Source organism: Roseibium sp. RP-7 (genome assembly GCF_053005225.1).
On sequence record NZ_JBRKQA010000001.1, the window covers coordinates 2,057,573 to 2,171,867 of the forward strand.

A 114,295-nucleotide genomic window follows, 5' to 3' on the forward strand; every position below is an offset into this window, starting at 1 on the left:
TTTGCTTCAGCGGCCGCCCGGGTCTACGGTGATCGTTTCCGGTTGCTGCATGACCCAACTCATGTGAGCCTGTTCTCTGACGATTCTCTTGTCAGGCTGCTGCGTGACACGGGATTCCGCATCGAAATGGTCGAATATCCCTATTTCGGAACGCGTTTTGCCACGCGCGAAACGTTCGACAGCATGGTACGGGCCGACGCGGATGTGTCGCCGGCGTTCTGGGGATCTTTCGTAACCGTGTTCGCGCGCAAACCAGAGTGACTCCAGCTTCTCCGAGGTGGTTGAGCAGAAAAATGAAAATAGTAGCGGCCATTCCTGCCAGAGGCGGTTCCGTCGGTCTTCCGGGCAAAAACATCCGGCCCTTGAACGGCATTCCGCTTGTCGGCCGGACCGTGCGTGCCGCACGCGGGTCGCGTTTCGTGTCCGAAGTATTCGTTTCGAGCGATTCAGCGGAAATTCTGACAGTCGGTGAGAAATACGGAGCAAAATCCGTTTTGCGCCCGACCGAACTTTCCGGACCGACCGCGAGCTCGGAATCCGCGTTGATCCATCTTCTGCAGAACGAGCCAAGCCTTGTCAGCGAACCGCCGGACATTCTGGTTTTCCTGCAGTGTACGGCCCCTTTCACGCAGGCACATCATGTCGATCATGTTGTGGAAGCGCTGCTGGCCAAGAATGCGACCAGCGCGATTTCGGTGGTCGATGACCATGGCTTCTACTGGGAAGTCGGTCCCAGCGGCGAAGGCGTCGGTCTCAACCATGATCCGAGCAAACAACGCGTCCGCCGGCAGGATATCTCTGCAAGATACAGGGAAAACGGTGCCGTTTACGCCATGCGTGTTCCCGAATTCCTGGAAGCGGGCAACCGTTACTGCGGAAAGACGATCCTGGTTCCGGTGGATTCGACCTGGATCGAGATCGATACTTCGCAGGACTGGGACATGGCCGAGGCTTTCATCCGGTCAGAACCCTTCACCGGCTTTCTGACCGAGACTGAGACCCAGCCCTTGCGGGCGGTGGTGACCGCCTTTGCCGGTGTGCACACGGACAATACGGTTTTCGTCAATCGAGACGGCACGGAGTCAATCGTCTGCAACCGGTATGATGAAATCGGTCTCGACCGTCTGCTTGGCCGCGGCATGATGTTGCTGATGCTGGATCGGGAAGAGGACAGTCTCGCTGTCCAGCGCGCCCGCAAGCTTGCCATGGATTACAAGCATCATCTGTTCGACAAGATGGAAACCCTTTCGGACTGGCGCACAAAAAAGGGGCTGGAGTGGTCCGAGATTGCCTATATCGGCGCAGACATTGCGGATCTCGACTGCATGAAGGCTTGCGGTCTGAGCATCGCGCCGCGCAATGCGCCTGCTGAAGTGAAGGCAACGGCAACGGTGGTTCTGGAAAGTGCCGGTGGTGCCGGTGTGCTGAATGAAGTCTCCGAGCTGCTGATTGCACGGGGCATGATTGCCAACTGACAGGACCGTCATCACTCCAGGTGGTGACATGGAAGAATTTGGGTTCGGGGATCGCGATACGTGCAATCTGCAAACGTCTTCGCTCACCGGGCACCTTGCGACTGAGAAGGTGAAATATGGCCGTAGACCCACTGCAAAAGAACGTTTCGGTGTTCGATACGCTGCAGCAGCTCGGCCTTGCGTCCCTTGAAACCCAGAGTGTTTTTGCACCCCGGACCCGCGACAAGGAGGGTTTGACCGTCTATCGCGACACGGTTTCAGGTGTTGTCTACATCAATGATTACTATGTCGGCGACGAGACCTACGAAGGCGCTGAACACCGCAAGGACGACTTCTACAAGCGCATCGACTGGGACTACGAATACCAGCAGGATCAGTACCGGCGTCTGGATGCCTACAAGCAGTTTTATACGGGCAAGACAGTCACCGAGTTTGGGTGCTGGAAGGGGCTTTTCCTGAGAGAGGCAGCCAGTCGTGGTGCCGATGTCACGGGGATCGAGCTGCACAGGGGTTACATCGAGGCGCTGGTCGCCGATGGCTATCGCTGCGTGGACAATCCAAACCAGATCGCTCCGGCAACGCAGGATGCGGTCTTTGCCTTTCATGTGCTGGAGCATCTTCCCGATCCGCTTTCAACCCTGCGAGAGTTGCGAGCACTACTGACGGACACCGGAACACTCGTTGTCGAGGTTCCGCATGCTTCCGATTTCCTGCTGTCCAATCTTCAGAACGAAGCTTTCAAGAATTTCACCCTCTGGAGCCAGCACCTTATTCTCCACACACGCGAAAGCCTGAGGCGCCTGCTTGTGGCTGCTGGCTTTGCGGATGTCGTGATTGAAGGGGTGCAGCGGTATCCGCTTTCCAACCATCTCGGATGGCTTGCCAACGGCAAGCCCGGTGGCCACAAGTCAAGCCTGTCCGCATTGGAAACACCGGAACTCAGGTCGGCTTACGAGGCCGCGCTCCGCAAGATCGACGCGACCGATACGCTTGTTGCGATTGCCAGAAAGGCTCGCTAAGGCGGAGCGGCCAGTTCAACAAACGTTCGCACTGCTTTGCCGCAGGCTCACTGGCAGCGCCTGCAAAGCTTTCTACAGGCCCAGCCGTTCGTTCCGTTTGCCAGGATAACCGGCTGCCAGTTCTTCACGCATGACCTGAATGACCTGCGGTACCATCTCCACCGTCGGATGCGTCTCGTCGATGTAGATGTACTTCATGCTTGGATACCAGGGCGGATTGGCCTGGCCGAGCAACAGGGCGGGTTCCACCGGGCCGAAGCGCACGCAGGAAACGCCAAGAATGCCCGCCATGTCTGCAACACTGGTATTTGCCGAAACCACAACATCGCAAATGGCGGTCAGGTCGGCGGCCGCCATCAGGTCGTTGAAGAGATCGACGTCCGGGAAATAGGTGAACTTTCCTTCCGAGCGGGCCACCAGGAAGTCGAGCTCCTTTTGCAGGGCCATGTACTGAAGATTGACGTAGATCGCGTCTTCAGCATCAAGGATCGGCGCAAAATCAGGCGCGGACAAGTAATAGCGCGCGCGGTATTTCTCCAGGTTCCGGGAGCGCCAGGAGACGCCGATAATCGGTTTCTTGTCGGCGTCCGGCAGCCTTCCGAGATATTCGCGGGCCTTTTCCTGGTTGAATTTGTAGACCGGGTAAGGGGCCTTCTTGAAGCTCTCGAAATCCCGCCGGAAATAGCGTGCAAGATCGACCATGTTGGCCGTTATGTCGTAATCCGCATCCTCCGGGGCCTGGTCGTCCTTTGGCGTGCCGGGCCTGACAAGGATCTCCGGAAACGAATTCTGGAAGAAGGGAACGGACTTCGCCGACACTTCGAGAATGAGCTTTTTCGCTCGCGCCTGGATATCGAGAAACATCGTGCCGCACTTGAGCGCGTCACCAAGCCCCTGGTCGCCCCACAGCAACACCGTCTTGTCCGAGATATCCTCGCCTTCCCATTCCGGCTTTGGAAACTCACGTCGTTGGGAGGTTGCTTTCTTGTCTTCAAAGCGGGCGGCGTGAATGTCCCAACCCGTTTCGAGGTTCCCCATCGACAGATAGGCGAGCGACAGGTTCCAGTCGAGGCCGGAAATCACGCCGCCAGGCGCTTCCTCCTTTGCCTTCTGGAGAATGTCGATACTGTCCTGTCCGCGGCCGAGCATCAGGTAGTGAACCCCGAGCGTGACCTTGCAGTGATAGTTGCCCGGCGTGCCTCTGACGGCCTCTTCGGCGTATTTCAGGCCCTCGTGTGCTCTGGAGATCGAGAACAGGACGCGGGCCTTTTCGTGGAGCAGGAGCGGGTTGTCCTTGAAGCGCTCCAGGGCCTTGTCGATCGCCTCGAGCGAGGCGTCGAACTGTTTCAGTTCAAGGCGGCAACGGGCCTGTTCGATGCAGTTCTCGACGTTGTCCGGTGCGAGTATTTCCGCGCGTTTGAAGAAGGTAAGCGCTTCCTCGAAACGGTTGTTCTTGCGCAGAAGCAGGCCATAGTTCGTATAAACTTCGCCGTGGTTCGGATTGGAGACAAGCAGGCTCTTGAAGATCGCTTCCGCTTCTTCAACCCGTTGCAGTCCGGTCAGCGCAATTGCCTTGATGTTGAGCGCCTCGCGCTCCTTCGGGTTGAGCGACAGGGCTTTTTCCGAAACGGCGAGCATGCTTTCCGAATCCGTTCCGATGTCCATCATCGCTCGGGCGAGGTTGGCATAGAACGACGCCTGGTTCGGATTCTGGGCAATTGCCTTCTGGATGTATTCAACGGCCTTTTTGGGAGATCCCAATTGCCTATAGGTCACGCCTAGCAGATTGAGCGCATCCGGATTGGTCGGCGCCTTTTTCAATACCAACTTGTAGCACCGCTGCGCCTTTTCAATCTCTCCGGACTGGTGATAGGACAGCCCCTTGACGAGCTTTTCGCGTAAAGGATTTGGAGCGGTTTGCGTGGCCATCTTCTATCTGCTCTTCGGGAATCACTTGAAGAACAATAGCAGGAAGGGGTCTCAAAGGCAGGCCGACAAGCCAAACTGTCCGGATTACCTTGGGGATTGAACCTGAATTTCTTACTTGAAAGAGCTTACTGCCGGCGGAACTGCTGTGACTGGAATTGCTGGCGTTGGTATTGTTGCGGTTGCCCCCGCTGCGGCCGGTAGTCTTCGCGCTGGTATTGCTGGCGCTGATAGTAGGACCTGTTTTGCGGCAGGCCCAGCCGGCGTTGTCTTTCCAGTTGCAAAAGGCGAACTCTTTCTTCGAGCAATTGCTGAACGCGCTGCGCTTCTTCCAGTTCACGCCTTTCCTGTGCCAGTCGCTGTCGCTCGAGCTCCAAAATCAACATCTGCTGCTGCAGAAGCGATTGATTGAGTCGCTGTTGCTCGTCGGTGAGCAGGGGGGCAGACGGCAGTTGGATGTTCTGCGAGGACTGCGCGCGAGCGACCGTTGCGGGCGCAAGGACCGCAAACAACAGGAAAAGTGCCGCAGCTTTTTTGGTCGCGGAGCGAAACATGTCATCCATGCCCAGTGCCGGAGCCAGGGCTTTGCTGGCGGGCAACACGAAACCGGATCACTTCCGGTACGCCCGATCATCAGGATCCGCTCAACGGAACGGATCTGACCAATATACACGCTCACCTTTTGCAGGGCTGGTTTTCAGGAAAATTTGCCCAGATTTCTGGCAAGAGTTGCAATTGTGGTGAATCGGATCACGGCAAAGTAGTGAAAATTGCGGCAACCGGATCTGGATGTAAGCAAAAGGAAAATGGTGGGCGATACTGGGATTGAACCAGTGACCCCTCCCGTGTGAAGGGAGTGCTCTCCCGCTGAGCTAATCGCCCTCGCTTTGTCCTGCGAGGCCGGCTTATTAATAGAAGTCAGCATATTGTGCAACCCTGTTGTTAAGAATTCGGTCTGCGTTCGAACCCGGTTTCGCTAAAAGGTTCGAACCTTGTGCTTTTTTCGTTCTCATTTTTCGGCTAGCGATGCGCGCGGCGCTTCAGTGTGGCGCCTCGAACGTGCCTTCGATGACCTTGGGCGTACCTCCTGTAATTGCGTGATGTCTTGTGTGCCGACAGGGTGCGTCCCTGGCCTTCGGTCAGCTCTGCCTCTTCCAGTTTCGTCATGCCGCCATGACAGCAGGCGTCGAGGTTGAAATAGGCGATGCCGGCGTCTTTGGCTATTTTCTGCTATATCTACCAGAACCTGTTCGCCTTGTAGCTCTGGCATTGCGGGTCAAAGATCATGGAAACACGACGTCGGGGCAAGTGCGACAGGATTTCCTCGGCGTCAGCGTAGAGCCGCACGGATTCGCCCGTATTCGGGTCGATGTGTTCAAGCGGGTGGTAGACGAATTCTCCGGTCTTGTGGTGGATGATCCGGATCTTGTCTGGTGCATCCTTCGATCTGTAGTCCGTCCATGTGATATGTCCTTTGCCAGCATTTTCCGGGCGTTGCAGCCATTCGAAGCAGATTACTACGGCTGCGCCGCATTCTGGCCGGTTGGCCTCGATCGCGCCCATGCGAATTTGAAGACAGTCTAGCGGTCGACTATGGGTTTGATCTTGCGACGGCGTTTCTTCCTGGTGACCGATTTCCATGGGTTGATGAAAATGCCATTCTCGTAGCGAAAGAGCCTCGGATAGAGCGGCTGCATGCGCGACCAAGCGCTGCGGCTGGTCAGACTTTTTTCGGGACGTTCAACATGCGTATGGGGGGCACCGTGATGGGAGAGACTGTTTCTCTCGATACCATTTTTCAGGAAATGTGAAGGATACGCCAACAGGTAGATAGCAATCGCAAGGAATCTTCCGAAGGCCAGCGCCGTACCTACGGTGCAATACGGGACGTTAAAACCCAGACAACCGATGTTTCCATAGAGCAAGACGAACATGGGCTCCGCTCGGTTCTGTTGAATAGCGTCTTGAAAAACACGACGCGACAGTTACCAAGGTTCAGACGCTGACTATCAGAGCGGGTACAGCAGGCTGGAAAGGGCCGCGCTTTTTGTCGGTGGGCGGATGGGTGCATGCTGCCACAGTTCTTGTTGTGACGAATTGGGAAAAGCTTCTTTCAGCAGTCAGGGCGCTTGGGAAATAGTATAGGTACATTTTGAATTCGAGGCCGGGCCGGAAGGTTCCGGCCTTTCATGTTTGAAGGGCACCAATTTCTTCGAAAGTTGCTGAATTCGGCATTTTGTTCCTACAACTGAATAAGTTACTCGCTCCCTTCGTCCAAAGGGCGTATATGTCGGTATTTTTAGCAAACTTGAATTTTAATAATGGCACCCGTTGTGAATTCGCGGATCGAGATTCGTGAAAATGCCGAGAAGGAAGACGGGCGCTTGTCAGGTTAAGAAATGCACGCTACCGTTTTGGTATTTATTTGGAGGCTTGGCACATATGACAAATACGGAAGAAATCACTAAAGGCCGTAGCGAATACATTTATTGGTGGCGTCGGTGGAAGCAGGAAAAACGCATTCTTAACAACGCACACTATGAGTTTTTTTATACCGGCTATTTTGGAGTTGATAAGTCGTTCTATGCCGGGAAAAAGCTTGTCGACATAGGATGCGGGCCGCGTGGCTCACTTGAGTGGGCTCCAGCCGACTCCATCCCGATCGGCGTTGACCCCCTCGTTTCGGATTACGAGCGTTTCGGCATTTCTGACCACAAGATGACCTATATCGGAACAGGTGCAGAAAACATCCCGCTGCCATCGAAGTCCATTGACTGCATATTCGCGTTCAACAGCCTGGATCATGTTGACGACACTAGGAACGTGGTCGAAGAAATCAAGCGGCTGATCAAGCCGGGCGGGCTATTTCTCATGATGGTTGAAATCAACCATAAACCAACGATCCAAGAGCCTCACACGTTACGTGCGGATTTCGTAAATGAATTCGGATTCAAGGCCGAGTGGGTGAAAATCTACAGGAAGACTCCTGAGATACATGGCGTCTATGGAACCTTGATGAAAGGCGAAGAGGTCGCGGACGATGGCAAGAGTGACATGTGGATGACTGCAAAAATGTGGGCGCCAGCGTAACTCTCTTTTTGTCTGGTCTTGAAACCCGGCCATCGAGCCAGGTTTCGTTTTTAGAAGTCATGACAATGGAATATGCTGAATTCGCCTAAGCTGAATAGTTTGTCCTGTACTAGGGTTGCCGGCTGAAAAAAGATTGCACAAAGCCTATCCAGCATTTGTGTTTACTGGAAATCAGGTAGCGAGTTACATGCGGCCATCAGCTGCGGGTGCAACGGTGCCGATTGTATTTCTGCCAATAAAATAGGTGACAAACTCAACGATATTCTCACTTGGTGTTAAGCTGAAACTCTCGAATTATTCGAGGTAAATGAGGCAGCCTAGCATGCAGATTTTCCGGTCGCCGATAATGTTTTACATTGCGATTGGCCCGTCTTTTGTCGGCCTCAACGGCTGCCGTGGAGTTGTGCCTCGAATTCTGTTCGGTGCGCTTTGGTCAGTCTACCTAGATTTGCATTTCACTCGCAGATATTTAAGAGGCTAATACATGTCGAGCAACGTTGGTCCAGAAAATTCATACTTTGAGAAAAGTGATGAGGCAAACATTGCAATCGAATTGTATAAAAAAGAGGCTGAGTTGTCAGTTCATTTTGATAAGCTTAGGACTAATGTTTTACAGGTGTCAGTTCTTGGTTCTGCGGCAATTTTAAGTTTTTTTCTTAGTGACTTGGAGAATAATAAAAGTTTATCTCTCGTATTTTCAATAATTTTGATATTAGTTGCGTTGGTCTCATTTGTTGTAGTGTGGAACTGCACATGTGCGCATATTAAGCATTTTGTATGGTATGAGGAACTCCGCCGGCACCTGTCGAGAAGATCTTTGCCTCTGCGTAGAATTGAAAACTTGAGTAATTCAAAGAGACATACTCCTAACATCTTGTTCGGAGAGTATCTTGACGACTCTCTGAATTGGGCAGCATTTTTGTCGCCGTTCGCTTGTAGTTTGGTTTGCTTCCTTTTCTGGCTTTTCGGGTGAAGCTATGGGAGCGTAGCGTGCTTCCTTCTGAGCTAGACCGTACCACGTCACCGGGCTGTTGGGTTGTTTAAAGTTGGGACGTGTCTCGACCCATTTGTTCCCGCATCTGGCACGCCGGAACCGCCGATTTTTCGACAAGTCGGCGATGATTTTCCGATCGTCGAACGCGTCCAAATCCAAGACACTCATGTTCGCGCAGCACAGGCAGTGCAACTGGACGCCGTTGCTAAGTTCGCGGGCTTGGGAAACCGTGATCGGCTTGATGTTTGCCGGTGGATGCTGCCTCGCCATCGTGTCGAATTGGCGGGGCAGGGGCGTTTCATCAAGCATTCAATTCATCGTCTGAAATTGTGTCAGGTCGAGTGGCTTGCCGTTCCGAAACTCTGGCGGAATCTTATCGGGAGGTTGCCGGGGAGGCGTGCACCCCGCGGCGACGATGCAAACAGTCAAAATAAATATTTTTGGTGTGAACCGGGTAGTTAAGCTATTGAAATCACAAGATTTGCATTCCCTGAAAAAGTTCAGACGGTCTCTGATTTTAAACGGGAAAATCTTGGAACGCTCTCCCGCTGAGCTAATCGCCCATGCCTTGGCGGCTGGTGGCGCGTATCTAGGGCAAATCAACGGCTTGCGCAACACCCTTTTTCCGGAGCCGACGTCTGTTGCTGGGGCTCATCGGTTCTAGCCAATTGCTTTTTGTACTGATGCCACGGAAAAAGGTGACCCGCTGTCCCGGGCGAAAATATTTGTCGTCTGACCGGCAATGTCTGGAAAATCGGGGGCGCCGTAATGTGGGGCGGTTTCCTGTCGGCGCGGTCTTCCGTTTGGTGAGGCATTCATCGAGAGGTCGGATCCGGAAGGTTGTCGTATCGCGTGACAGATTATGTCAGGAGCCGTTATCAGTCTTCGCGAAAAGGCCGTATTTAAAGCAGACGATCGTTTCCGCTGACTGTTTTTTGGAGTGTTTTTAAATGATTGCACGCGTTTCTTCTCTCGCGCTCGTGGCTCTTTTCCTGCCTGCCGGGGCGTTTGGCGCCGACAATGGGCCCATTACCAGCATCACGCTGTCTTCGGGTGGTCTCGCCGAAGTGGTGCGCAAGGCGGATATTGACAGCAGCGGCCTGATCAACATGACGGTCCCGCTCGAACAGGTGAACGATGTGCTGAAGAGCATCGTCGTGTTCGACGAGGCAGGCGTTGTCGAGGGCATTACTCTTCCCGGCCCGAACCCGCTGGCGGAAACCTTCAAGAACCTGCCGTTCACCGTTGAGGACCTGCAGTCGCCCGCACGCCTTCTGGCAAAACTGCAAGGAACCCGCGTGCGTCTGGAAAAGGCTGGGTCCACGGTCGAGGGGCTCGTTCTCGGCGTGTCGGTGCAGGATGACGGCGACAGGGGGCAGTCCTTTGTCATTTCGGTTCTCAGTGATGGTCGTATCACCGGTGTCGGCCTGTCCGCAGATACCGAAGTCACGTTTCTCGATGAAGACATTCAGCAGAAAGTTGCCAAGGCCTTGTCGGCCGTTGGCAACGGCAAGTCGGACGGCGCGCGAACCGTTGCCTTGAAAGTGGCAGGCGAGGGCGAACGTGAGGTCGCGGTTTCCTACGTCGTGCCGGCTCCCATCTGGAAGACGGCTTACCGCGTGGTGACGATGGCCGATGACAAGGCCCGGCTGCAGGCCTGGGCCGTACTTGAAAACGCCAGCGGCGAAGACTGGGACGATGTCAGGATAACCCTGTCCTCCGGCGCACCGGTAACGCTGAAACAGCGGCTCCACGATCTTTACTGGAAGCAACGGCAGGAAGTGCCGGTGGATGTGTCCAGCGGCTACGTGCCTCCTGTCGACATGGGGGCGGAACCGCAGTTTGATGTTGCCGAGAGCGAGGCTCGCATGCCGGGCGCGGCGCGATCCAGTTTCATTGGCTCGGCGGTTGCGCCGGAAATGGTTCTCAACATGGCCGCTGCCAATGTCGGCGAGGTGAGCGAAGGCGCGGTCACCGCGTCCTTCACAATTCCATGGCCTGTCGACCTTGAAAGCGGGGAAACCCTGTCGGCGCCGATCGTCGACAAGGTCGTATCCGCCGAAACGGTTTCCGTATTCCAGCCGGAAAGCGGCCTGCAGCATCCCATTGCTGCAATTCTGATCAAGAACGAGACCGAAACCAGCCTGCCGCAGGGCATCCTGACGGTTTATGACGAAAAGGAAGGATATGTCGGCGACGCGCAGATCAGCGGCATGCCTTCGGGCGAAAGCCGCATGGCAAGCTTTGCGACCGACAAGAAGGTCAGGATTGCACAGTCAACATCTGCCGACAGCCAGATCGTCTCAATCAAGGTCAATGACGGGGTTCTGAACGCGATGGTGCGCGAGCGATCCTCGACGCAATACGCGATCAAGGGAGCCCCGGACGGTGACCGCACGATCGTCATCGAGCATGCCAAACGTCCCGGGTGGCAGTTTTCCTCCGAGCAGGAATTGGACAGCACCGCAACGCACCACCGTTTGAAGGTGGAAGTGCCAGCGGGAACAACGAAAACGGTTTCCGCCCTGCAGGAGCGGACCTTGTCGGAGACCTATTCGCTGATCTCCACCGATGCGAACCAGCTGCTTTATCTCTCCAGGCGTTCGCCGGACAAGGAAACCGCTGCAAAGCTGAAGGAACTGTCGGAGCTGCAGAACGAGATCGCGCAGATCGAGCGCCAGATCCAGCGCTTGCGGCTTGAAAAGGATGAGGAGAGCCGGGACCAGGAACGCCACCGGGCCAACCTGGCGGCTCTTGAGCCGGGCGCTGATCTCTACAAGCGTGCCGCCCGCAAGCTGGAGGAAAGCGAAACCCGGATCGAGGATGTCGATACGGAAATCGCGGCATTATCCGTGCGCCGGGAAGAAATCCGTGAAACCCTGGGCGATGCCATCAGGACGTTCTGATGTCTGACAGGACCAGCCTCAGGACTTGAGCGAAGCGATTGCACCAGCCAGCTCGTCGAAGTGCGAAATGACCCGGTCCGGGGAAAGGTCCCGGACCGGCACGACCGTATAGCCGAAATCGACCGCGATGACCGGAATGCCGGCGTTACGGGCGGCATCGATGTCGGTGCCACTGTCTCCGATCATGATGGAACCGCCGATTTCTCCACCCGCCCGGTGGATGGCACCATGCACGGGTTCGGCATGCGGCTTTGCCACGGAAAACGTATCGCCGCCGACGACGGCGTCGAAATGCCTGGCGAGATCGAGTGTAGCCAACAGCGGATGCGTCAGCCGCTCGGCCTTGTTGGTGCAGACCGCCAGTTTCCATCCGTCTTTTCGGAAGTTTTCCAGCGCCGCGACAACGCCGTCGAACGGTTTGGTGTGAACCGCGATATTGGCGGCATAATGCTCCAGAAAATGCACATAGAGCGGCGACACGGTTTCATCGGTCCAGGAAATGCCGTTGAATTCCAGGCCGCGCTGGATCAGCACCTTTGCACCCAGGCCGACCATGTTGGCGACATTGTCCTGGGGAATGGCCGAATGTCCTGCGGAGGTCATGACGACGTTCAAGGTGGCGACGAGATCTTCCATGGACGACACCAGCGTGCCATCCAGATCGAAAACCAGAACGGACATGAGACCCTCTGAAATGCAGGAGCGGGACCGCAAGAACGCATTCATGCTGCAAGGCATGATTGCGGGCGGGTAAACCGGCCCCGGAATGTGGGAACGGCCTGCATTCACCCGAACGCAGGCCACCTTCAATGCCTAGCTGCATAGCCGCTCCGCCGCAAGAGGGGATCGGCTCCGCCGGTTGGTTCTAGAGTTTGTACGCGGTCCGGAAGCCACCCCAGTGACGGCCCTGAACGATGATCGGCGCGTCGATCTCCTTCATCCAGACGATATTGCCGCCGCCCATGTCCCGGGCATAGGACTGGATCAGGAAGGGGCGCGTGTTGCGCGCCGCGCTGAGGCCGGCCCGGTCATCGAAGATGCGCTTGTTGCGGCAGTTGGCCGTGTTCCAGGCAACATCATCCGGTTTTTGCGGCTTCGAGTAGATCAGATTGTGTACCGGCAGATAGCCGTTGCGATCGACCGAGGCGCAAAAGGCCATACCCTTGCATTTGCCGAGGATTTCTTCCTGGATCGTTGGCAGGATCTTTTCCAGATGAACCAACGCGCGGGTCGACACCTGTGGTGGGTTGGTGCCGACTATGTGCTGGTAATTGGTATCGAACAGGTCGTCCATGGTCAGCTGGCGCTGCGCGATAAGATCTTCCATCGCGTTGGAAATGCGTGAAGCCCCTGTCTGGACGCGTTCCACTTCGGCAGCGTGGCTTTCATGAATGGATGCGATCTTGCGCTCCAGGGCCGCCTGAAACCCGGCATCCTTGTTGACGAAGCAACCGTGGCAACCATGTTCGGAGACGGCGACGATGCGGACTTCCACTTGGCCGATCCCGGTGAGATCAAGACGGGCATTCATGCCCTGTTTCAAGTTGGAGCCACCTTCGGGCCGGAATAGCGTGCCGCCTTCAGAAATGTCGTGTGTCTCGATCTGTGCGGATGTTCCGCCTGCTGTCACCGATCCGGAAATCTTGATCGGCAATCGGTCGTGCTGACGACGATCGCCGATTTCTGTCTGCCGGATCATCATGGTGAAGCGGAACTGCAGCGCTTTGGAAGCCGCGCTCATTTCCGCACCGGTTTCGCGCGCCAGCATGCCACCTTCTTCTGCTGCCGCAGCAGACTCCGTAATTGTCTGCGCGGTGCGCAGCACTTCCTGAACGAAGTCCGCCGTCTGCTGCGCCTGGTCACCGATCCGGTTCGTTGTCTCAACCTGGGTCTGAACCGCATCTTCGACCGCTGCAAAGCTGGGCCGTATCCTGCCGATAACATCGATGATCTGGTTGACCGAGCCGAGGCTGAGTTCCGCTGACTGGTTGAGGCGGTCGATGTTGGCGACGATCTGTTCCGTTGCCGACTGCGTTTCCACCGACAACGCCTTCACCTCGCTCGCGACAACGGAAAAGCCACGGCCGGCTTCGCCTGCGCGGGCAGCCTCGATGGTGGCGTTCAGGGCCAGCAAGTTGGTTTGCTTGGCAATGTCCGAAATCAGGCTGACGACATTGGCAATGTCATCGATCGCGTTCTTGAGCTCCAGAACACCCTGGTTGACCTGGGCCGCGACGTCGCGGGCCTCTTGCGCCAACTGGTTGGACACACCGACCTGCTGTCCGATTTCGCTGCTGGAGGTGGTGAGATCCTGAATGGACGTGGCCAGTCCCGAAGCGTTCTCATTGGCAACGGCCGATTGGTCCGCAAGCGACTGACTGTCGCTGCGGATGGTCTCCAGCTTGTCCATCTGACTGACGAGCCGGTCCTGCACCTTCTCCGCCGCTGCGTTGATGGTCTTGGCCGCGACTTGCAGATCGTCTTCCAGGCTGTCCAGCACGAAGCTCATCTGGCTGGCCGCCAGCTGCGCTTCCGGCTGGTTTCCGGAAGTATTGTCAGTTTCCTCAGGGGCAGGTATCTTGTTGTTTAAATTATTGTATTCGTCTTTCTGCCTTGGTCTAAGTCGAAGAATGTTCATTTGATTCTGTGCTTTCCAAACCCTAGACAATTGAAAGCATTATCTATTGTTGGTCTGAAATGATGGTTAATAAACCGCGGATATGGGCGCTATGGCGGTGTTTCCCCGTTGAAGAGGGGGAATGTCACTGGACCGGCGGACGCCGGCCATGTTAAGCACCCGGCGGCCGGATGGAGATGATTGCTTGGTCTTCTCCGCCGACAGGTTGGCCCTAGGAACGGTAAATGAGCGACCAGTACAAGAAACTGGCGGCGGAGCGCGCTGCCGACGATGTCACATCCGGAATGCGTCTTGGAATTGGGACCGGTTCGACCGCGGAATTCTTCGTCCATGCACTTGCCCGTCGGGTACAGGATGGCCTGGACGTTATCGGTGTGCCGACTTCGGAGCGCACGCGGGAACTGGCGTCGAGCCTCGGCATTCGCCTGACCACGCTTGATGAATTGCCGGAACTTGATCTGACCGTCGATGGCGCCGATGAACTGGACCCCCATCTGTCGCTCATCAAGGGCGGTGGAGGAGCCTTGCTGCGCGAGAAGATCGTGGCATCAGCGTCGGCCAACATGATCGTCATTGCAGACGGCAGCAAGGAAGTTGCGACGCTTGGCCGCTTTCCCCTGCCGATCGAAGTCGTTCCCTTCGGTCTGGAAGCAACGCGGCGCGCGATCCTGAAAGTGTTTGGGGATCTTGGACTGCCGTTGAACATGGCTTTGCGCGGCGGATCGGCTCAGCCTTTCGTCACGGATGGAGGTCACTTCATCCTGGATGCGCAGCTTGAAAGCATACCCGAGGTCCAGACCCTGGGCGACCGGCTGGTTGCCATTCCGGGGGTTGTCGAACACGGCCTCTTCATTGAACTTGCAACAAAAGCTTACGTGGCCGGCACAGATGGGGTAAAGACCGTCTTGCCCATCTAAGTGGTGTGGATTTGGCTTTCCAGACTAAAGATGAAAGCCGCCTAGGAGTAGAAAAATGAAGCTTATCAAATCTTTCCCGCGGGCAGCTGTATTGGGCGCAGCCATGATGGCCGCTGGTTTTGTCGCCTCTGGCGCAGTCGCACAGGATGCCGTTTCTGAAAGCCACCTTGCCGCGGCCAAGCAGGTTGCCGTTGTGACCAAGGTTCTGGAACCGTTTGACGATATTCTTCCGATCCTTGCTGAACAGACCCGGACGGCTTTCATTCAGTCCGACCCGACCCGTGCGGAAGAAATCGCCGAAGTCGTTCAGAATGTCGCGCTGACGCTGGCGCCGAAGCGGACCGAGCTCAACAATCTGGTTTACAAGGCCTGGGCAGACGCCTTCACCGAAGAAGAGCTGAACCAGCTTGCTGAATTCTACAGCACGGAACTCGGCCAGAAGCTGACCGAAAAGATCCCGACCATCACGCAGTATTCCGTTGGTGCTGCCCGTGAATGGCAGGACAAGGTTTCCACCGAAATGGTGACCATGGTTCAGGAAGAACTGGCCAAGCTGAACGCAGCTCAGTAAGGGCAGGGCTCCCGCGTCGGCCATGCCGATGGCAGGGAACACGCCTTTCACACGAATAAGTGAGGCCGGGGTCATGTCCGGCTTTCGGGCCGCGCAAGCGGCCCAATTCTTTTGGAAATGGCCCGTTTTGGCTGTCCCTGATGGCCTGGCCCTACCGGGCATCCGGACTTGTACCGCAGCTTCGGTTGCCTATCTGCGGGGCTGGCAAGGCTCTGCCGGACGGCAGCCGGCGGACTTTTGATCACGATGAGGCACTGATGACCGACTACGATTACGATCTCTTTGTTATTGGCGGCGGCTCCGGCGGCGTACGCGCTGCCAGAATTGCCGCGACACACGGCGCCCGGGTCGGTATCGCCGAGGAGTACCGTTACGGCGGTACCTGCGTCATTCGCGGCTGTGTGCCCAAGAAGCTGTTTGTCTACGCCTCGAAGTTTTCCGAAGAATTCGAAGATGCGGAAGGCTTTGGCTGGACGGTCGGCGAACGCGGCTTCTCGTGGGACAAGCTTGTTGCGGCAAAGGATCAGGAGATCACGCGCCTCGAAGGGATCTACCGGCGCAATCTCGAGCGGACCGACGTGGAAGTCCACGACAGCCGCGCGGTGATCGAAGATGCCCATACAGTCCGCCTGCTGTCCACCGGTCAGACCTTGAGCGCGAAATACATTCTCGTGGCCGTCGGCGCGTCTCCGAACGTGGACGAAGGTCTGCCGGGTGGCGAGCATGTCATCACCTCGAACGAAGCCTTTCACCTTGCCGAACTGCCGAGCAAGATCGTGGTTGCCGGTGGTGGTTACATCGCGGTCGAGTTTGCCGGTATCTTCAACGGGCTGGGGGTCGATACGACGCTGATCTATCGCGGAGAGGAAATTCTGCGCGGCTTCGACGGTGAGCTTCGGACCGCGGTTCGCCAGGAAATGGAGAAGAAGGGCATGAAGGTGGTGCTCAACGACACGTTCTCCAGGATCGAGAAGGCGGCAGACGGCACTCTGACAGGTCACACCAAGGGTGGGCTTGCGCTGGAAGCAGGTCAGATCATGTTCGCCATCGGCCGCAACCCGCATACCCGTGACCTCGGTCTTGAGAAGGCCGGTGTCGAGATGGATGCGGCGGGTGCGATCAAGGTTGGTGCGGACTCCCGCACCAATGTGGCTTCCATCTATGCCGTTGGCGACGTCACCAACCGGGCCAACCTGACGCCGGTTGCAATCCGGGAAGGCCATGCCTTTGCAGACACGGTCTTCGGCAACAAGCCCTGGACGGTCGACCACAGCCTGATTGCCACTGCGGTGTTCTCGCAGCCGGAAATGGGCACGGTCGGTCTTACACAGGAAGAAGCACTGCAGCGGACGCCCAATCTGGATATCTACAAGTCCAGCTTCCGTCCGATGAAGCACACCTTGTCGGGCCGCGATGAAAAGATGCTCATGAAAATGATCGTCGATGCAGACACGCAGAAAGTACTCGGTGTCCACATCATGGGACCGGACGCCGGCGAACTGGCTCAGATCCTCGGCATCACCTTGCAGATGGGCGCGACCAAGGCCGACTTCGACAGGACGATCGCCGTTCATCCGACCGCTGCTGAAGAACTCGTCACGATGCGTGAACCGACCGAGCGTCTGCGCGGGTAGTTCGGCGGCAATTCAGAAAGTCAGGAGCCTCTGCGGGGTAACTTGTCCCGCAGCGGTTTCATTCTGCAGGCCCTGACGCTGCCCGCCGCAGCGGCTCGTCTTCAGGGTCAGTCAACACGCCGTCTGGTCCGACTTCCAGATCGAGTGAATCGGAATAGAAGGAATACCGGCCCCGGCCGAGTTTCTTCGACTGGTATAGCGCGGCGTCCGAACGGGTGACGAGTTGTTCGGAAGTCGTTCCGTCCTCCGGGGCGATCGCAATGCCGACACTAAGACCGATCTGCGCAATATCGCCACTTGAGATCGGTACGGGCAATTCGCCGGCAGCAACAAGGGCCCGGCAAAGTGTGTTCAAGGTTTCCCGCACAACACTGCCACGATAGATCACCATGAATTCGTCGCCGCCGATACGGCAAACTAGACCGGGTTTGCCGACGGCTTTGCTCAGGCGCTCCGCCATGGTCTTGATGACGATATCGCCCGCGGCATGTCCGAAGGTGTCGTTCACCGCCTTGAACTTGTCCAGATCGCAGTGAATGACGGCAAAGGGCTTGTCCGGCAGGGTTTTGACCGAGGATTCCAGGACACGGTTGAACTGCAGGCGGTTAGCGAGCCCCGTTAACGTATCGTGCAGAGCCAGATACCTGTTCTGGTGTTCGCTCGCCTGAAGGGATGTGGTCAGCTGGCCGATCCGCCAGGCAATGCCGAACGCGAGGGCGCCAAGGGCAACACTCAGAACCACGATGACAGGGACGATGGTTGGCCAGATGGATTCACCGACGGTCTGGCTGTCCCAGCGAAAGGTTCCGAGCGGGTTGTCATTCTGATCCTTGACAAGATGACGCGGCCCTTTGCCGGGAACGCCTGCATCTTCCTCAAAACCGAAATTGGCGAAATTCAGCTGCGCGTTGAGCTGGCCGAGCAAGTAGGCGTCAACATAATGGGCTGACAGCAGCACGGTGGGAGGCCCGTCGGGCAAAGTCTCTTCATAGTCGTCCGGAATGATCGGCATCGCGCCGAATATGGCCGGTTTGCCGTCGATATGGACAAAACCCATGACGGCATATTCCCCGGGATCTGCTCCTTGCAGGGACTTGTGACCGAAACCGCCAGGCACCCGCACACGGTTTTGCAGGTACAGCGCCTTCAGTTTTTCATGAACAATTTCAAGCTCCGGTGTTTCGGAGACGGGACGCCGGATGATGTGAGTATAGTCGGCGAAGGATTCAGCCAGAACGTCCCCATTTCCGGAGATCAGCATTACCTTGCTGTGGCGATAGGTTGACCACAGGGTGTCGAAGCTGCTTCGAACGTAGTCGGGATCGAAATTGCGCACCAGCTTGAGCACCGACTGATCCGACGACGCGATGCCGATCTGCTCGCGAACGATGGTGCGAAGGTGATCTGCCAGTGCGCTTTGGAACAGACGTTCCTCGTTGGCGATGGCCTGCTGCCGGGAAGCTTGAGAAGCAACGAAACCGACGAACAGCAACGAAACGGACGTAACAGCAATCAGCAATCCGGCAAGCAGAAACGCCAGCCGGGAAATATGCTGCCGGGGAATTTTCGCGGCCTGGTCGCTATATCTACGCCTAAACTCGGTCAAGTTGAGATCCCGATTGGGTCTTTGTTTGTTATTCTGAATTCTTGCCACTAAAGAGTAAAGTGATTGTATCAACGAATACCTTAACAGGATGTGGGAGTATTAAAAAACTTAGGAGTTTTCGTGAGGTGTATCCTCATAGGACTCTGCCTTTTATAGTATTAATGACAATGTAATTTGCCGCTTTCGGCAGTGCCCGCTAGCGTGACGCCGGAATTGCTTGCAGATCCATCTGTTTGCGGGCCTTGGCAGCCTCGAGACTGTGCGGGCCTGCAAATTCATAGGCATTGCGGCCTTTATCCTTCGCCCGGTAAAGCGCCATGTCGGCCATGCGGATCAGATCTTTCTCGCTCGTGCCGGACTCTGGCGCGCTGGCAATGCCGATGCTGACACCGATGTCGACCTGTTGACCTCCGCCAATGTCTATCGGCTCGGCAATCGACCGGCGGATTTCCTCGGCCAGTGCTGCAAGCCTGTCCCTGTCTGTATGCTTGGTGAAGAGGACAATGAATTCGTCTCCTCCAATCCGGCTGACGACACCATCCTTGCCGACCAGAAGCCGCATTCTGTCGGCGACAGTACAGATGACCCGGTCACCGGCTTCATGCCCATATGTGTCGTTCACCGGTTTGAAGCGGTCGAGATCACAGGCAAATATCGCAAATCCACGATCCGGCAGGCCATCCAGCGAGAAAGTGAGGCAGTCGGAAAAATGATGCCGGTTCGGCAGCCCTGTCAGAGCGTCGTGTCGCGCAAAGTGGCGGTTCTTCCGTTCGCTTTCTTCAAGCGAGGCCGACAGACGGCTGATCTTAGTTGCAAGCGCGAAGGCGACGATTGCGATGATGGACGCCAACAGGACGATCAGCGGCAGGGCCATGATCCAGATTTCGCGACCCGGTTTGGAATGGTCCCATTTGAAATAGCCGAACGTGGACCCGTCTGCCGCCTGTACAAGGTAATTCGTCGGGTGTTTGCGTTCAGGTTCACCGGGGAAAAACCGGAAATCCCTGTAGCCGAGTTGTTCGTTCAGTCCGGTCAGCCACTCCTGATCTATGTAGACGGCATTGACCAGGATTGCCGGATAGTCGCCCACCAGCCGGACATGACCTTCATCGGGTAGAACCGGGATGGCGCTGAGGAATGCTCGGGATCCGTCGATCTGGGCAAAGGCGGATTGAGACGTTTCCAGCAAGGCGGACTGAGGCATGTACCATTCGGCAAAAACGGAGTTGGAACCGTCCTGCCGCTTCCTGAAAGCCGCAGCCGTTTGTTCGGCAAGCTTCCGAACAAGATTTTCGGCCGGCAATTGCCGATTTTCAATCAGGACATCGTCCCTGATTGCCTGCGCGATCAAGGTCCCGTCCGGCATCACCACGAAAGTCCGGTCGAGGTTGAAATCTTCCCAAAGGTCGCCGATCAGTTCGTCTTCGATGAACTCGCGGTCCAAAGGGGCCTGAAGGGCGTTGAAGGTATCGTCCCACTGAGCCATCGTCACCTGGTCTCGCGCGACCTGGCGGTGGATGTCCTTCAAGGTGTTGGTCAGGCGCATCTGCTCGGCTTCAAGGGCGCGCCTGTCGGCTTCGCCCCAGGCCATGTGGGCAATGAAGGTGAGGGAAGCGGTCGACAGGAAAATCACGAGCGCTGCAAGGCTGTAGATCCACACCTTGATCCGCCGGCCGGCTTCGGGAGCCTCCAGCCCTGGATGTGTTGCTTCAGATGTCTTTTTCTTCAAACGGAACAAGAAACCGCCATCCCCTCTTACCCGGATGCGACAGCTGTTTAGCCGAAGAACTTTAACACCGGGTGGGGGAGGCGCTTTTCTAGGGTGCTCACCTAGCGAAAACTACCGAGACACTTAACAAAGCGTTCAATTTCCTCTTCGCAATTGAACGCATGAACCGACGCCCGCACCACGGCATCAAGACCCCGGAGCGGCAAGTCGATCCGGGCTGAGCTGGCCTGGCTGACCGAAACGTTGATGCCGGCTTGCCCGAGCCGTAGCTTGGTCTGTGCCGGGCTTTCACCGGACAGCGAGAACGTGACGATGCCGCCCTTGCGCTGGCCCTTGTCGTGAAGGGTTACCTCGGGAAGTGCAGATAGCTCAGACCGGAGCTGAGCGCCAAGCCCGCAGATCCTGTTGCCGATCCGCTCCATGCCGAAGCCGATGGCATAGCTGACGGCAACACCCAGGCCGATCTGCCCCGCGACATAGCGTTCCCAGGTTTCGAAACGGCGTGCGTGGGGAACAAGTTCATAACGATCCTCGTCGATCCACTCCGTTGCCTGAAGATCGACAAACGGCGGTTCTACCTGGTCAAGCACGGCGTCGCTGATGTAGAGAAATCCGGTGCCGCGCGGACCGCGCAGATATTTGCGCCCGGTGCCGGACAGGATTTGGCAACCGATTTCGTCGACATTCAGCGGGATCTGCCCTGCGGACTGACACGCGTCGAGAAGATAAAGGACACCCGTTTGCCGCGCGATCTCTCCAACCTCTTCGGCAGGATTGATCAGTCCGGAAAAGGTCGGGACGTGCGTAAGGGCGATGAGCCGCGTTTTCGGACCAATCGCTGCTTTCAGGGCCTTCAGGTCGATTTGCCCGAATTCATCGTCCTCGACAATATCGATCTCGATCCCCTTGCGGCGTTTCATCTGCAGCAGGGCAACGTAGTTGGAGACGTATTCGGCACGGCCGGTGACAACCCGGTCTCCTTCGCGGAAGTCGATGCCGTAAAAAGCCATGTCCCAGGCCCGGGTGGCATTTTCGATGTAGGCAATTTCCTGCGGTTTGCTGCCGATCAAAGCTGCCAGAGACGTATAAAAGGTGTCCATTGCGGTCTTGGCGGCCGCTGCGGCTTCATATCCGCCGAGGGTCGCTTCAAGATCAAGATGCTGCTTAACTGCTTCAAGAACAGGAGTGGGGGCCAGCCCCGTTCCCGCATTGTTAAAGTGAATGAGCTGACGTACACCCGGAGTATCGTCCCTCATGAGGTCGATATCCTGCTGGGTAAGAGACGGAACGATCATGACAACCTCGGAAACAATCTAAGAAAAACATACAAGCACTAGACAAGCACCAGATGACGATCACATATTTTGGTTATGGTTCCCTAGTCAATATTGACACTATTCCCGCCGGCGTTGAAGTGACGCCCGGAACCCTTCACGGTTGGGTGCGGGAATGGAAAGTGTGCGGCGAGAGCCCGGACGGCCAGGGACGCTGCGCCCTGACTGTACGGGAAAAGGAAGGATCACGCATCATGGGGGTGATGGCGCGTGAACCCAAGACCCGCCTTGCCGAGCTGGAACTGCGCGAGAAACGATACCTGAAGGTCGAAGCTGTCGGTGGCGCATTTCGTTGCGACGCGTCCATGCGGCCGGGGCCCGACGAACTGTTTCTTTTTAGGGCTGCGCCCGAACATTGTCGCTGGGGCACGGACAAACATCCGATCCTGCAAAGTTACCTGGATTGCGTTCTGGCCGGGTTCTATCGTTTCTGGGGCGAAGCAGGGATCGATCATTTTCTGGAAACGACTGAAGGCTGGCATGTGCCAGTACTGCCGGACCGTGCAAATCCGCTCTATCCGCGCAAGATTGTGCTCGATCCGGAAGTGGCGAAGCTGATCGACAGCAAGTTGAAAGACCTCGGGGTCAACTTTCTTTCCCCGGCCACTTAGGCATTATCGTACCGTCAGCCGAGCAGCGTTTGCAGGCCGTATCCGACCGCAAAGGCGATGCCCGCGGCCAGGGTGCCGATTGCGCTTGTTTCCAGCCCGCAGGAAAACCAATGCCGCTGCGACCAGCGCGCCCTCAGGGAGCCGATGGTAAAAAAGGCGAGTATCGTGAGGATTGTCGCGGTTTCTGCACTGGCTGGCACCGGAATGACGAACGGCAGCAGTGGGATCGAGCCGAACAGAACAAAGGCGGCGAAGGTGTAAAGCGCTGCCTTCATTGGCGATCGCGCCGTGTTCGACAGACCGTATTCGGCCTGCATCATGGTTTCGATCCAGATGGATTTGTTGGAGGAAACCAGCTCGACCAGGGTTTCCAAGTCTGGTCCATCATAACCTTTGGCGCGGAAAATCTGCCGGATTTCTTCCCGTTCGCCATCTGGTGCCACGGCGATGTGCTTTTCCTCGACCGCCTTGAGGCGGGCGTAATCCTCGATTTCGGATTTGGAACCGGTGTAGTTGGCTGCCGCCATGGAAAACCCGTCGGCAAACAGGTTGGCAGCTCCCAGGATGAGGATAATCGTCGGAGAAAGATCCGCGCCGACAGACCCTGCCACAATGGCAAAGGTGGTGACGGCGCCGTCTATGCCGCCATAGACCCAGTCTCTCAGGTAGCTTGCGTCCGGTCCTGAAGCGAGCCGGTTCGCGATGTCATCGGGCCTGTGGCTATGCTCCAGACGAGGTGTCGGCATGAGGTCATCCTGTATGATTTCACACACGATGCCCCCCTGGATCACCACCCGCAATGATCCGCCTCAAAGGCAAGGATTTCGTGTCCACGCAGAAGTGGCGAAAATGATCCTTAAAACAGGGTATATTTTGGGGGATTGCCCTGTGGCCTTGGCGGCCCATGAAGTGTATAAGGCCGCACGTTTGCCTTCAATTGGCAGGCCCAAACGAACGAAAATGTCGCGGACCGCGTGATCTAGGGTGTGAAACGAACCTGCGGGTCCAGTGAGGAGTAGGAAGTATGGCGGAGAAGTGGAGCCCGGACAGCTGGAGATCGAAGCCGATCTTGCAGGTTCCGGAATACCCGGATCAAGAGGCTTTGGCGGATGTTGAACAGCGCCTGTCGACTTATCCGCCGCTGGTTTTTGCAGGTGAGGCACGTGCGCTGAAGAGCCAGCTGGCAAATGTCGCGCAGGGCAACGGTTTTCTGCTCCAGGGCGGTGACTGTGCCGAAAGCTTTGCCGAGCATCATCCCGACCACATCCGTGATTTCTTCCGCGTCTTCCTGCAAATGGCCGTCGTGCTGACTTATGCCGCCAGCCAGCCGGTTGTGAAAGTCGGCCGGATCGCCGGTCAGTTCGCCAAGCCGCGTTCTTCCAATTTCGAGAAGAAGGGTGACGTCGAGCTGCCGAGCTACCGCGGCGACATCATCAACGACATCAATTTCACCCCGGAAAGCCGTATCCCGGATCCGGGCCGCATGGCCATGGCTTACCGCCAGTCGGCAGCCACGCTGAACCTTTTGCGCGCTTTCGCGCAGGGCGGTTTCGCAAACCTCGACCAGGTTCATCGCTGGATGCTCGGCTTCATTTCCGATAGCCCGCAGGGCCATCGCTACAAGGAACTGGCCGACCGCATTTCGGAGTCGCTGAACTTCATGAAGGCCTGCGGCATCAACGCCGATAGCGTTCCGCAGCTTCGGTCGACCGATTTCTTCACCAGCCATGAAGCTCTGCTGCTTGGCTATGAAGAAGCCCTGACGCGCGTCGATTCCACCTCGGGTGACTGGTATGCGACTTCCGGCCACATGATCTGGATCGGCGACCGGACTCGTCAGCCGGACCATGCCCATGTGGAATTCTTCCGCGGTATCAAGAACCCGATCGGCCTCAAGTGTGGCCCGTCCATGTCACCGGATGGCCTGCTGGAGCTGATCGACATCCTGAACCCGGAAAACGAACCGGGCCGCTTGACGCTGATCGCCCGCTTCGGCGCCGACAAGGTGTTCGACCACCTGCCGCAGCTCGTTCGCGCTGTCGAGCGGGAAGGCAAGACGGTGGTCTGGTCCTGCGATCCGATGCATGGCAACACCATTTCCGCTGGCGGTTACAAGACCCGTCCATTCGACCGGATCCTGAAAGAAGTGGAAGCCTTCTTTGCGGTTCATCGTGCGGAAGGCACGCATGCCGGTGGTGTTCACATCGAAATGACCGGCCGGAACGTGACCGAGTGCACGGGCGGGGCGCGCGCCCTGACCGAGGACCAGCTCGGCGACCGGTACCACACCCATTGCGACCCGCGCCTCAATGCGGATCAGGCGTTGGAACTTGCATTCCTGATCGCGGAAAACCTGAAGAAGGAACGCGACGGCCGGCAGGTCGAGCCGCTTGCGGCAAGCGCATAAAGAGGATTGCCTCTTCCGTTGCGTTATCTGAAAGGGCGGCATTTGCCGCCCTTTTGCGTTTTTTCCGGAATTTTCCGGATGAACGTGCCCTGAGGTAAGCCTCGCTTAACGCTCGACGCGCATACCTTCTTTTTAGGGAAACGGGTGTAGTGGGGAGTTTGAGTTGTGCGCGATAAGTGGGATCTGACGAAGGTTTCCTGCCTGATTGCGGAAGACAATCCCCATATGCGCTCGATCCTCCGCTCCGTGCTGGCGGGCTTCGGCATCCGTTCGGCCTATGAAGCCAGCGATGGTGCGGAAGCCCTGGAAATGGTCGTTGACCGCAAGCCGGACATTGTGCTTTGCGACTGGGTGATGAGCCCATTTGGCGGCAATGAGTTTCTCCGCATCCTTCGTGCCGACAGGGACCTTGTGGTCAGCACCACGCCGGTTCTGATCGTGACTGCCCATGCAAAGCGCGCGACAATTCTGGAAGGCATCGAGATCGGTATTCACGGGTTCGTCGCCAAACCGATCGCTCCTGCCATCTTGTATCGTCACATCGGCGAAATCCTTGAACGGCAGGAGATGCATGGGCGCTCGAAAGGTCTTCTCGGCCCCGGGCATCAGCAGCCGCTGCGCAAACTGAATGTCACGGACATCTCGTCCACGGCAGCATCGGACCCTTCAGCCGATCAAGCCGGGCTCGCCTTACTCTGACGATGCCTACGGGCATGGCCCATCACGACCGGGCTTTTGACAGGTGCCGGCAAATCTACTTCTGGACGTATGCAAATTCAGATTGGACGTTCGCCGATCTAGCGGCTACACCAGAAAGCAATGTCACTTCCTGGTAATTTTCCGATGATTTCAGACCGTTTCAGACTGGCTGTCGCGCAGCTAAACCCGACTGTTGGCGATGTGGCCGGCAACGCAGAGCTCGTTCGAAAGGCCCGTCAGGAGGCCGCCTCTCAAGGGGCCGACCTTGTCTTGACCTCCGAACTGATGCTCGCCGGGTATTTGCCGGAAGACCTTGTTCTGAAACCGGCTTTCGTCAGGCGCTGCATGGAAGCGGCCGAAACCCTTGCCGGTGAAACCGCAGATGGCGGCCCGGGCATCGTGCTGGGGTCTCCCTGGCGGAGCGAGGAAGGCAAAGTCTATAACGCAGCCCTGCTGCTGGACCAGGGTGAGATCAAGGCCGTTCGCTACAAGTACGACCTGCCCAACTATAGCGTTTTTGACGAGAAGCGGGTTTTTGCTGCAGGCCCCTTGCCCGGACCTGTCGACTTCCGCGGTGTGCGCATCGGCTTGCCGATCTGCGAGGACATCTGGAACGACGAGGTTTGCGAGTGTCTGGAGGAAACCGGCGCGGAGCTGCTGCTGGTTCCCAATGGCTCTCCCTACTGGGAACACCGGGCGGAGCACCGTCTGCAGGTGGTTGTTTCGCGTGTGGTCCAGACCGGATTGCCGCTGATCTACTGCAACCAGCTTGGCGGGCAGGACGAACTTGTTTTCGATGGCGGATCTTTCGCGCTTCATGCCGATCGCTCGCTGGCGTTCCAGATGCCTCAGTTTGAAGCTGCTCTTGGTATCAGTGACTGGAAGCGCGAGGGTGAGACCTGGGTTTGCGAGAACGGCACTTTTGCAAGGCTTCCGGAACTCGATGAGGCGAATTGGCGGGCCTGCGTCATGGGCCTTGGAGACTACGTCACCAAGAATGGCTTTCCGGGGGTCGTACTGGGTCTTTCCGGTGGTATCGACTCGGCCATCTGTGCGGCAATGGCGGTAGATGCGCTCGGCGCCGACAAGGTCCATGCGATCATGTTGCCCTATCGCTATACCTCGGAAGAAAGCATCACCGATGCGGCCGCCTGCGCCAACGCTTTGGGTATCCGCTATGACACTGTGCCGATTTCCGAACCGGTTGAAGGCTTCAGGTCGGCACTGAGCGATCTGTTTGCCGGCACGACCGAAGACACGACCGAAGAAAACCTTCAATCGCGTGCGCGTGGTGTCATCCTGATGGCAGTTTCCAACAAGTTCGGGCGCATGGTCATGACCACCGGCAACAAGTCGGAAATGTCGGTCGGCTACGCCACGCTTTATGGCGACATGAACGGTGGCTACAATCCGATCAAGGATCTCTACAAGACGCAGGTCTATCATCTGGCCGCATGGCGCAATGCCAACTTGCCGGAAGGGCTGCTTGGTCCGGGTGGAGAGGTTATTCCGTCCAATATCATCACCAAGGTGCCGACTGCCGAACTGCGTGAAAACCAGACCGACCAGGATTCCCTACCACCTTACGATGTTCTCGACGACATTCTGGAATGTCTGGTGGAAGACGAGATGTCGGTGGGCGACATTGAAAAACGCGGTCACGACCGGGCACTGATCCACCGGATCGAACATCTTCTTTATATTGCCGAATACAAACGCCGGCAGGCGCCTCCGGGGGTGAAGATCACCGAGCGCAACTTCGGCAAGGACCGGCGATATCCCATCACCAACAGGTTCCGCGATCGCTCTTGAAGGGCAGGGCATTCATAAGTGCTTGCCTGGCTGCTGTTTCGCAGAATCTGATCGTTTGAATTTGAACGGGCGTGGCAGAAAGCTGCCGCCTCATCCTTCGAGACAGCGCTTCGCGCTTCCGCGGGGTGGGTTGTTTTGTGGATCGTCAGTTGTTTGTTGAAAGTGGGCTTTTGCCTCGATGACCTATTTCTCCTTCCTGCGTGAAAACGCCCGCTGGCTTGCCGCCAGTTACCTTCTCGCGGTCTTTTCCGGCTTCGGGCAGACGTTTTTCATCTCGCTCTCGGCGGGGGACCTCAGGGCGGAGTTCGGTCTCAGTCACGGTGACATTGGCCTGCTTTACATGGTGGCGACCCTCGGCAGTGCCCTGACCCTGCCTTATGTCGGTCGCAGCCTGGATCACTTCCCGGTACAGAAGATCGCAGCGGTGGTGATGACAGGTCTCGCCCTGTTCTGCCTGGCGATGGCCAACACGTTTTCCGTATGGATGGTCGGACTTGCCTTTTATGGCCTCCGGCTGTGCGGGCAGGGCATGATGACCCACACGTCGGTGACCGCTGCCGGGCGATGGTTCACGGCGCAGCGGGGCCGGGCGGTGTCGATCGCCGTTCTCGGTTTTCCGACGGCTGAAGCGCTGTTTCCGCTGTGCTTCGTCGTCCTGGCCAATGCCTTCGGATGGCGCGGTGCCTGGACAGTATCGGCCATCGTGCTGGCTGTTGTCGCCCTGCCGGTCTTGTTGACGCTCCTGGCAAAGGACCGCATCCCTTCCGCGCTCGAAACTGCCTCGGCCAAACCGGAAGGCCGCCAGTGGACACGGGGGGAAGCGCTGCGCGATGTCCGCTTCTGGCTGGTCAACTGCGGTGTCAACGCGCCGGCCTTTATCGGAACGGCAATCTTCTTCCACCAGGTCTATCTGGTGGAACTGAGAGGGTGGACGCTGGAATTGTTTGCAAGCGCCTTCCTGCTGATGGCTTCCGGCGTGGTCTGTGCATCCCTGGTGATCGGTCCGTTGATCGACCGGTTTTCCGCGCGTCAGTTGCTGCCATTCACCCTTGTTCCCCTGACACTGGCCTGTTTCGTGCTGGCCAATTTCCACGCGCCAGCTGCTGCTTTCGTTTTCATGCTGCTTGTCGGCATCTCGAACGGTTTCAACAGCACGCTGGTGGGCGCGCTTTGGCCGGAGGTTTACGGCACGCGGCACATGGGGGCCATTCGGTCTGTCGCGTTTTCGGTGATGGTGTTTGCTTCCGCGGCCGGTCCGGGTCTCGTCGGCTGGCTGATCGACAAAGGTGTCTCGTTCGACCTGCAAGTCATGGCAATGGGGGGCTACTGCCTCGTTTTCTGCGGTGTGCTCGGGTTCGTGTCGCGCACCTACCGGTCTTCCGAACATTCTTCGTAAGGTCCGGTAGTTTGGGGTTGCCGTCCGGTTCAACCCCGGCTAACTCATCGCCATGACCGTCACTGTTCGCTTCGCGCCGTCGCCGACCGGCCATATCCACATCGGCAACATCCGTCCTGCGCTCTACAACTGGCTTTTTGCCAAGAAGATGGGCGGCAGGTTCATCCTGCGTTTCGACGACACGGACCTCGTCCGCTCGAAGCAGGAATATGCCGATTCCATCGAGACTGACCTTCACTGGCTCGGGATCGAACCGGACCTGAAGGAGCGGCAGTCGGACCGGATCGCCAACTACGATGCCGCGGCGCAGAAGCTGAAAGATGCGGGCCTGCTTTACCCGTGTTACGAAACTCCGGATGAACTGGAACGCCGCCGGTCGCGCCAGCGAGCGCTCGGCAGACCTCCGGTCTACGACCGTGCAGGCCTGAAGCAGACCGCCGAAGAGCGGGCGGCTTTCGAAGCCGAAGGCCGCAAGCCGCATTGGCGCTTTGTCCTGCCGAACCACGACGGAAACCCGTTTGAAACCAGACGTACGGATGTCGCCTGGTCGGATCTGTGCCGCGGCGACCAGACGATCGATCTGGCCTCCATGTCCGATCCGGTTCTGATCCGTGCGGACGGTTCGTATCTCTACACCTTCACCTCAATTGTCGATGACATCGACATGGATGTGACCCACATCATCCGCGGCGAAGATCACGTCTCCAACACAGGCGTCCAGATTGCCATCTTCGAGGCGATGGGGGCAAAGCCGCCGGTATTCGGTCATCACAACCTCCTGACGACGATCGATGGCGAGGGTCTTTCGAAGCGCAAGGGGGCATTGTCTATAGGTTCGCTGCGCGAGGCCGGGCTTGAGCCAATGGCGGTCGCTTCCCTGGCCGTTTTGACCGGAACCAGTCAGGCAGTCGAGCCGGTTGCATCCATGGATGCCCTGATCGAGAAATTCGACCTGACCAGCGTTTCGCGATCCTCCGCAAAGTTCGATCCGGAAGAGCTGAAGTCTCTCAACGCGCGCCTCGTACATGATCTGCCCTTCGAGGCGGTGGAGAGCCGTCTTGCAGCAATGGGCATCGGTGGGGGCGCTGATTTTTGGGATACCGTGCGTGGCAACTGCGAAACAGTTGACGACGCGCGTGCCTATTGGCAGGTCGTCACGGGTCCCGTGGAAAGCCGCATCGAGGCCGAAGACCAGGAATTCGTTTCAGGTGCAAAGGCCTTGCTGCCCGAGGGCGACATCACCCTGGAGACCTGGGGAGAGTGGACGTCTGCTCTGAAGGCTGAAACCGGCCGTAAGGGTCGTGGCCTGTTCATGCCATTGCGCAGGGTGCTGACCGGGATGGATCACGGTCCGGACATGAAGGCCTTGCTGCCGCTTATTGGGCGACAAAATATTCTGGACCGACTACCCTGACAGGGGCCTTTCGGTCCGGCGCTGCGCTAAAACCGTCGTCTTCTGCCTTGAACACAGGCGAAAAAGCCGCCAGTTCCTCGTCATCCGTTTCCTTGGGGGAATGGATCGACAGGACCGGGAAACCGTCCTTGAAACCGGAACTTGAAGCAACCTTGTCCTCGTCGCGCTCAAGTCGTGTCGCGGCGAGATCAAGCCGCGCCGACACGTCGAAGCCCTTTTCCATGTTCATGAGCGTGTCGGGATCTTCAAAGCGCGGAAGCTGCGTTCTGGTCAGCGGAGTTCTGGTCAGCGGAGAGGGAAGGTCTTCTTCGTGTTCGTAGGTTCCACCGCGGCTTGGCTGAAGTGTCCGCCTGGGTAGGCCGGCGCTGATGTCGGTGAAGAATACCCTGTTTCCCGAACCGGTGCTGAGATCCGTCCACGCCGATTGTGCCTTCGATTGCCGGGTTGCCCGGCAACTGCAGCCTTCAACGAATTCGCTCTTGTAGCGATAGGCGAAGGGCTGTTCGGAGTAGAGGTTGCCGGCCAGAGACATCATCTGGGCCTGGTCGCCACCCGGGTTGCGATAGACGTATAGCTCGGTTTCCGCAGCCGGACAGATTTCCGAACATCTTGCTTCGTCGTTGGCAAACTGGCTCTTGCCCGTCGAAAAACTTACCGGGAAGAAATAGCCGTCGCAGGTTCTGACACATACGGTCCGGAATGCGCCACCGGAAGGCAGGGAATATCGTTTGGTTTCGCTGCGAGCTTGCCGGCGCACCGAAGCGATTTCCCGGTCGCCCGTCGTTACGGAGGCAAGTTCGACGCGCGGCTGCGGGTTGAAGATGCGGGCCAGGAGAGACTTCGGCTTGTCCTCACCGCTGGCATTTTGTTGTCGTGCTTCGCGGGTCGAGGCATCGCATTTCTGTTTTGCCAGCGAGGCCCGGATCTGCCTTGCACGTTTTGCATTCTTCGACGATCCGCCACCGGACTTCGCAAGCTGACGTTCAATTGCAGAAAGGTTGGCCTTCATGCGCTTGATCTTGTCATTTAGACCACTGCATTTGGGGGATGCGTTTGAAGCGCAGCCGAAGTAGTTTGCATCCCGTTCTGCGGCATTGATGGCCTTTTGCTGCTGGGATTTGGCGGTGGTCCATTTCTGGGCTGCGGGAGACTGTGCCGTCGAACGCGATTCCAGCCGCTGCAGTTCAGCCTTCAGGCTGGAGCAGGTGGCCGCGCTCACAGTATGTGCGCACAGCACAAGCCCGACACCAAACGCGACAGCGCGTGCCATTACCTTGGACCCGGCAGACCAGCTACGTCTCATCACCCATCCCCTACAGCGTTTTTGCCACGCCGTATCGGCCCTAAACCGACCTCGGCACTATCGCTGCTGGACCTATCAATAGCAATGAAAGCTCTCACGTTAGGTTAATGGCGGAGCGGCAGGATCACGCAGGATTTCAGTCGTTTTCCCCGGATCGCGTGGCCTCGTGCAGACGGTCGAAAATCTCGTCCAGGACCGATTTCTGTTCCTCTGTCAGCGCGTCTTCCAGGCTCTTGCTGTAGGCGAGGGCTTGAGGGACAATTTCTTCGTACATGGCATTGCCCTGGTCAGAGAGGCACAGGGTCTGTTCCCGCTGATCGTCCCTGTTCTTGTCGCGCACAATAAGGTCGCGCTTTTCCAGGGCGGCGACAGCCCGACTGACCTTGGTCTTGTGCATGGAGGTTGCCTGGCTGATATCTCGTGCGGTCATGGCCTTGTATTCGCCAAGAGTGGCAAGCACCCGCCATTCGGGAATCCCGATACCGTAGGTGTCGGCATAGATTCTGGAAAAGGACCTGCTGACGGTCTCGGCCAGATGGTTGAGCCTGTAAGGCAGGAATGCGCTCAGCTTCAGGACAGGTTTGGAAGGTACCTTGCCTGGGGAAACAGTGGATTTGGACCCTTGCTGATCGGACATGGATAAGTCGACGCCTTGGAGATTCGTTAAGCCTGATTGAGCAGGCAGATGAACAATGCCGTTATCCGGCCATTTTCTGTGACTAGCAAGTATATCCGGTTGAATAACCCCGGAAAGACACCCCGGGCAGCTACGAAAAAGTAGCAGGATTGAAAGCAAGTATGGCGAAGAGCTTTGTCAGGTGCAGTCAAAATACGGCGAAAGAGCTGACCTATCTGTTGATAAAGAGAGAATAGTTAAGGAATTGGCGCGTGAAAAATTGCGAATCAGACACCGAAACTGAGACGCTTCAGTCAACAGGAAAAAGCGCGGCAAAGTTCGCGCAGGCCGAAACAGGCAGTCAGACATCTGGCAGGAAAGCGAGACCGTTATGGTAGAGATGACAAACAGGTCCGAAGCCGTTCCGGGTGAAAACGAACGGTTCGAAGAGCTTGGACGCGGCTGTTATGCCTATAGCGCGGATGGCTGTTCCAACACCGGTGTGGTCATCGGCGAAAAAGGTGTTCTGATTGTCGATGCCCAGGCAACGCCGGCCCTTGCGGAAAAGGTTCTGCAGAAGGTTCGCGAGCTCACGGACAAGCCGATCAAACAGGTCGTTCTGACGCACTTCCATTCAGACAACACACTTGGTGCCCTGGCATTCGAGCCGGGCGAGGTCATTGCTTCCGATCTGACCAGGCGGATGATGGAAACGCGCGGCGTCGAGGAAATCCGCGTGGCCCGGGAGCGGGATGCTGCACTGTTCGCCGGACTACCCGGCAACACCGGTGTAAGCATGCCGTCCATGACCATTGCATCTTCAATGACCATCGACCTTGGCGGGCTGGACGTCCGGCTGATGCATCTGGGCCGCGCCCATACGATGGGCGATCTGGTCGTATGGGTTCCGCAAAGTGGCGTGATCTTCGCGGGAGATCTGGTTCAGAAAGCCGCTGTTCCTTATTGCGGAGATGCCCATCTGGCCGACTGGCCGCGCGCGCTCGACCGCATCACGGCGTTTCGTCCGACTGCGCTGATGCCGGGACGCGGGAAATCCGCCATCGGTGCGCAAGCCGTGGCAACGGCCGTTGAAACCACCCGTGATTTTGTCGTGACCTTGCGGGACGCGGCAGCTGCATGTGTCGAGCAGAGCCTTGGTCTGAAGGATACTTTCCAGGCTGTTCGTGACGCGCTTGCTGCCCGTTTCGGCTCGAAGGCCGACTTTGAATTTCATCTGCCCATAAGCGTTGCCCGGGCCTACGACGAAGCTCTTGGCCTCGACCAGCCCCAGATATGGACACGGGAACGGATCGCCGATCTTTACGATGCCCTGGACGGAACAGCCGGCCTGAGTGAGGGGGCACCGGAGCAGGTTGCGGCGGAAATGGCTGTCGCCGATGCGCCCGCGTCGGACGTCTCGGAAGAGGCTTCGGCAACGGGCGGAGAAGCACAAGCATCCGATCTCGTCTCGGACAGCGATTTTGCTGCCTCGCTTGCACTCGGTTCTGAAGAAGAGCAGCCGGAAGACAGCGAAGACATGGATCTATCGGCCGAGGACATCGTCGAGGACGAAAAGCCGTCGGATACACCGGCTCCTGAAGAAAAGGCGGCCGCAGACAAGGTTCTTGAAGACGCCCGCTAACATCGCGTCGAAAACCCGGTAAGATGAAGTTATGAGGCGCGCGCCTGATGGGCGCGCGCTTTGTTTTTCGTCTGACGCTTGATCGCGCTTTCGTGATCCCCACATGTTGGGCGGTTGAAAATCTGGAGGATTTCTAATGCGTTTTCTGGTCGCCGCCGCTCTTGGCGCATCTTTGCTGCTGCAAGGCGTGGGCGCTGCTCTTGCGGCGGATGAGCCTGATCTGATCTTCAAGAAATCAACCGTCTGGAAGTTCCTGACGCCCGACCACAAGTTGGCGACCTACGCCATAGACGATCCGATTGTCGACGGTGTCTCCTGCCACTTCACGGTTCCGGAGAAAGGCGGCGTTTCCGGTTGGCTCGGCGTTGCGGAAGAAGTCTCTGACGTATCGTTGGCGTGCCGTCAGGTTGGCCCGGTCACCATCAAGGAGAACTTCGAACAGGGCGAGGAAATGTTCCGCCAGCGTCGCTCGTTCATGTTCAAGAAAATGCGGATCGTCCGTGGCTGCGATGCCAAGCGAAACGTTCTCGTCTATCTGGTCTATTCCGACAAGCTGATTGAAGGCAGCCCTAAAAACTCGACCTCAACCGTGCCGTTGATGCCCTGGGGAGATCAGCAGCCCCCGAAATGCGGTGATTTCGTCCAGGACTGAGGCCAACTGGTATTTGTTGTTCGGGCGTCAGGCGGCCAAGGGAGCAGTGTGCATTTCCAGCACCTTTCTGTAGGCCGGTCTTTCCCGAACAGCCCTGCAAAGCTCTCCGACGTGTGGATTGGCCTCAAACAAGGCCTGACGGTCCGCAGACCATTCGCTCAGCATCGCCAGATAGATGTCCAATGCGCTGAAGCCACGTGCCAAGAAATAGGGGCTGCCGGCAATAGCACCGTCCATGACAGCGAAAAACTCCGCTAGATGGCTTTCCGCACGCCGCCGGACACTCTCGTTGGCCTCGGCGTTGGTGGTGAATTGTTCGGGGTGCCAGGCACGGGAAAAAATCGGGTAACCGTTCGCGGCCATGGATGTCAGCCAGAACAGAAATTCCGGCCTGTCGGGATCGTCCGGTGCGGGGACAAGGTCGGAGCCGGCATGCGCTTCGCCGAGGACAAGCATTATTGCGGAGCTTTCGCCAATGACCTTGCCATCCGGCAACCGGAGCGCAGGAATGCGCATCACGGGGTTTAGTGACCGGTACGCTTCCTGCCGATGATCGCCTGCTGTCATGTCAACATGAACAAGACAATGACTGACATCCAGCTCTTCAAGCATGACTTGTGGTGCGATGGCGCCGGATAAACGTTCCCAGAAGAGGGTGTAGGGAGCGAGCATGTTCACGCCCCTTTACTGTTTTCAGTGGTCGGATCGATTTCGCATGCCACTTCGGTGATGTTGTTGGCTGGAAAACCGCTGCGACGGGCGTGTTCAAGGATCGTGGTTTCGTCCTTTGCCAGATAAATGCAGAAGGTCTTGTCCCCGGCAACGTAGGAATGTTGCCACTGTATGAACGGTGCCAATTCTGCCAGCGCTTCATTGGATTTCCGCGAGGCTGCTGCGAGATCCTGGGTACTCATGTTGCCGGCACCGGGAATATCTCGTTCGATGACGTACTTCTTCATCCTGGTAGTCCTTCCGTGGAAGATGGGCGAAACTTTTTCTTCCCTCGTGACAAGGTCAGTCGGTTTGCAGATGACAGGATCGCTCCGATTTTCCGGAAGGTCAGCTCATTTTGTCTCGCTACGTGAAAAGAAAATCTTTAGTAATAGGCGTATGAAAGTATCGCATCTGAACGCATTACGAGCTTTCGAGGCCGTGCTGAGGACAGGAACGTTCCGGGCTGCGGCGGAAGAACTTGGCGTCACAACAGCAGCGGTCGGCCAGCAGATCAGGGGACTTGAGGCCTATCTGGGCAGAACCTTGTTTTTGCGCAGTTCGACAGGGGCCAAGCCGACGGATGAAGCACTACGCGTCAAGGATAGACTGACAGGCGGCTTGTCCATTCTCGATGACGTCTTGATGGAATTGAGGCGGGTGCGCACCGCCAACCAGGTTTCTGTAACGCTTCCTGAATCCTTCGCCGAAAATTGGTTTACGCCGCGTATTTCGGACTTCTATCGTCTCAATCCTGGGGGTGATCTCAGGCTCAATGCATCAAACAAGCGGATCGATCTTGCTGCCGACGGCTTCGATTTCGCAATTCGCTACAGTCCGCCACCTGAGTCGGGGCTGGATGCGATCGATCTCTTCGGCGACTATGTTGTTCCGGTTTGCACGCCGCAGTTCGCGGACCATTATGGTGTTTCGCAAGAGCTGAAAAGCCTGGCTGATGTGCCTCTTGTGCATCTGGACAACAGGACACCTGATCCCAAATGGGCAAGCTGGCAGGACTGGTCGCTAACCTTCAGCGTCACTACGGGCAAAAAGGTCTCAGGGGTACGCTTCTCGAGGATCAGTTCGGGAATGCAAGCAGCCCTGTCCGGCCAGGGCCTTGTGCTTTGCGGTGTCACGGAAGCGTTTGACGCCTTGGTTGGCGGGCACTTGATAATGCCCTTTGGTCCCGCAAAACATGTTCAGACAGGCTATCGTTACCGGCTCTTGTCAATAAGTGGCCGTGTAATGCGGCCGCAGCAAAGGCGGTTCTGCGACTGGGCTATCGAGCAGGCTGCCGCGTTCCGGGAAAATGTCAGAGATTTGCTGGAGCTGAAAGAAGCCTGACCTTGCAGGTCAGTCCGCGTCCATTGCTTCCAGCTGCATTGGGCCGGGCAGTTCGGCATCCGCGCAGAAGTTCTTGTAAAGCACGGACATGATGTCCCTAACCGGTTCGCTGGCGAGCCGGTAATAGATGGTCGTGCCTTCGCGGCGGGTCGTGACGAGACCCTGCGCGCGCAGAAGGGCGAGCTGCTGCGAGACGGTCGGCATGCGCATGCCGGTTTTTTCTGCCAGTTCGCCAACGCTGCGTTCGTTGTCGAGGACAAGACACATCAACAGCAATCGCGGCGCGGATGCCATCATCTTCAAGAATTCCGCCGCGGATTCTGCTTTATCTTCAAGTGCTTTGTAGTCCATGGGACAACCTTGCCAAACATCGGAGTAAACTGCAAGCAAAGAGGCTGGAATGTCCTGTGTGCGACCAATCTCAGACAAGATTCCCACTCTTTTCAAGTGGAAACAACTTTGAAGGTACACGCGCTTTCAGGTGAACGTTCACCGGTTCCCGCAATGCCTGCGAGCGCGCTTTTATATCCGACTGGCCACCGTGACAATGATATTCCCGTTGCCGCAGCCGGTGCCGGTGGTCAGGCACATGCCCTTTTGCTGGGCTTCCTGGCCAAACGCCTTGGTGCCGTCGGTGATTGCGATGATGGCTGCAAAAGGGCCACCCAGGATGAGGGCCAGGAAGAAGATGACGAAGAGGCGGTTCAGCATGGGTAACTCCAGATGGCAATCCGTTTCGATTGACTGGAGATTAGTGGGGCCGGCTTGAACCCATGCTGAGTGCCGCATTCAGCTACCGTTCAGATATCTAAACGGAAGTAAAGTTCAATTAGAACAGTATGTTATGCATCTAAAGGTTCTCTGTCATCGCTCTGCGAAGCGCTTCCAGCAGCACCTTGTCGCGGTCGTAGATGTCTTTTCTGAAATGTGTTGATCCGTCCTTGTTCATCCACGCGGTCAGGTAGGTGAGGTGCACGTCGATTTCGACCTTGGTTTTGACGACCGTACGCTCGCCGCTGTCGCGAATGGCTTCCCATTTACCTGGAGTGGCGTTGGAATCGACCAGAAGAACATCCGCCAGGGCAAAAGGATCCGATACGCGAATGCAGCCGTGGCTGAAGGCGCGCTCCGCTCTAGTGAACAGGGATTTCGACGGGGTGTCGTGAATGTAGATGTTGAACTGGTTGGGGAACATGAATTTGATGCGACCAAGCGCATTGTCCTCACCCGGGTCCTGGCGCAGCCGGAACGGGAAATTGCCACCGGAATAGCTGTTCCAGGCAACCTGTGTCGGCGCGACCTCGTTGCCTTCCTGGAAGATCCGGATGCTCTTGTTGCTGAGCGCCGTGGGGTTCTGCTTGAGTTTCGGCAGATACTCCTTCGTCGCGATGGAGTAGGGCACGTTCCAGTACGGGTTGATTTCCACATATTCCAGCCGGTCGGAAAACACCGGCGTTGCGTGGTAGGGCTTGCCTACAACGACCCGCGCCGTGTGAATGGTCTTTCCGTCCCGCACCACCTTCAGGTTCTGGTCAGCCAGATTGACGAAGACGTAGAACTGTCCCGGATCATCCGGCATCCAGCGCCGCCGCTCCATGTTGAGCTCCATCTGGATGAGCTTTTCCTGGATCGGAATGTTGAGCTGGGCAATTGTCGCCTTGCCGATGACACCGTCGGTTTCAAGGCCGTGGTACTCCTGGAACAGCTTGACGGCTTCCACCAGGGCGCCGTCATAGACATCACCGGTGTGATCTCCGGCAACGACAATGTCTTCTTCCATGAGCCGGGTTCGCAAAACTTCCAGGCGCGGATCGCTCATGCCTGGTTTCAGAACCTCACCATCCGGAACCTGGGTAAAGCCGCCGGCAGCAGCCTTCTCCCGGTATTGGGCAAGGCGCCGCTTCAGGCGGGCATAATTGTCGGTCTGGGGTGCGAGGCTTTCCAGAAAGGCACCGAAGTCCACGGCCTGTTCGGCATTTTCAAAAAGCACTTTCGGATCAGGCCGATCCGGAAACACGTTCAGCGCCTTGTTGACCTTGTTGGGTTGAACGCGGCCGGAGGAGAGGTGGGTCGCATAGCGCAGGAACTGCACGGACAGGTCCAGATCGAACTGGGCCCATTCCTGCTCGCTCTGGGAAGTTTCCGAACGCTTTATGAAGCCGAGGGGATCGTAATTGTTGGGGTTGAGCGCATGGTCGTTCGCCGCCGCCATGGCGGCAATGGTCAGATGAGCGTCTTCCGTCAGGCCATTCTCGTTGAACCAGACCGGTGCGAAAGCGCGTTCGCCATAATAGAGTGCAAGACCTTCGGGCAGGTTCGTAGAAACTTGCGCCTGAATGGCCCTGGCGATCGGCGTCTGCGGTTCCTCGAAAACAGGGGGCGGAACGACCTGGGTCTCGCCGGTCGCCGGTGCTGCGGTTTGTGCCTGGACATATGGTGCCGAAAGTGGTCCGGACAAAAACGCTGCCAGAGTGAAAAGAAGACCAAGATGTCTGTTACGGCACGTGCAAAATATTCCCATCGGAAATACCCCCTCTGATTCCCAACGGGGAAAGTCTAGTGCATCTTGCGCATAATTGAACTGCGTTAAGCTTCCTTGCCATTGCAAAGCCGATCCCGTTTGTTGCCGCGACAGGAAAAGCGCGCGATCCGTTATCGCTCGTGGGAGTGACGCGTTGGGGCCACAAGGCACGGAAATTGGCGTTTCGGCGGCAACTGCAGCCTTGACCGGGTTCTGTTTTCCGGTCCATAAAGCGCTCCATGATGACGGCCACACGGAACATCATTTCGATCACCATTATTTGCAGCTAGCGACACCGCTGGCTGTGGCCGTTCCCTCTTGGCAAAATTTCCTTTGAGACGGACCGCCCGGCCAGCCGGCCAGGAGACCGTTTGACATGAGCGCCGCTGAGACAGAGAAATCCGGCACTTTCAAGGGCTTGAAGCTCACCAACACATTGACGCGCCAGAAGGAGGACTTCCGGGCGATCGATGACGGGAATGTGCGTCTCTACGTCTGCGGACCGACCGTCTATGACTTTGCCCACATCGGTAACGCGCGACCGGTCATCGTCTTCGACGTGCTCTTCCGGCTTCTGCGCCATCTTTATGGTGCCAACCACGTCACCTATGCGCGCAACATCACTGACGTTGACGACAAGATCAACGCACGCGCACTTCGTGACTTTCCCGATCTGCCGCTCAATGAAGCCATTGCCCGGGTGACGCAGAAGACTGCGGACCAGTTCCATAAGGACATCAGGTCTCTGGGTGTGCTGGAGCCGAGCATCGAGCCGCGCGCAACCCAGCATATCGGCGGCATGGTCGAGATGATCGCGGCGCTGATCGAAAAGGGACACGCCTATCAGGCGGGCGGTGAAGTTCTATTCGACACCCAGTCCATGCCCGACTACGGCGGCCTGTCAAAGAGGAAGCTGGACGAGCAGCTGGCCGGGGCTCGCATTGCGGTTGATGCTCACAAGAAGAACCCCGGAGATTTCGTGCTCTGGAAACTGTCTTCTGAAGAAGAGCCCGGCTGGGACAGCCCGTGGGGCAGGGGGCGTCCGGGCTGGCACATCGAGTGCTCTGTCATGAGTGCGCACCATCTGGGTGAAGTGTTCGACATTCACGGTGGCGGGCTGGACCTTATCTTCCCGCACCACGAAAACGAAATCGCCCAGTCCCGCTGCGCTCATGGCACCAAGGTCATGGCCAACTACTGGATGCACAACGGCTTCCTGCAGGTGGAAGGCCGGAAGATGTCCAAGTCCGAGGGCAACTTCTTCACTATTCAGGAGCTTCTGGAAACGGACAGTTTCGGCGGCCGCATGTGGCCGGGCGAAGTGCTGCGCCTTGCCATGTTGATGACCAACTATCGAGAGCCGATCGACTTCTCCAAACGCAAGCTTGAAGAAGCGGAAAACCTTCTGGCCCGTTGGCCGGATCCTGTCGAAACGGATGCAGCCCCTGCCGCCGAGGTGCTTGATGCCCTTTTGGACGACATGAACACTGCAGGCGCCATTCAGGCGCTCCACGCGCTCGCCGTCGAGGCTTCCAAGGACCCTGCCAAGCTGGATGTTTACTCGGCATCTGCCGCGCTCCTCGGCGTTCATCCGGTCAAGGCGGATTTGTCTGGCGTTGATGAGGCCGGCATTCAGGCAGCCATCGAAAAACGCCTGGAGGCCCTCAATGCCAAGAACTGGGCCGAAGCTGACGCGATCCGCGATGAACTGACGTCTCAGGGAATTCTTCTAAAGGATTCAAAAGACTCAGAAACCGGCGCCCGCGTTACTACCTGGGAGGTCAAGCGGTGAGACGGAGCCGGGCGGAAAGACGGGATACCCTCCTCTGTCTGCTAGCGCGGACATCTTCCTCGCAAAAGGAGAGTAAGGCGCAAGTTACCGGGCTTTTTTCCGCGGCTCGGCGCGGCGGTGCTGAAGCAGCTTTCTCCGATCACACGGCAGGGAGAGTTTCTGATGGGCGATAATGTTCAAAAGCTGAGCGGCGGTTGCCAGTGCGGCGCCGTGCGTTACCAGGTGACGGGAGAGGTCGGTCATCCGCATCTGTGTCATTGCCGCATGTGCCAGAAGGCATCGGGGAATTTCTTTCTGCCGTTGATCGGTGCTGCGAAGTCCGATTTTGAATGGACCCGCGGCGAACCCTCCTGGTTCCACTCTTCCAAGCCTGTCCGCCGGGGTTTCTGTGGAACCTGCGGCACGCCTCTGGCCTTTGATACGATTGGCGACGACCACATTTCCTTTACCCACGGCAGCCTGGACGATGTTGCCGCAGTCACGCCGGTTGAACAGTCCGGTGTCGAGGGGCGAGTGTCGTTCTACAGGCATCTTTTCGAACTGAACGAAACGCAGTCAAATCGGGACGACCTGCCAGGTGGGATCAATGATGTCACGGCAACCAACAATCAGCATCCCGATCATGACACGGATCATTGGGAAGTGAGGGGCGGATGACGGAGATCCATACCGGCGGCTGTCAGTGCGGTGCCTTGCGGTTCAAGGTGGAAGGGCCATTGGGCGAGGCTTCCATTTGTCATTGCCGCATGTGCCAGAAGGCCTTTGGTGGCTTTTACGCGCCACTGGTCAGTGTTCCCGAAACTTCCAGGCTTGTCTGGACTCGTGGATCGTTGAAGCAGTTCCAGAGTTCCAATCACGCAACCCGGGGCTTTTGCGCCGATTGCGGTACGCCGCTGACCTATGAAGCGCCGGATGGCATTGCATTGGCCATCGGGACCTTTGACGATCCATCGCAAATCCCGCCCAGCATCCAGTTCGGCGTCGAGGCAAAGCTGCCTTATGCCGACAGCATGGCTCAAATTCCCGAAAGGGTGACGGAAGACGATATGGAGGCAGCGCCTTTTCTGGCGTCGCTCGTTTCGTTCCAGCACCCCGATCACGACACGGAAACCTGGCCACCGGTTCGCACCGGGGCAAATGACAACGAATAAAAGACAGCCCCGACGCTGCTCAGGATACGGATATGACCAAGGAACGGCTTTTTCTTTTCGACACGACATTGCGTGACGGCGCCCAGACCAGCGGGGTCGACTTCTCTGTCAACGAGAAGGTTGTGGTTGCCGAACTTCTGGAGCGGCTTGGCGTCGATTACATCGAAGGTGGCTATCCGGGAGCCAACCCGACCGACAGTGAGTTCTTCAGTGAAAAGCGGACGCGCAAGGCAACGTTCACCGCGTTTGGCATGACCAAGCGCGCTGGCCGGTCGGCCGCGAACGATCCGGGGCTTCAGGACGTGCTGTCCGCAAGTTCCGATGCCTGCTGCTTCGTGGCCAAGGCATGGGACTACCATGTCCGGGTCGCGCTTGGTTGCAGCAACGAGGAAAACCTCGATTCGATCTACGAGACCGTTACCGCAGCCGTCGCTGCCGGCAAGGAAGCGATGATCGACTGCGAGCATTTCTTCGATGGCTTCAAGGCCAATCCGGAATACGCGCTCAATTGTGCCCGCACGGCATACCATGCAGGCGCGCGGTGGATCGTTCTGTGTGACACCAACGGCGGCACGCTGCCCGACGAGATCTTCGACATTGTCACCAAGGTGCAGGAGGTTGTTCCCGGAACGCATCTCGGCATCCACACCCACGATGACACCGGTCACGCGGTCGCCAACTCACTGGCGGCAGTAGATGCCGGCGTAAGGCAGATCCAGGGAACCTTGAACGGTCTGGGTGAGCGCTGCGGCAACGCCAACCTCATCACCCTGATCCCGACACTCAAGCTGAAACCGGCATTCTCCGATCGGTTCGAAATCGGTGTCAGCGACGCTCAGTTGAAGGAGATCACTTCAATCTCCCATGCGTTCGATGAAATCCTCAACCGGTCGCCGGACAGGCAGGCCCCCTACGTTGGCGAAACCGCCTTCGCCACAAAGGCCGGTATTCATGCCTCCGCAATCCTGAAGGATCCGCAGACCTATGAACACGTCGCACCGGAAAGTGTCGGCAACCAGCGGCGGGTGCTGGTGTCCGACCAGGCCGGCAAGAGCAACCTTCTGGGAGAGCTGGCCCGGGTGGGCATCGAAGTCGACAAGTCAGACCCGCGTCTTGACCTACTGTTGGCGAAGGTCAAGGAACGGGAAGCCGAAGGCTATGCCTACGAGGCTGCCGACGCCTCGTTCGAGTTGCTTGCGCGCCGGGAATTGGGCGAGGTGCCGCGTTACTTCGCTGTCGAATCCTTCCGCGTGATGGTGGAGCGCCGGTTCAACGCAATCGGTGATCTGGTCACGGTTTCGGAAGCCGTGGTGAAGGTCGATATCGACGGCGAAACCCGAATGTCGGTTGCTGAAGGCAACGGCCCGGTCAATGCGCTGGACATGGCACTGCGAAAGGATCTGGGCAAATACCAGTCTGCCATCGACGGCCTGGAACTGATTGACTATAAGGTGCGCATCCTCAATGGTGGCACGGGCGCTGTCACGCGCGTTCTGATCGAAAGCCAGGACACAGTCACGCACCGGCGCTGGTTCACGATCGGGGTATCCTCCAACATCGTCGACGCCTCTTTCCAGGCCCTGGTCGACTCCATTACATTCGCGCTGATGAAAGCCAACGTGGCCTGATCCTGGTCACGCGCCTTTCGGGCGCCAGAAAGGCAATGCCATGTCGCAGACGGTGACCAGCACCGAAGCGAATGCCGAATTCCGTCAGGGCCTTCTGTTTGGCCTGGCGGCATACGGCATGTGGGGCTTCCTCCCGGCCTATTACAAACTGACCGACACCGTGCCAGCAGATCTTGTGGTGTCTCACCGGATACTCTGGTCGGTGCTGTTTGTCGGTCTGTTTCTCTATTCGCGCGGCCGCTGGCAGGAAGTGCGCGAGGTATTCCGCCAGCCGAAGGTGCTCATGGGGCTGACGGCGTCTGCCACTTTCATTGCCGTCAACTGGCTGACCTTCGTCTGGGCAATTTCCAACAATCACGTGCTCGATATTTCGCTCGGCTATTTCATCAATCCGCTGGTCAGCATTCTGGTTGGCCTGTTCGTGTTGAGGGAAAAACTGACGACCTGGCAGGGGATTTCTGTCGGCGTTGCCGCCATTGCGGTGGTTCTGCAAGCGATCCTGGCAGGCGGTTTGCCGTGGGTGTCTCTGGTGCTGGCGTTTTCCTTTGCAGGCTACGGCTACGTGCGAAAAGTGACGCCCGTGAAGGCAACGCCGGGACTGTTCGTGGAAACGCTTGTGCTGTTTCCGCTCGCCGCCGGCTACATGCTGTTGAGCCTCAGCTGGGGTGTCGACGCAATGGTCTTGAACGATCCGCCTGTTCTGCTCGCCCTCGTGGGGACGGGCATTGTCACGGCCTTGCCGCTGATCTGTTTTTCCTCAGCCGCCCGGCGGCTGCCGCTCTTCATGCTGGGGCTTATGCAGTACATGGCACCGTCCATGCACTTCCTGATGGCGATTTATATCTGGGGCGAACCGCTGGACCCGACCAAGCTGATGACGTTCGGCATGATCTGGGCTGCGCTGGTGGTGTTTACCTACGACAGCTGGCGGCGCTACCGGAGCTGAAACTGAGTTAGTCGCAGCCAGAGCACTGTGGAAGATGCGGTCAGTCCGAAGAAACCAGCTGGCCGCGGCCACTGCGTTTGGCGGCATAAAGCCTGTGGTCGGCGGTCTTCAGGGCATCGCCGAACCTGCCGCTTTCGAGCGGGGCGACGCCGACGCTTGTCTTCATCAGATGTTCCTCGCCGTCGTGACGCACGGGCGAGGCCAGAACGTTGTCCAGAAGGTTTTGCAGTCCGTCGACAACCTCGGCTTCTTCCTTGTCCCGGAACACGATGCAGAATTCGTCGCCGCCGAGCCGCGAGACGATATCGTCTTCCTTTGCGAGCTTCATCATGTGGCGGGCAAAACTGATCAGAACCGCATCGCCGAAATCGTGGCCGAGTGAATCGTTGATTGCCTTGAAGGAATCCAGGTCGAGGAGCGCGAGCCAATGCGCACGTCCTTCGGACACCGGCCAGGTCGCGATTGCCTTGGTGGCCTGTTCCAGAAGGTAACGGCGGTTGTAGAGACCCGTGAGGGAGTCCCGCATCGCCATGTTGTTGAGTTCCTCGATCCGGTAGATGTAATCGAGGTTCTGCGACACGCGCAGCAGCAGCTCTTCCGGAGGGCAGTTCTTGTCGACGAAATCCGCTGCACCGTATTTCAGGAACCGCACCCGGTTGTCCGGATTGGCATAGGACGACATGCCGATGACACCGACTTTCTCCGGGTCATGCACTCTGCGGACGGCTTTCAGAAAGGCAAAGCCGTCCTTGTCGGGCATGAAATAGTCCGCCAGGACAAGTTTGATGTCCTTGTAATCCTTCAGGGTCTGGAGGGCTTCGTCCGTAGAGCTGGCCTGATAGATCTTGTAAAGGTGCTTGCCGACGATCTTGGAGATCACGTCCCGCTCCACCGCGGAATCGTCCAGAATGAGAATGCCGATCTTGGGGTTCTGCGCCAGTTTCCGGATCAGGTCCGCAACATAGTTCAGGCTGCCGGGAGAATCCTTCAGGACGTAGTCAATAACGCCTTTTTCCAGGAACTTGCTTCGGGTTTTCGGGTCGAAGCGGCTGGTGAAGACGATCGTGGGAATATTCCACTTCTCGCAAAGATCGACGATTTCGCCGTCGGGGGCGTCTGGTAGGGTCAGGTCGACAAGAGCAAGGTCAGGTTCACCGATAGGCAGATTGAGGCAGTTCTCTGCCTCTTCGTAGCTACGCGCCACCATGATCTGGTGGCGGCCGACCTCATGCAGTTTCTTGACGATTGCCTTCTCGAAAAACGCCGCATCTTCAACAAGAAGGGTAGTTTGCATTTAGTGGCCTGTTCTTCCTGCGTTTCGTGCGACGGTACTATTCAACTCCTCAGACTGCAAATCGATTTGGTTCCAATATTCACAGTCATGGGAACGTATTCCCAACCTCTATACTCAGTAGAGTTTTAGAGATCTGTTACCGAGGCGCATGCTTCTTGTGCCGGCAGGGGTTCACCGTTGATCGCGCGGCGCAGCATTGGCAGGATATCGTCCACGGATCGGGCAACAAGATAAGGAACTTCAGTGTCCGGACGGATGTATCCCTGTGCCCGCATATGATCCAGAAGTTCCAGCAAAGGCGACCAGAAGCCGTTGAGGTTGGCCAGTGCCACCGGCTTGCGGTGTTGTCCGAGTTGGGCCCAGGTCATCATTTCGACGGCTTCTTCCAGAGTGCCGATACCGCCGGGCAACGCGATGAAGGCGTCGGCCTTCTCGAACATCAGGTGTTTGCGCTCGTGCATGTCCTGCGTGACGATCAGGTCTTCGAGGGTGTCCAGCATCACCTCGCGTTTTTCCAGGAAACGCGGAATGATTCCCGTCACCTTGCCGCCGGCTTCGAGGGCGGCATTGGCCACGGTTCCCATCAGACCGACAGAGCCGCCGCCATAGACAAGTCGAAGGCCAGCCTCGGCAATTAGCTGGCCCAGACGGGTGGCGGATGCCTCGTGTGCAGGGTCCGAACCGAAGCTGGACCCGCAGTAAACACAGACGCTTGTAAGCTGATTTTGAGAAACCGTATTCATGACGCAAAGATGTGGCATTCAGATTGCCACAAGGTCAAGCATTCTGTTTGAAAGGCCTTGGTTCTGAACCGGGTTTTCTTGCCGCGCCTGGAAAAGACGGCTATGCATGAACCACAATCTGAAGAAGAGCCGACGGCAAAGGAAACATGGCCATCAAGGTCAGGAGTTCGGCTGAGACAGGCAGCACCCGAAAGGGCGCAAACAGGGGAACGGATTTGGAAAGCGCCGCATCGCCTGGCTGCTTTCCCGGCAGGACACACAATGAATAACAAGACACTCATCTGGACTTTGATCGTAGCCGTGCCTGTTGGGCTGGCCGCTCTCGTGACGGGCTACATCTATCGCGATACGGGGCGTCTGCCTTTCCAGAGCGGTCCCGAAGTTGCCGCGACGCCATCGGTCTCCGGCGAAAGTGCCACGACCGAACAGGCTGCAGGCTCTGATACAGGCACAAAGACGCAATCGGCGGAAACAGATAAGGCTGATGCGTCAGATGAGGCGCCTGCCGCGGAAACGGCAAGCGCAGGCCCAAGTTTTGACGTTGTCGGCGTTGAGCCGACTGGTGAAACGGTCGTTGCGGGCCGGTCTGTTGCAGGCGCTATTGTTGCCTTGACTGCCAACGGCAAGGTTGTCGGCAAGAGCATTGCCAATGAGGTCGGTGAATGGACCATCATTCTGGATGAGCCGTTGAAGCCGGGCGACTATGACGTTGGCCTGGAAGTTCATGACGATACCGGCAAAGCGATTGCCACGTCCGAAGAACGGCTTGCCGTTTCACTGCCGGAAGGCGGCAAGGAACAACCCCTTGTGGTTCTGAACACGCCTGACGGTCCGTCGGACGTCTTGCAAAAGCCTGAGACCGAGCAGCAGGTGGCTTCCATCACTTCGACTGGCGAAGGTTCACAAACAGCTGCGACAACGGATTCTGCAGAAGACACCGCCACCGAGGCCTCCGGGTCGACGTCCGCAACTGAAACTGCTGCTGCGGAACCTGCCGCAGGGACCTCTGCAAGCCAGCAGACGGCCTCCCGGGAGTCGAGCGAACAGCCCGCCGGTACCTCTGAGCAGACCGCTGTTGCGTCTGCCGACACCACTTCATCTGGAACAGGCACCACGGAGCCGGAAACGGCCGGCAATGGTGCCGCCGTTTCAACGGCTGAGGCATCGGGACAGGCGGCTTCAGCAGAAACCGAAGTTGCTTCGACGTCATCAGGGGCAGTGCCGGCAGCTGTAGCAACACAGAACAGTGGCGCAGACGTTGCGCAAGCCGGCCAGAATGAACCGGCTGATGTTCCCTCAGCAGCACCGGATGCGCCGACGGTGACCGTGGAAGCCGTGGAATCCGAAAAGGACAAGGTCTTTGTTGCCGGTACCGGCGAACCTGGGTCATCGGTTCGTGTCTACGTCGGCGACGAGTTTCAGGGCGAGGCTAAGGTCGGTTCGGGCGGGAAGTGGCTGATTGAAGGCGGCAAGAATATTTCTGAAGGAAATGTCGAGGTTCGCGCCGATTTGATCGGTGAGGATGGCAGCTCGGTCGACGCCCGTGCAGCCGTTACCTTTGAAAAGGAACAGGACAAGCAGATTGTGCTGACCAAGGTGGTCGCAAGCGGTGAGGGTGCTGGAGCCGATGGCCAGGGCGCGGAAGTGAAAAAGTCTCTTCCCGTCGTGATCATCCGCAAGGGGGATAACCTGTGGCGGATTTCCCGGCGTCTTTATGGAGAGGGCGTTCGCTATACGACGATCTACAAGGCCAACCAGCAACAGATCCGCAATCCTGATCTGATTTACCCGGGGCAAGTGTTCCTGACACCAGAAGGCGATCTGAGCTGGCCGAAACCAGACGAAAACAACGGCTGAGGTGACACCGGCCTCTGTCGGCACTTCGGCCGTTGTCGGCACGTCTGAAAACGGCCATGGGCATTTATAAATTCTCGGCTGTTGTCGCTGCTTATCTCTGTCAGTTACGCCTTGGTCGAATGTCATAAATGAAGGCAGGGGATCGGAATGATCCTCTGCCTTTTTGCATCAGCCCCTTGTTTTTTTGATGATTCATCGCATATCAACGATGAAACAAACAATCGTGAATGAGGAAACCGCCCCATGAGCGGGACGGATCTGCCGGCCGGTGGAAATTGCATGACCTCCAAGGAAGGTCTGGCAAGTTGCGAGGAACTCGCGGCTATCTTCCGTGCACTTGGACATCCGGCCCGGCTGGCAATCATCAAGCAGCTCGCAAGTCGTCAGGGCGCCTGCTGCGGTGAGATCGTCAGTCACCTGCCGTTGGCTCAGTCGACCGTGTCTCAGCATTTGCAGGTTTTGAAGGACGCCGGGCTCTTGTGCTGTGACACGCGAGGCAGGAATTGCCACTACGCGCTCAATTGGCAAGTGCTCAGTCTGGCGGAGTGCCGGACCAAGGACTTCTGGGAGCGCCTGAACGCGGCGCAGCCGGACCAGGCAGGACAGTCAGCCGGTGAGCAAGTGTTTTCCGCTTCAGACTAACCCAAGTGGCCGCCTTCCGCGGCCTGGAGATTTTGTGTGACCGATCAGACAGCGACCCCGCCGCATAAGCCTTCGGCTGCGGCTGCCGGCAGCCATTCCGCTCAAGCGCACATCCGCAAGCCTGTCAACGCAGACGAAGGCAGCACCTTCACGACGCTGGCCAACCTGTGGCCCTACATCTGGCCGTCTAATCGGCCGGATCTCAAGCAGCGCGTGCTTCTGGCCATTTTCGCACTGATCATTGCCAAGATCGTGACGGTCCTGTCGCCGTATTTTTTCGCCTGGGCGACGGATGCACTGACGGGTGAAGGCTCCAACCTGCCTGCTTTCCTGGTAGCTCCGGTCATGCTGGTGCTTGCCTATAATGCAGCCCGCGTATTGGCAGTGGCTTTCAACCAACTGCGTGATGCGCTGTTTGCCCGGGTCGGCCAGCATGCTGTACGCCAGCTCGCAATCCTGACATTCCGCCACCTGCACCAGCTTTCCCTGCGTTTCCACCTTGCCCGGCGGACGGGTGGGCTCAGCCGTGTGATTGAGCGCGGGGTGAAGGGCATAGAGGCGATTGTCCGCTTCACCATCTTGAACGGCATTCCGACGGTTCTGGAATTTGCCATCATGGCAGCCGTGATCTGGTACCAGTTCGGTTTCCTTTATGTTGTCATCGTCGCGGTGATGATCGTTGCCTATGTCTGGTTCACCATCAAAACCTCGAACTGGCGGATCGGCATTCGCCGCGAAATGAACGACAGCGACACGGATGCCAACTCCAAGGCCATCGACAGTCTGCTCAACTTCGAAACGGTCAAGTACTTCGGCAACGAAAACATGGAAGCTGCGCGCTTCGATGTCTCCATGGCGAAATATGAGAGCGCCGCGACGAAAACCTGGACGTCCCTTTCCTGGCTCAACTTCGGTCAGGCGGTTATCCTCGGCATTGGCATGGCGGCCTGCATGGGGCTGTCTGCACAGGCTGTTCTGGCGGGCGAGCAGAACATCGGCGACTTTGTCCTGATCAACGCGCTGCTGATGCAGATTTCCATTCCGCTCAACTTCATCGGCTTCCTCTACCGCGAAATCCGTCAGGGTCTTGCGGATATCGAGTCCATGTTCGACCTGCTGATGGTTCCCGCCGAAATCGAGGACAAGCCCGACGCCAGCCCGTTGAAGGCTGTTGAGGGAAAGATTGCGTTCAAGGACGTCCGCTTTCACTACGATCCCGACCGGCCGATCCTCAAGGGGATCGACTTTGAGGTTCCAGCAGGCAAGACCGTCGCCATCGTCGGTCCCTCCGGTGCGGGCAAATCGACGATCTCCCGTCTCCTGTTCCGGTTTTACGACGTCACCGACGGTTCAGTCGAGATCGATGGCCAGGATGTCCGAAACGTGACGCAGGAAAGCGTGCGTCAGGCCATCGGCATGGTTCCGCAGGATACGGTGCTCTTCAACGATACCATTGCCTACAACATCCGCTATGGCCGACCGGACGCCAGCGACGAGGAAGTGCGGGAGGCTGCGCGCATGGCGCAGATCCACGACTTCATCGAAAGGCTACCTCAGGGCTATGACGCGGAAGTCGGCGAGCGCGGATTGAAACTGTCGGGCGGTGAAAAGCAGCGTGTTGCGATTGCACGCACCATCCTGAAATCTCCGCCGATCCTCATCCTCGATGAGGCGACATCGGCGCTTGATACACATACCGAACGCGAGATCCAGTCGGCGCTGGATGAGGTTTCGCAGGATCGGACAACGCTGGTGATTGCCCACCGCCTGTCGACCGTGGTCAACGCGGACCAGATCATCGTTCTGGAAGGTGGCGAGATTGCCGAGCGCGGCACCCATCAGGAGCTTCTGGCCAGAGACGGTCTTTACGCCTCAATGTGGGCTCGCCAGCGCGAAGCGGACGAGGCCGAGGAACGGCTGCGTGCCGCGCGGGAAAATGACGATCTTGGTATCGTCACACGTGGTCAGAGGGCTGATTACGTACCGGCGAAATAGGTCTGGCGACAGCTATTACTGGTCATCCGGCCTGGCCAAGCCCTGGCCGGGAGAGGGGATGCTCCTGTTCCAGGTATGACGCTGACCCTTGCATGAGAGATCTGGGCTCATTTATCCCGGATCTCCACCACTGGTCTTCCTGGATGACAAGAAGTCAGAAACTTGCCGGAGGTCAGGCCGCACGAATTGTTTGCGGTGCCTGATCATTGTCGCAGGCCACTTGGCCTGTTGTCGGCAGATTGGTGTTTTGGGCAGCTTCACCCCTTTTGAACAACAGTCTTGAAAGTGCCTTGGCAAGGCGGCGCAGTTCCTGGTGGCGGGCAGCGCGGGCGCGGGCTTCGTAGTCGTCTCCTGTATGTGTCATAATGCTCTCCATCGCTTGGGATGAGCATTTGTCTCATATTGCGTTCCTTCGAAGAATGAGGCTAGTGTAGAATTAATTCTTCGAAAGATTGGAACAATGAGGCTGGAAGACCTGCAGTTTTTTGTCCGCATCGCGGAACTGGGCAGCATGGCTGCTGCCGGCCGGGAAATCGGCTTGTCGCCTTCAGCTGCCAGCACGCGGTTGACCGGCCTTGAGAAGTCCTTCGGTTCCCAGCTTTTTGCCCGCACCACCAGACGCACGATGTTGACAGAAGCCGGGCGTGTTTTGCTGCAACACGCGCGCACCGCAGTTGGTGAGATCGAACAGGCCCGCTCGATCCTGGAAGCCTCCACAGAAGCGCCGCGCGGCTCGCTTCGGTTTTCCTGCAACACATTCTTCGGAAGAAAGCACATTCTGCCGTATCTGGTGGAGTTCCGCGAACTCTACCCGGATATCAGGCTGGAAATGGACTTTTCCGACAGGATCGTGGACGTGATCGAGGAAGGCTATGACATGGCGGTGAGGGGAGCGCCACTGACCGATTCCTCTCTGCTGTCCCGCAAGCTGGGCGGCAATCCAAGGGCCCTGTGTGCATCACCGGCCTACCTGGCTCGCAAGGGCGTGCCGCACACACCGGAAGACCTTGCCAACCACGACTGCATCGCCATGGCCTCCATGCCGTTCTGGTATTTCAATGGGCCGGAGGGGGAGGTCGCCTTCGAAATCCAGAAGCCGGTCATCAAGGGTGATAGCGGCGACCTGACTTACGACGCCGCGCTTCACGGCCTTGGCCTCAGCCTGAAGTCACTGGCACATGTCTGGGAAGACCTTCGCGACGGGCGTCTGGTCGCCGTCATGGAAGACTATACGATTGCCCGCACCGGGGCGATCTGGGCCGTTTATCCGCCAAGCCAGTTCGTTCCGCCCAAGGTGACCGCCTTTGTCGATTTCCTGATTTCAAAGTACGGTCGACCGCCCTACTGGGAGAGCGACTATCGGACGGCTTCCACTGGCTCAAGTGGGTCGCAAACCGTGTGATTTTCATGAAAAGCAGGTTCTCTTTGCCTTGAAAAGCCACTAGAAGCGGGGCAGAAGCTAAAGCGCAACGGGTGCGTTCAGTCCCGGGCCGGGAATACGCCTGCCGCCGGGCAGCAATGGAAAGCGAAGAAAAGAAGATGTCGATAGTCGATTCCGTCTCCAAGGCCATGGTGCCGATCCATCGTGAAGGCTGGCCCTTCATCGCGATTGCTCTGGTGGCGACCCTCGTTATCGGCTGGTTCATCGATCCGCTGTTCTGGATCGGCCTCTTCCTCACAGGGTGGGTCTGTTATTTCTTCCGCGATCCCAAGCGTGTGACGCCTGTCGGCGAAGGGCTGGTGATTTCTCCGGCAGATGGTGTCGTCAGCCTTGTTGGCCTGGCACGCCCGCCCGCTGAGCTGGAACTCGGCTCTGAACCGCTGATGCGGGTCTCCATCTTCATGAACGTGTTCAACTGCCATGTGAACCGGGCACCTGTCGGCGGGCGCATTGAGCGCGTCGCCTACCGTGCCGGCAAGTTTCTGAACGCGGAACTGGACAAGGCCAGTGAAGACAACGAGCGCAACGGACTGGTCATCGATACCGGCAACGGTCGGATCGGTGTCGTGCAGATCGCCGGTCTTGTTGCTCGCCGTATTGTCTGCTTCGTTCGTGAAGGTGAAAATCTCTCTGCCGGCGAGCGCTTTGGTCTGATCCGTTTCGGGTCGCGTCTTGATGTCTATTTTCCGGTCGGAACCCAGCCAAAGGTTGCCCTCGGCCAGACCATGATTGCCGGCGAGACCGTGCTGGCCGATCTGTCGGCACCGCAAAGCCCGGCTCAGTCCCTGACCCGTGTAAGCTGAGGCCACCGTGAACGAGACGCCCGATCAAGGACCGGCCGACACCCGCAGAACACCGCGCTTCCGGCGCGTACCCTTGCGCCTGATCATTCCGAACATGGTGACGTTGCTGGCGCTGTGCTCCGGTCTGACGGCTGTGCGCATGGCCTTCGAGGGCCGCTGGGAATTCGCGGTCGGTGCCGTTCTCGTGGCAGCCGTGCTGGACGGGCTCGATGGCCGTGTCGCCCGCATGATGAAGGGAACGTCGCGTTTCGGTGCGGAACTGGATTCCCTCTCGGATTTCGTCAATTTCGGCGTCACGCCGGCCTTGATGCTCTATCTCTGGATCCTCAAGGATGCAGGCAACATGGGGTGGATCGCAGGCCTTATCTTCGCGATTTCGGCCGCACTCCGTCTGGCGCGTTTCAATGTGGCCCTGGACGATCCGAACAAGCCTGCCTGGGCGTCACGTTTCTTCACAGGCGTGCCTGCACCGGCCGGAGCACTGACCGTGCTCCTGCCGCTTTATCTCGATTTTCTCGGCCTGTTTCCGCACTGGTTCGCAGATTCAGCTTTTGTTGCAGCCTATACGATCGGAGTTGCTTTCCTGCTGATCAGCCGTTTGCCGACCTATTCCGGCAAGACGCTGGGCACGAGGGTGCGCCGCGACTTTGTATTGCCGTTGTTCCTGGTTGCGGTTCTGGTGGTGGCGCTGACTGTTTCCTATCCTTTCCGGATGTTGGCGGGAGGAGCGGTCCTTTACCTGCTGACCATTCCGTTGTCCTGGCGTGCGCACAGGAAGCTGGTGCTCGCAGACGCCTCGCTGGGCCTCGATGACGACGGTGACGAATGCGATACCGATCTCGACAATATCGCGGACAGGGACAAGGACCACGGCGGCTGACGCACACCTGATCGCAAATCGGGTTTCAGCAGGCGATTTTCTGGTTCAATTAGGCCTCCTCGACAAATGAGGAGCCTTCTCATGCTTGATGGAAAGACAATTCTGATCACCGGTGCCAGCAGTGGCATCGGAGCGGCTGCCGCGCGTCTTCTGGCTGACACCGGTGCGAACCTGATGCTGGCTGCCCGACGGGAAGACCGACTAAAAGAGCTGCGGTCGTCATTGCCCCATGCATCCAACCGGATCGCACTGTTCGTTGGCGACGTCTGCGATACCACATTTTCCGAAGCTTCCGTGAAAGCGACCCTCGACGCCTTTGGTGGCCTCGATGGTGCCTTCAATAATGCAGGCACCCTTGGAGAGATGGGGCCGGTGCCGGACATGAGCATGGAAACCTGGAACCATGTTGTCGCCACCAATCTCAACAGCGCCTTTCTCGCGGCCAAATACCAGATCCCGGCCATGCGCGAACGGGGAGGCGGGTCGATTGTGTTCACCTCGTCGTTCGTTGGCCATACCATCGGTTTTCCGGGCATGGCCGCCTATGCGGCTGCGAAGGCGGGGCTTATCGGCCTGACACAGGTTCTGGCCGTGGAACACGGACCAGAAAACATCCGGGTCAATGCGCTTCTTCCTGGTGGCACGAAGACCGAGATGGGGGGCGATGACCCGGCATTCCGCGAGTATATCGCCGGCCTCCACGCGTTGAAGCGGATGGCCGAACCCGAAGAGATCGCCAAGGCGGCTGCGTTTCTGCTGTCTGACGCCAGTTCTTTCGTTACCGGTTCCGCCATGCTCTGTGATGGCGGGAACTCCATCTCCAAGGGATGAGCCAGTACAGGAACGGTTCTGGCGAAGACCCGAACCGTTCCTTTTGGGCTGAAAGGCTGATATGGCCCGGTGATAGGGGGCTGCGGGGCTACCAATTTATTTCGGGCGAATTCTTATGAATTTCTGTTCCGTGACGGCCTTGCCCCACTGATCGCCGACATATTCCTCCGCAAGGGTGAACCCGTTTCTTTCGTAGAGCACGCGTGCGGCTTCAAGCCCCTTGAGCGTCCAAAGGTGGATTTCATCGAACCCAAGCGCATCCGAGTGTTCCAGGGCTTTCTGGAGCAGCACTTTTCCCAGTCCTTTGCCCCGCAGGCGTTCGGACAGAATGAACCAGCGCAAATGTGCGATGTTGTTGCCAAGGTCTTCGCCATCGATGGTGATCGATCCGATAACGGCTCCGTTTTCGAGCACGCTCCAGCTGTTGTTCATCGGTTTGCCGATGCGCGGCATGAATTCGGCCATGGCGTTTGAGACCACACTTTCAAAGGTTGGCCCCATACCGACGATGTGGCCGTGAGTGCGGGCATGCATTCCGGCAATGTCGCCGATCATTCCGGTTTGATAACCTTCAGCGACCGTGAATTGTGGCTGGTAATCTGCCGGCGTTTCCTGCGGCATGGCGAGCGCTTCCGCATAGGCGGACATGGCATCGCAAATCTCTTGTGCCTTGTCCCCGTTGATCCGGTTGAGCGCCCTTCGGGCAAGGGCATCGCCAAAGTTGTCGATCTTCGCAAAGGTGGCCTTACCGGTTTCGGTCAAAGTCAGTCCGAATGATCGGCCATCGCTGTCAGACCGGGTTTGCGTGATTTCCCCGCGGGCCTCGAGTGACTTCAACAAACGGCTGATGGTGGATTTCTCGAGCTTCAGTCTCGTCGAGATTTCCTTGGCCGTAATGCCAGGGTTCAAACCGATTTCCATCATTGCATGGACACCTGAACCGGACAGATCCGTACCGGCGATGGTCTTGTCCAGAAAGCCGAATTCCCGAACCAGTTGGCGGGACGCTGCACGGATATCGTTGACGAGGGAGGGGGAATGCTGGGACATGCAAAAGCCTATGTAGTTGTATATTGCAACTATATTGATTGATGGGCCGCAATTCAAGGGGCAGTGGTTGGAATTCGGGTGAAGACACGCTGCATGTTGCAAACAAAAAGGCCGCCGGAAACCGGCGGCCTTTCTGCTTGGAGGTGCTTAGGATCACTCTGCCGCGTGCGGCAGTTCCTCCTGCGGGGGGATTTTCGGTTGCGACGGCTTCGGCATGGAAACCACCTTTGCAGCCGGGCGCTGTTCGGGCTGATCGCCAAGAGCCACAGGTTCCGGAGTTACCTCTTCGGTGGCAGTGCCTGGCTTGCGCCGTACGGTGGACACCACCTTCCAGAAGGTGCTTGACCATACACTCGGCAGCGCAATCATGACCGGGATCATCAGCAGCGTCAGCAAGGTGGAGAAAGCAAGTCCGGATATGACCGCCGTTGCCAGCTGCACCCACCAGACCGCCGTGATGCCGCCATAGGTGATCACCTGATTGAAGAAATCGAAGTTGATCATGGTGGCCATGGGCACCAGGCCGGCGATGGTCGTGATGGTGGTCAACAGGATCGGCCGGATACGCTGAGCGGATGTTTTCAGGATCGCGTCCAGCGGGGGAAGGCCGTCATGAAGGAACCTGTTGTAGGTATCGATCAGAACGATGGCATTGTTGACCACAATCCCGGCAAGCGCCACCACCCCGGTCCCGGTCATGATGATCGAGAACGGCTGATTGGTGACGAGCATTCCGAGCAGCACCCCGAACACTGACAGAACCACCGTCGAGAGCGTCAGGATCGTCTGGTAGAACGAGTTGAACTGGGTCAGCAGGATCAGGAACATCAGGAACAGCGATGCCACCATCGCCTTCATCAGGAACTCGCCAGACTCCTGCTGGTCCTCATCTGCACCGCGGAATTTCAGAAACACGTTGGCAGGCCATTCCTGCGTATCCAGCCACTTCTGAAGAGCTGCAACCTGTTCTGTCGGCGTGGAACCGCTTTCCGGATTGACCGCCGCCTTTACGAACATGGAATAGAGCCCGTCACGACGCACGATTTCCGACACCTTCTGGGCCGGCTCGCGGCTGACGAAGTTTGCCAGCGGCACGAGTCCAAGCGAGGTCTGCAGCCGCAGCTGGTCGAACCGGTCGATGGTCCGCTCGTTCTCCGGCAGGCGCACGCGAATGTCCACCTCGTCCTCGCTGTCTCCGGGACGATAGGTACCGATCAGAACACCGTTGGTGACCAACTGGACCATGTTGCCAACGGAAGCGATGCTTGCCTGGTAGCGGCCGGCCTGTTCCCGATCGATGGAGATCTGCCATTCGATGCCGGGCAGGGGACGGTCGTCCTCCTGGTTCATCAGCGTATCCATGCCGTTGATGTGCTCGCGAATGCGGGCGACAGCAGCAACCATGTCGTTGTAATCGGTGGACTTGATCTCCAGCTGAACGTCCTTGCCCGTTGGCGGACCGCCTTCGATCTTGCGGGTCTCCACCTTGATGCCGGGGATGTCACTGGTCGCATTACGGATGTCGGCGAAGATCTCCTTCGCCACCCGGCGGCAGCAGAAGTCTGCAAGCTCGATATTGATCTCGCCCATCACGTCGGCAGGCTTGTCCTGGACGTCGCCGACGGAGGGGCCGCCGGACGAACCGCCGGGTGTGAACGCGTTGGTGATGACATTGTCGACGCCCGGAATGGACATGATCCTGTCTTCAACCTGCACAACGAGATCGCGCGCTTCCGAGGCAGACATGTTGCCACGGCCGGAAACAAGAACCACCGCTTGTTCCGGTTCTTCATCGATGAAGAACTGAACACCGGTCGGGTTCGCCATGAACGCGCCGACGATCGCAAAGCAACTGCCGATCAGCAGCACGATGGCGGCGATGTTGCCGATCGGGTTGCCTGCAAACATCTTCAGGATGCGAACATAGATGCCGGTGAACCCGCTTACTTTCTTGACGTCGAACGCTTCAGAGCCGGAAAGGGCGGCAGCTTCCGCACGTTCCTTTTCGGCTCTCTTGGCAGCTCGTGCCTGAGACCAGCGCACAAACGGACGCAGCAGCTTGTAGGAAACAAAGCCGACAAGGACGAGGGCCACCAAGCCGCACAGGATGGCGATGCCAGTTGCAGCCACCACTGGCACGACGCCTTCGAGAGCCATCGGTACGAAGGGGCCGAATCCGACAATGACGGCGGCCAGAACGCCAAATGTCAGTGCCAGAAGTCCAGCGGCATACCTGTTCAGGAAATGCGAGACCTGGGCCAGGATGCCCCCTGTCACCGGCAGGAACACCATGGCGGTGAACAGCGAGGCGGTCAGGACGATGATCACCATGATCGGCAGGTAGCTCATGAACTCGCCGGCAACACCCGGCCACAGCAGCATGGGCAGGAACGCTACCAGTGTGGTGGCCGTCGAAGAGACGATCGGCCAGAACATCAGCTTCGCAGCGCGGATATAGGCCTCGCGGTCTTCCATGCCTTCCTGGATCTTGCGGTCGGCATATTCGGTCATCACGATGGCACCGTCGACCAGCAGGCCAACGGTCAGAACGAGGCCGAACATGACCATGTTGTTGACCGTGTAGCCGACGCCGCCAAGGATCAGGAAGCCGACCATGAAGGAGGTCGGGATCGCCAGACCCACGAGCAGTGCGGAGCGCATGCCAAGCGCCGCCAGAACCAGGATCATCACCAGGAAGATCGCCGTCAGGATCGACGATTGCAGCGAGCCAAGCACTTCGAAGATGTTGTTGGACTGGTCGAGCATCATGTCGACACGAACGGTTTCCGGCCAGTCCTTGGAGGCATGTTCGACAACTTCACGGACTGCCGCGTTGTTCTCGATGATGTTGGTGCCGATACGCTTGACGACCTGAAGAGCAATTGCCCGGTTGCCGTTGACGCGTGTGTAGGCGTTGGGATCCTTGAAGGTGCGCCGGATCTCGGCGACATCTGCAAGGGTCACCACACCTTCACCGCTCTGTTTCAGCGGAAGTGTGTAGACATCCTCTGCGGTCTCTACGAGACCAGGTACCTTCACGTTGAAGCGACCCTTGCCGCCGTCGATAAAGCCCGCAGGAACAAGCTGGTTGTTGAGCTGCAGCGAGTTCAGGAGCTCCTGCTGGGTGATCGAGTAGGATTCCAGTTTCTGGGTGTCGATCAGGACTTCCAGCAGCTCTTCGCGGTGCCCGGTCAGATCCGCCGACCGGACGGTGTCGATAGCCTCGATCTCGTCCTTGAGACGCCGGGCGTGCTTGTAGAGCGTGCGCTCCGGCACGTTGCCCGACAAGGCGATGATCATGGTCGGCGCAAGTGCGAAGTTCATTTCCGTGATCGTCGGCTCTTCAGCCTCGTCCGGCAGCTTGCTCTTGGCCTGGTCGACCTTGTCGCGCACGTCCGCCAGCGCCTCGTCCTTGTTGAACGAGATGTCGAACTCCAGCACGATGCCGGCATGACTTTCCGATGCGATCGCGGTGATTTCCTTCAACCCGTCAAGGCCGCGCAATTCCGTTTCCATCGGTCGCACGAGCAGGCGCTCGGAGTCTTCCGGAGAAATGCCCTGCTGGGTGATCGAAATGTAGAAGATCGGCAGATCGATGTCCGGGCTGGCTTCTTTCGGGATCGAGATATAGGTGGCGACACCGGCAACGATCAGCGCCAGCATCATCACGAATACCGTCTTGGGGCGCCGAAGGACGCCTTCAAGCATGTCTATCATTGACTCACCTCTGCCGTCTCAAAGACCGGTTGCACGAGTTCTCCATCCGAGACGTATTCCTGCCCCACGGTGATGGCGACGACTTCGTCGGGAAGACCGCCGATCCACATTCCGTCCTGTTCTCCACCCAGCACCTTGACGGGGTAGAAGACAGTCTTGTTGTTTTCATCGACTGCACGAATGCCGACCTGGCCGGCGTCGTTCAACGTCAGAATTGCTGGCGAAATCTTATGTGCTTTCTCCGCAGCCAGCTCCAGCTTGGTGACTGCCGTCACGCCGTCCCTGGCCTTGCCGTCGGGATTGGGAAGCTCGATCTCGATACGGAAGGTTTTCGTGTCCGGATTTGCCGTCGGCGAGATGTAACGCACCTTGCCGCTGAGCGATTCACCCGTCACGAGCGTGACCGTTGCCGGCATGTCCAGCGAGATCTCGGAAATATTCAGTTCCGACACTTCGCCGATGGCAATCATCGGATCCGCATCAACCACCGTCGCGCAGATGCCGCCTTGTTCAAGCTGTGCGCCGATTTCAGCCATGGGGCTCTGGATGACGCCGGCAATCGGCGAGCGGATAACTGTGTGTTCCAGCTCCTGCTCGGCCTCAATCAGGCGTGCCTTTGCAGCATCGAGCTGGGCCTGCAGGGCAGCCACACGGGTTTGAGCGGTAAAGCCCTTGCTGTTCAACTGAGTTGCTGCCTCATGGTCCAGTTGCGCCTGAGCCAGGGCAGCCTTGGCTTCCAGAATGCGTGACTGCCGCGATCCCTTGTCGAGAACACAAAGCACATCGCCGGCGGCGACATGCGCGCCTTCCTGCGCCGGGCGCTCCACCACATCATCGGTTGTCTTGGATCTGACAGCCACCGTGGCTTCGGCTTCGGTGCGCCCGCGCACTTCCAGAACGGCTCGACGGTCTTGCGCCACAAGACGTTCCACCTGAACACGGAAGGTCTCCGTGGACGCCTGGCTGACCCTGAGCGCCGGGGGCGGGGTGGCATGTTCGCTGTCGCCGACACCACCGATCACCATCGTGCCGCTATACATCCAGAAACCGATACCGGCCGCGATGCCGGTCGCCAGGAGGTAGGAAAACTTCACTCGCATTGTCTAAAGCTCCGAAACGTCTTGCGCTTACTCTGCGGCTGCCGCAACCGGCTGCGCCGCTTCTTCAGCAATCCTGATCAGTGCCTCGCCATGTTCTTCCAGATAGGCGAGGGTGAAATTCATGCAGGCAATGCCGTATTCACGGGTCCAGTTGGACCCGGGGTGCGAACATTCCTGGTCTTTTTCGTTGTCTGTCAGCAGGCGCAACTCAGCGTGCACCTGCGCCTTGCGCCGTTCGACCGCGCGGCGGATCACCTCGGGAGGCAGTTGCGCGGCGTTGAGGGCGATCAGCAAAAAGGGTGATTTGAAAGTGTCCGGCGCCTGTGGATCACACAGTGACTGGATGAAGTCTTCCCGGCCGGCATCGGTGATGGAATAGACCTTGCGGGCAGGTTTGCCTGCCTGCGGCTCCTCGCGCACGGTTACCAGCCCTTCCGATTCCAGACGCGCCAGCGCCGGATAGATCGAGCCGAAGCTCGCATCATCGAAATAGCTGAACCGGCCTTCGGTCGACTCCTTCCGGATTTCGTATCCGGTGGCATCCCCGAAAGAAAGGATTGCGAGGCAGAGACTGCGTACACTCATTGACAACTCCGTGCCTGGGAGCGTCCTCCCGGCATGACGGCCTTCATACGAGCCCGGTTGCGATCCGGATGACGCTATAGGCATCGTTAGAAGTGTCATATGTTGGTTCGATATATCGAACAAATATATGCTCACGCATTTGTAATCAAGAGTGCGCTGCACAAATCTTGCGTCGAAGATGAATAAACTATGAGCTGATCTTCAAAATGATCTTAATCGGTCTATTTGACAGGTTGTTGGCAGGTATCGATCGGCGCTAGGCTGATCATGCATCGCAACAGCAATCGCAGAGCGAGGAGTGCGCGCCATGGCATTGTCGATGAAGGGGCCGGTTCGCTTGAAGCTTCCGAGAGATCCCTTGTTTCGTCTGCTTGCAGTCAACGGCCTGGCGGGAACGGCAATTGCCGGCCTCGTGCTCGGCGGCATTTTCCTCGGCAATATCGGTAATCTGAGAGTGCTTGTCATGTCGGCAGAGGACCCGGTGCTGCCGGTCATCATGCTGGCATTCGGCCTGTTCATCACCCTCGGGTCCGTGGTCATGGGCTCAGCCATCATGCTGTTGGGTGAAACCGGCCGAAGCGGAAAAGGCGGAGGTGGGGCCGCAAGGCGCAGACTGCCGATATCTTTCACCGGGCAAATGAAACCGGTGCCGGTTCCAGCCAGAGCAAATCGCGGGCACGATCTGCGCCGGTGAACCTTCTCGGTCAGTTCGGCACCTTGCGTAAACGGTCAATGAGCGAGTTGCTGGTAAACTGACTTGGCCTTGGCGGAAGTCGAGGGCTGTGGCCCCAAATCAGCGAACAAGGTCATGGCCGCAGCTGCTAAAAGTAGCAGCAATCCCAGGGATGAGAGCCTCATCTCACCGGTCCTTTCGATCATGACGTCCTCCGTTTTGATGCCGCGCTTATACAGTCCCAGGATCTAAAGTCCCGGTAATACCGCATGTAAAATTTTACGTACCTGCAAATACCTACAGGCAAATCTGACAGTGCCCCATTTCCGGTGCCGGGAAGGGGGCGGCCAGATCATGTAGCTGAAGGACTGTCAGTACGTCCGCAGTGGTCCGTTCCAGGATCGGGAAGCGAAGAAGGGTACGTCTCCGAACAACGCAGACCGCTGTTAACCATGGCGTTCGAAAAAAACGGGCGAACTGCAAGGACAGGTTGCAGATCTTCCACGCGCCCTGTACGACCAATGGTAGTTTAACGTTTTGTTAATTATTCATTGGGGTTGCAATGCGATTTCTTTTGAGAAACTTGCACGTTTTTGTTTTTGTTAGCCTTTCAGCGTCAGCCGCCTTTTGGGTTGCTAGCCATTCCGACCAGGCGGTAGAGGTTGCGCAGCCACTGGTCGAAGACGCGGTCGAACTTCATGTGATGGCGGAAAATACCCTGCGCGAGATCGGTCAACTGGACCTGGAAAAAGCGGCAGATGAGGCGATTTCCTACTATGTCGCGACGCTGCGCATGCCCAGCCTGCTCTTCGAAAGGCTGTCGGATGAACTGGGCGAAGTCAGCGACACGATGGAAAAGAGGGTGCAGTCAGGGCCTTTTCCTCAGATAGCAACACCTGCGGCAAAAGACCGGCCGGTGCCGGTGGGGACTGGCCCGAGCCGGTATTGGCGCACAGGTGAAGACCGGTACGCCAAACTGTCGATCTGATCAGAAACGCCTCACGCTGATGCCAGAGCCAGCGCTATACCCTGGCCGACACCGATGCACATGGTGGCAAGCGCCAGGTTTCCATCCCGTTTTTTCAGTTCCAGGGCTGCTGTTCCCGTGATTCTGGCGCCAGACATCCCCAACGGATGACCGAGTGCAATCGCACCGCCGTTCGGATTGAGGATTTCACTGTCTTCGGGCAGGCCAAGGTCTCGCATGACTGCAATGCCCTGTGCGGCGAAAGCTTCGTTGAGTTCGATCACGTCGAACTCCGGCAGCGCGATTCCGAGGCGCGCGCAGAGCTTGCGTGTCGCCGGCGCGGGGCCAATGCCCATGATCCGCGGCGGAACGCCGGCGGTGGCTCCACCGACGACGCGGGCGATCGGCGTGAGATTGTGCTTGGCCACCGCAGCTTCCGACGCGATCAGCAAAGCCGCAGCACCGTCGTTGACACCGGACGCGTTGCCGGCGGTCACCGAACCATTTTCACGGAACGGCGTCTTGAGCGCCGAAAGGGCCTCCAGCGTTGTGTTCCTGGGGTGTTCGTCCTTGTCCACCAGAATAGGGTCGCCCTTGCGCTGCGGGATCATCACGGGAACGATTTCTTCGGCGAACCGACCGGATTGCTGAGCGGCGGCGGCTCGCTGCTGGCTGCGCAGCGCGAAGGCATCCTGGTCCTGTCGCGAGATCTGGAATTGTTCGGCAACGTTTTCCGCCGTTTCCGGCATGGAATCGATACCATATTGGCGTTTGAGAAGCGGATTGACGAAGCGCCAGCCGATTGTCGTGTCGAAGATCTCGGCCGAGCGGGAAAAGGCGGTGTCTGCTTTTGGCATGACAAAAGGTGCGCGGGACATGCTTTCAACGCCGCCAGCGATGGCGAGATCTATTTCGCCGGCCTTGATCGCCCTGGCCGCAGTCATCACGGCATCCATTCCCGAACCACAAAGCCGGTTGAGCGTCAAACCGGGAACTGTCTCCGGCAGGCCCGCCAGCAGTGCCGACATGCGCGCGATGTTTCGGTTGTCTTCACCGGCCTGGTTGGCACAGCCATAAAAGACGTCATCTACCTCGGCCCAGTCCGTGTCCGGATTGCGCTCCATGAGGGCGCTGATGGGGATCGCACCTAGATCGTCAGCGCGGACAGAGGACAGCATGCCGCCATAGCGTCCGATGGGCGTGCGGACATAATCGCAAATGAAGACATGATGCATGAGCGTTTTCCTCTCCGTCGCGTGGCGTTGGCCTCTGGGGCATGGTCGCGAATTGACGTGAAGTCTTGCCGGAAATCATCTGGCAGGGCAAGAACGCATCACAGGAAAATAGATCTCGTCAGGGATTTTGTGATGTTTCCGGATGGCGCCGGATATCGTCTTCCTGCAAGTAGGTTCCGGACTGCACCTCGATCATCCGCACCGGAATCTTGCCCGGGTTATGCAACGTGTGCTGCGCTCCAAGCGGCACATATGCGGACTGGTTTTCGCTGAGCAGGCGCGTTTCGCCATTGATCGTGATCTCGAGAGTACCGGACACCACCACCCAGTGCTCCGTCCGGTGAAGGTGGCTTTGCAGGCTGAGCCTCTTGCCCGGCTTGATCATCATCGACTGAACGGAAAAACGCTCGCCGGCGTTGATGCGTTCGGTGTAGCCCCAAGGACGGTAGGACCTCGGGTGCCGGTCCACCTCATGCCTGCCTTCTGCCTTCAATTGCTCCACAACGGTCTTGACGTCCTGCGCCTTGTCCTTGTGGGCAACAAGAACGCTGTCGGTTGTGGCGATCACCATGACATCCTCAAGGCCGATAACGGATACGAGCCCGCGTTCAGCATAGGCCAGGCAGTTGTTGCTATCGAGAAAGCGGGCATCGCCCAATCCGGAATTGCCCTGGGCATCCTTGTCCAGGACCGTCCAGATCGCGGACCAGGAACCCAGGTCGTCCCATTCCGGTGCAACGGGCGCGCAGACGACGTTGTCCGCCTTTTCCATGATGGCGTAGTCGATGGAAATGTTGTCCAGTGCTTCGAAGGCTTCCTGGTTCAGTCGCGTAAAATCCAGATCCCCATGCCGTGTCTTCATGACGGCGACGATGTTCTCGTAAAGCTCCGGCTGGTGCTTCTTGAAAGCATCAATCATCGTATTGGCGGCATAAAGAAAGATGCCGGCATTCCAGACATAGCTGCCATCCTTCAGGAAGGCATCGGCACGGTCCTGGTCAGGCTTCTCGACAAAGGCTTCCACAGGCCGCACAGGCTCGCTGCCACTTGCAACCTTGATGTATCCGTATCCGGTATTGGCTTCGCTGGGTTCGATGCCAAAGGTCACGATCTTGCCTGCGCGAGCGGCTGTCTCCGCCTGATGGACGGCAGTCAGGAAAAGATCTTCCTTCCGGATCAGGTGGTCGGAGGGCAACAGCAGGATCAGGGCGTTCGGGTCGGTTTCAGCGGCAATCAACGCTGCCATCAGGGCAGGGGGCGCTGTATTTCGGCCGACAGGCTCAAGCAGGATGGACTGGGCTTCGAGCCCCAGTTCATTGAGCTGCTCGCCGATCAGAAACCGGTGGGCATTGCTGCCGATCACGATCGGAGCGGCAAAGTCCGGCCGATTGACGCGCTTGCAGGTCTTCTGGAACAGACTTTCCCCGCCAAAAAGTGGCAAAAACTGTTTTGGCCGGTCGGTGCGTGACAGCGGCCACAGCCGCGAACCGACACCACCGGACAAAATACAAGGGAAAATCATGCTTTGCTTCCTGTTCTGCTGGCACATTCGGGCGCTTGCGGGCGCACCGGTGTTGCTTTGAGTGTTAATCAGCACCGGGACAAGTTGCAAGCAAGTGGCTTGAACGCTACATACGTAATAACGTAACGCCAGAGCGTTGGTTCCCAAAGAGCGCAGCAGGCTTTCAGGACTATGACAAATTCGGATACCAGGCTTGTTCAGCTTGACCGCGCAGGCATCCGCAAGGGCGGTGAATGGCTGGTGCGCGGCGTAGATCTATCGGTTTCTCCGGGTGAAATCGTGACGCTTATCGGGCCCAATGGGTCCGGCAAGTCGACAACGGCCAAGATGGCGCTTGGGATCCTGAGCCCGAGCGAAGGCCGTGCCGAACGCAAGCCCGGCCTGAAGATTGGCTATGTGCCGCAGAAGCTCGCCATCGACTGGACGTTGCCGCTGACGGTCGCCAGGTTCATGCGGCTGACGAATCCCCTGTCCGATGCCGAATGCCGCGCTGCGCTGGCGCGCACCGGCGCTGAAAGGCTGATGACTTCTCAGATGCGCACGCTCTCCGGCGGTGAAATGCAGCGTGTCATGCTGGCCCGCGCGATTGCCCGCAATCCCGGGCTGCTGGTGTTGGACGAACCGGTGCAAGGCGTGGATTATGCCGGTGAGATCGCGATCTACGACCTCATTTCCGAAATCCGCAACACGCTTGGCTGCGGCATCCTGATGATCTCTCACGATCTTCATGTCGTCATGGCGGCAGCAGATCAGGTGATTTGCCTCAATGGTCACGTTTGCTGCCGCGGAACCCCTTCTGACGTCAGCCGTGACGACCGGTATCATGCGCTGTTTGGCAACCGGCGCAATGCGGCGATTGCCGTCTATGAACATCACCATGACCACGTGCATCTGCCGGATGGAAAGGTGCGCCACGCAGACGGTTCGCTGTGTTCCTCCTGTTCCGGCGAGCATCATCACGCACCTGCCGACGCGGCTGCGGAGAAAGAAGGCGGCATTCGAAATGCTGGATGATTTCTTCACCCGTGCACTCATTGCCGGCATAGGTGTGGCACTTGTTGCAGGACCGCTTGGCTGTTTCATCGTCTGGCGTCGCATGGCCTATTTCGGCGATACGCTGTCCCATGCAGCCTTGCTGGGCGTTGCCCTGTCGCTGCTCCTCAACGTCAACACCACGTTGGCAGTCGGGGTTGTTTCCATCCTTCTGGCGATCGTGCTGATGGCACTGAGGCGCAGCGACACGCTGTCTTCCGATGCATTGCTTGGCTTGCTGTCCCATTCCGCGCTCGCCCTGGGATTGGTCTGTCTGGCCTTCATGACATGGGTCCGGGTCGATCTGCTGGGGCTGCTCTTTGGCGATATCCTGGCCGTCACACCCATGGACATTGCCATGATCTACGCTGGCGGTGCGATCGTGCTCGGTGTCCTCGTGGTCATCTGGCGCCGCCTGTTCGCAGCAACGGTCAGTCCGGACCTTGCCGCTGGCGAGGGCCTGAAGCCTGAGCGGACCGAGCTGATCTTCATGCTGCTGACGGCAATCGTCATTGCCATTTCTCTGAAGATCATCGGCGCGCTGCTGATCACCGCGCTGCTGATCATTCCCGCCGCCGCCGCCCGGCGTCTGTCGGCGTCGCCGGAACAGATGGCGGTGATTGCAGCCCTGACCGGAGCCGCCGCCGTCGTCGGCGGGCTCTATAGTTCGCTGGCCTACGATACCCCGTCCGGCCCCTCCATCGTCGTTGCGGCGATGGCACTGTTTGTCGTCAGTCTTGTCCCGGGCGTGCAAATCGTGAGAAGGGTGAGATCGAGCACGAAAGGAGATCGTCCGTGAGCGTTGAGACACATCCCGAACTGACCAAGAACCAGGCCCTGGTGTTCGGCTCGTTGTCGGACGCGGGTGGACCTTTGACGGCCTATGCGATTCTCGATCTGTTGCGCGACAGCGGTTTCCGTGCGCCGCTGCAGGTCTACCGGGCTCTCGACAAGCTGGTGGAATACGGAATGGTCCACCGGCTGGAAAGCCTCAATGCCTTTGTGGCCTGTTCCCACAAGGGTTGCTCCGGTCATGGCACGGCTGCCTTCGCCATCTGTGAAAAATGTGGTGTCGTCAGCGAGTTTACGCCGGACAAGGCCATTTCCCTCCTGAGGGAATGGACGCAGAGCGAAGGCTTCCAGTTGTCCCGGACGACCATCGAACTGCGCGGTACCTGCCGGCAGTGCACCATGCCGATGTAACCCTGGCGGTGTTTCCCGGCATCCATTTGATTTCCGAGACAGTGTCTTTGTTCTAGGATGTCTGCATCGAATCCGCGGAGAGGTTCATGGCAGACAAACTGGGCATCGGCATCATCGGATGCGGCACCATCTCAAAGACCTATTTTGATCTGGCGCCAAAGTTCAATGGCCTTGAAATCAGGGCCTGTGCGGATCTGAACCGTCATGCTGCGGAAGAGCGCGCATCCGAATACGGCGTGCGTGCACTCACCGTGCACGACCTGCTTCTGGCGGATGATGTCGATCTGATTGTCAATCTGACTGTTCCCGATGCCCATTATCTCGTTTCCCATGAAATCCTGGCACACGGGAAGCATGTCTACTCGGAAAAACCTCTGGCTCTGTCGATCCGGGACGGGCAGGCGCTTGCCGATTTTGCACGCAAAAAACATCTGAGAGTCGGGTGTGCACCGGATACGTTTCTGGGCGGGGCACATCAGATTGCCCGCAAGGCAGTTGACGAAGGACTGATCGGAGAAATCGTTGGCGGCACGTGCCATGTCATGAGTCACGGCATGGAACATTGGCATCCCAACCCCGACTTCTTCTTCAAACCGGGAGGGGGGCCGGTTCTCGACCTCGGACCTTACTACATTGCCGCTCTGCTCAATCTGATCGGCCCGGTAAAGCGTGTGTGCGCCATGTCAGCCATGCCGTTCAAGACCCGGACGATCGGGGGTGGCACTCGAAATGGTGAAAAGATCGATGTCTCCACCCCAACCACAATCCATGCGATTCTCGAGTTCCGGTCCGGTGCAAAAGTAACGCTGACGGCGAGCTGGGACGTCTGGGCACATAGGCACCAGCCTATGGAGCTTTACGGTACCCGGGGAACACTTTTTCTGGCCGACCCGAACTATTTCGGCGGAGACGTAAGCCTGGTCACCGAAGATGGAACGACAAAAGCATTAGACGATGCGATGCACCCGTTCGGTTTGGCGAATGTCGATGACAACGGCCTGCCGCGTGCGAACTACCGCGCTGCCGGTCTGGCAGACATGGCCCAGTCGATCCTGAGTGGAGACGACACCGAGTTCCGCTGTTCGCTCGAACGGGCACTGCATGCGGTCGACGTCATGGTGTCGATTTTGAAATCTGCCGAAACGGGAACGTTCATCGAAATCGAACACCAGGCCAGCCGTCCACAGGCGCTTGCTGCCGCTGAGGCAGTCAAATTGCTCGTCTGAAGCTGGTTGCAGGTGCACCGCCAGCCACCTATCTTCGCCGCAAGGGATGTCCGGGTCTGAGGGCACCCGGCCGCTTGCGGGCAAAAGAGGGAGAGCGGGAATGGCCTTGTTGATCGCCGGCCTTGTGCTGTTTTTGGGTATTCACACGTTGCCGATGTTTCCGGCAACGCGCAATGGGCTGGTCTCAAGGCTCGGCGAAACACCGTACAAGGGGCTGTATACGCTCTTGTCGTTCGTCGGTCTGGGGCTGATCGTTTACGGTTATGGCGTGGCCCGTTTTGAAGGCCCGCCGGTGCTGTACGATCCGCCGTTCTGGCTGCGCCACGTCACCATGCTGTTCATGGTTCCTGTTTTCATTTTCCTTGTCGCTGCCTATGTGCCGTCGCGGATCAAGACAGTCCTGAAACATCCGATGCTGGTGGCCGTAAAACTGTGGGCATTGGCGCACCTTCTGGCAAATGGCGATCTGGCTTCGGTGCTTTTGTTTGGCGGTTTTCTCGCCTGGGCAGTGGCAGACCGGATTTCGGTCAAGCGCCGCGGGCCCGGCGCAGGACAGATAGGTGCACTGGCAACGGCCAAGCCCGGAAAATACTCCGATTTTGTCGTGATTCTGTTGGGCTTGGTTCTCTACGGACTGTTCGCTTGGAAGCTGCACGCCTTGTTGATCGGGGTTCCGGTGGCCTGATAGCGGTCGCGGAGCTTGAAATTACGTTAGAAATCCGGCATTCCGTGCCGGATTGCCCCACTTGCGCCATGAAGGACCGATTTAAGCCCCTTCAGGGAATTGCCCGAGCCGGATCAAGTGGATAATGTGCGCCACTCATGAAGGGGCCGTGCCCGGGCAGACGTGCCGGGCCGAAGAAGTGAATGCAGGAAATAGACACGCATGTCTGACATTTTTCGTGAAGTCGATGAAGATATCCGCCAGGAAAAATACCGTCGGCTTTGGGACCGCTTCAGTCCGTGGGTGCTTGGCGTTGCGGTCTTGATCATTGTTGGAACCGGCGGCTATCGCGGCTGGCTCTACTGGCAGGAACAGCAGTCCCAGAGCGCTGGTGACACGTTCTTTGAAGCCGTGAGGCTTTCCGAAGCCCAGAACTACGAAGAAGCAGCAGCTCTTTACGGTGAACTGGATAACGCCCTTGGTGGATACCCGGCCTTGGCGAAACTGCGTCAGGCAACCGATCTTTCCAATTCCGGCAAGACTGAAGAAGCCCTGGCCGAATTCGATGCCCTGTCGCGCGATACCAGCATCATGGATGCTCTGCGTGATGTTGCAGCGCTGCGTGCTGCTTATCTTGCCGTCGACACCCAAGGCTACGGCGATATTGCCGACCGGGTCGAGAAGCTGACCGGCGACACTGGTCCGTTCCGTGCAGCTGCACGCGAACTTCTTGCCCTAAGTGCATGGAAAGCCGGCGATATTGAAACAGCCCGTCAGTGGATTTCCGCTCTTGAAGACGACGCGGAAACACCGGCAGACGTGAGCCGCCGCGTGTCGATCCTGAGTGACGTGATCCGGTCCAGCAACGGCGAAGCCAAGGCGGACAGTGAAGGAAACAACCAGTGAGTTTTGTAACCGTTTCTTTCCGCAGACGCGGTGTTTTTGGTGCCATTGCGCTTTCGCTCGTCCTCACCGGGTGCGGGTCGGTCAGCGAATTTACCGAGAACATAAACCCGTTTGCTCGCGAGAAAATCCTCAAGGGTGAGCGCCAGCCCGTGTTCGACGGCGCTGATCCGGCAGCCGAAGCGCTCGGCCAGGCAGCAAAGGTCGGTTCTGCGACAGGCGGACAGTCCTGGTCAACAGCCGGTGGTGGCCTGACCAACGATCCGGGTAACGTCGCCATATCCGTCTCCGGCAATCGTGCCTGGCGCGCTCAGGTCGGCTCGTCCGGCGGCGGGCTGACAACATCCGCACTTCGGGTGTCTTCCCGTCCGGTCAGCGATGGCAGCCGTATTTACGTCTACAAGCCGAATGGCGAAGTCGTAGCGTTGTCGACGGGCGGTGGACGCCAGTGGACCCAGAACCTGCGTCCGGAAGGCGAAAGGGATGTGGGTCCTGGTGGTGGTGTTGCCGTTGAAGGCGGCGTTGTCTACGCAGCCACCAGCTATCGTCAGGTGGCGGCTCTTGAAGCCGGCTCCGGCCGGGAAATCTGGAAAGTCGACATCGACACGCCGGCTCGTGGTGCGCCTGTTGCCGGTGCCGGTCATGTCATCGTTGTATCCCAGTCCAACGAAGTCTATGCCCTGAAGCAGTCTGACGGCAGCGTTGCCTGGACCTATGCAGGTATCGAGGAAACCGCTGGTCTGTTGTCTGCGGCCAATCCAGCCATTTCCGGCAACCGTGTCATCGTGCCGTTCTCCTCCGGTGAAATCATGGCCATCGACATCAAGTCGGGCGAACCGGCCTGGATCGATGGCGTGTCGCGCGGCTTCAGGACACTTGCCCTGTCCGGTCTCGCGGACGTTTCGGCGAGCCCGGTTGTCTCCGGCAGTACGGTTTATGCCACTGGTGTTGCCGGCCGCACAGTTGCGGTGGATGCCCGCACCGGCCAGCGTCGCTGGGAACAGGATCTCGGCAGCGTGCACACGCCGGTTGTCTCCGGCAGCGCGTTGTTCATGGTTGATCTCGACGACCGTATGGTCGCCCTCAATCTGAAAAACGGGGAAACCCTCTGGGCAACGGCCTTGCCGCGTCCGGAAAAGAAGAAGAAGCGCCGCAACTGGGCTGGCCCGATCCTGGCAAATGGGGCACTGGTTGCCTTTTCCAGCGACGGTCAGATCGCAATCGTGGATGCCTCTTCTGGAAAAACCATGTTGACGCAGCGGACCAATACGGATGTCTATGTGACACCGATCGTCGCCGGAGGCCGGATTATCGTGCTGACAGGCAATGACGGCGTCGCTGCCTTCAACTAGCATTTGAGGCAGGGCCCGAAGAGGCCCGCCTATCAGGAGAATCTGCTGTGGGCGCTACTGTCGCCATTATCGGACGGCCGAATGTCGGCAAGTCCACCCTGTTCAATCGCCTTGTGGGCAAGCGCCTGGCGCTGGTAGACGACACACCTGGTGTGACGCGAGACCGGCGGCCGGGCGATGCCCGTTTGGGCGACTTGCGCTTTACGATCATCGACACCGCCGGTCTCGAAGATGCGGACAAGGAATCCCTTGAGGGCCGCATGCGCCGGCAGACCGAGGAGGCGATCGAAACCGCCGACGCGGTTCTGTTCGTGATTGACGCTCGTGCTGGTGTAACGCCGCTTGATGCCCATTTTGCCGAAGTCGCACGCAAGACCACCCGTCCGGTGATCCTGCTGGCCAACAAGGCGGAAGGCAGGGCCGGAGAGAGCGGACTTTACGAATCCTATTCACTTGGTCTTGGTGATCCTATTGCAATCTCCGCTGAACACGGCGAAGGGCTTGCTGATCTCTATGATGCTCTGAAACCTCATGTCGACCGGGTCACGGAAGAAGAAGAGGCGAAGCGCGAAGAGGCGATCACCAACGTGGATGTCGACGAGGACGGTGAATTCGTCGAGGACGAAGAGCCGGTCGGCACCATTGAAAGACCGCTGCGTGTTGCCATCGTCGGCCGCCCGAATGCGGGCAAGTCGACGCTGATCAACCGCATGCTGGGCGAAGACCGCATGCTGACCGGACCGGAAGCAGGCATCACGCGCGATTCCATCTCGGTAGACTGGGTCTGGCGCGACAGGCATATCAAGCTGTTCGATACGGCCGGTATCCGGAAAAAGGCCCGCGTTCAGGAAAAGCTCGAAAAGCTTTCCGTGGCCGACGCTCTGCGTGCGATCAAGTTCGCCGAAGTGGTCGTTGTCACGCTGGACGCCACCATGTCCTTCGAGAAGCAGGACCTGCAGATCATCGATCTGGTTGCGCGCGAAGGCCGCGCACTGGTGATCGCGATCAACAAGTGGGACCTGATCGAAGACCGGGAAGAAGCCTGGAAGAAAATCAAGGACGCCAACGAGCGGTATTTCAACCAGATCCGCGGTGTTCAGATCGCGACTTTGTCCGGCCAGCAAGGGCAGGGCGTCGATCGCCTGATCGAAAGCGTCTTTACCGCCTACGAGGCCTGGAACTCGCGTGTCTCGACTGCCAAGCTGAACCGTTGGCTGGACAAGGTCACCGCGAACCATCCGCCCCCCGCAGTTGCCGGACGCCGGGTGCGCCTGCGTTACATGACCCAGCCCAAGACGCGGCCGCCACATTTCGTGGTTTTTTGTTCGCGTCCCGAACAATTGCCGGAAAGCTACACGCGCTATCTGGTCAACTCGCTGCGCCAGACCTTCAACATACACGGAACTCCCATTCGCCTGTCCTACCGCAAAGGCGAAAACCCTTACGCCCCGAAGAGAAAACGGGGCTGAGTGGGGAGGGCAGCCTGCCATTTTGCCAGGCTGCCAGCCAGTATTCTTCTTTCCTGGCGGGAAAGCAGCTTCCCGCCGCGCTATCGACACTTAAGGGAGTTTGAACCATGTCCATCGACCGGCTGGAATTCGCCGTTGCCCTTGCCGAAAAGGCTGGCGAGCTCGGTCTCGACTATTTTCACAAGCTGGACACGCTGACCATTACGCAGAAGGGTCATCAGGACCTCGTCTCGGAAGCGGACCGCAATGTGGAAACGCTCATCCGCGCGGAACTCGCAAAGAGCTATCCGGACGACGGTATCCTGGGCGAAGAGCATGGCATGGAAGAAGGGTCTTCGGGCTACACCTGGGTTACCGACCCGATCGACGGTACGGCAAATTTCGTTGCCGGCATTCCGCAGTGGTGCGTCATCATTTCCTGCGTTCATCAGGGCCAGGTGATTGTCGGTGTGATCCATGATCCGGTGTCCAAGGAAACCTTCAAGGCTGCCGCCGGTCACGGTGCGTTCCTCAATGGCAAGCCGATCCGTGCCTCCGACAGCGAAAGCCTCTCTCACGGTTCAGTCGGTGTTGGTTTCAATGGCCGCACTGCCGTCACGGATGCGGTCAACGTCGTCGGTGCTCTGGTCTCCAAGGGCGGTGTGTTCTTCCGCAACGCCTCGGGCGGTCTGATGCTTGCCTACGCGGCTTCCGGGCGCCTTATCGGCTATGTAGAATCCCACATGAACGCCTGGGACTGCCTTGCAGGCATGCTGATCACCAAGGAAGCCGGTGGTGAAGTTCTGGAACAGGACATCAACCAGTCCCTTTACGACGGCGCACGTGTCGTTGTTGGCGCTCCCGGCGTCTTTGCCGACCTGAAGGAAATCGCCGAAAGTTCCTTTGCGCCTTTCGAAGCTGCTTAATCAGCCTCACACATGCTGGTCGACGAGAACCGGGTTTCCATCCGGGTCGACCAGCATGAAGCTGGCCCGACCACTGCCGGCCTCGTCAGCTTCGGATGCGAAAGTGTATCCCTTCGCCTTCAGCACCTTTTGTATGTCCCGTACATCCTGAAAATCTTCCAGTGTCCTGGCATCCTGGTCCCAGCCGGGATTGAAGGTGAGTATGTTCTTGTCGAACATGCCCTGAAACAGCCCAATGATGGTATCGCCATTCTTTAGGACCGCCCAGTTGTCCGCGTCCGAGATGCCGATATCCACGAAGCCAAGTCCTTCGTAGAACGCCTTCGATCTTTTGAGATCCTTGACGGCCAGACTGACCGAGAACGCACCGAGTTTCATCTTCCTGGCTCCTCTGCAGCGACCGCCGCTGGATACCCTGCATGCTTTCAAAGTTCCAGAAAGGAAGCAAGTTCCAAGCGGGTCTTCTCGGTAAAATGAAAGCCCTTCCAGCCAAGCGCCTTCGCTACGCGAACGTTTGTGGCGCTGTCGTCGATCAGCAAGATCTCGGACGGGGCAACCTTGAGAGTGTCGCTGACATGGGCGAAGAACGCGGTGTCCGGCTTGGCTGACTTGATGCGGCCGGAAGAGAAAATCCGGCTGACCAGCGAGCCGAAGCCGGACTGGTGCTCGATGTAGCTGGAGCGGCGATCTTCATTGTTCGTCGCAATTACCTGAACGACGTCGTGACTTGTCAGATGTTCAAGCAGGCTGCAGGTGAAGGGGTCCCGCAGATCATCCTTGTTAAACCAGTAGTCGAGAAGTTCTCCCGCATCCAGAAGGTAGCCGCTCCGGTCAAGCCAGTCTTGCAGGTGAGTTTTTATGTCCCGTTTCCCGGAGATGACTTGCAGGAAGGAGGCATCGAACACGCCGCGTTCGAATGCATCGAGTGCAATTCCGAGGTCGCTCTCCAGCGTGTCAGCCCAGATGAACCTGCCGTCGACGACATTGCGGTTTAGAACGCCGTCGAAATCCCAGGCGATGACACTGATATCTGACCGCATGGCATGCTTCCCTTCCGATCATCAACCGGAAGGCGTAAAGAGAATGAACGGGCTATGCAACCCTTGATTGGATCAGCCCAGCAGGATCCGCCTTAGGGCTGAATCCATTCTCCGCTGACGCGGTCGTACAGGCGGCCGGTTTCCAGAACGTCCGGCATCAGCAAGGGCAGAAGATCTGCCGCAACATCATCCGGCGTCGGAAGATTGGTGGCAAGCTCGCCTGGCATTGCCTTGGCACGCAGCCCTGTGCGGGTAGGGCCCGGGTCGGCCAGGTTGATCTTCATGTTCGTCTTCAGGCTTTCATTCGCCCAGGTCCGCGCCATGGCTTCCACGGAAGCCTTGCTGATGGACTGAAGACCCCAGAAAGGTGTGCAGGTGCTTGCATGAACGGAAGACAGGAACAGTGCACGGCCCGCGTCCGACTGGCGCAGGAGCGGATCCAGAGAGCGGATCAGCCGCCAGTTGGCAACGACATTCACCGCCGTCACTTTCTCGAAGTCCTTCGGGCTGATGTGGCCGATCGGCGACAGAACACCCAGCATGCCGGCATTGGCGACGAAGATATCGAGCTTCTTCCAGCGTTCGTAGATCGCGGCGCCAAGCCGGTCGAGCGCGTCGAAGTCGGTCAGGTCAAGCGGGACGAGCGTTGTTTCCCCGCCTGCGGAGCGGATCTCGTCATCGAGGTCTTCCAGGCCGCCGACAGTCCGCGCAAGCGCAATGACATGCGCACCACGTTCGCCGAGCTGCTTTGCGATCTGATAGCCAATTCCGCGGGAGGCGCCGGTGACGAGAGCGACCCGGCCTTCAAAGTCTTTGATCATGCGTGATCTCTTAGATCAATTTGCCCTCCGGCGGTACCGCCGAAAGGCATAAATTGAAGCGGTCCAAAGAGTTTTGAGCGCTTTAGCCGACCTCGACCAGGCGAGGGGCGCTGACGAAGTCCTGATCCTCGGAAAGATCGGTCAGCGGTGTGGGGTAATCGCCGGTGAAACAATGATCCGTGAACTGCGGGTTGGCATCGTCGCGGCCATCGTAGCCCATGGCCTTGTAGATGCCATCGACGGACAGGAAGGCCAGGCTGTCGGCACCGATATAGGCGCGCATTTCCTCAAGACCGTATTTTGCAGCCAGCAGCTTTTCACGCACCGGCGTGTCGATGCCGTAGTAGTCGGAATACTTGATCGGCGGGCTGGCGAGCCGGAAGTGAACTTCCTTCGCACCCGCTTCGCGGATCATCTGCACGATCTTGACCGATGTTGTTCCGCGCACAAGGCTGTCGTCCACAAGCACGACGCGCTTGCCTTCGATCTGAGCCCGGTTGGCGGAGTGTTTCATCTTCACGCCAAGTGCACGGATCTGCTGGGTCGGTTCGATGAACGTGCGGCCGACATAGTGGTTGCGGATGATGCCGAGTTCGAACGGCACACCGCTTTCCTGGCTGAAGCCGATGGCCGCCGGCACACCGCTGTCCGGCACCGGAACGATCACGTCGGCTTCGACGTTGGATTCCCGGGCCAGCTGGCGCCCCATTTCGCGGCGGACGTCGTAGACGCTGCGACCGCCGACAACGCTGTCGGGGCGGGAGAAGTAGATGTATTCGAAGATACACGGACGAGCCGGGCGTTTGCCGAACGGGAAGAAGGATTCAATCCCTGTTGACGTGCAGACGATAACTTCGCCGTTTTCCACTTCGCGGATGAACTTTGCCCCGATGATGTCGAGTGCACATGTCTCCGAGGCCAGGATCGGAGCACCGTTCAGGTCGCCCAGGACCAGCGGGCGAATGCCGAGCGGGTCACGCGCGCCGATCAGTTTCTTCGAGGTCAGCGCCACCAGAGAATAGGCACCTTCCATCTGGGTGATCGCGTCGATGAAACGTTCGACGATTTTCCCCTTGCGCGAGCGGGCAACGAGCTGCAGGACCACCTCTGAATCGGAGGTCGACTGGCAGATTGCTCCGTCCCGGATCAACTGGCGGCGCAGGGTGAGGGCGTTGGTGAAGTTGCCGTTGTGGCAAACGGCAATGCCGCCACCGTCCAGCTCGGCAAAGAGAGGCTGCACGTTCCGCAGGATGGTTTCACCGGTTGTCGAGTACCGAACGTGGCCGACAGCGGCCTTTCCGCTCAGCCGCTCGATGGTGTCGGCGTCGGAGAAGTGATCGCCCACCAGCCCGAGATGGCGTTCCGCACGGAACTGCTCGTTGTCAACGGTGACGATCCCCGCTGCTTCCTGCCCGCGGTGCTGGAGCGCATGAAGCCCGAGCGCGGTCAGCGCGCTGGCATCCTCATGACCCAGAATGCCGAAAACACCGCATTCTTCGCGCAAGGTATCTGCATTGATGTCGAACGGTTCGTGCACGTCGGTTCCGCCAGCCATGGCGAACACTCCTTCGTTCTGGCCGGTGGGAGGACCGGCCGGGTCTTGCGGTCAAATGTCTGTCATCGTCACTCAGGTGGACGAAACATTGGCCGCTTTGCAAATGGTACATCGTCCCGCACATATTTGGGCGCGGGATGCCTCATTCAACGCTGCACCTCAAGCGGTGCCCGTTACTGCCCCAGTCTCGGTTAGTGTCCCTGGTTTATGTCCAAGGCCTGTTAGTTACTATCCGTCGTCAGCTGTTCAAGTCCCTGACGTTCTGAATCGCTGTAGGCCGGTTCATCAGTCGGGGTTGCTCCCCCTCCGGCCTGGTTGTTCTGCCGGATCTTGTCCAGGATCGCCTTTTCCGGGTCTTCTGGCAGCACAGCCACCAGCCGTTCACCGATAGACAGCAGGATCGGCCGCGACTTGGCTGTCTTGACCCAGTTCGGCTGCTGTTCCGGCTGGACGAACCAGTTGAAGAACATCATCGCGACGACGACCAGCAGCAGACCGCGCACAGCTCCGAACACGAACCCGAGGGTCCGGTCGAGGGCGCCGATCCGGCTGTCGAGCACGAAATCGGAAATCCGCATGGTGATATAGCTGACAACAAGCAGCGTGACCAGAAAGACTGCCGCGGCAGATACGCCCATGGCAACCAGGTCATGGTTGATATACTGCTTGGTGTAAGGAAGAACCCGTTCGTACAGCAGGAATGCCGCAGCTGCCGCAGCCACCCAGGAAACGATGGAAAGAACTTCCCTGACAAATCCGCGGATCATCGCAAGGACCGCCGAGATGAACATGATGACCAAGAGCAGTCCGTCCAGCAGCGTTATCGGCATGTTCCTGAAAAATCCTCTGTCTGGCGCTCTTTCAAGAGCTTAAACTTTTTGCCCAAACCCGTCACCATCTTGCGTCAGGTCTGCCCCGTAGCACTAGCCTCCGCCGAAAGTTTGGCAACAAAGTCCCCAAGTTCCGGCACGCCTGTCGTCCTGAACGAAGACACGGTGCCGTCCTTGAGATTGCCCTCCGGACAGTAAGCCTGATCGAAGCCGAGTTTCTCGGCTTCTTTCAGTCTGGAAGGGGCTTGGGCGACCGGCCTGATTGCCCCCGACAGGCTGACTTCGCCGAAATAGACGCAATTGGCCGGAAGGGCAAGTCCGCTGAGTGAGGAGATTAACGCTGCTGCCACGGCAAGATCGGCTCCAGGCTCGTTGATCTTGAGACCACCGGCGACGTTCAGATAGACATCATGTTGTGAAAAGCGGACGCCGCACCGTGCCTCAAGCACGGCCAGGATCATGGAAAGCCGCGCGCTGTCCCAGCCAATGACGGCCCTGCGCGGTGTTCCCAGCGAAGACTGCGCCACCAGCGCCTGGATCTCGATCAGGAGAGGTCTTGAGCCTTCCAGACCGGCGAAAACGGCTGCGCCGGGCGCGGACGTGTTTCTGTCTCCCAGGAACAGGGCGGAAGGATTGGGGACTTCCTGCAGCCCCTTTCCCGTCATTTCGAAAACGCCGATTTCATCCGTCGCGCCGAAGCGGTTCTTGACCGAGCGCAGGATACGATACTGGTGAGCGCCGTCGCCCTCGAAATAGAGCACCGCGTCGACCATGTGCTCGACCACGCGCGGACCGGCAATCTGCCCGTCCTTGGTCACATGGCCGACAAGAACAAGGGTGGTGCCGTTCTTCTTGGCATAACGCACCATCGCCTGGGCGGACGCACGCACCTGCGTCACGGTGCCGGGAGGAGATTCCACCTGGTCTGTCCAGAGCGTCTGAATGGAGTCGAGGATGAGAAGGGCCGGCGCCGTGTCGGATTCCAGCGTCGCCAGAATGTCTTCAACGCTTGTTTCCGCAGCCAGTGCCACGGGGGCCTGGGCGAGACCCAGCCTTTCGGCCCGGAGCCGAACCTGTCCAATGGCTTCTTCGCCCGAAATATAGACGGTCTTGTGCCCGAGGTTGGCCAGTTGCGCAGCCGCCTGGATCAGCAATGTGGATTTGCCGATACCGGGGTCGCCGCCAACTAGCAGGGCGGACCCTCGTACGAAGCCGCCGCCGGTCACCCGGTCAAGTTCAGGCACCTTCGTCTGAATGCGCGGGGCTTCCTTGGCATCGCCGGAAAGGCCGACAAGGGGAATGACACGGCCCTTGCTGCGGGAAGCCCTGCCGGGGCCGCCACCGACGCCGCCGCCGGTCTGCTCCTCCACGATGGTGTTCCATTCACCGCAGCTTTCACAACGGCCAACCCACTTGGCGGTAACCGCGCCGCAGGACTGGCAGACGAAGGATGTGGAGCGCCGTGCCATGCAAATTGCCTTTCGCTCTCGGCTTCGGTCAGGTCAAGGGCGCATAGACGCGCTCAAACCGACGTCCGAGGCTTGTCAGATATTCGTAGTCGATGGTTTCCGCATAAGCGGCAAGATCGGAAGCTGCAACACCTGGCCCCAGCATTTCCACAAACGCGCCGCGCTGAAGCAGGTGTTCAGGCACATCCGTCACGTCGAGCGTGATCATGTCCATTGAAATCCGGCCGAGGATCGGCGCCTTGTAACCGCCGATCAGCCCGAAGCCACCCGGGCGGTCGTCCGTGGAGCCGGCACGACGGATCATGCCATCGGCATAACCGGCGGCCACGACGGCATTGCGCAAAGGGCGCTTTGCGGTTTGTTTCGCGCCATAGCCGATCGTATCGCCCTGTGGAACGTCGCGCACAATCATGATGCGTGCTTCCACCTTGGCAACTGGTTTCATCGGGTTGGGCTCGGTTTCGATAGCCTGTCCGCCGTAAAGCGCGATCCCGGGACGGACAAGGTCGAAGTGGTAGTCCGGGCCAAGCAGCACCCCGGCTGAATTTGCCAATGACCGCGGAATGTGAGGGAAGGGGGCGGTTGTCTCTGTAAACAGCTTGAGTTGCCGCCGGTTCATGTCGTGGTCGGGCGTCGAGCCACAGGCAAGATGGCTCATCACCAGCGATGGCTGGAACGGCCCCAGAACGGCGTTGTCACCCAGAGCGCGGGTGAGTTCAGCCGGAGACAGGCCCAAACGGTGGATGCCGGTATCGACATGGACAGCGGCAGCATTGTTCTTGCCCGACGCCTTGCAGACTTCCGCCCATTCCAGGAGTTCTTCCAGACTGCCGAGGACGGGACGGATGTCATGGGTCAGAAAGTGGTCGGCCGTTCCCGGAAACAGCCCGTCGAGCACGTAGATGACGGCGTCCGGAAGACTTGCGCGCAACGTCAGGGCCTCGGTCGGCACCGCGACGAAAAACGTCCTGCATCCCGCCTGGTAGAGGGCTGCAGCGGTTTTGTCCTGTCCGGTTCCATAGGCATCGGCCTTAAGAACGGCAGCGCAATCGGTGCTGTCGCTTACCTTGCCTTTCAGCAAGGACCAGTTCGAGACGATCGCATCGAGGTCGATCGTCAGTCGTCCGCCGTAAAGATTGGATGGGAAAGCTTGTTCAATCGTCGCAGGCACGGTCCGGATATCTCTCCAGTCAGAATCAATGTCTGAAATTCGAGAGTGAGCTTATCGCATCGAGGCGCATTTGCACCAACGGCCAAACCGCCAAAACCGTGACCAAGTGAAGCGCACTGCAGCGCTCCCCCCGGGAAGTGCGCTGAAGAGCGGAAGCTCAATCCATATAGAGGAATTCGACGCCGGCTTCGCCGGAGCGCACCCACCGAATTTCACCGTAAAACCGCAATTTCCGGCTTTCGATTTCGATGGTGATACGCTGATGCCGTTCAAGACCCTTGGTGTTGGTCGCAACGCGGCAACCACCCACGCTGATGTCTTCGACCACGCAGGGGCGATGGGTCGCGTCCTGCTTCAACAGGCCGGACCACTTGCATCTTTTGCGCGGAAAGATGCGAGCTTCTTCGAGGAGTTTTTGTGCCGACGAATACAAGATGCGGTCACCTGGAAAAGATTTTAGGCGAAATTCTTTCTACTTAAAGTAAGTGAGGAGTTTTAACAGTGGCTTAATCGTGAGCGACGGCGTGTCCATTGCCAAATGCCGCAAGTGAGCCGCAGACGAGAGCTTGAACGCGGCATCAGGCGGCAATCGGGGCACCTTGTCTCAAGGACCGTCCAAAATCGCGAAGACGCCTGTTATTCGTAGCGTTCGGGCAGGTGATCTTCTTCGGCAAGATCGGAGAAGCGGGTGTACTGGCCTTCGAAGTGCAGGTTCGCCGTACCGGTCGGGCCGTGACGCTGCTTGGCGATGATGACTTCTGCCTTGCCTTTGAGCCGCTCCATATCCCGTTGCCAGTTTTCGTGTTCGACAGTTCCGAATTCCGGCTCGGTCTTGGACAGGTAATATTCTTCACGGAACACGAACAGGATCACGTCGGCGTCCTGCTCGATGGAGCCTGATTCACGCAGATCCGACATCATCGGTCGTTTGTCGTCACGCGATTCCACCTGACGGGAGAGCTGTGACAGCGCGATGATCGGGACGTGAAGTTCCTTCGCAAGCGCCTTCAGACCCGTTGTGATTTCGGTGATTTCCTGAACGCGGTTGCCGGAGTTCTTGTTCGAGCCCGACAAGAGCTGGATATAGTCGACCACAAGCAGGTCGAGACCGCGCTGACGCTTAAGACGCCGCGCCTTGGCAACCAGCGAGGCGATGGAAATACCACCGGTCTGGTCCACATGAAGCGGGACGGCCTGCATGGTCTGGGCACAGGCGGCCAGCTTCTCGAATTCCGCTTCGGTGATATCGCCGCGGCGAATTTTCGAGGACGAGATTTCCGCCTGTTCGGAAATGATACGGGTGGCCAGCTGTTCGGCCGACATTTCCAGAGAGAAGAAGCCGACAACGCCGCCGTTCACGGTCTTGATCGAGCCGTCGGGCTGTTCTTCGGACTTGTAGGACTGGGCGATGTTGTAGGCGATGTTGGTTGCCAGGGAGGTCTTGCCCATCGCGGGACGACCGGCAAGCACGATCAAGTCCGAATGCTGCAGACCACCCATCAAACGGTCCAGTTCGCGCAGGCCTGTGGAAATACCGGAAAGGGCACCTTCGCGGTTATAGGCGGCGTGCGCCATCTCGATGGTTTCGGTCAGGGCGTCGCCAAACGCGACGAACCCGCCTTCGCTGCGGCCGGTTTCTGCAAGTTCGAACAGGCGGCGCTCGGCATCATCGATCTGCTGGGAGGGGGGCACATCGATCGGGGCGTCGAAGGCGATATTGACCATGTCCTCGCCGATGCGGATCAGATTGCGACGGATCGCCAGGTCATAGATGGTCCGGCCGTAGTCTTCGGCGTTGATGATCGAGGCGGCATCACCAGCCAGGCGCAGAAGAAACTGGGTCGCGGACAGATCCGCAATCTTCGCGTTGGCGGGATAGAAGGTCTTCAGCGTGATCGGCGACGCGGTTTTGCCGGCGCGGATCAGATGGCTGATCTTCTCGTAGATGTCCTGGTGAGCAGGCACGAAAAAATGATGTGGTTCCAGAAAGTCTGAGACCCGGTAGAACGTCTCGTTGTTAACGAGAATCGCTCCCAGAAGCTGACGTTCCGCCTCGGCATTGTGTGGTGCCAAGCGCTGGATGTCTTCTTCCGTTTCGACCTTCTGTAGCGTGCCCTTCATAACGACCCCCGTTGACCCAAGTTCATTGGGAATACTCTGTGACGGGGGAGGGCTCAAGGTTCAAAAATGGCTGATTTCGATTCCCACCGGCTTGGACAAATCAGCGGGGAAAGAATCGAATCCAGCTTGACTCTGAACTCGATTGAAGACTCAAGGGCCTACCTCTTAGTTATTGAAATTTATGATATTTTCGAGAAGATTAATAGCTGGTTAATGAATTTTCGAGCAGTTTCAAGGCCTTAAACCGGAAACTGAAAAGCCAGGATTAGGCGTGGCTTGCCATCATTCCAAAAAGTTGCCGGCAAACAAAAAAACGGCGCTGAAGCCAGCGCCGTTTTCTAAAGTCCACAAGGGAAGCGAAGTGCTTAGGCTTCTTCTTCCGCTGCTTCTTCGGAAGCTTCTGCACCTTCTTCGGTGTCTTCTGCTTCTTCGTCTTCTTCGAATTCGAAGACGTCCATTTCCGGCGTGGAGAGATCTTCGCCGGCAGCCTGACGGACAGCTTCGTCTTCAGAGCGGGCGACGTTGACGCTGATGGCGACTTCGACTTCCGGGTGCAGCTGGATCAGAACGCTGTGCAGACCGATCGTCTTGATCGGGTTGCGCAGTTCAACCTGGCTGCGGGAAACGGAGAAGCCGGCATTGGTCAGGCCGTCAGCAATATCGCGCGTGGAAACGGAGCCGTAGAGCTGGCCGGTTTCGCCAGCGGAACGGATCATCACCAGGGATTCGCCGTCGAGCTTGGAGGCAACGCCTTCAGCTTCGTTCTTGCGCTCAAGGTTACGAGCTTCGAGCTGAACGCGCTCACGCTCAAAACGCTCGAGGTTCGACTTGTTGGCGCGCAGTGCCTTGCCCTGCGGCAGCAGGAAGTTACGGGCATAGCCGTCGCGTACGCGAACGGTGTCGCCCATCTGGCCGAGCTTGGCGATACGCTCAAGAAGGATAACTTGCATGTCATTTCTCCTACTGTCCCACCCGTTGAGGATGGTTAGAGGCCGTTTGCCCGCGGCCCCAATTCGGGTCTTCCGGGAAGCCCCGAAAGAAACGTCTCAAGATTTTCGAGAAACGCTTAGCTGATCACGAACGGCAGCAGGCCGAGCAGGCGGGCGCGCTTGATCGCACGGGCCAGTTCACGCTGCTTCTTCGCGGAAACCGCGGTGATGCGGCTCGGAACAATCTTGCCGCGCTCGGAAATGTAGCGCTGCAGCAGACGGATGTCCTTGTAATCGATCTTCGGCGCGTTGGTGCCGGAGAACGGGCAGGTCTTCCGGCGACGGAAGAACGGACGGCGGCTCGGGAGCTGTGCAATATCAACCATCAATCTTACTCCCCTTCTGCGCGGCGCGGAGCGCGCTCACCGCGGTCGCCACCGCGTCCACCGCGGTCACCGCCGCGATCGCCACCACCAAAGCGGCCACCACGATCGCCACCACGGCGGTCGTCACGGTCGCGCTTCTGCATCATTGCAGACGGCTCTTCGTCGAGTTCATCGACCTTGAAGGTCATGAAACGCAGAACGTCTTCGCTCAGACCCATCTGACGTTCCATCTCGGCAACCGCGGCGTGCGGAGCGTTGATGTTCATGAGGGTGTAGTGAGCCTTGCGGTTCTTCTTGATGCGGTATGCGAGGGAACGCAGACCCCAGTTTTCCACCTTGCCGATAGTACCCCCAGCGCCTTCGATGAGGCCCTTGTACTGTTCGACGAGTTGTTCGACCTGCTGGGCCGAAACGTCCTGGCGAGCCAGGAATACGTGCTCGTAAAGAGGCATGGAAATAGCCTTTCTTCGTGTTGACAACGCGGGATCGGCGCAGAGCCTCCTCGTAGCCCCGGAAAGGCACGAGAATTCTAACGAGAGCGGGAACACGGGAAGTCGGATCCGATCAAGGATCCTGGCGTCATGCCCTTCCGTTCAGCCCCCGGCCAAACCCCGGATGAAGCGCGCTCTATACTCTGTTTTGCGGAAATTGCAAGCAGCATACGCCCGAAAGGATCGAAAATCTGGAGAAGATACGAACGCTCCCGATTTGGAAGATTGCCTGACTGTCTATATATATATCGAGTTCCCGAAGCAGGTAAGGGGAGGACCGGTTTCGCGCGCAAGACAATGCCCATCGGGTTGCCGGGCATTTCAGGGATAATCAGGACAAAGGAAAACCGGCAAAACCGCCCGAAAAGCGGAAATGATTGCCCTGTGGGCCTTGACAGTTTGGTCAAGACCGTATCATAGCCTCGCGCCAAGTTCGATTTCAGCCTGCACGGGCTGTCTTCTCCGCTTTCTAATAAGCCGTCGACCTTTCGCGATAAGAACAACAAGGTCCGCTCACGAGTCACGGAGGCGTTTCCAGATGACCATTGCATTCACATTTCCCGGCCAGGGCAGTCAGGGCGTTGGAATGGGCAAAGCCCTTGCCGATGCGTTCCCGGAAGCAAAAGCCGTTTTCGACGAAGTCGACGAGGCGCTTGGCCAGAAGCTGTCCGATGTCATGTGGACTGGTCCGGAAGAAACGCTGACGCTGACAGCAAATGCTCAGCCTGCACTTATGGCGGTCAGCCTTGCGACCATGCGCGTTCTGGAAGCCCGCGGCCTCGACCTTGCCGGCAGTGTTTCCTTTGTCGCAGGACATTCGCTTGGTGAATATTCCGCGCTGGCTGCTGCCGGCAGCCTGGATATTGCGACCGCTGCAAAGCTCCTGCGCGTGCGCGGAGATGCCATGCAGGATGCGGTTCCGGCCGGTCAGGGCGCAATGGCTGCGTTGCTCGGGCTGGAGTTTGATGTTGCCGCGGAAGTGGCCGAGGCTGCCGCACAGGGCGAAGTCTGCCAGGCCGCGAACGACAATGCGCCGGGGCAGGTGGTTGTTTCCGGGCATCTGGCCGCCGTCGAGCGCGCCGTCGAGATTGCCAAGGCCAGGGGCGCGCGCCGTGCGGTGATGCTGCCGGTCAGCGCGCCGTTCCATTGTTCCCTGATGGGCCCGGCTGCCGACAAGATGGCCGAAGCTCTGGCGAATGCCGAAATCCGCTCTCCTGTCGTGCCGCTGGTCGCAAACGTGCTGGCGCGCCCGATCACTGACGCAAATGAAATTCGCGATCGTCTTGTTCAGCAGGTGACCGGTACCGTGCGTTGGCGCGAAAGCATCACCTGGCTTGCCGACAACGGTGTCGACACCTTTGTCGAGGTTGGGACGGGTAAGGTGCTGACCGGCATGGTCAAGCGGATCGCAAAGGAAGCCACCGGCATGGCGGTCAATTCTCCGGAAGACATCGACGCCCTTATGGAAAAGATCTCCGGATAAGGCTTATATCGGCCAAGGCGACGATTTGGTCCGCCGCGGACCCAAACAGGAACAATGGAAGGATCCCGAATGTTCAGCTTGGAAGGGAAAAACGCGCTTGTCACCGGTGCCACCGGTGGGATCGGCGAAGCAATCGCCCGGTCGCTCCATGCACAGGGCGCAACCGTCTCCTTGTCCGGCACGCGGGCTGAAAAGCTGGAAGCGCTTGCTGCTGATCTCGGCGAACGCGCCTATGTGACGCCGGCCAATCTGTCCGACCGCGCGGCTGTTGATGCCTTGTTGCCCTCGGCTGAAGAGAAAATGGGCTCTGTCGACATCCTGGTGAACAATGCCGGGATCACGCGCGACAACATCTTCATGCGCATGAAGGATGAAGAGTGGGATCAGGTTCTGGAAGTGAACCTGTCGTCTGGTTTCCGTCTGTGCCGCGCCGCAATCAAGGGCATGATGAAGCGTCGGTCCGGCCGCATCGTCGGCATCACGTCCGTCGTCGGTGTCACCGGAAACCCCGGTCAGGTCAATTATGCGGCAGCCAAGGCCGGCATGATCGGCATGTACAAGTCACTTGCCCGGGAAGTCGCCAGCCGCAACATCACGGTCAATACGATTGCGCCCGGTTTCATCGAAACGGCAATGACCGATGCGCTGAACGACAAGCAAAAAGAATCGATTTTGACGAGCGTGCCTGCAGGGCGTTTGGGCACTTCCGCAGAGATTGCCGCAGCCGCCGTCTACCTGGCCAGCGATGAAGCCGCTTACGTGACCGGGCAGACCCTGCACGTTAATGGCGGCATGGCTATGATTTAAAAGGAATTTTTGCCGAGCAGGCAAAAAGAATCCGGGCCGCTCACAAGCGGTCTGGATCGGCTGGTAAAGGTCAACAAAGTGTGTTACCAACCCGCCGATTGTTTCGAATTGCACAGTTGGCCAAATAAACTGGCCTGGTGTGCGGCGACATCTTAAAGACCGCGAGTTCGCGCCACCGCTTGTTTGCAAACCGGATGGGGGCAGTTTCGCGAGTGACGAATAGATGAAAACTAAGGAAGTGAAAGATGAGCGATATCGCGGATCGGGTAAAGAAAATCGTCGTTGAGCACCTCGGCGTAGATGCTGACAAAGTTGTTGAAGGTGCAAGCTTCATCGACGACCTGGGCGCAGACAGCCTTGACACGGTCGAGCTGGTCATGGCGTTCGAAGAAGAATTCGGCGTAGAAATCCCGGACACCGCAGCAGAAACCATCCTGACCGTTGGCGATGCTGTCAAATTCCTGGAAGCCAACAAGTAAGGGTAACCCCCTTCTTGTGAATGTTTGAAGATCGGGCCGGCGGGGCGAAACCCCGCCTGGCCCTTCCAACGTAAGTGCGGGTGTATGAGGCGAGTTGTCGTAACTGGGTTGGGCATGGTGACGCCGCTTGGCTGTGGTGTCGATGTCACTTGGAAAAAGATCCTTGAAGGACAGAGCGGGGCCAACAAGGTCACGAATTTCAAAGTTGACGATCTGGCTTGCCAGATCGCATGTCAGATCCCGCGTGACTCGTCCGTTGAAGGCGCGTTCAATCCGGATGACTGGATGGACGTCAAGGAACAGCGCAAGGTCGATGATTTCATCGTCTACGCGATGGCAGCTGCCGATCAGGCGATGGCCGATTCCGGCTACAAGGCCGAGACTTACGAACAACAGGTGCGCTCTGGCGTTTTGATCGGCTCCGGCATCGGTGGTCTTCAGGGCATCGAGCAGGGCGCCAATCTGCTGGCCGAAAAAGGCCCGCGCCGCATTTCTCCGTTTTTCATTCCTGGCCGTCTGATCAACCTTGCCGGCGGGTATGTCTCGATCCGTCACAGCCTGAAGGGCCCGAACCACGCTGTCGTGACGGCGTGTTCGACCGGCGCGCACGCCATTGGCGATGCATCGCGGTTGATTGCCTTCGGTGATGCGGATGTCATGGTTGCCGGCGGTACGGAATCTCCGGTCTGTCGTCTTGCACTCGCGGGCTTTGCTGCCTGCCGTGCGCTTTCCACGGCTTTCAACGACACTCCCGAAAAAGGTTCCCGCCCTTACGACGTCGCCCGCGACGGCTTTGTGATGGGCGAAGGTGCCGGTGTCGTCGTGCTCGAAGAATACGAGCATGCAGTTCGCCGCGGCGCAAAGATCTACGGTGAGATCATCGGTTACGGCTTGTCCGGCGATGCTTATCACATCACCGCTCCGTCCTCTGATGGCGATGGTGCCTACCGTTGCATGGAAGCTGCGCTGAAGCGCGCCCAGGTCACGCCGGCCGACATCGACTATGTGAATGCTCATGGAACTTCGACGCCGCTTGGCGACGAGATCGAACTTGGCGCTGTCACCCGGCTTGCGGGAGAACATGCCGCCGATCTGACAATGTCGTCGACCAAGTCTTCCATCGGTCACCTTCTCGGTGCTGCTGGTGCGGTCGAGGCCATTTTCTCGGTTCTGGCCATGCGTGACGGTATGGCTCCGCCGACGATCAACCTCGATAACCCGTCTGTCGAGACGGTTATCGACTTGGTGCCGCACAAGCCGAAGAAGCTGGATATCAATGTCGCCCTTTCGAACTCGTTCGGCTTCGGCGGCACAAATGCCTCGCTTGTCTTCCGCAAAGTTGCCGCATAACCCATTCAAGTTCTTCAGGCCGGTCCGATTCTCTCGGGCCGGCCTGAAACTTTGATTGTGACAACTGGTCCGTTTGAGCCTAAGTCAGGGATTTGGGGGCTCAATCTTGGAGGTGCGACCCAATATGCGCATTAAGCCCAAAAGCCCGCGTGAAGCCTTGCAGCCGGAACCGGCGCCTGCGCCTCCGCAACGCTCCAGGCACGTACGCAACCCCTTCGTCATTCTGATCAACATGGTCATCACATTGACCGTGTTCGGACTTGCCGCGTTCGGGGGCGCGCTTTATTTCGGCAAACAGAAATTCGAGGAAAAGGGCCCGCTGCAGAAAGACGCCACCGTGGTGATTTCTTCAGGTGCCGGGCTTTCCGGTATTACCGACAGGCTTTCAGGGCAGGGCGTCATCAGTGACAATCTGCTGGACGAGTGGATCTTCAACCTGGGCATCCGCTTCTACAAGAACGCCACCAAACTGAAAGCCGGTGAATACGCTTTTGCGCCTGGCGTCTCCATGCAGGAGATCATGACCGATCTGGTGGAAGGCAATGCCGTCACCCATTCGGTAACGATCCCGGAAGGCTGGACCACCGCCCAGATCATCGAGCGCGTGCGCGAGCACCCAGTGCTTGTAGGCGAGATTACCGAAGTTCCGGAAGAAGGTGCACTGCTTCCCGAAACCTATACCTTTGCACGCGGTGCCTCGCGCCAGGAAGTTCTCAACCAGATGAAAGCGGCGCAGTCCAAGCTGCTGAGCGAAATCTGGGGACGCCGGACGGAAGGCCTGCCGGTCGAAACGCCGGAAGACCTGGTTATTCTCGCGTCGATCGTGGAAAAGGAAACAGCCCTGGCAGACGAGCGACCGCGTGTCGCCGGTGTTTTCGTGAACCGTCTCAACAAGAACATGCGCCTGCAGTCCGACCCTACGATCCTTTACGGTCTTTATGGCGGTGAAGCGTGGCTCAAGGACCGCTCGGCAATCAAGCAATCCGAGCTGAAGGCGGACAACAAGTACAACACCTACCAGATCGACGGCTTGCCGCCAGGACCGATCGGTAATCCGGGCCGCGCGGCCATGGAAGCGGTCGCCAATCCTTCCCGCACGCAGGATCTCTATTTCGTGGCCGACGGAACCGGTGGCCACATCTTTGCCGAGACCTACGAGCAGCACCAGGCAAACGTCCGCAAGTGGCGTCAGGTGGAAAGAGACCGTCGCCAGGCGGAGCAGAACCAGGAAACGCAGCCAGCCACATCCAATTGACAGGAGCCCGCCTTTGCGGCGGGCCGGTGGCGGCACATTCGCAAAGGGGGGCACATGGCACTTGCCAGCATGACGGGCTTTGCACGGGCCCTTGGAGAATCCGGACCGGTTCGCTGGACCTGGGAACTGAGATCTGTCAACGGCAAGTCCCTTGACCTTCGTATCCGCATCCCGACGGGGTTGGAGACGCTTGAACCGAAGATCCGCGAGCGTTGCGGCAAGCTTCTTCGGCGCGGAAATGTTTCCGTCGGGCTCTCCATGCAGAGAGACCAGTCCGAACAGCAGCTCCAGGTCAATGAATCGGCTCTTGAAGCTGTCCTTGCGACAATCGATCTCCTCAAGAACCGGGTACCTGATCTTGCTCCGCCGTCGCTTGACGCCATTCTGGCGCAAAAAGGCGTCTTTGAGCTCAAGGAGCCCGAAGAAGACGAAGCGGTTCAGGCAGCGCTTCACAACACTCTTCTGACGACCCTGGATGCTGCGCTGATTGACCTTGTCGACATGCGCCACAGCGAGGGGCAGGCAATTGGCAGGGTGGTACGAGATCAGATCGACAGGATCGCCGAACTGACCCAGGCCGCCGAGGATCTGCCTGCGCGCAAACCGGACGCCATAAAGGCACGGCTGAAGCGACAGCTCGCAGAGCTGATGGATGCCTCGGACGGTCAACTGGATCCGCAGCGCGTGCATCAGGAAGCTGTCTTCCTGGCGACCAAGGCTGACATCCGTGAGGAGCTGGATCGCCTGCATGCCCATGTGGCAGCCGTGCGTGAATTGATGGACACCGGTGGAGCAATCGGAAGGCGCCTGGATTTCCTGGCTCAGGAATTTAACCGGGAAGCCAACACTTTGTGTTCAAAGTCCAACGACGTGGACCTGACAGCCATTGGGCTGGATCTGAAGTCCGTTATCGATCAAATGCGTGAGCAGATACAGAATCTGGAGTGAGCCACATGACCGACGCACCTGCCGGTACCTCAACGGGAACCACTGTCAGTGCGGAGCAGGCCGAGCAGCAGCGCCGTGGCCTGATGCTGGTGCTGTCGTCACCGTCCGGAGCCGGAAAGTCGACGATCGCGCGCCTCCTGCTGCAGAACGAAGACAATCTTGCCCTGTCGATCTCCGTGACCACGCGGCCACGCAGGTCCAGCGAAGTTGACGGCGTGCACTACCACTTCATTGATGCCGGCAGGTTCGAGCAGATGCGCGAGCACGATGAGCTGCTGGAGTGGGCCGAGGTGCATGGCAACTACTACGCCACACCGCGTGGACCGGTCGAAAATGCTATTGAAAATGGCAAGGACATCCTGTTCGACATCGATATTCAGGGAACCTTCCAGCTCTATGAAAAGATGCGTGACGATGTCGTTTCCATCTTCATTTTGCCGCCGTCCATCGCGGAAATGAAATCACGGCTGAAGCGGCGTGCTGAAGATGAGGACACTGTTATCCTCAAGCGGATGAAGACTGCGGTCGGTGAAATGCGCCACTGGTCGAAATACGATTATGTTGTGGTGAATGACGATCTGGAACGCGCTTACGAAAACGTTCGTGCAATCCTGAAAGCAGAAAGACTGAAGCAGTTCCGCTCGCCGAAAATCGGTCCGCTCATTCAGGGCATGGTCGATGATCTGGAAAACGAGTTGGCCGAAAAATCCTGACGTCTCAAGCGCTGCCTAAACTGGCCATTCAGCGTCAATCGAAGCTAGGAAGACGAAGAACCTGCACCTGCGACATGAGTTGTATCCATTTGCTCTGCTCGAGAGGCTGTTTCTGAAAACCTTTGCCGAAAGAGCTTGGCGACGCGATCCTTGACCTCCGACAGCATCGGGTGGAAACGCAGTCTTTCGTGAAAGCTCATCCATGACTCTCCCTGAGCGAGTGGGGTAGCCGTCAGGCGTGTCAGCCCCTCCGTTTCCGCGATCCAGTCTGGTAGAACGCCCATGGCGTGCCCGGCGTTCAGAATATTGCAGAGCGATACGGAATTGTTGACGGCGTAGCGGCATGTCTTGCCCAGCAGAATTGCGTTGAGCAACTGCGAGGACTTGAGCCGCGCCCGGCTGCCGCAATATCCCGCCCAGATCTGTTCCTGCCAGGTCGAAGGGTCAACAGCGTCCGGTCGCTTTCGGCAGTAGTCCTTTGAGGCGTAGACGTGAAACTGGATCTCACCCAGTTTCTGGACAATCAGGTGCGGATGTTTAGGCTGTCTGTTCCCGATGGCGATGTCGGCGGAGTTCCGGCTGAGATCCCAGAAGGCATCGTCCGCGAAAAATTCTATTCGAACACCGTCAAGACCATCGGTTATCTGCTCGACGTGCCGTGTCAGGTAATGCTGCCCCCATTCACCGAGCGTGATCCTGCAGACCTGCTCTTTTGAACCGACCTTTTCCAGATCAACCGCGCGCCTGAAGTCCGCCGCTCCGCGTGCCATGGATCTGGCAATCTTGATCAAACGTCGGCCGCCACCCGTCAGTTCGTAGCCGGTCTGGCGTCGATCGAACAATTGTACGTCCAACTGTTCTTCTAACCGCGCAATATGGCGGCCGACGGTTGGTTGGGACAGGCAAAGAACCTGGGCGGCCTTGCTGAGGCTCTGATTTTCGGCAACAGCAAGAAAGACGCGTACGGCATCCCAGTCAAAATCGGTTTCATTCATTTTTGAATGATATCATGCAACATCATTCAATTACATTCAGAAAAGGTTCTGACATCTTCTGCCCGTCATCAGCGGGAGATGAGACAATGGTCAGCTTTTTAAGGGGCCTGTTTTCAAGAAAACGAAACGTTTGGTACACCGGTCCGGACAAGGCTGACCGAAGAAACCAAATGCCGGATTGGATGATGCGGGATCTCGGGTTGGATAACCCGGACAACCTGAAAGCCGTTCAGGTGGGCAAGTGCCGTAAACCGGAACTTTCCATCATCCTGCCAGTCGTCAAACTGCCTGAGCGGCCCTGAACGTGTTGGCAAGTTCAACGAACCCTGCGATGTCGATTTCTTCGGCACGGGCCGTCGGCTTCAACCCGGCCTTCGTAACGAGGTCTTCTGCGTCCGGCGTCAGTGACTTGAGGCTGGCACGCAGCATCTTGCGTCTCTGGCCAAAGGCCGCAGCGGTAATCTTTTCAAGGGCTTTCAGGTCGCAGGGCAGGGGCGAAGGATTTGGCGTCAGATGAACCACAGCCGACGTCACTTTCGGGGGCGGCGTGAACGCCTTTGGGCTGATGTCGAACAGGATCCCGCCCTTGCAGCGCCAGCCTGCCAGAACTGCAAGCCTGCCATAGGCCTTGGACGCGGGAGGCGCGCTGATCCGCTCACCGACTTCCTTCTGGAACATCAGCGTCAGTGACGACCAGAATGGCGGCCACTGCGGTGTCGTGATCCAATTGATAAGCAGCTGGGTGCCAACGTTGTAAGGCAGGTTCGCGGCAATGCGGACCTTGTCTCCTCCAGTCAGGGCCACCGGATCGATTTCAAGGGCATCGCCTTCGATGACTTCCAGGCGCCCCGGATAGTGTGCCGAGATTTCGGCAAGAGCCGGCAGGCAGCGGCTGTCCTTTTCAATCGCGATCACCCGCTTCGCTCCTGCGGCCAGCAGGGCACGTGTCAGCCCACCGGGACCAGGGCCGACTTCCAGAACGGTGCAATCTTCAAGACTGCCAGCAGATCGGGCGATGCGAGAGGTGAGATTGAGATCGAGAAGGAAGTTCTGTCCCAGCGACTTTTTCGCATTGAGACCATGAGCGGCGATGACGTCGCGCAACGGGGGCAGGTCGTCTATCTGAGCCATTGATCGCTGTCGCCCTAGAACCGCTCGGGGTTGGCAAGCACATCCGCCATGCGCAAGGACGCAGCGAAACTGTCGACCCGGGCGGTGCCGGTTCCAGCCAGGTTGTATGCCGTGCCATGGTCGGGAGAGGTGCGCACGAAAGGCAGACCCAGCGTGACATTGACGCTCTCGTCGAAACCGATGGTCTTCGCCGGTATCAACACCTGGTCGTGGTACATGCCAAGCACGCAGTCATAATGCTGCCGTGCGGGCGGGTGGAACAGAGTGTCGGCTGGATGCGGACCTGTAGCCTCGATACCCATCGCTCGCAGGCGAGAAATGGCTGGCTCGATAATGTCGCGGTCTTCTGTTCCCATCGAGCCGTTTTCACCCGCATGAGGGTTCAGCCCGCAAATCGCCAATCGCGGCGACGTGTAGCCAAACCTGGTCTTGAGGTCGCGTGCGGTAATTTCCGCAGTCTCAACGATAAGTTCAGTCGTGAGAGATGTCGGAACATCGCGAATTGGAATGTGAATGGTGACGGGAACCACCATCAACTCCGGTCCGGCAATCATCATCACGGGTTTTGCCGGTTCTCCGGGCCAGTGCATCTCTGCAAGGGAGCCCAGATATTCCGTATGCCCGGGGAAGGCGAAGCCGGTTCGGTAAAGCGCAGCCTTGTTGATCGGACTGGTCACGAGAGCGCAGGCATGGCCGGACTTTATATCGTCGACACACCCTTCAATAGCAGCAACAACGGAAGCTGCCGTTTCAGGTGCTTCCACACCCGGCTGGTCGGGTAGGGCCGGCCCGGTCTGTACAACGGGCAAAGCTTTGGTGAAAGTCGCAACAGCCTCGTCCTGCGCTACCAGCCTGAGCCGCGCGTTCAGGCCCATTTTCTGTGCACGTTCCTGCAGCAGGGCTTCATCACCGCGAATGTAGAATGGCGGCAATCCGAGAGCTTTGCGATTAGCCCATGCAATCAGAGCCAGGTCCGGGCCGATCCCGGCAGGTTCTCCCATACTGACGGCGATCGGCTTCTGGTTGGAGCGCATGTAGGATCAGCGATAAATGATGGTGGAACGACGGCGGATTTCCAGGAGATACCGACGGGACTGGCTTTCGCCTTCCTTCTGTCGCAGCTCGTTTTCAAGTTCCGTGCGAACGGCTATGTCCGAGGCGATTTCGCGTTTTCCGCAAACCGCGATCATTTCGTAACCGACGGGCGTGGTGGACGGTTTCGTCAACTTGCCCGGTGTCATTTTTTCGATTTCGGCGCGCATGTTTTCCGGCAGCTCGGTTTCGAGCCGGCGTCCGATAGGCTGCACAACCACTTCGCTGTATTTGCCAAGAATGGCGCCGGATTCATCGCAGCCGTTGAAAGCAGCCCGGATCTGGTTGCTCTCGTTCTTGCGCTTGGACTTGAAACCACCGGAGGAGTTCTTCGGTACCACGACAATGACCCTTTTGAGGTCATATTCCACGGACTTCTGACGGTCTTCCTCGTCGGTCTTCTTCAGGGCCGCGATCACGTCGGACTCATCCACTTCGATCCGGCCACTGAAACGGGACCGCAACACCTGGTTCCAGGCAAGCTGCGCCTTGAGGCGTTCCTTCAAGGTATCCGGCTGAACACCGCCACTGCGAAGCGCCTTGGAAAGCTGGGCCGGAGACATCTTCACATTGCGGGCAATGTTGTTGAAAGCGTTGTCGACTTCCGACTGGCTGACGTCAACGCCGACACGTTCGGCTTCGGCAAGTTTGACCTGGTCATCGACCAGTTCCTCTTCCGCCTGCTTTTTGGCGATGGATGCGGACTTGCGCTGGGTCATTGTAATCAGCCGGGCGCGTTGGCTGATGTCGTAGTCGGTAATCGGCACATCGTTGACGATGATCTTGATCGCTGCATGGGAAGGCGTTGCCAGCGGCGCTGCCAGGATCAAAGCTAGTCCAAAGAATACCGGAACGATACGAAGTCGCATTGAATAACCATCCGTGCTGGCTTGAGGCCAAACCGAAGTTCGTTGTTTTATGACATGATGTTTCGCATATCATGCCCGAAATTTCAAAGGTTCCACGCATCATGCCTTTTTTCATGGCGGCATGATGACCTACGGTCAGTCAGATGGCCTAGTTGAGAGCGCCGCTTGAAACCTGTGTCGTGCCGATGGTCCTCAACCCGATGCGGAAATAAAGCGTCCGGTTGACGTCATCGCCATCGTTGCGGCTGCGGTCTTCAGCATAGGTGACGGACAGCGAAAAACCTTCGTCGTCATAACCGATCCCGAGACCGTCCTGCACGATGTTGCTGTTTTGCAGATCGTATCGCATGGAGCCGAAAATGCGCCAGTTTTCCTCAAGGCGAAGGCTTGCGGAGCCAAGCAGTTCCTCTCGCGGATCATCGATCCCGACATCCGGCTGCGCGTTCAGGAACGCATAGGCAAGGGAAGACACGACCGGGCCGTAGATACCGCTGGCCTGTGCCTGTATCCGGTTCACGGTGAAATCTTCCTTGTCGAGCCGGGCCTGGGCGCCGACCTTCACACCGTATTGCGTGTCCAGATAGAGGCTGCCGACGTAATCGGACAAGGAAGTTTCCAGACCGGAATCCTGCGTCGCACCGAGTATGTCCGGAATGGCATAGGAGTTGTCGCCGGCAAGCTGATAGGACCTGCCGAACAGGCCGCTGACATAGTAGCCGCTATCCAGTTGCAGCTTGTAGTTCAGGCCGACGTTAAGACGTGTGCCGCCTTCGGCGCGGTCAAAGCCCGAGAACTTGTCGTAGTCGAACAGGGTCGTCGTATCAAAGACGATGCTTTGAGCGTCGTCGTTCGGCAGTTCGCCGATCCGCTGCTCGTTCGGACGGGCCACAACCTGGGCGACGGGCTCCAGGATCTGGTTGCCGCCGTTGAAGGTTGCAATGAACGGATAGCGGTATTCCAGGCCGATTGCAGGCATCGCACGGCCGACGAAACTTTCTCCTGTGAGAGCGGTCACGTCAGAATCTGGTGAGGCAAGAAAGAACAGGTCACCGCGCATATAGGCAAACGGCGTGAACGACTGTCCAAGCGGATCGATGAATGTGCGGCGCCAGTTTCCCTTCACGGACACGCGCGAGAAGGTGCCGTCGATACCACGGAATTTCGCGGTTGTGCCGCCATCAATGGAGAAAGCATCCGTTTCATCGCGTGTCAGCGAGGTGAAGTTGGCAGTCAGTGCCAACTCACCGGCGAGGATCGGATCCGCGAACACATAGTCATAGTCGATCACGGGCAGAACGAGCGGCTGCTTGTCCTGCAGGGAGCTGCCGACCGGAGAGAAGCCATTGGCGTTGAACTGGCTGTCCGTATAGTCCTCCTGGGAGATCTGATACGCATAGGCTTTGACAGACAGCGCGTTACGGTCGGTCTTGCCTTCCAGATAGATCGTGGAGGTCTCGCCGTTGTCGCCAAAACTGGTGAACGAGTAGTCCTTGAAGAACTGACGGTCACTCTTGTAGGTCAGGTTCCAGCCGAGGGTCCAGTCGCGCGCAATGCTGAAGGAGGCGGTCGAATTGACCGCACCGCGCCAGCGATCGTCAGCGCGGTCCGTCGTGAAATTGCTCGGCTGTGCCTGAAACAGGCCAGCCGCAGAAACACTCACTTCGCCAGCGGCAAACCGATGACGATATTCGACATCGCCGAACACGCCCTGCTTGGTGAGTGGCGTCAGAATGGTCGTCACATCGTAATAGGGGCTGAGCGCCCAGTAATAGGGAACGCTTACGCCATACCCGAGTTTGTCGGACACAATGCCGCTGGGCATCAGGAAACCGGACTTTCGGGTGACGGACGGATCCGGCATCGACAGATAGGGCAGGTAGGCAATCGGCTGACCGTAGACCTCGAAGGCTGCGTTCTCGAACCGGATGATCTTTTCCTGCTGATTGTGGATGATCTTCTCGGCCCGCACGCGCCAGAGCGGCGGCTTGTCCGGCGGGTTGGTCGGTTTGGTGTAGACCGTATAGACGCCGTTATCGATGGTCGTGATGTTGTTGCCTTCGCGCCGGGCTTGCTCAGCCAGGAAGCGTGTGCGCCGCGTCGTGTCGATCTGAAGGGCGCGCGCAAAGCCTTCTGAAAAGTCCTCGGACAGGACCATTTCTTCCGTGCGCACGACATTGCCGTTGGATTCGATGAAGATCACATTGCCCGACGCCTTGAGCTGCTGGCTCTTGCGGTCGAAGACAACCTGATGCGCCTGCACGGTGCTGCCGTCGTAATAGACCTGCACATCTCCGGTCGCGACGATGAGATCGCGGTCGAAATCGTAGGTGATCTCACTTGATTCAAGCAGGAGTTCGGCATCGGGATCGACTTGACCGGCCAGACCTGCTGTCAGGTCCTGCGCCGCGGCTGGTGATCCGTACCCATGGCAAAGGGTTGCTGCAATGGCGCACAAGCTCGCCGCAGCCAACAGTCTGCCTTTTTTGGCCCAAGTCTCTGTTGTCAGAAAAACCGGAAAAGTCATCGCTTTACCCGTCTTCCTGATTCAAGAGAATTGTCAAACCCATGAGTACTCCAAATATTCCCGGCGCCCAGGCCGCCACCAAGGGAGGGACAATACCCGCACCCCCGAAGTCCTTGGCAAGTTCGGTTAGAACGTAAAGCACGAACCCGGAAAGGATTCCACCCAGAATCATACTTCCCAAACCGCCAAACCTCGAAACTTTAAGGGAAACCGCCGCTGCGATCAAAATCATAGCGACCAAAAGAAGCGGGCGGGCGAGGAGAGTCTGATACTGCAAATTGTAGCGATAGGCAGGTAACCCAGCGTTTCTGGCCAGTTCGATGAAACGAGGCAGATTCCAGAACGAAATCGATTCGGGGGATCCGATGCTTTCACGAACTTCAGTCGCAGTCAGGAATGTGCTGATCTGATATTGCCCGTAAGGCTGTGGATCCTGTTCGGTCGTGTAGACGATGGCATTGTCCAAGTACCAGATCTGGTCTCCGAGCCGCGCTTCGTCAGCTTCGATCCGCTCGCGGAAGGTACCGTCCTTGTCGAACGTGAAAATGGTGACGCCCTGCAGCAGCGTGCCGCCTTCCAGCAATTGCTTGGCAAGCAACACCGATTCTCCGTCCAGGCCGTCCTGCCGAACCCAAACGTCGTTCGAGGACTGCAAAAGGAAACTTTGTTCCGAGCCGAACAAACCGGCAGCTGCCTCGTCCGATTTCTGCTGAAACCAGACAGCCGCAGGATTGTAGACGGTGATGGACAGGATACCGAGAACGATCCCGACAAGGATGGCGGGAAGAGAAAACTGCCAGACCGAGATGCCGGAAGCCCGTGCCACGACCAGTTCCAGGCCTCGGCTCAGCGTCACGAAGGCAGCAATTGCACCGAACAGGACGGTGAAGGGAATAACCTGTTCCAGCAGCAGAGGCACCCGCAAGGCCGAGATCATGGCAACGCGCAGGACGGAAAATCCTTCGCGGTCACCACCGCGTCTAACCAGTTCCAGGACGTCGAACAGATAGATCAGGACGGCGGCAAACAGGAAGAGACCGAGGATAGCCTTCAGGAAACGTCCTGAAAAATACAGCGACAGGGTCCGTCCAAGGATCATGCGACGCCTCCCGGCTTGCGACCGTTCAAGCGATCACTCAGTGCATCAATCCTGTCCTGAACAGAATGTTGCAGATCGACCAGCCAGCGTGGCTGCGACCCGCCTTGTTCGCGGAAGATGGAGACGAGGGCGAACACCGCGCCCGCAACGGGAACAATGTAAAGCAGGCTGAGAAGCGCGGTGGAACCACCGGAAATGGCGGTTACGCCGAAGCCCGTGGTCCGCAACAGGACACAGGAACAGATTGCCCCGAGCACGGCGAACCCGCGCCCCTGGCGTGTCGTTCTGGCCTTGCCGAGAAACGCGAACACGATCAGGCCGAAGGAAAGGCAGTAAAGCGGCTGGCTGAAGCGTTCGTGGAGTTCCTGCGCCAACTTGTCCGGATTCTTCAGCGCATATTCGTCGTTCCTGCCTGGTGACATCAGGTTAAGGGTGGTCCGCTCACTGGCTTTGAACACTGGCTCGCCAGCTTCAGGAATAAGGTTCGACAAATCGAATGCATAGGACTGGAAGCGAACGATCGAAATATCGCCCTGCTGCTTTGGACGTCTCTGAATTGTTCCGTTCTGCATGACAAGAAGCGTGCGATCGGCAGCTTCGACGATCAGCCCGGTGTCTGCCTGATAGGTAAAGGCCGTCTCCGGGTCGCGGGTGTCGTGCATCAAAAGACCGTCAAGAGTGCCTTTGCCGGAACGGTTGCGGATATGGAACGTCAATCCGTCCTCGACGGTGATGAAGCGGCCCGGCTTGACGATGTTGGCAACAAGGTCTGCGCGCACTCGGGTAATCTCTGTGCGCAGCTGAGCCAGTCCTGTCGGAGCCACATAAAGTGACATGCTCGCGGTCAGCAACATGACCACGAAGGCAAAGAGCATGACCGGTTTCAAGACAAGGAACCTGGAGCCGCCACTGGCATCGATCACGATCAGCTCACTGTCGCCCGACAAGGAGTTTAGAACCAGTATCAGCGCAATCATCAGGGCGAACGGAGCTACGATGACGATCAGGAAGGGCAGGGCAAGCATGGTTATGCCAATGAACTGGACAATGGTCTGACCCTTTGAGGTCACCAGGTCCAGTTGGCGCAAGGCCTGGGTTGCCCAAACCACACCCGTCATCGCTGCAATCGTGAGGGTGAAAGCGTAAACAGTCCGGCGGATGATGTAACGTTCAAGCGTTTTCATAACGGTGCCGGTACATGTCCCTGCAAAAATGACGATAATCGGCCTGAGACCGAATAACACGGAATGTGGTGAATGGCTCATGAATAAGAATGGTAAATATACATTAATTTTTGTCGCCCTTGCCGAAAAGCTGTTGAAACCCCATGATTTGACAGGAAAATCACAATCTACGGGATAGGGCGCCTTTTCTTTCCACTGCCCAACCGCTCCAACCAGAAAAACCAACGGGACCGAAGCATGACCAAGCTTGCAAAACTGAACTTCTCCAAGGCCGAAACGCCGAAGGGTGGGGTGGCCGTAATCCTGGCCGGTAGCGACCTTAGCCTTGGGCCGGTTGCTGCAGAAGTTGTCTCGGGTCTCGAGGGAGGCTTGCAACGTTCGGCCGGTATCGCAGGTTTCACCGGGAAGAAGAAGGCAAGTCTTGATCTGGTCGCTCCTGCCGGATCGGGTCTCGACCGGCTGATCGTATTCGGCGTTGGTGATGCCGGCGAGTTGACTGGCGACGATTGGCGGGCTTTTGGCGGCGCGGTGTTTGCAGAATTGCAGAAGACCAAGGCAGACGCAGCAACGGTGCTCCTGAATGTCCCGGGCGATGCAGATCCGTCCGGTGTATTGGCAGCAGAGTTCGCAATGGGCGTGAAGCTGCGGGCCTATGCCTTCGACACCTACAAGACTGCCAAGAAAGACGATGACAAACCCAAGAACATGAAGGTGACCTTGGCCGTTGCCGATCCCAAGGCATCAAAGAAGGCCTGGTCTTCTGCTGAAGCTATTGCCGACGGCGTGATTCTGGCCCGCGACCTTGTGAACGAACCGGCGAATGTGCTGGGTCCGGTGGAGTTTGCCGAGAAGGCCAAGGAACTGACGGCCCTTGGTGTCGAAGTCGAGGTTCTCGGCGAAAAGGAAATGAAGAAGCTTAAGATGGCTGCTTTGCTTGGCGTCTCCCAAGGCTCGACCCGCCCACCGCAGCTGGCCGTGATGCGCTGGAACGGAGGCAAGAAGGGCGAAGCTCCGGTTGCGTTCGTCGGCAAGGGCGTGGTGTTCGACACTGGCGGCATCTCCATCAAGCCGGCCGCGGGCATGGAAGATATGAAAGGCGACATGGGCGGAGCTGCCGCAGTCATCGGCGCCATGCATGCGATCGCCGGGCGCAAGGCCAAGGCAAACGTGATCGGTGTCATCGGCCTCGTGGAAAACATGCCGGACGGTAACGCGCAACGACCAGGTGACATCGTCACCGCCATGTCCGGAACCACGATCGAGATCCTGAATACCGATGCGGAAGGCCGTTTGGTTCTTGCCGACGCACTTTGGTACACGCAGGAAAAGTACAAACCGGCGATCATGATCGATCTGGCAACGCTCACCGGTGCCGTGCTTGTCGCTCTCGGCAATCTGAATGCTGGTCTCTTTTCCAACAACGACGCTCTGGCAGACAAGTTGTTGTCATCTGCCAAGTCGAGCGGTGAGCCGCTTTGGCGCCTGCCGCTGTCGAAGGAATACGACAAGATCATCGATACGCCCAACGCAGACGTCAAGAACACCGGTGGCCGGTGGGCCGGGTCCATCACCGCAGCCCAGTTCCTGCAGCGTTTCACGAACGACGTGCCCTGGGCGCATCTGGACATCGCCGGAACCGCATTCGGCGCTCCGAAGGACGATATCTGTCAAAGCTGGGCTTCGGGCTATGGCGTGCGTCTGCTCAACCAGCTTGTCGCGGATCACTACGAAGGCTGAGGTCCATCTTGGCGCCCTTCGCATTTTCTACTGGTGGAGGGCGCCAGGACTGGAATGCCGCTGGGCAAAGAAAAACCCGCCGGGAAGGCGGGTTTTTCGTATCTGACTGTCGACCCTGGATCAGCAGGTCTTGTAGGTCTGGCAGGCCGTTGCCGGTTCAACCAGAAGACCCATGCCAAGTGTCGCGCCTGCAACGACAGCAACCAATGCGAAAAACACAACGACACGCGCAAGCATTCACCAAATCCCCTTTTGCGCCGGCTCGGGAAAACCGCTCACCGGCCAAATTTTTTGATCCATGGCCAAATCAAATGATCATTGGATCGTCCCCGGGGACGAACCCTAGCCAATCGACATTTTCGAAGGGTTAATGATACGAGTCTTATGGCCTGTCCATGTCATGTTTGCCGTCGGGGGAATTTGAACAGGCAAGTGTTGCAGGCCTGCACCACATTCCGGCATGGCGGTGGAAAACGGAAAGCGAAGGTACAAGGATGTGTCTAGACAGGGTCCGGCATGAGCGTTGAAGTTGTATTCTATCACCTTTTGCACAAGCCACTGGAGATGGCTTTGCCGCAGCTTTTGCAAAAGTGCCTGGAGCGGGATTGGAAAGTTGTCGTGCAAACGGGAACCGAGGAGCGATGCAGCGCCCTTGATGCCCATTTGTGGACCTTTACCGACGACGGTTTTCTGCCACATGGCACCAAGGCAGACGGTTACGCCGAACATCAGCCGATATACCTCACGTCCGAACAGGATAATCCGAACGAAGCCGACGTGCGCTTCCTGGTGGACAGGGCAGCGCCGCCACCGCTGAGCGCCTACAAGCGGGCGATCTACATGTTTGATGGCAACGATACCGAGGCTGTTCAGGAAGCGCGCAATCGCTGGAAGGAAGCCAAGGCGGAAGGGTTTGAAATCGCTTACTGGCAGCAGACCGAAGCCGGCGGTTGGGAACGCAAGGCCTAGGCCGGCACAGACCCTGAGATGGGCGAGCAATCTTTTAAAAAGTGAGACGCGCACCGGTGCGCGATGCCGATATCGGAGGAAAGCCTTATGAAGAAGCTGAAGATCTCATCGGCCGACATGGTCGCCAAAGCCAAGGCGCGGATTGAGGAAGTCGACACCGACGCTGCCATCGCCTTGGTAGGAGACCCGGATGTGGTGTTCGTAGACCTGCGAGACGTGCGTGAACGTCAGAAGCTCGGGTTCATTCCGGGCAGCATTCATTGCCCACGCGGCATGATCGAGTTCTGGGTGGATCCGGAGAGCCCCTATCACAAGGAGGTCTTCTCGCAGGAAAAACGCTTCATCTTCCATTGCGCCGCAGGGTGGCGCTCTGCACTCACTGTCGCGACGCTTCAGGATATGGGCTTTGAAGCTGCCCATCTGACTGATGGGTTCGCAGACTGGGTCGAGAAGGGCGGTCCTGTCGAGCAAAAGGACTGAAACAGACCGCCCCGCCGGATTGGTGCTAGTTGGACGTCGAGATCAGGCGCAGTTCATCCGGATCGGCGTCCGAACCGTCCGTACCATCGTCGTTGACGGCGGTTTCATCGGGGTCAATCGGGTCCGTGCCGTCGTCCGGGGTCTCGGTTGCTTCGCGGATTTCATCGATCTTGCCGTCGTAATCGCCAACCCCGAGAACCTGCTTGGCCCAGTCGAGCATTTCCTCGTCGACGTAGTCGTCGCCATATTCCCGGACGCGGTTCTCGTTTGCCATCGCCAGAAGTGCTTCTTCCAACGCTTCGTCAGAAACATCAGCGGCCAGCCCATCCTGGCCGGTCTTTTCCGTTTCGTAGTTGGTTTCAGCCGTTTTGAAATCCGAATAGGCGTCGCTCTGAAGAGCAGTTTCAAGCGCCAGTCTTTCAGTTTCGAGAGCGGTCAGCTCGTCATCCGACAATTCAGCCGTATCAAGGCTTTCAAGTTCGGCAAGCCGGTCTTCGAGCTGTTGCGAGGTCAGGCCTTCGTAGGCGAAGCCATCATAGCTGTCCACGTCCTGAAGCAACCCGTCGAACAGCGTACGTGCGGTCAGGAGGTCCTGTTCAAGGCCTTCCAAATCTGCGGAAAGCCGCTCGTAGGCAAGGCTGTCATTTATGTAGGCCTGAATGGCTGCCAGATGCGGGTCGTTGGAATTGATATAGGCGTGGTAATTGCGATTGAGGGAATTCAACCGGCCAAGCTTTGCATTGAAGTTCTTCGGTTTGCCTGCAGGGCTTGCCTGTGGGGTCACGGCAATGCTTGCCAGTGTCGCGCGTTCAGCCTTTGGAAGCCGATGGCTCGCGGTGCCACCGTTGCCTCTGGAGGCGGTCTGACGCTTGCCGGAGTTCTTTGAATTTTCGGTTCCGAATACGGAATTCAGAAAGCCACCGAGGCCTTTTCCATTTCCGTTGCCGTTGTTCGACTTGGCCTGCTTGGAACCATTGCCGCGGTTGAAGATCCCAAGGCCCTTGTTGCCGTTGCCGTTGGAAGCGGAGTTCCCACCGCGGTTGGAGTTGCCGCTATTGCCCTTGTTGCCGGAATTTCCCTTGTTGCCGCCACCATTGCCGCCGGAATTTCCGCCGCCGCCACCACCATTGCCGTTTCCGTTGCCATTCTTGGCGAACGCCTTGTCCACATGGAAGGAAAGCGAAGGTACATCCGGCGACAGGGAAGGGGCAACGACGAGCGCTGTTGCGCCAAGGAATAGGGTGACGGTTCTGGAGAGAGACATTACGTATCCTGGTCTGAAGCGTGCGAAAAATCGAGCTTTGCGAAAACGCCCGCGGTAACGCCGCAAACGTGCCCGCAGTGTCTGAATGTTCACTTACGACAACCCGTCAGACTTTAATTGGTTTCACTTCCGACAGGAATTTTTCGGTCGAAATACCGCAATTCAACTCAGACGAGCGAGCAGTTGCGGCACCTTGCCGATGTGGTCCAATCGGTAAAACCGGTCATGGCCACGTGGCTCGTCCGCCTCTTCCAGTGCCCAGGTCAGGTCATAGGGCACGTGAGCACCGTATGCTCCTGCGTCCAGTGCAGGCAGGATGTCCGATTTCAGCGAATTGCCGATCATAAGCGCTTCACCCGGGCCACTGCCGTGACGTGAAAACAGTGAGCGGTATGTCTCGTCGGTCTTTTCAGAGACAATCTCGATTGCGTCGAAATAGACATCGAGGCCGGAGGCTGTCACTTTGCGTTCCTGGTCGAACAGGTCCCCCTTGGTGATCAGGACCAGCTTGAAAGACGCCTTCACCTTTTTCAGCGTTTCTTCGACGTAAGGGAGAGGCTCGACGGGATGGGACATCATCTCTCGCCCGGCTTCCAGGATTTCGGCGATGACATCGGCAGGCACCTGCCTGTCGGTGACCTCGATCGCCGTCTCGATCATGGAAAGGGTAAAGCCCTTAACGCCGTAGCCGTAATGCAGGACATTGCGTTTTTCCGCGGCCAGCAGCCGCTCGGCCAGGTGATCCTTGTCGGTGTAGTCGCCGAGCAATGAGGCGAACCGTTCTTCCGTCAGCCTGAACACCCGTTCGTTGTGCCAGAGCGTATCGTCTGCATCGAAGCCGAGTGTTGTGATCTTGGCCATCAGGAAGCCTCCTCGAATTCGGCGGAAAGCTCCAGCCATTCCTCTTCGGTATTGATCAGCTTCTTCTCGCAGAAGGCCCGTTCCTTGGCGAATTTCGCAGCCCGTTCGGGTTCCCTCGTGAAGAATTCCGGATCGGCAAGGGCTTCGTCCAGCTTGATGATCTTTTCCTGCAGACGCTTCATTTCCTTTTCAGCGGCATCGATCTTCTGTTTCAACGGTTTCAGAAGTTCGCGTTTGACGGCAGCATCGCGGCGTTTTTCTTGCGCATTTGCCTTGTCAGCTTCCGCGGCGGCCTTGTCACGGGCTTTCTGAACCGCCTCGGGACCTTGCAGGATCAGTCGGCGATAGTCTTCCATGTCGCCGTCATAGGGTTCCACCTTGCCGTCTGCCACCAGCCATAGCCGGTCGGCGCAAGCCTCGACGAGATGCCTGTCGTGGCTGATCAGCACCACGGCTCCCTGAAAGTCGTTCAGCGCCATCACGAGCGCTTCCCGGCTGTCGATGTCGAGGTGGTTGGTCGGTTCATCGAGGATCAGCAGATGCGGACCGTCAAATGTCGCCAGCCCCAGGAGCAGGCGGGCTTTTTCACCACCAGACAGGTCTTTCGCAGGCGTGTCCATCCGGTCGGTCGGAAGACCCATGCGGGCAACGCGAGCCCGAACCTTTGCCTCCGGCGCATCCAGCATGAGGGCACGCACATGCGCAACGGCGCTTTCAGCAGGCTTGAGTTCGTCAAGCTGGTGCTGCGCGAAGAAGGCGATTTTCAGCTTCGACGCCTTGGTGATCTCACCATCCATGGCGCCAAGGCGTCCGGAGATCAGCTTGGCGAATGTCGACTTGCCGTTGCCGTTGGCGCCCAGCAGCGCAATCCGGTCGTCGGTGTCGATATTCAGCGTCAGCCGCGACAGGATCCTGGTATCGCCATAGCCGGTCGCCACGCCTTCGAGTTTCAGGATGGGCGGTGCCAGCTGGCTGTCCGGATCGGGGAAATGGATCGGCTTGCTGCTCTCATCCGTGAGGGCGGCAATCGGCTGCATCTTTTCAAGCATTTTCAGGCGTGACTGCGCCTGCCGGGCCTTGCTGGCCTTGTAGCGGAACCGGTCGACAAACGCTTGCATGTGCTTGCGCTGGGCGTCCTGCTTTTCCTTTGCCTTTTCGGCAAGGATCATCGCTTCGCGACGTTGCCTGTCGAAACTGTCATAGCCACCGGAGTAGTAGGTCATCTTGCCCCGGTCGAGATGGACGATGCTGTCGACAGCCTTGTTCAGAAGGTCTCTGTCGTGGGAGATCAGAAGCACCTGATGTGGGTAGCGGGCAACATAGTTTTCCAGCCACATCGTGCCTTCAAGATCGAGATAGTTCGTCGGCTCGTCGAGCAGAAGAAGGTCGGGTTCGGAAAAAAGAACCGCAGCCAGGGCAACGCGCATGCGCCATCCGCCTGAAAACGACGAACACGGCCTTTGCTGCGCGGCGGCATCAAAGCCAAGGCCGGACAGAATCGAGCCTGCCCTGGCTTCAGCCGTGTGGGCGCCGATGTCGGCGAGCCGTGTATGGATTTCGGCAATCCGGGCCGGGTCTGTCTGTGTTTCGGCTTCTGCCAGCAGCTGGCTGCGTTCCTTGTCCGCGGCCAGCACCACTTCCATCAGGGTATCTTCCGTCCCCGGTGCTTCCTGTGCGACCTGACCGATGCGCGCGCGCTTCGGGATCTGCACTGAGCCTGTCTCGGTGGAAAGATCCCCGGTGATGATCTTGAACAGCGTTGATTTGCCCGCACCGTTTCGACCGACAAGACCTGTCTTGGCCTTGCCGGGAAGCGTAACGCTGGCTCTGTCGATCAGGAGGCGGTCTCCGATCCGATATGTAAGGTCCGTAATCTGCAACATGAGGCGGATGTTTGGCGGAGCGCCCATGCGGATGCAAGTGGAAAGCTGTTCTTGGGGCGATCCGGTGGCGGGCTGTGGCATCGCTGCACCGTTGGCCCGCCGGTTTGAAGATCAAGGTTCCAGAAAATCGAGGATCTCGGCGACTATCCGCCTGTGTTGCTGCTCGCGCTCCCGGGAACCTTTGACACAAACAATTTCATCGCCGGGCTCTTCTTCCTTCAGGATTTCGAAGGCCTCCGGTTTGCACACGCCCATGAAGTCGAAATGCCCGGCATCTTCCAGTTCAAGATGGTGCACCATGCTTGCAGGCAAGGCGGCCGCAAGAGCGCGGGATTCGACTTCCTGGTTCAGCATATCCGCACGTTCCGAACCCAGTACCAGGACCGGAATGTCTATTGCGTGAAGACTTTCTTCTGAAAACAGGGGCGTGCCACCGAGGTCCATACTGATGACCTTCCGGACACGGCTATCCTTGCGCGAAACGGACATCAGTTTCCTGTCGGCGGCGGTTTCGGCAACGGACCATCCTGCGAAAACTCCGCACACCACTGGCTGGTTCTCGCCGGTGCAGATTGCCATTTGCCGTTCAGTGTCAAACTTGGCACCTGCCAACAGCATCACGGTGTACCCGCCAAGAGAATGTCCCGCCGCGTAGATGCGGTCCGGGTCGATCCGCTTTGAAGTTGCCTCGTCTTCCAGCAGGAAAGTGATCACCCTCGATAGATCCACCGGTCGATCCCAGAGTTCACGTGCCTGGTCCGGATCACGCAGGAATGTACTGGTTCCCGGATGATTGATCATGGCGACCAGGTAACCGCGCCGCGACAACTCCGAGCCCAGCCAGGCCTGATTGAACGTGTTGCCATACATTCCGTGTGAAAGGACAAGCAGCGGGAAACGTCCGTCCGCTGGTTTGCCGTCTGGATCCGCAGCAGCCATCTGCCAGACCTTGCTCTTGTCTGCCTGGCTGAAGAGCCCAGGTGTTTGTGTCGGATACCAGAGATCTCCGGCCAGAGGGCGATCCAGCCGATCGTCCTCGATCGTCAGACTGCTTACACCAGGACCATAGGGGAGGGTTGAAGTGTCCTGTGCCTGTGACAGGACCGGGTCGATGAGGCCTGCAACAAGGATTGCAGCACTCAGGAATGTGCGCGTGTAAGAGTGCCGTCCGGCGAGGTGAGGAGACATGGGAAATCCATCTGAAAGTTGCGATGCCCTTCAAATGTCCGGTGGCAGATCTGTTGACAATCGCTGCAGGCTGCCGGTCCTGTCCTCAATCGTGATAAAGGACAGCACGTTCAAACTGCCTGTCTGCGCATACCGGTCATGATCAGCATTCCCGTCTCCTTTCTGCTTGCAGCTGTCTTCCTGTCACTCGGCATCGCTGCACTGAACTGGCGCTTGTTGCCGCCTGTCGCGAGAGGGCTGTTCGTTTGGCTCTTCGGTCTGCTGACGCTGGAAGCTGCCCTCGTGGGCGCACGCTTCGCCTTCGGGGTTGTCGAACTCCTGACCGTGCAAAGGGTGTTGCCGGTGTGGATAGCGCCGTCCGTTTATCTGGCCTTCGTCTCGCTGACTGTTTCGGGTGAAAGAACCCGGCAACTCGTGGCGTTGAATTTTGGTGCGGCTGCCATCGTGACAGTTGCAATGCATTTGCCTGTGCCGGTTGCCGGTTACGTTGATGGGCTAATCGGCGCGAGCTACGCGGTCTATGCGCTTGCGCTTGCAAGGCTCTGGAGCCTGGGGCCGGATGTGTTTTGCCAGGCTCCGACGAACAAGAATGGTCTGCTTCGCAATCTGCTCGGCTTTTCCATATTGATCATGCTGGCAACACTGCTGATTGACGCCTTGGTCGCTTACCTGTTCGCGCAGCAAAGCGAGGTTGCCGCCGCGCTTGCGATTTCGCTGGCAAGCCTGTTCTTTCTGGTCCTTGCAGTCGGAGCAGCCTTTGGTGTTCTGGGTGCCCGCTTCGGGCAGTTACGGGCAAAGGTTGAAGAGAGCGTTGGAAATGACGCGCAGCGGGCAGAGATTGTCGATTCTGCCCGAAAGGTTCTAATGGACCAGGAGTTCTTCCGGGATCCATCGCTCACACTTACGCGGCTGGCCCGGCGGGTCGGGGTTCCTGATCGGGAACTATCCAGAGCCGTCAACGCAGTTGAAGGCGTCAATGTCAGCCAGTTCGTCAATCTGGTCCGCCTTGCGGAAGCGGAACGACTGTTGGTTACGACGGATGAGCCTGTCGGCCGGATACAGGAGCGGGCCGGATTTTTGACCCGTTCGAACTTCTACAGGGAATTCCAGAAGGCATATGGCGAAGCGCCAGGCGCTTATCGCAAGAATGCTCAGTCCTCGCTCTGAGCTTTTTCATCTCCTTCCGGAACACTCAGATAGATCTCGGCCAAGCCGGCGAGAAGTTCATGGCAGAGGATCACTTCCCGCGTCTGCGGATCCCAGAAGGCGTTTTCCTCGCCGCAGGCGGTCGAGCGGAAAGTGACTGTCTTCGGCAGCTCGTAGAAAGTGTCGAATTCCTTGGCGACCATCTCCACCAGTCCGCTTTCCTTCAGGAAAACGGCCATGGCTTCCAGGTCTCTTGTTGCCGGATCATGGACGACCTTGATCTTGCCCCCTGGCGTATCGCTGTCTCTCAGATAAGGATCGGTCACGATTTCCCACGAAGCCGAGGCCTGTTCATAGTCGAAGGCGCAACTTTCGATCCGCTCCTCCGGCAACTCCAGGTCTCTGGCAAGATCCAGAAAGGCGTCTTCGTCGGCCCCTACCATCAGGCACAGCATCTTGTAGCCGCGTTGCTGGTCCAGATCGTGCTCATCGTAGAAAATCAGGTCGTCGTAGTCTTCCTCGGCAATCAGGAACCAACCGATCATCGCCTGTGTGAGATAAAGATCCATGTCGTCGGTGTCCGCGCCGAGCATGGAAACGGTGGCCAGATTGTCGACGGCATCTTCTTCCTGGGCCAGAACGGGAAGTTCCAGTTCCGAGACAAGCATATGTCCGCTCTCGTGGTAGAGCGTGAACAGCGTGTTGCCCGCAACGAAAACGAAGAGCTCTTCCAGCTGTTCGGGCGAAAGGGCGGCAAGTTGCCCTGCCAAAGTGGGGAAAGTTTGCGGGCTTTCGGTCCCATGTGTATTGGCCGCCACCGAGGGTGCGGCAAGGCTGAGCCAAAGCGATGCGACGGCCGCATAAAGCAGCGTCGGCAGGATGGCGAAGAGTTCGACCATGGTGTCATTCCCGAAGAGGAGCGCCGCAAACCGTCCGCTCGACCTTTGCATTTGCGCGCAGACTAGGCAGCCGTTCGTATGTTGGCCAGCACCATATTGAGCCACAAACCGGTTACCGACATCAAAATGTCATGACCCGGCCCCCTTGCGGGCGTGACGGCACCCCGTTATTAAGGCCGCGAAATTTTTAAAAATCCGGAACCGGCACTCCGCCGGCCCGCTGCTGAAACGAGAAAGATGAAACCATGGCGATTGAACGCACGTTTTCCATGATCAAGCCGGACGCCACCAAGCGCAACCTGACCGGTGCCATCACCGCCAAGCTTGAAGAAGCCGGCCTGCGCGTCGTTGCTTCCAAGCGCGTTTGGATGTCCCTGCGCGAAGCTGAAGCTTTCTATGCGGTTCACAAGGAACGTCCGTTCTTCGGCGAACTGACTGAATTCATGTCTTCTGGCCCGACCGTCGTTCAGGTTCTGGAAGGCGAAAATGCCATTGCCAAGAACCGTGAAGTCATGGGTGCAACCAACCCGGCTGACGCTGCAGAAGGCACGATCCGCAAGTCCTATGCCCTGTCCATCGGCGAAAACTCCGTACACGGTTCCGATGCAGCTGAAACCGCTGCTGAAGAAATCGCGTTCTGGTTCTCCGGTGTTGAACTCGTCGGCTAACCTGCGGACAATGAGTTGACTGAAAAGCCGGTCCCGTCGGGGCCGGCTTTTTCTGTTTGTGCCACTTCTCAGCCGTTACATCGCGTTACACTTTGATGCGATTGTCTGACAGCGTTCTGCTTCCAAAGGCCTCATACTCAATTCGTGGGCGAAGAGATCGGGAGAGAGCAATGCGCATATCGATAGCGCTGGCCGGAGTGCTGATTGCAGTACCGGCTGCCGCGCATGACAGCATGGCGCCACTGGAAGGTGAACAAGCCGTCGAGCAGACGCATGTTATGGAGGAAGTCTGGAACCTCTTGCTGCCGAAGGCCGAAGCGTCGGCAGACATTTCAGTCGACAGCAACTATCGTCATATTCATGCCGACGGCTATCCGGTGAAACCGCCCGGAAAATTTCCCAACCGCGGGAACCCGCATTCCATTTCGAAAAAGAACTACAATCTGAAAGTCCCTCTGGTGCCGCACAAGAACTCCAGCGCAACCAGGGCGCAGGGGGCGGTTTTTGGCATTGCGGTGAACGGTGTGGTCATGGACCCTGGCACGGCGGAGTTCTGGCAAAACGACCGGCGCTCGGGATGGAACTACGAGGCGCTGGGCGGTGCTTGCAAACTGGGTCTTGATCGGTACAACGCCCATGTCCAACCGGATGGCACCTACCATTATCATGGCATTCCGACCGGCGTCATGGCCTCCAAGGATGGTAAGTCAGTGCCCGCCTTGTTGGGATTTGCCGCGGACGGCTTTCCCATCTACGGCCCTTACGGCTATTCCGACCCCAAGCGGAATTCGGGTCTCAAGAAGCTGAACAGCAGCTACAGGGTGAAGAAAGGCAATCGGCCGGGCGGGCCGGGCGGGCGCTACAACGGCAAGTTCACACAGGATTGGGCCTATGTTGCCGGTGCCGGCGATCTTGACCAGTGCAACGGGCGTTTTGCGGTTACGCCGGAATATCCGAACGGCACGTATCACTATGTGCTGACGGATGCATTTCCTTTCATTCCACGCTGTTGGATGGGCAATCCCGACAGCAGCTTCATGCGCTTGAAACGAGCTGGTATGAGAGGCGAGATCCAGAACGAGAGCGATCTTCCCACGGTCGATTTTGCGGCGTTGTCGGACAACAGCGAGGCTGCCGTCATGCTTGTTCAGGCGCAGGGCGGACACCCGCCACGTTTTCTGCATGGAGGTCGCCCACCGCCCCGGGGCCTTGGATCTGGCCATGGGCCAGGCTTTGGCTCGCGCAACGGAGGTCCTCCACCCGGCGCAAGGCCGGAAGCCGGGCGTGGGGGGAGATCTCCCTGCAGCGGAAGCTGAACGGAAAAAGTGCGTGACATCCACGCACTTTTTTTGGAAATGAAACATTCAAAAATTCGAAACTTGGAAAGAAAGGAAATCACATGAAATCGATCACGCTCGGAGCCGCCCTCATTCTGGCAACCGTGGGCTCATGTTTTGCCGCAGAAGGGCCTGGGGCGCATTTCATCGAAAACTGGGATCTGAATGGTGACGGTGCAGTGACCGCTGAAGAGGCGCGGGAACGGCGCGGCAATGTCTTTGCCAGTTTCGACGCCAACGACGATGGTTTTCTGGATGCAGTGGAATATGTTCTCTTCGATGAGGCAAGAGCCCAGGATCAGGCAGAGAATGAGCCCAAGGGAATGGGGAAAGGTGCAAGAAACCCGGCAAACGGCATGCGCCTTGAAGTCAATGATACCGACGGCGACGGCAAGGTTTCTGAAGCCGAGTTTCTCGACAACGCATCCTCCTGGATCGAAATGATCGACCGCAACGGCGACGGGGTCGTAACAGTTGCGGATTTCGGCCCACGCGGGTGAAACGAACCACCCGGATAATGGGTAAAAGCGGCCATCCGACTTGACAGG

General features: G+C 58.0%; 105 protein-coding genes and 1 tRNA gene (1 of these 106 only partly in view). 55 read left to right on the forward strand and 51 right to left on the reverse strand.

The features are described 5' to 3' along the window. The 3 genes from ACVDG9_RS09375 to ACVDG9_RS09385 form a co-directional block, all read left to right on the forward strand. Positions 1-261 carry the final stretch of a class I SAM-dependent methyltransferase gene (locus tag ACVDG9_RS09375; RefSeq protein WP_447237817.1) on the forward strand. The gene continues 489 nt to the left of window position 1, outside the view, so the window shows 261 of its 750 coding nt (coding positions 490-750); its start codon lies beyond the left edge, outside the window; the stop codon is at positions 259-261. 32 nt (positions 262-293) lie between these two features. Then, on the forward strand, positions 294-1,475 hold the full coding sequence (locus ACVDG9_RS09380; protein WP_055653552.1) for an acylneuraminate cytidylyltransferase: 1,182 nt from the start codon (positions 294-296) through the stop codon (positions 1,473-1,475). 116 nt (positions 1,476-1,591) lie between these two features. After that, entirely contained in the window at positions 1,592-2,494 is a 903-nt protein-coding gene (locus ACVDG9_RS09385; protein ID WP_447237818.1) for a class I SAM-dependent methyltransferase, read from the forward strand. 72 nt (positions 2,495-2,566) lie between these two features. Here the strand turns inward: ACVDG9_RS09385 and ACVDG9_RS09390 are convergent, their stop codons facing one another. The 5 genes from ACVDG9_RS09390 to ACVDG9_RS09410 form a co-directional block, all read right to left on the reverse strand. Then, positions 2,567-4,423, reverse strand: coding sequence for a tetratricopeptide repeat protein (locus ACVDG9_RS09390; protein ID WP_447237820.1), 1,857 nt, complete (start codon positions 4,421-4,423; stop codon positions 2,567-2,569). Between the two features lie 125 nt (positions 4,424-4,548). Then, positions 4,549-4,983 (reverse strand): hypothetical protein, encoded by a 435-nt coding sequence (locus tag ACVDG9_RS09395; RefSeq protein WP_447237821.1) that lies wholly within the window; start codon positions 4,981-4,983, stop codon positions 4,549-4,551. A 244-nt stretch (positions 4,984-5,227) separates the two neighbouring features. Further along, positions 5,228-5,302, reverse strand: a tRNA-Val gene (locus tag ACVDG9_RS09400). Between the two features lie 354 nt (positions 5,303-5,656). Then, positions 5,657-5,983 (reverse strand): hypothetical protein, encoded by a 327-nt coding sequence (locus ACVDG9_RS09405; protein WP_447237822.1) that lies wholly within the window; start codon positions 5,981-5,983, stop codon positions 5,657-5,659. A 17-nt stretch (positions 5,984-6,000) separates the two neighbouring features. Continuing rightward, a complete protein-coding gene (locus ACVDG9_RS09410; RefSeq protein WP_447237823.1) occupies positions 6,001-6,354 on the reverse strand; it encodes a hypothetical protein in 354 nt (117 codons plus the stop codon). A 508-nt stretch (positions 6,355-6,862) separates the two neighbouring features. Between ACVDG9_RS09410 and ACVDG9_RS09415 the strand changes: the two genes are divergently transcribed. Further along, entirely contained in the window at positions 6,863-7,510 is a 648-nt protein-coding gene (locus tag ACVDG9_RS09415; RefSeq protein ID WP_370200350.1) for a class I SAM-dependent methyltransferase, read from the forward strand. A 1,944-nt stretch (positions 7,511-9,454) separates the two neighbouring features. Beyond that, a complete protein-coding gene (locus tag ACVDG9_RS09420; protein ID WP_447237824.1) occupies positions 9,455-11,410 on the forward strand; it encodes a DUF4139 domain-containing protein in 1,956 nt (651 codons plus the stop codon). 18 nt (positions 11,411-11,428) lie between these two features. On the opposite strand, the gene ACVDG9_RS09425 is transcribed toward ACVDG9_RS09420, so the two are convergent. Together ACVDG9_RS09425 and ACVDG9_RS09430 are read right to left on the reverse strand one after the other, a co-directional pair. Continuing rightward, positions 11,429-12,091 (reverse strand): HAD hydrolase-like protein, encoded by a 663-nt coding sequence (locus ACVDG9_RS09425; RefSeq protein WP_447237826.1) that lies wholly within the window; start codon positions 12,089-12,091, stop codon positions 11,429-11,431. A 184-nt stretch (positions 12,092-12,275) separates the two neighbouring features. Next, complete coding sequence (locus tag ACVDG9_RS09430; RefSeq protein ID WP_447237827.1) at positions 12,276-13,919, reverse strand: methyl-accepting chemotaxis protein; 1,644 nt, start codon at positions 13,917-13,919, stop codon at positions 12,276-12,278. A 353-nt stretch (positions 13,920-14,272) separates the two neighbouring features. Here ACVDG9_RS09430 and rpiA point away from each other — a divergent pair, with 353 nt between their 5' ends. The 3 genes from rpiA (at position 14,273) to gor (ending at position 17,170) form a co-directional block, all read left to right on the forward strand. Beyond that, positions 14,273-14,965 carry a ribose-5-phosphate isomerase RpiA gene (gene rpiA / locus ACVDG9_RS09435; protein ID WP_023003895.1) on the forward strand — a complete coding sequence of 231 codons (693 nt, stop codon included), beginning with the start codon at positions 14,273-14,275 and terminating at the stop codon, positions 14,963-14,965. 55 nt (positions 14,966-15,020) lie between these two features. Next, positions 15,021-15,536, forward strand: a complete 516-nt coding sequence (locus ACVDG9_RS09440) for a DUF2059 domain-containing protein (RefSeq protein ID WP_447237828.1) — start codon at positions 15,021-15,023, stop codon at positions 15,534-15,536. Positions 15,537-15,793: 257 nt separating this feature from the next. Then, positions 15,794-17,170 (forward strand): glutathione-disulfide reductase, encoded by a 1,377-nt coding sequence (gene gor / locus ACVDG9_RS09445; protein ID WP_447237829.1) that lies wholly within the window; start codon positions 15,794-15,796, stop codon positions 17,168-17,170. Positions 17,171-17,228: 58 nt separating this feature from the next. Here the strand turns inward: gor and ACVDG9_RS09450 are convergent, their stop codons facing one another. From ACVDG9_RS09450 to ACVDG9_RS09460, 3 genes are all read right to left on the reverse strand, one after another. After that, positions 17,229-18,776 carry a diguanylate cyclase gene (locus tag ACVDG9_RS09450; RefSeq protein WP_447237830.1) on the reverse strand — a complete coding sequence of 516 codons (1,548 nt, stop codon included), beginning with the start codon at positions 18,774-18,776 and terminating at the stop codon, positions 17,229-17,231. A 196-nt stretch (positions 18,777-18,972) separates the two neighbouring features. Next, positions 18,973-20,514 (reverse strand): diguanylate cyclase domain-containing protein, encoded by a 1,542-nt coding sequence (locus tag ACVDG9_RS09455; RefSeq protein ID WP_296598682.1) that lies wholly within the window; start codon positions 20,512-20,514, stop codon positions 18,973-18,975. Positions 20,515-20,606: 92 nt separating this feature from the next. Continuing rightward, entirely contained in the window at positions 20,607-21,800 is a 1,194-nt protein-coding gene (locus tag ACVDG9_RS09460) for an aminotransferase class V-fold PLP-dependent enzyme (RefSeq protein ID WP_447237831.1), read from the reverse strand. A gap of 53 nt (positions 21,801-21,853) precedes the next feature. On the opposite strand from ACVDG9_RS09460, the gene ACVDG9_RS09465 reads away from it, so the two are divergent. Then, entirely contained in the window at positions 21,854-22,450 is a 597-nt protein-coding gene (locus ACVDG9_RS09465) for a gamma-glutamylcyclotransferase family protein (protein WP_447237832.1), read from the forward strand. Between the two features lie 14 nt (positions 22,451-22,464). Here ACVDG9_RS09465 and ACVDG9_RS09470 read toward each other — a convergent pair whose 3' ends face one another. Then, positions 22,465-23,196 carry a VIT1/CCC1 transporter family protein gene (locus tag ACVDG9_RS09470; protein ID WP_168687116.1) on the reverse strand — a complete coding sequence of 244 codons (732 nt, stop codon included), beginning with the start codon at positions 23,194-23,196 and terminating at the stop codon, positions 22,465-22,467. A gap of 278 nt (positions 23,197-23,474) precedes the next feature. On the opposite strand from ACVDG9_RS09470, the gene ACVDG9_RS09475 reads away from it, so the two are divergent. From ACVDG9_RS09475 to gltX, 5 genes are all read left to right on the forward strand, one after another. Beyond that, entirely contained in the window at positions 23,475-24,857 is a 1,383-nt protein-coding gene (locus ACVDG9_RS09475) for a class II 3-deoxy-7-phosphoheptulonate synthase (protein WP_023003903.1), read from the forward strand. A gap of 165 nt (positions 24,858-25,022) precedes the next feature. After that, positions 25,023-25,556 carry a response regulator gene (locus ACVDG9_RS09480; RefSeq protein WP_082809771.1) on the forward strand — a complete coding sequence of 178 codons (534 nt, stop codon included), beginning with the start codon at positions 25,023-25,025 and terminating at the stop codon, positions 25,554-25,556. 144 nt (positions 25,557-25,700) lie between these two features. Next, positions 25,701-27,368 (forward strand): NAD+ synthase, encoded by a 1,668-nt coding sequence (locus ACVDG9_RS09485; protein ID WP_062489086.1) that lies wholly within the window; start codon positions 25,701-25,703, stop codon positions 27,366-27,368. A 178-nt stretch (positions 27,369-27,546) separates the two neighbouring features. Next, on the forward strand, positions 27,547-28,764 hold the full coding sequence (locus ACVDG9_RS09490) for an MFS transporter (RefSeq protein ID WP_075281526.1): 1,218 nt from the start codon (positions 27,547-27,549) through the stop codon (positions 28,762-28,764). 52 nt (positions 28,765-28,816) lie between these two features. After that, the gene (gltX, locus tag ACVDG9_RS09495; RefSeq protein ID WP_447237833.1) at positions 28,817-30,178 is read left to right on the forward strand and encodes a glutamate--tRNA ligase; all 1,362 of its coding nucleotides are present in this window, start codon (positions 28,817-28,819) and stop codon (positions 30,176-30,178) included. Here gltX and ACVDG9_RS09500 read toward each other — a convergent pair. Continuing rightward, positions 30,141-31,481, reverse strand: coding sequence for a DUF2865 domain-containing protein (locus ACVDG9_RS09500; protein ID WP_447237834.1), 1,341 nt, complete (start codon positions 31,479-31,481; stop codon positions 30,141-30,143). The genes gltX and ACVDG9_RS09500 overlap by 38 nt on opposite strands. Positions 31,482-31,617: 136 nt before the next feature. Then, a complete protein-coding gene (locus tag ACVDG9_RS09505) occupies positions 31,618-32,118 on the reverse strand; it encodes a MarR family winged helix-turn-helix transcriptional regulator (RefSeq protein WP_077290135.1) in 501 nt (166 codons plus the stop codon). Positions 32,119-32,488: 370 nt separating this feature from the next. On the opposite strand from ACVDG9_RS09505, the gene ACVDG9_RS09510 reads away from it, so the two are divergent. Then, the gene (locus tag ACVDG9_RS09510; RefSeq protein WP_447237835.1) at positions 32,489-33,739 is read left to right on the forward strand and encodes an MBL fold metallo-hydrolase; all 1,251 of its coding nucleotides are present in this window, start codon (positions 32,489-32,491) and stop codon (positions 33,737-33,739) included. 136 nt (positions 33,740-33,875) lie between these two features. Beyond that, entirely contained in the window at positions 33,876-34,391 is a 516-nt protein-coding gene (locus tag ACVDG9_RS09515) for a CreA family protein (protein WP_023003912.1), read from the forward strand. 27 nt (positions 34,392-34,418) lie between these two features. Here ACVDG9_RS09515 and ACVDG9_RS09520 read toward each other — a convergent pair whose 3' ends face one another. Both ACVDG9_RS09520 and ACVDG9_RS09525 read right to left on the reverse strand, forming a co-directional pair. Then, positions 34,419-35,063, reverse strand: coding sequence for a glutathione S-transferase family protein (locus tag ACVDG9_RS09520; RefSeq protein ID WP_447237836.1), 645 nt, complete (start codon positions 35,061-35,063; stop codon positions 34,419-34,421). Between the two features lie 2 nt (positions 35,064-35,065). Continuing rightward, the gene (locus tag ACVDG9_RS09525) at positions 35,066-35,350 is read right to left on the reverse strand and encodes a DUF4242 domain-containing protein (protein ID WP_209169024.1); all 285 of its coding nucleotides are present in this window, start codon (positions 35,348-35,350) and stop codon (positions 35,066-35,068) included. Here ACVDG9_RS09525 and ACVDG9_RS09530 point away from each other — a divergent pair. Further along, on the forward strand, positions 35,334-36,446 hold the full coding sequence (locus tag ACVDG9_RS09530) for a LysR substrate-binding domain-containing protein (RefSeq protein ID WP_447237837.1): 1,113 nt from the start codon (positions 35,334-35,336) through the stop codon (positions 36,444-36,446). The two genes, ACVDG9_RS09525 and ACVDG9_RS09530, sit on opposite strands and share 17 nt — an antisense overlap. 9 nt (positions 36,447-36,455) lie before the next feature. Here ACVDG9_RS09530 and ACVDG9_RS09535 read toward each other — a convergent pair whose 3' ends face one another. From ACVDG9_RS09535 to ACVDG9_RS09545, 3 genes are all read right to left on the reverse strand, one after another. Next, positions 36,456-36,797: an ArsR/SmtB family transcription factor gene (locus tag ACVDG9_RS09535; RefSeq protein ID WP_152506968.1), complete on the reverse strand. Its 342-nt coding sequence runs from the start codon at positions 36,795-36,797 to the stop codon at positions 36,456-36,458. 171 nt (positions 36,798-36,968) lie between these two features. After that, positions 36,969-37,157: a hypothetical protein gene (locus tag ACVDG9_RS09540; RefSeq protein ID WP_023003917.1), complete on the reverse strand. Its 189-nt coding sequence runs from the start codon at positions 37,155-37,157 to the stop codon at positions 36,969-36,971. Positions 37,158-37,296: 139 nt separating this feature from the next. Beyond that, positions 37,297-38,904: a L,D-transpeptidase family protein gene (locus tag ACVDG9_RS09545; RefSeq protein ID WP_447237838.1), complete on the reverse strand. Its 1,608-nt coding sequence runs from the start codon at positions 38,902-38,904 to the stop codon at positions 37,297-37,299. Between the two features lie 439 nt (positions 38,905-39,343). On the opposite strand from ACVDG9_RS09545, the gene cysS reads away from it, so the two are divergent. From cysS to rarD, 5 genes are all read left to right on the forward strand, one after another. Continuing rightward, on the forward strand, positions 39,344-40,759 hold the full coding sequence (gene cysS / locus ACVDG9_RS09550; RefSeq protein WP_447237839.1) for a cysteine--tRNA ligase: 1,416 nt from the start codon (positions 39,344-39,346) through the stop codon (positions 40,757-40,759). A 162-nt stretch (positions 40,760-40,921) separates the two neighbouring features. Beyond that, positions 40,922-41,416, forward strand: a complete 495-nt coding sequence (locus tag ACVDG9_RS09555) for a GFA family protein (RefSeq protein WP_447237840.1) — start codon at positions 40,922-40,924, stop codon at positions 41,414-41,416. Continuing rightward, positions 41,413-41,910: a GFA family protein gene (locus ACVDG9_RS09560; protein ID WP_447237841.1), complete on the forward strand. Its 498-nt coding sequence runs from the start codon at positions 41,413-41,415 to the stop codon at positions 41,908-41,910. The genes ACVDG9_RS09555 and ACVDG9_RS09560 overlap by 4 nt, the downstream gene beginning before the upstream one ends. A 32-nt stretch (positions 41,911-41,942) precedes the next feature. Next, the gene (gene cimA / locus ACVDG9_RS09565) at positions 41,943-43,538 is read left to right on the forward strand and encodes a citramalate synthase (protein ID WP_168687103.1); all 1,596 of its coding nucleotides are present in this window, start codon (positions 41,943-41,945) and stop codon (positions 43,536-43,538) included. 40 nt (positions 43,539-43,578) lie between these two features. Beyond that, the gene (gene rarD, locus ACVDG9_RS09570) at positions 43,579-44,484 is read left to right on the forward strand and encodes an EamA family transporter RarD (protein ID WP_055653595.1); all 906 of its coding nucleotides are present in this window, start codon (positions 43,579-43,581) and stop codon (positions 44,482-44,484) included. Between the two features lie 40 nt (positions 44,485-44,524). Here the strand turns inward: rarD and ACVDG9_RS09575 are convergent, their stop codons facing one another. After that, the gene (locus tag ACVDG9_RS09575) at positions 44,525-45,778 is read right to left on the reverse strand and encodes a GGDEF domain-containing response regulator (protein ID WP_055653596.1); all 1,254 of its coding nucleotides are present in this window, start codon (positions 45,776-45,778) and stop codon (positions 44,525-44,527) included. A 125-nt stretch (positions 45,779-45,903) separates the two neighbouring features. Beyond that, positions 45,904-46,539 (reverse strand): LOG family protein, encoded by a 636-nt coding sequence (locus tag ACVDG9_RS09580; protein WP_023003926.1) that lies wholly within the window; start codon positions 46,537-46,539, stop codon positions 45,904-45,906. 243 nt (positions 46,540-46,782) lie between these two features. Here ACVDG9_RS09580 and ACVDG9_RS09585 point away from each other — a divergent pair, with 243 nt between their 5' ends. The 3 genes from ACVDG9_RS09585 to ACVDG9_RS09595 all read left to right on the forward strand — a co-directional run bounded on the left by ACVDG9_RS09585 (position 46,783) and on the right by ACVDG9_RS09595 (position 51,015). Then, on the forward strand, positions 46,783-48,378 hold the full coding sequence (locus ACVDG9_RS09585) for a LysM peptidoglycan-binding domain-containing protein (protein ID WP_447237842.1): 1,596 nt from the start codon (positions 46,783-46,785) through the stop codon (positions 48,376-48,378). Between the two features lie 243 nt (positions 48,379-48,621). After that, positions 48,622-49,020, forward strand: coding sequence for an ArsR/SmtB family transcription factor (locus tag ACVDG9_RS09590; RefSeq protein WP_447237843.1), 399 nt, complete (start codon positions 48,622-48,624; stop codon positions 49,018-49,020). A 111-nt stretch (positions 49,021-49,131) separates the two neighbouring features. Beyond that, the gene (locus ACVDG9_RS09595) at positions 49,132-51,015 is read left to right on the forward strand and encodes an ABCB family ABC transporter ATP-binding protein/permease (RefSeq protein WP_055656442.1); all 1,884 of its coding nucleotides are present in this window, start codon (positions 49,132-49,134) and stop codon (positions 51,013-51,015) included. Between the two features lie 172 nt (positions 51,016-51,187). On the opposite strand, the gene ACVDG9_RS09600 is transcribed toward ACVDG9_RS09595, so the two are convergent. Continuing rightward, the gene (locus ACVDG9_RS09600; protein ID WP_447237844.1) at positions 51,188-51,379 is read right to left on the reverse strand and encodes a hypothetical protein; all 192 of its coding nucleotides are present in this window, start codon (positions 51,377-51,379) and stop codon (positions 51,188-51,190) included. Between the two features lie 96 nt (positions 51,380-51,475). Between ACVDG9_RS09600 and ACVDG9_RS09605 the strand changes: the two genes are divergently transcribed. From ACVDG9_RS09605 to ACVDG9_RS09620, 4 genes are all read left to right on the forward strand, one after another. Then, a complete protein-coding gene (locus ACVDG9_RS09605) occupies positions 51,476-52,417 on the forward strand; it encodes a LysR family transcriptional regulator (protein ID WP_055653605.1) in 942 nt (313 codons plus the stop codon). A 71-nt stretch (positions 52,418-52,488) separates the two neighbouring features. Beyond that, positions 52,489-53,259, forward strand: coding sequence for a phosphatidylserine decarboxylase (locus ACVDG9_RS09610; protein ID WP_267479105.1), 771 nt, complete (start codon positions 52,489-52,491; stop codon positions 53,257-53,259). A gap of 7 nt (positions 53,260-53,266) precedes the next feature. Then, positions 53,267-54,139 (forward strand): CDP-alcohol phosphatidyltransferase family protein, encoded by an 873-nt coding sequence (locus ACVDG9_RS09615; protein WP_062489071.1) that lies wholly within the window; start codon positions 53,267-53,269, stop codon positions 54,137-54,139. Between the two features lie 81 nt (positions 54,140-54,220). Continuing rightward, a complete protein-coding gene (locus ACVDG9_RS09620; RefSeq protein ID WP_447237845.1) occupies positions 54,221-54,970 on the forward strand; it encodes an SDR family oxidoreductase in 750 nt (249 codons plus the stop codon). Between the two features lie 96 nt (positions 54,971-55,066). Here the strand turns inward: ACVDG9_RS09620 and ACVDG9_RS09625 are convergent, their stop codons facing one another. The 4 genes from ACVDG9_RS09625 to ACVDG9_RS09640 all read right to left on the reverse strand — a co-directional run bounded on the left by ACVDG9_RS09625 (position 55,067) and on the right by ACVDG9_RS09640 (position 61,422). Continuing rightward, positions 55,067-56,020 (reverse strand): helix-turn-helix domain-containing GNAT family N-acetyltransferase, encoded by a 954-nt coding sequence (locus tag ACVDG9_RS09625; protein ID WP_152506959.1) that lies wholly within the window; start codon positions 56,018-56,020, stop codon positions 55,067-55,069. A gap of 153 nt (positions 56,021-56,173) precedes the next feature. Then, entirely contained in the window at positions 56,174-59,737 is a 3,564-nt protein-coding gene (locus ACVDG9_RS09630) for an efflux RND transporter permease subunit (protein WP_447237846.1), read from the reverse strand. Continuing rightward, complete coding sequence (locus tag ACVDG9_RS09635) at positions 59,734-60,837, reverse strand: efflux RND transporter periplasmic adaptor subunit (protein WP_062489067.1); 1,104 nt, start codon at positions 60,835-60,837, stop codon at positions 59,734-59,736. The genes ACVDG9_RS09630 and ACVDG9_RS09635 overlap by 4 nt, the downstream gene beginning before the upstream one ends. A gap of 27 nt (positions 60,838-60,864) precedes the next feature. After that, positions 60,865-61,422 (reverse strand): helix-turn-helix transcriptional regulator, encoded by a 558-nt coding sequence (locus ACVDG9_RS09640; protein WP_023003940.1) that lies wholly within the window; start codon positions 61,420-61,422, stop codon positions 60,865-60,867. Positions 61,423-61,729: 307 nt separating this feature from the next. On the opposite strand from ACVDG9_RS09640, the gene ACVDG9_RS09645 reads away from it, so the two are divergent. Together ACVDG9_RS09645 and ACVDG9_RS09650 are read left to right on the forward strand one after the other, a co-directional pair. Then, complete coding sequence (locus ACVDG9_RS09645) at positions 61,730-62,116, forward strand: hypothetical protein (protein ID WP_075281543.1); 387 nt, start codon at positions 61,730-61,732, stop codon at positions 62,114-62,116. A gap of 682 nt (positions 62,117-62,798) precedes the next feature. Next, complete coding sequence (locus tag ACVDG9_RS09650) at positions 62,799-63,083, forward strand: hypothetical protein (RefSeq protein WP_447237847.1); 285 nt, start codon at positions 62,799-62,801, stop codon at positions 63,081-63,083. Between the two features lie 11 nt (positions 63,084-63,094). On the opposite strand, the gene pcaF is transcribed toward ACVDG9_RS09650, so the two are convergent. Continuing rightward, positions 63,095-64,297: a 3-oxoadipyl-CoA thiolase gene (gene pcaF / locus ACVDG9_RS09655; protein ID WP_447237848.1), complete on the reverse strand. Its 1,203-nt coding sequence runs from the start codon at positions 64,295-64,297 to the stop codon at positions 63,095-63,097. 118 nt (positions 64,298-64,415) lie between these two features. Next, positions 64,416-65,819 carry a mannose-1-phosphate guanylyltransferase/mannose-6-phosphate isomerase gene (locus tag ACVDG9_RS09660; RefSeq protein ID WP_447237849.1) on the reverse strand — a complete coding sequence of 468 codons (1,404 nt, stop codon included), beginning with the start codon at positions 65,817-65,819 and terminating at the stop codon, positions 64,416-64,418. A 171-nt stretch (positions 65,820-65,990) separates the two neighbouring features. On the opposite strand from ACVDG9_RS09660, the gene ACVDG9_RS09665 reads away from it, so the two are divergent. The 9 genes from ACVDG9_RS09665 to ACVDG9_RS09705 all read left to right on the forward strand — a co-directional run bounded on the left by ACVDG9_RS09665 (position 65,991) and on the right by ACVDG9_RS09705 (position 74,573). Next, positions 65,991-66,833, forward strand: a complete 843-nt coding sequence (locus tag ACVDG9_RS09665; RefSeq protein ID WP_055653619.1) for an ATP-binding cassette domain-containing protein — start codon at positions 65,991-65,993, stop codon at positions 66,831-66,833. Then, entirely contained in the window at positions 66,823-67,650 is an 828-nt protein-coding gene (gene znuB, locus ACVDG9_RS09670; protein WP_023003946.1) for a zinc ABC transporter permease subunit ZnuB, read from the forward strand. Before ACVDG9_RS09665 ends, znuB begins: the two co-directional genes overlap by 11 nt. Then, positions 67,647-68,054 carry a Fur family transcriptional regulator gene (locus ACVDG9_RS09675; protein WP_023003947.1) on the forward strand — a complete coding sequence of 136 codons (408 nt, stop codon included), beginning with the start codon at positions 67,647-67,649 and terminating at the stop codon, positions 68,052-68,054. Before znuB ends, ACVDG9_RS09675 begins: the two co-directional genes overlap by 4 nt. Before the next feature lie 86 nt (positions 68,055-68,140). Then, a complete protein-coding gene (locus ACVDG9_RS09680; protein WP_447237850.1) occupies positions 68,141-69,280 on the forward strand; it encodes a Gfo/Idh/MocA family protein in 1,140 nt (379 codons plus the stop codon). 100 nt (positions 69,281-69,380) lie between these two features. Beyond that, on the forward strand, positions 69,381-69,965 hold the full coding sequence (locus ACVDG9_RS09685) for an NnrU family protein (protein WP_062489062.1): 585 nt from the start codon (positions 69,381-69,383) through the stop codon (positions 69,963-69,965). Positions 69,966-70,166: 201 nt separating this feature from the next. Then, on the forward strand, positions 70,167-70,850 hold the full coding sequence (locus ACVDG9_RS09690) for a tetratricopeptide repeat protein (protein ID WP_447237851.1): 684 nt from the start codon (positions 70,167-70,169) through the stop codon (positions 70,848-70,850). After that, positions 70,847-72,199 (forward strand): BamB-related PQQ repeat family beta-propellar protein, encoded by a 1,353-nt coding sequence (locus tag ACVDG9_RS09695; protein WP_447237852.1) that lies wholly within the window; start codon positions 70,847-70,849, stop codon positions 72,197-72,199. Before ACVDG9_RS09690 ends, ACVDG9_RS09695 begins: the two co-directional genes overlap by 4 nt. A 47-nt stretch (positions 72,200-72,246) precedes the next feature. Beyond that, positions 72,247-73,668: a ribosome biogenesis GTPase Der gene (der, locus tag ACVDG9_RS09700; protein WP_023003952.1), complete on the forward strand. Its 1,422-nt coding sequence runs from the start codon at positions 72,247-72,249 to the stop codon at positions 73,666-73,668. A 107-nt stretch (positions 73,669-73,775) separates the two neighbouring features. Continuing rightward, complete coding sequence (locus tag ACVDG9_RS09705; RefSeq protein ID WP_023003953.1) at positions 73,776-74,573, forward strand: inositol monophosphatase family protein; 798 nt, start codon at positions 73,776-73,778, stop codon at positions 74,571-74,573. Between the two features lie 6 nt (positions 74,574-74,579). Here ACVDG9_RS09705 and ACVDG9_RS09710 read toward each other — a convergent pair whose 3' ends face one another. The 12 genes from ACVDG9_RS09710 to rpsF form a co-directional block, all read right to left on the reverse strand. Then, positions 74,580-74,951: a VOC family protein gene (locus ACVDG9_RS09710; protein WP_447237853.1), complete on the reverse strand. Its 372-nt coding sequence runs from the start codon at positions 74,949-74,951 to the stop codon at positions 74,580-74,582. 47 nt (positions 74,952-74,998) lie between these two features. Continuing rightward, on the reverse strand, positions 74,999-75,613 hold the full coding sequence (locus ACVDG9_RS09715; protein WP_447237854.1) for an HAD family hydrolase: 615 nt from the start codon (positions 75,611-75,613) through the stop codon (positions 74,999-75,001). 92 nt (positions 75,614-75,705) lie between these two features. After that, complete coding sequence (locus tag ACVDG9_RS09720; protein ID WP_447237855.1) at positions 75,706-76,434, reverse strand: SDR family NAD(P)-dependent oxidoreductase; 729 nt, start codon at positions 76,432-76,434, stop codon at positions 75,706-75,708. Positions 76,435-76,516: 82 nt separating this feature from the next. Further along, positions 76,517-77,989, reverse strand: a complete 1,473-nt coding sequence (gene purF, locus ACVDG9_RS09725; RefSeq protein WP_023003957.1) for an amidophosphoribosyltransferase — start codon at positions 77,987-77,989, stop codon at positions 76,517-76,519. Positions 77,990-78,210: 221 nt separating this feature from the next. Continuing rightward, positions 78,211-78,819: a CvpA family protein gene (locus tag ACVDG9_RS09730; protein ID WP_023003958.1), complete on the reverse strand. Its 609-nt coding sequence runs from the start codon at positions 78,817-78,819 to the stop codon at positions 78,211-78,213. A gap of 74 nt (positions 78,820-78,893) precedes the next feature. After that, a complete protein-coding gene (gene radA / locus ACVDG9_RS09735) occupies positions 78,894-80,288 on the reverse strand; it encodes a DNA repair protein RadA (RefSeq protein WP_062489055.1) in 1,395 nt (464 codons plus the stop codon). Positions 80,289-80,316: 28 nt separating this feature from the next. Further along, on the reverse strand, positions 80,317-81,459 hold the full coding sequence (gene alr / locus ACVDG9_RS09740) for an alanine racemase (RefSeq protein ID WP_447237856.1): 1,143 nt from the start codon (positions 81,457-81,459) through the stop codon (positions 80,317-80,319). Positions 81,460-81,616: 157 nt separating this feature from the next. Next, a complete protein-coding gene (locus ACVDG9_RS09745) occupies positions 81,617-81,892 on the reverse strand; it encodes a PilZ domain-containing protein (RefSeq protein ID WP_023003961.1) in 276 nt (91 codons plus the stop codon). A 203-nt stretch (positions 81,893-82,095) separates the two neighbouring features. Next, positions 82,096-83,580 carry a replicative DNA helicase gene (locus tag ACVDG9_RS09750; RefSeq protein WP_023003962.1) on the reverse strand — a complete coding sequence of 495 codons (1,485 nt, stop codon included), beginning with the start codon at positions 83,578-83,580 and terminating at the stop codon, positions 82,096-82,098. A 365-nt stretch (positions 83,581-83,945) separates the two neighbouring features. Next, positions 83,946-84,530, reverse strand: a complete 585-nt coding sequence (gene rplI / locus ACVDG9_RS09755) for a 50S ribosomal protein L9 (protein ID WP_023003963.1) — start codon at positions 84,528-84,530, stop codon at positions 83,946-83,948. Positions 84,531-84,646: 116 nt separating this feature from the next. Then, positions 84,647-84,895 (reverse strand): 30S ribosomal protein S18, encoded by a 249-nt coding sequence (gene rpsR / locus ACVDG9_RS09760; protein ID WP_023003964.1) that lies wholly within the window; start codon positions 84,893-84,895, stop codon positions 84,647-84,649. A 5-nt stretch (positions 84,896-84,900) separates the two neighbouring features. Further along, complete coding sequence (rpsF, locus tag ACVDG9_RS09765; RefSeq protein ID WP_023003965.1) at positions 84,901-85,347, reverse strand: 30S ribosomal protein S6; 447 nt, start codon at positions 85,345-85,347, stop codon at positions 84,901-84,903. Positions 85,348-85,924: 577 nt separating this feature from the next. On the opposite strand from rpsF, the gene fabD reads away from it, so the two are divergent. The 7 genes from fabD to gmk all read left to right on the forward strand — a co-directional run bounded on the left by fabD (position 85,925) and on the right by gmk (position 92,421). Beyond that, complete coding sequence (gene fabD, locus ACVDG9_RS09770; RefSeq protein ID WP_023003966.1) at positions 85,925-86,869, forward strand: ACP S-malonyltransferase; 945 nt, start codon at positions 85,925-85,927, stop codon at positions 86,867-86,869. 69 nt (positions 86,870-86,938) lie between these two features. After that, positions 86,939-87,676 (forward strand): 3-oxoacyl-[acyl-carrier-protein] reductase, encoded by a 738-nt coding sequence (gene fabG, locus ACVDG9_RS09775; protein WP_447237857.1) that lies wholly within the window; start codon positions 86,939-86,941, stop codon positions 87,674-87,676. Positions 87,677-87,921: 245 nt separating this feature from the next. Further along, positions 87,922-88,155 (forward strand): acyl carrier protein, encoded by a 234-nt coding sequence (locus ACVDG9_RS09780; RefSeq protein ID WP_006931822.1) that lies wholly within the window; start codon positions 87,922-87,924, stop codon positions 88,153-88,155. Positions 88,156-88,239: 84 nt separating this feature from the next. Further along, the gene (gene fabF / locus ACVDG9_RS09785; protein ID WP_031270725.1) at positions 88,240-89,505 is read left to right on the forward strand and encodes a beta-ketoacyl-ACP synthase II; all 1,266 of its coding nucleotides are present in this window, start codon (positions 88,240-88,242) and stop codon (positions 89,503-89,505) included. 124 nt (positions 89,506-89,629) lie between these two features. Continuing rightward, positions 89,630-90,760, forward strand: coding sequence for an endolytic transglycosylase MltG (gene mltG, locus ACVDG9_RS09790; RefSeq protein ID WP_023003969.1), 1,131 nt, complete (start codon positions 89,630-89,632; stop codon positions 90,758-90,760). Positions 90,761-90,814: 54 nt separating this feature from the next. Continuing rightward, a complete protein-coding gene (locus tag ACVDG9_RS09795) occupies positions 90,815-91,708 on the forward strand; it encodes a YicC/YloC family endoribonuclease (protein WP_075281552.1) in 894 nt (297 codons plus the stop codon). Between the two features lie 5 nt (positions 91,709-91,713). Continuing rightward, the gene (gene gmk / locus ACVDG9_RS09800) at positions 91,714-92,421 is read left to right on the forward strand and encodes a guanylate kinase (protein ID WP_023003971.1); all 708 of its coding nucleotides are present in this window, start codon (positions 91,714-91,716) and stop codon (positions 92,419-92,421) included. A 44-nt stretch (positions 92,422-92,465) separates the two neighbouring features. Here gmk and ACVDG9_RS09805 read toward each other — a convergent pair whose 3' ends face one another. Next, positions 92,466-93,416 carry a LysR family transcriptional regulator gene (locus ACVDG9_RS09805; RefSeq protein WP_447237858.1) on the reverse strand — a complete coding sequence of 317 codons (951 nt, stop codon included), beginning with the start codon at positions 93,414-93,416 and terminating at the stop codon, positions 92,466-92,468. Between the two features lie 14 nt (positions 93,417-93,430). On the opposite strand from ACVDG9_RS09805, the gene ACVDG9_RS09810 reads away from it, so the two are divergent. Continuing rightward, a complete protein-coding gene (locus tag ACVDG9_RS09810) occupies positions 93,431-93,718 on the forward strand; it encodes a hypothetical protein (RefSeq protein ID WP_447237859.1) in 288 nt (95 codons plus the stop codon). Here the strand turns inward: ACVDG9_RS09810 and rsmA are convergent. From rsmA to lptF, 6 genes are all read right to left on the reverse strand, one after another. Further along, positions 93,696-94,547 (reverse strand): 16S rRNA (adenine(1518)-N(6)/adenine(1519)-N(6))-dimethyltransferase RsmA, encoded by an 852-nt coding sequence (gene rsmA / locus ACVDG9_RS09815; protein ID WP_152506942.1) that lies wholly within the window; start codon positions 94,545-94,547, stop codon positions 93,696-93,698. The genes ACVDG9_RS09810 and rsmA overlap by 23 nt on opposite strands. Positions 94,548-94,561: 14 nt before the next feature. After that, on the reverse strand, positions 94,562-95,581 hold the full coding sequence (gene pdxA, locus ACVDG9_RS09820) for a 4-hydroxythreonine-4-phosphate dehydrogenase PdxA (protein ID WP_447237860.1): 1,020 nt from the start codon (positions 95,579-95,581) through the stop codon (positions 94,562-94,564). Positions 95,582-95,587: 6 nt separating this feature from the next. Next, a complete protein-coding gene (locus ACVDG9_RS09825; protein ID WP_075281556.1) occupies positions 95,588-96,508 on the reverse strand; it encodes a peptidylprolyl isomerase in 921 nt (306 codons plus the stop codon). Between the two features lie 148 nt (positions 96,509-96,656). Then, the gene (locus ACVDG9_RS09830) at positions 96,657-98,978 is read right to left on the reverse strand and encodes an LPS-assembly protein LptD (RefSeq protein WP_035907990.1); all 2,322 of its coding nucleotides are present in this window, start codon (positions 98,976-98,978) and stop codon (positions 96,657-96,659) included. Between the two features lie 58 nt (positions 98,979-99,036). Further along, positions 99,037-100,131, reverse strand: coding sequence for an LPS export ABC transporter permease LptG (lptG, locus tag ACVDG9_RS09835; RefSeq protein WP_023003977.1), 1,095 nt, complete (start codon positions 100,129-100,131; stop codon positions 99,037-99,039). Beyond that, entirely contained in the window at positions 100,128-101,315 is a 1,188-nt protein-coding gene (lptF, locus tag ACVDG9_RS09840; protein ID WP_023003978.1) for an LPS export ABC transporter permease LptF, read from the reverse strand. The genes lptG and lptF overlap by 4 nt, the downstream gene beginning before the upstream one ends. A 237-nt stretch (positions 101,316-101,552) precedes the next feature. On the opposite strand from lptF, the gene ACVDG9_RS09845 reads away from it, so the two are divergent. From ACVDG9_RS09845 to ACVDG9_RS09855, 3 genes are all read left to right on the forward strand, one after another. After that, positions 101,553-103,052 (forward strand): leucyl aminopeptidase, encoded by a 1,500-nt coding sequence (locus ACVDG9_RS09845; protein ID WP_447237861.1) that lies wholly within the window; start codon positions 101,553-101,555, stop codon positions 103,050-103,052. 516 nt (positions 103,053-103,568) lie between these two features. Further along, positions 103,569-104,021 (forward strand): DNA polymerase III subunit chi, encoded by a 453-nt coding sequence (locus ACVDG9_RS09850; RefSeq protein WP_023003980.1) that lies wholly within the window; start codon positions 103,569-103,571, stop codon positions 104,019-104,021. A gap of 87 nt (positions 104,022-104,108) precedes the next feature. Beyond that, entirely contained in the window at positions 104,109-104,501 is a 393-nt protein-coding gene (locus tag ACVDG9_RS09855) for a rhodanese-like domain-containing protein (RefSeq protein ID WP_152506938.1), read from the forward strand. A gap of 25 nt (positions 104,502-104,526) precedes the next feature. On the opposite strand, the gene ACVDG9_RS09860 is transcribed toward ACVDG9_RS09855, so the two are convergent. From ACVDG9_RS09860 to ACVDG9_RS09875, 4 genes are all read right to left on the reverse strand, one after another. After that, the gene (locus ACVDG9_RS09860; RefSeq protein ID WP_447237862.1) at positions 104,527-105,765 is read right to left on the reverse strand and encodes a hypothetical protein; all 1,239 of its coding nucleotides are present in this window, start codon (positions 105,763-105,765) and stop codon (positions 104,527-104,529) included. A 162-nt stretch (positions 105,766-105,927) separates the two neighbouring features. Beyond that, positions 105,928-106,626, reverse strand: coding sequence for an HAD family hydrolase (locus ACVDG9_RS09865; protein WP_023003983.1), 699 nt, complete (start codon positions 106,624-106,626; stop codon positions 105,928-105,930). Further along, entirely contained in the window at positions 106,626-108,509 is a 1,884-nt protein-coding gene (locus tag ACVDG9_RS09870; RefSeq protein WP_075281649.1) for an ABC-F family ATP-binding cassette domain-containing protein, read from the reverse strand. The genes ACVDG9_RS09865 and ACVDG9_RS09870 overlap by 1 nt, the downstream gene beginning before the upstream one ends. A 111-nt stretch (positions 108,510-108,620) precedes the next feature. Next, a complete protein-coding gene (locus ACVDG9_RS09875) occupies positions 108,621-109,697 on the reverse strand; it encodes an alpha/beta hydrolase family protein (RefSeq protein WP_447237863.1) in 1,077 nt (358 codons plus the stop codon). A gap of 138 nt (positions 109,698-109,835) precedes the next feature. Here ACVDG9_RS09875 and ACVDG9_RS09880 point away from each other — a divergent pair, with 138 nt between their 5' ends. Beyond that, positions 109,836-110,864 (forward strand): helix-turn-helix transcriptional regulator, encoded by a 1,029-nt coding sequence (locus ACVDG9_RS09880; protein ID WP_447237864.1) that lies wholly within the window; start codon positions 109,836-109,838, stop codon positions 110,862-110,864. On the opposite strand, the gene ACVDG9_RS09885 is transcribed toward ACVDG9_RS09880, so the two are convergent. Then, entirely contained in the window at positions 110,849-111,742 is an 894-nt protein-coding gene (locus tag ACVDG9_RS09885; RefSeq protein ID WP_447237865.1) for a DUF4344 domain-containing metallopeptidase, read from the reverse strand. The two genes, ACVDG9_RS09880 and ACVDG9_RS09885, sit on opposite strands and share 16 nt — an antisense overlap. 245 nt (positions 111,743-111,987) lie before the next feature. Here ACVDG9_RS09885 and ndk point away from each other — a divergent pair, with 245 nt between their 5' ends. The 3 genes from ndk (at position 111,988) to ACVDG9_RS09900 (ending at position 114,247) form a co-directional block, all read left to right on the forward strand. Continuing rightward, positions 111,988-112,410: a nucleoside-diphosphate kinase gene (gene ndk, locus ACVDG9_RS09890; RefSeq protein WP_031270733.1), complete on the forward strand. Its 423-nt coding sequence runs from the start codon at positions 111,988-111,990 to the stop codon at positions 112,408-112,410. A 170-nt stretch (positions 112,411-112,580) separates the two neighbouring features. Further along, the gene (locus tag ACVDG9_RS09895; protein WP_447237866.1) at positions 112,581-113,726 is read left to right on the forward strand and encodes a YHYH protein; all 1,146 of its coding nucleotides are present in this window, start codon (positions 112,581-112,583) and stop codon (positions 113,724-113,726) included. A gap of 83 nt (positions 113,727-113,809) precedes the next feature. Beyond that, positions 113,810-114,247, forward strand: coding sequence for an EF-hand domain-containing protein (locus tag ACVDG9_RS09900; protein ID WP_447237867.1), 438 nt, complete (start codon positions 113,810-113,812; stop codon positions 114,245-114,247). Positions 114,248-114,295: the final 48 nt, after the last annotated feature.

Coding starts and splice junctions, on each gene's coding strand:
- ACVDG9_RS09680 (WP_447237850.1), top strand. CDS start 68,141: ATGGCAGACAAACTGGGCATCGGCATCATCGGATGCGGCACCATCTCA.
- radA (WP_062489055.1), bottom strand. CDS start 80,288: ATGGCACGGCGCTCCACATCCTTCGTCTGCCAGTCCTGCGGCGCGGTT.
- ACVDG9_RS09620 (WP_447237845.1), top strand. CDS start 54,221: ATGCTTGATGGAAAGACAATTCTGATCACCGGTGCCAGCAGTGGCATC.
- ACVDG9_RS09580 (WP_023003926.1), bottom strand. CDS start 46,539: ATGCCACATCTTTGCGTCATGAATACGGTTTCTCAAAATCAGCTTACA.
- rpiA (WP_023003895.1), top strand. CDS start 14,273: ATGAGCGACCAGTACAAGAAACTGGCGGCGGAGCGCGCTGCCGACGAT.
- ACVDG9_RS09605 (WP_055653605.1), top strand. CDS start 51,476: ATGAGGCTGGAAGACCTGCAGTTTTTTGTCCGCATCGCGGAACTGGGC.
- ACVDG9_RS09685 (WP_062489062.1), top strand. CDS start 69,381: ATGGCCTTGTTGATCGCCGGCCTTGTGCTGTTTTTGGGTATTCACACG.
- ACVDG9_RS09805 (WP_447237858.1), bottom strand. CDS start 93,416: ATGAATGAAACCGATTTTGACTGGGATGCCGTACGCGTCTTTCTTGCT.
- ACVDG9_RS09630 (WP_447237846.1), bottom strand. CDS start 59,737: ATGATAGACATGCTTGAAGGCGTCCTTCGGCGCCCCAAGACGGTATTC.
- pdxA (WP_447237860.1), bottom strand. CDS start 95,581: ATGCGCTCCAACCAGAAGCCGATCGCCGTCAGTATGGGAGAACCTGCC.
- ACVDG9_RS09730 (WP_023003958.1), bottom strand. CDS start 78,819: ATGCCGATAACGCTGCTGGACGGACTGCTCTTGGTCATCATGTTCATC.
- gltX (WP_447237833.1), top strand. CDS start 28,817: ATGACCGTCACTGTTCGCTTCGCGCCGTCGCCGACCGGCCATATCCAC.
- ACVDG9_RS09635 (WP_062489067.1), bottom strand. CDS start 60,837: ATGCGAGTGAAGTTTTCCTACCTCCTGGCGACCGGCATCGCGGCCGGT.
- ACVDG9_RS09845 (WP_447237861.1), top strand. CDS start 101,553: ATGACCAAGCTTGCAAAACTGAACTTCTCCAAGGCCGAAACGCCGAAG.
- ACVDG9_RS09705 (WP_023003953.1), top strand. CDS start 73,776: ATGTCCATCGACCGGCTGGAATTCGCCGTTGCCCTTGCCGAAAAGGCT.
- ACVDG9_RS09645 (WP_075281543.1), top strand. CDS start 61,730: ATGGCATTGTCGATGAAGGGGCCGGTTCGCTTGAAGCTTCCGAGAGAT.
- ACVDG9_RS09470 (WP_168687116.1), bottom strand. CDS start 23,196: ATGCCGACACCTCGTCTGGAGCATAGCCACAGGCCCGATGACATCGCG.
- ACVDG9_RS09810 (WP_447237859.1), top strand. CDS start 93,431: ATGCAACATCATTCAATTACATTCAGAAAAGGTTCTGACATCTTCTGC.
- ACVDG9_RS09625 (WP_152506959.1), bottom strand. CDS start 56,020: ATGTCCCAGCATTCCCCCTCCCTCGTCAACGATATCCGTGCAGCGTCC.
- gmk (WP_023003971.1), top strand. CDS start 91,714: ATGACCGACGCACCTGCCGGTACCTCAACGGGAACCACTGTCAGTGCG.
- ACVDG9_RS09885 (WP_447237865.1), bottom strand. CDS start 111,742: ATGGTCGAACTCTTCGCCATCCTGCCGACGCTGCTTTATGCGGCCGTC.
- ACVDG9_RS09780 (WP_006931822.1), top strand. CDS start 87,922: ATGAGCGATATCGCGGATCGGGTAAAGAAAATCGTCGTTGAGCACCTC.
- rpsR (WP_023003964.1), bottom strand. CDS start 84,895: ATGGTTGATATTGCACAGCTCCCGAGCCGCCGTCCGTTCTTCCGTCGC.
- ACVDG9_RS09410 (WP_447237823.1), bottom strand. CDS start 6,354: ATGTTCGTCTTGCTCTATGGAAACATCGGTTGTCTGGGTTTTAACGTC.
- ACVDG9_RS09485 (WP_062489086.1), top strand. CDS start 25,701: ATGATTTCAGACCGTTTCAGACTGGCTGTCGCGCAGCTAAACCCGACT.
- ACVDG9_RS09415 (WP_370200350.1), top strand. CDS start 6,863: ATGACAAATACGGAAGAAATCACTAAAGGCCGTAGCGAATACATTTAT.
- ACVDG9_RS09540 (WP_023003917.1), bottom strand. CDS start 37,157: ATGCTGAACCGCCTCTTCGTCATCTTCTTCCTGGCCCTCATCCTGGGT.
- rarD (WP_055653595.1), top strand. CDS start 43,579: ATGTCGCAGACGGTGACCAGCACCGAAGCGAATGCCGAATTCCGTCAG.
- znuB (WP_023003946.1), top strand. CDS start 66,823: ATGCTGGATGATTTCTTCACCCGTGCACTCATTGCCGGCATAGGTGTG.
- ACVDG9_RS09490 (WP_075281526.1), top strand. CDS start 27,547: ATGACCTATTTCTCCTTCCTGCGTGAAAACGCCCGCTGGCTTGCCGCC.
- ACVDG9_RS09500 (WP_447237834.1), bottom strand. CDS start 31,481: ATGAGACGTAGCTGGTCTGCCGGGTCCAAGGTAATGGCACGCGCTGTC.
- ACVDG9_RS09380 (WP_055653552.1), top strand. CDS start 294: ATGAAAATAGTAGCGGCCATTCCTGCCAGAGGCGGTTCCGTCGGTCTT.
- rplI (WP_023003963.1), bottom strand. CDS start 84,530: ATGCAAGTTATCCTTCTTGAGCGTATCGCCAAGCTCGGCCAGATGGGC.
- ACVDG9_RS09900 (WP_447237867.1), top strand. CDS start 113,810: ATGAAATCGATCACGCTCGGAGCCGCCCTCATTCTGGCAACCGTGGGC.
- ACVDG9_RS09525 (WP_209169024.1), bottom strand. CDS start 35,350: ATGAAGAAGTACGTCATCGAACGAGATATTCCCGGTGCCGGCAACATG.
- ACVDG9_RS09855 (WP_152506938.1), top strand. CDS start 104,109: ATGAAGAAGCTGAAGATCTCATCGGCCGACATGGTCGCCAAAGCCAAG.
- ACVDG9_RS09710 (WP_447237853.1), bottom strand. CDS start 74,951: ATGAAACTCGGTGCGTTCTCGGTCAGTCTGGCCGTCAAGGATCTCAAA.
- ACVDG9_RS09585 (WP_447237842.1), top strand. CDS start 46,783: ATGAATAACAAGACACTCATCTGGACTTTGATCGTAGCCGTGCCTGTT.
- ACVDG9_RS09385 (WP_447237818.1), top strand. CDS start 1,592: ATGGCCGTAGACCCACTGCAAAAGAACGTTTCGGTGTTCGATACGCTG.
- ACVDG9_RS09860 (WP_447237862.1), bottom strand. CDS start 105,765: ATGTCTCTCTCCAGAACCGTCACCCTATTCCTTGGCGCAACAGCGCTC.
- rsmA (WP_152506942.1), bottom strand. CDS start 94,547: ATGGCTCAGATAGACGACCTGCCCCCGTTGCGCGACGTCATCGCCGCT.
- ACVDG9_RS09440 (WP_447237828.1), top strand. CDS start 15,021: ATGAAGCTTATCAAATCTTTCCCGCGGGCAGCTGTATTGGGCGCAGCC.
- gor (WP_447237829.1), top strand. CDS start 15,794: ATGACCGACTACGATTACGATCTCTTTGTTATTGGCGGCGGCTCCGGC.
- lptG (WP_023003977.1), bottom strand. CDS start 100,131: ATGATCCTTGGACGGACCCTGTCGCTGTATTTTTCAGGACGTTTCCTG.
- ACVDG9_RS09505 (WP_077290135.1), bottom strand. CDS start 32,118: ATGTCCGATCAGCAAGGGTCCAAATCCACTGTTTCCCCAGGCAAGGTA.
- ACVDG9_RS09390 (WP_447237820.1), bottom strand. CDS start 4,423: ATGGCCACGCAAACCGCTCCAAATCCTTTACGCGAAAAGCTCGTCAAG.
- pcaF (WP_447237848.1), bottom strand. CDS start 64,297: ATGCATCATGTCTTCATTTGCGATTATGTCCGCACGCCCATCGGACGC.
- ACVDG9_RS09420 (WP_447237824.1), top strand. CDS start 9,455: ATGATTGCACGCGTTTCTTCTCTCGCGCTCGTGGCTCTTTTCCTGCCT.
- fabF (WP_031270725.1), top strand. CDS start 88,240: ATGAGGCGAGTTGTCGTAACTGGGTTGGGCATGGTGACGCCGCTTGGC.
- ACVDG9_RS09510 (WP_447237835.1), top strand. CDS start 32,489: ATGGTAGAGATGACAAACAGGTCCGAAGCCGTTCCGGGTGAAAACGAA.
- ACVDG9_RS09520 (WP_447237836.1), bottom strand. CDS start 35,063: ATGCTCGCTCCCTACACCCTCTTCTGGGAACGTTTATCCGGCGCCATC.
- ACVDG9_RS09875 (WP_447237863.1), bottom strand. CDS start 109,697: ATGTCTCCTCACCTCGCCGGACGGCACTCTTACACGCGCACATTCCTG.
- ACVDG9_RS09460 (WP_447237831.1), bottom strand. CDS start 21,800: ATGATCGTTCCGTCTCTTACCCAGCAGGATATCGACCTCATGAGGGAC.
- ACVDG9_RS09515 (WP_023003912.1), top strand. CDS start 33,876: ATGCGTTTTCTGGTCGCCGCCGCTCTTGGCGCATCTTTGCTGCTGCAA.
- ACVDG9_RS09465 (WP_447237832.1), top strand. CDS start 21,854: ATGACGATCACATATTTTGGTTATGGTTCCCTAGTCAATATTGACACT.
- ACVDG9_RS09665 (WP_055653619.1), top strand. CDS start 65,991: ATGACAAATTCGGATACCAGGCTTGTTCAGCTTGACCGCGCAGGCATC.
- fabG (WP_447237857.1), top strand. CDS start 86,939: ATGTTCAGCTTGGAAGGGAAAAACGCGCTTGTCACCGGTGCCACCGGT.
- fabD (WP_023003966.1), top strand. CDS start 85,925: ATGACCATTGCATTCACATTTCCCGGCCAGGGCAGTCAGGGCGTTGGA.
- cimA (WP_168687103.1), top strand. CDS start 41,943: ATGACCAAGGAACGGCTTTTTCTTTTCGACACGACATTGCGTGACGGC.
- ACVDG9_RS09850 (WP_023003980.1), top strand. CDS start 103,569: ATGAGCGTTGAAGTTGTATTCTATCACCTTTTGCACAAGCCACTGGAG.
- rpsF (WP_023003965.1), bottom strand. CDS start 85,347: ATGCCTCTTTACGAGCACGTATTCCTGGCTCGCCAGGACGTTTCGGCC.
- ACVDG9_RS09865 (WP_023003983.1), bottom strand. CDS start 106,626: ATGGCCAAGATCACAACACTCGGCTTCGATGCAGACGATACGCTCTGG.
- ACVDG9_RS09895 (WP_447237866.1), top strand. CDS start 112,581: ATGCGCATATCGATAGCGCTGGCCGGAGTGCTGATTGCAGTACCGGCT.
- ACVDG9_RS09535 (WP_152506968.1), bottom strand. CDS start 36,797: ATGGACTACAAAGCACTTGAAGATAAAGCAGAATCCGCGGCGGAATTC.
- ACVDG9_RS09530 (WP_447237837.1), top strand. CDS start 35,334: ATGACGTACTTCTTCATCCTGGTAGTCCTTCCGTGGAAGATGGGCGAA.
- mltG (WP_023003969.1), top strand. CDS start 89,630: ATGCGCATTAAGCCCAAAAGCCCGCGTGAAGCCTTGCAGCCGGAACCG.
- ACVDG9_RS09600 (WP_447237844.1), bottom strand. CDS start 51,379: ATGACACATACAGGAGACGACTACGAAGCCCGCGCCCGCGCTGCCCGC.
- ACVDG9_RS09560 (WP_447237841.1), top strand. CDS start 41,413: ATGACGGAGATCCATACCGGCGGCTGTCAGTGCGGTGCCTTGCGGTTC.
- ACVDG9_RS09690 (WP_447237851.1), top strand. CDS start 70,167: ATGTCTGACATTTTTCGTGAAGTCGATGAAGATATCCGCCAGGAAAAA.
- ACVDG9_RS09795 (WP_075281552.1), top strand. CDS start 90,815: ATGGCACTTGCCAGCATGACGGGCTTTGCACGGGCCCTTGGAGAATCC.
- ACVDG9_RS09720 (WP_447237855.1), bottom strand. CDS start 76,434: ATGATCAAAGACTTTGAAGGCCGGGTCGCTCTCGTCACCGGCGCCTCC.
- cysS (WP_447237839.1), top strand. CDS start 39,344: ATGAGCGCCGCTGAGACAGAGAAATCCGGCACTTTCAAGGGCTTGAAG.
- ACVDG9_RS09650 (WP_447237847.1), top strand. CDS start 62,799: ATGGCGGAAAATACCCTGCGCGAGATCGGTCAACTGGACCTGGAAAAA.
- ACVDG9_RS09870 (WP_075281649.1), bottom strand. CDS start 108,509: ATGTTGCAGATTACGGACCTTACATATCGGATCGGAGACCGCCTCCTG.
- ACVDG9_RS09555 (WP_447237840.1), top strand. CDS start 40,922: ATGGGCGATAATGTTCAAAAGCTGAGCGGCGGTTGCCAGTGCGGCGCC.
- ACVDG9_RS09660 (WP_447237849.1), bottom strand. CDS start 65,819: ATGATTTTCCCTTGTATTTTGTCCGGTGGTGTCGGTTCGCGGCTGTGG.
- ACVDG9_RS09430 (WP_447237827.1), bottom strand. CDS start 13,919: ATGAGCTTCGTGCTGGACAGCCTGGAAGACGATCTGCAAGTCGCGGCC.
- ACVDG9_RS09715 (WP_447237854.1), bottom strand. CDS start 75,613: ATGCGGTCAGATATCAGTGTCATCGCCTGGGATTTCGACGGCGTTCTA.
- lptF (WP_023003978.1), bottom strand. CDS start 101,315: ATGAAAACGCTTGAACGTTACATCATCCGCCGGACTGTTTACGCTTTC.
- ACVDG9_RS09750 (WP_023003962.1), bottom strand. CDS start 83,580: ATGAAGGGCACGCTACAGAAGGTCGAAACGGAAGAAGACATCCAGCGC.
- ACVDG9_RS09825 (WP_075281556.1), bottom strand. CDS start 96,508: ATGCGACTTCGTATCGTTCCGGTATTCTTTGGACTAGCTTTGATCCTG.
- ndk (WP_031270733.1), top strand. CDS start 111,988: ATGGCGATTGAACGCACGTTTTCCATGATCAAGCCGGACGCCACCAAG.
- ACVDG9_RS09640 (WP_023003940.1), bottom strand. CDS start 61,422: ATGAGTGTACGCAGTCTCTGCCTCGCAATCCTTTCTTTCGGGGATGCC.
- ACVDG9_RS09880 (WP_447237864.1), top strand. CDS start 109,836: ATGATCAGCATTCCCGTCTCCTTTCTGCTTGCAGCTGTCTTCCTGTCA.
- ACVDG9_RS09590 (WP_447237843.1), top strand. CDS start 48,622: ATGAGCGGGACGGATCTGCCGGCCGGTGGAAATTGCATGACCTCCAAG.
- ACVDG9_RS09425 (WP_447237826.1), bottom strand. CDS start 12,091: ATGTCCGTTCTGGTTTTCGATCTGGATGGCACGCTGGTGTCGTCCATG.
- ACVDG9_RS09475 (WP_023003903.1), top strand. CDS start 23,475: ATGGCGGAGAAGTGGAGCCCGGACAGCTGGAGATCGAAGCCGATCTTG.
- ACVDG9_RS09405 (WP_447237822.1), bottom strand. CDS start 5,983: ATGGGCGCGATCGAGGCCAACCGGCCAGAATGCGGCGCAGCCGTAGTA.
- ACVDG9_RS09395 (WP_447237821.1), bottom strand. CDS start 4,983: ATGGATGACATGTTTCGCTCCGCGACCAAAAAAGCTGCGGCACTTTTC.
- ACVDG9_RS09575 (WP_055653596.1), bottom strand. CDS start 45,778: ATGCAAACTACCCTTCTTGTTGAAGATGCGGCGTTTTTCGAGAAGGCA.
- purF (WP_023003957.1), bottom strand. CDS start 77,989: ATGGCTGGCGGAACCGACGTGCACGAACCGTTCGACATCAATGCAGAT.